The organism is Nonomuraea cavernae, assembly GCF_014646355.1.
Classification (GTDB): Bacteria; Actinomycetota; Actinomycetes; order Streptosporangiales; family Streptosporangiaceae; genus Nonomuraea; species Nonomuraea cavernae.
On record NZ_BMNH01000004.1, the window covers coordinates 255700 to 359067 of the forward strand.

Genomic DNA, 103368 nt, shown 5'->3' on the forward strand with positions numbered 1-103368 from the left:
AGAGCCGGAACTCTCGCATTCCCCGCATTGCCCCGCCGTTTGGCGGCCCACGGCCCGCTGTGGCCGTGCGTTCCCTTGTCAGACGATCCTTCACATAGGTCTGACATCAAGAGTACGCGGCCTTGCCCAGCAGCTCCAGGGCCGTGGGTCATTGTTCCACAGCCGTCGCGAACGATGGGCCGTGATCGCCGTCAAGCGCGCCGTAAACACGCGGCGGCGAAGGCGTAAAGCAATCCTCAGACCTCCCGGGAACGCCGGTGCCCGAGTCGGCGGCGCGGGCGCGCCTCCCGGCGTGGTGGGCGCACCGGAGCCGTCCGCACGGCTCCGGTGCGGACGGTTCGCGGACGCGAAGCCGACCGGCCGGCGGAGTGCCGGGGCCGGCGCGACTGGTCTGTCCGGTATTAGCCCGGTAAACATCGGATGAAGGAAGGATTGACATGCTGAGGTCCTGGAGAAGTGGGGGAGTTTGAAGGTCGGCGAACGAAGGGCAGGGAACGCGGCGGTCGGAGCGCGAGCGGTCGAGGCGTGATTGACAGAGTTTGGCGATATACATCAGACTTATCAGCGGCCAGGCGACGTCCGCGCGGGCCAGGTGATCGAGGGAGTCCGCCTGATGTTCGACGGCATCGACGTCGTGGTCCTGCCCGTGGCCGACACCGGCCCGCTACGGCGGCTGTACGTCGACGCGATGGGCTTCGAGGTCGTCGAGGCCGGGCCGGTGCGCGAGGCCGAGGCGTGGGCGCGGATCTGGGACCTGCCGTCGCCGCCCGCGACCTCGCTGCTGCTCGGCAAGCCCGGCAGCCACGGTGGCTGGATCAGGCTCGTCGCGGTGCCCGGCCTGCCCAAACCCGACGCGGCGGGGATCCCCGACCGCCCCGGCCCGTACGCGCTGGACTTCTACCTGCGCCACCCCGGCGAGACCGAGGCCGTGATCGAGGAGCGGGGCTGGCGGTTCGTCAGCGACCCGGTCGACTACCTGCTGCCCGGCACCGCCCACCCGGTGCGGGAGCGGATGCTCGACCAGACCTCCTCGGGGCTGCTGCACGCGTTCGTCGGCTACCGCGAGGGCCGTACCCGCTGTGTCCTCGGCGAGCGGCCGGAGGTTGACGTGAGCGAGGTCAACGCCGTGGTGTTCGCCACCGATGACCTGCCCGCCGCGCGTACGTTCGCCGAGGACGTCCTCGGCGGCCGGATCTACTTCTCGGGCCGGTTCGAGGGCGAGGCGCTGGAGCGGCTGCTCACCCTCGGCCCCGGCGAGGGCTTCGACGCCGTGCTGACGCGCGGCCCGAAGTCGCGCAACGCCCGGCTGGAGTTCATCCAGCGGCTGCCGGGTCACCCGCCGCGCCCGATGACCGGAGCGCCCAGAGTGGTCGCCGAATGCGCGATGGACGATCTCGCCGCGCTGGCCGAGCGGCTGGCCCACGGTTCCCACGGCGCGTCCACCGGAATCGTCGAGACCGCCGACGGTCCCCGCCTCGGCCTGCGCTCCCGCTACGGCGCGCACTTCTGCTTCCGACAGCGCTGACGGACGCGGCGCTGACAGGCGCACTGACGGGCGCGGCGCCGACGGGCGCACTGACGGGCGCGGCGCTGATTCGTCTGGCGGTGCCGACCCCGCCGCCCCCGGCCGCCCGGTCACATCAGCCGCGCGATCTCGTCGAGCATGACCTCCGTCGAGCCGCCGCCGATGGCGAGGAACCGGGCGTCACGCGCGATCCGCTCCACCTCCGAGCCGGTCACGAAGCCCGCGCCGCCGCTGAACTGCACGCACTTGTAGACCAGCTCGTTGACCAGCTCCGGGATCGACGCCTTCAGCATGGCCGCGTGCGTGCGCGGGTCCTCGCCGGCGTCCGCCCTGGCAGCCGCGTGGTACAGCATGGTCTTGGCGGCCGACAGCCGCGCGGTGAAACGCGCCAGCTCGTGCCGGAGCGCCTGCAGGTCCCACAGCGTCCTGCCGTACGCCGGACGCTCGCGCAGCCAGCCGACCGTCGCGGCCAGGGCCGCCTCGCCCAGGCCGACCGCCTGGGCCGACAGGCCGATCCGCTCGTGGTCGAGGCCGCGCATCATCCACCGGAACCCCGCGCCCTCCTCGCCGAGGCGGTTGCGCGCCGGGATCCGGCACCCGTCGAACACCAGCTCGCCGGTGTCGGCGCTGTGCCAGCCGCCCTTGGTGAACGTCCGCCCGTTGGACAGGCCGGGCGTGCCCCGCTCCACGACGAACAGCGACAGCCCGTGCCGTCCCGAGCCGGGCTCACCGGTGCGGGCGACGACGAAGAACAGGCCGGCGAGGTTGGCGTTGGAGATGAACGTCTTGCGGCCGTCCAGCACGTAGTGATCGCCGTCCCTGCGGGCGCGCGTCGCGAGGCGGGTGAGGTCGGAGCTCACGTCCGGCTCGGTCACCGCGAGCGCGCAGATCCGCCGCCCGGACAACACGTCCGGCAGGAACCTCCGGCGCTGCTCGTCGTCGCCGGCCCGCGCCAGGTGCAGCGCGGAGAAGTCGGTGTGCACCGTGATCGAGGTCGCCACGCCCCCGTACGTCGAGCGTCCGAGCTCCTCGTTGAACACGACCGCGCCGCGCGTGCCCGCGCCGCCCCCGCCGAGTTCCTCGGGGAACGACAGGCCGAGCAGGCCCAGCTCGCCGAGCTCCCGGAACACCTCGCCGGGCACCCGCCGCGCCGCCTCCCAGTCGGCGGCGCGGGGGACGATCCGCTCGTTCACGAATCTGCGCAGGACCTCGCGCAGGGCGCGGTGCTCCTCGTCGAGGAAGGTGTCGTCGAGCCGGAGCGAGTCGATGACCCGGTTGGCGTCAGCGGCCATGGCGGGCGAAGGAGGTCATGGAGGTGATCAGCCTCTCGTCGTCGCCCGGCGCGGCCACCCACTGCAGGCCGATCGGCAGCCCGGCGGAGTCCACGCCGACCGGCTGGGTCGCGCAGGGGAGCGCGGCCAGGTTGGCCAGCACGTTGTAACGCAGGTGGGCCTCGGCGAGGCTCACCCGCGTCCCGCCCACCGGCAGCATGCCCTCGTTCGCGTCCTCGGCCAGGGGAGCGACGCACGGCATGGTCGGCATGGCGAGCACGTCGACGCCGGACAGCGCGGCCAGCGCCTCCGCGCGCAGCACGTGCCGCAGCCGCTGCGCCCGCACGTACGCTCCGGCGGGGACCCGCTCGCCGAGGTCGAGCATGGCGCGCACGTCCGCGCCGAACAGCTCGTTCCCGTCGCGGCGCCGATCGCGGTGGTAGTCGAAGCACTCCGCCAGGATGATCGTCATCCCGGCGGCCATGGCCGCCCAGCCGTGCGGGATCTCCACCTCGACGATCTCGCCGCCCAGCGCGCGAACCGTGGCGAAGGCGCTCTCCACGGCCTCGGCCACGTCGGCGTCGATGGGCTCGTCCAGCGCGCCGACCGGCACACCGACCCGCACCCCCTCGAACGTGGCGGGTCCGCCGAGGTCGACCAGCGGGCTGATGCCGAGGGCGTACGCCGAGAGGGCGAGGTCCTCCACCGAGGCGGTGATCAGCCCCACCCGATCCAGCGACCAGGACAGCGGCAGGACGCCGTCGCCCGGCAGCCGGCCCGGTGACGGGACCAGGCCGACCGTCCCGCAGTAGGAGGACGGGATCCGCACCGAGCCGGCCGTGTCGCTGCCGAACGCCACCCGCACGTGCCCGGCCGCCACGGCCGCGGCCGAGCCGCCGGAGGAGCCGCCCGGGATGCGGGCCGGGTCGTGCGGGTTGCGGGTCGGCGGGGTGGTGCCGCCGAAGGCGTACTCGTGTGTGGTGGTCTTGCCGACGATCACCGCGCCGGCCGCCCGCAGTCGCGTGACGCAGCCCGCGTCGGCGGCGGGGAGCCGCTCGCGGCCGGGGCCCGTGAGGTGCCGGGAGCCGCCGCCCGTCGGGACGCCGGCCACGTCGATGAGGTCCTTCACGCCGACCGGAATGCCCTCCAGCGGCCGTCCGCCCCAGCCGTCCTCCGGCCAGGTGGCGGCAGCCGGCTCCGTCCGGCCACGCTCCGCAGCGGCGTGATCCGCCGTCGAGCGCTCATATGTCGAGTGCTCCGCCGTCGAGCGTTGCGCGGCGGCACGCGCGCCGACGGGGTCGACGCGTGCCCAGGCCCGGATCTCGCCGTCCGAGCGGGCGATCCGCTCCAGCGTCCGGTCGAGCAGGTCGAGGGGCGTGAGCCGCCCGTCGCGCAGGGCCGCGCCCATGCCCAGCACGGACGCGTCCTCACCGCCCGCTCGCTGATACGCGACCGTACGGCCGTGCGGCGGGTCCGCGGGAACCGGCGCGGTCCCGTACGGGGCCGTCCGGCCGCCCGGCCGGCCCGCCTCGCCCGAGGAGATCTCGTACGGCGGGTCGCCCTGGTGGAGGGCGCCCGGCAGGCTCCGCTCGCCCAGGTCCAGCCGGCAGAGCCGTTCGTCGAGGTCGCGCAGCAGATCGCCGGAGAGCGGCGCCCCCGTGCCGGAGCCCATCACGCCCCCAGGTAGGCCGAGCGGACGACGTCGTCGTGGGTCAGCTCGTCGATGCTGCCCTCGACCACGACCGCGCCCTGCCGCATGAGGTAGCCGCGGTCGGCCAGCTCGAACGCCAGGGGGGCGTTCTGCTCGATCAGCAGGATGGACAGGCCGCCCTCGCGCAGGGACGCCAGCGCGTCGAACACCTCGCCGGTGATCTTCGGCGCCAGTCCCATGGACGGCTCGTCCAGGATGAGGATCTGCGGCTCGGCCATCAGCGCCCGGCCGATCGCGACCATCTGCTGCTCGCCGCCGGACATGGTCGAGGTGCGCTGGTGCGCCCGCTCCCTGAGCACCGGGAAGAGCGTCATGATCTTCTCCAGCCGCTGCTCGACGGTCGCCTTGTCCAGGCCGCTGCGGTAGCAGCCCAGCTCCAGGTTGGTCGTGACCGTCTGCTCGACGAACAGGTGGCGGCCTTCCAGCACGCTGCCGATGCCCCGGACCACCACGTCGTGCGGGCTCCGGGGCAGCGGCTCGCCGCCGATCAGCACCTCGCCCTTGGCCGGGCGGTACAGGCCGCCCGCGACCCGGGCCAGCGTCGTCTTCCCGGCGCCGTTGGGACCGATGACGCAGACCGCCTCGCCCTTGCGCACGCTCAGGTCGACGTCGCGCAGCGCGCTGATCGCGCCGTACTTGTAGACGATGCCCCGCAGTTCGAGCAGGGCGTGGTCCTGTGCCGTGGCGGTCATGGCTTCGACGTTCCTTCCAGGTCCTCCGGGATGACGGCGTCGACCTCGCTGGCCCGGTGGTGCTTGCCCCCGAGGTAGGCCTCCAGGACGACCGGGTCGCGGGTGACCTCGTCGGGCGTGCCGCGGCTGATCACCTTGCCGAAGTCGAGCACCGTGCAGTGCTGGCAGACCGCGTGGACGAGGTCCATGTGGTGCTCGACCAGCACCACGGTGACCCCGGAGTCCCGCATCGCGTGGAGGGTGTCGGCGAGTTCGCGGCGCTCCTGCGGGTTCAGGCCGGCGGCCGGCTCGTCGAGCAGCACCACCGCCGGGTCGGCCACCATCACGCGGGCCAGCTCGACCCGCCGCTGCAGGCCGTAGGACAGGGCGGTGGCGGGCTCGGGGGCCAGCGCGGTCAGGTCCAGCCGGTCGAGGGCCTCGTCCACGCGGGTCCTGGCCTCGGCCGGCCCGGCGACGATGCGGGCGGCGATCATCAGGTTCTCGTGCACCGACATGCTGGAGAAGAGACGTACGGTCTGGAAGGTCCGGACGAGCCGCGCCTTGGCCACCAGCTTGTGGCTGGGCCAGCGGGTGACGTCGTCGCCGCCGATGACGACCGAGCCCTGGGTGGGGCGCTGCAGCCCGCTGAGGATGTTCAGCAGGGTCGTCTTGCCCGCGCCGTTGGGGCCGATGATGCCGTGGATCTCGCCGGCGCCGACGGAGAAGCTCACGTCGGAGACGGCGGTCAGCCCGCCGAAGCGCTGGGTGACGCCGCGCGCCTCGGCCGTGCCTGGTGTCCTCACTTCGAGCCTCCGGTGATCGAGCCCTCCGTAGTGCGCCCGCGCAGTCTGCCGAGCAGCGACCTGGCCAGCTTGGGCAGCCCGGACAGGCCGTCGGGCAGGAGCGCCATGAAGGCGATGACCACCATGCCGAGGATGGTCAGCGCCCAGGAGCCGTTGCCGGGGACGGCCGCGATCAGCCAGGTGACGAGCGCGGCGCCGAGCACGGCGCCGTAGATGTTGCCCAGTCCGCCGAGGATCACCATCACGAACATCTGGATGGACACGGCCGGCGAGTAGAGCGACGGGTCGATGGCCGTCTGGAGCGGGCCGTTGACGCCGCCGGCCAGGGCTCCGATGACCGCCGAGAGCGCGAAGATCTGCACCTTGCGGGCGGTGATGTTGACGCCGACGGCACGGGCGGCCACCTCGTCGTCGCGGATCGCGGCGAGCTCCTTGCCGCCGCGCGAGGCCAGCAGCCAGTTGGAGACGAGCAGCACGAGGATCAGCGTCACCGCGACGAGCAGGTACTGGTCGACGGGGTCGATGAACTTGTGCCCGAAGATCTCCGGGAACGGGATGGGCGCGTAGCCGTTGGCGCCGCCCAGCTCGCCGGGCAGCACCAGCAGCGCGTAGATGCCGCTGCTGACCGCGAGGGTGGCCATCGCGAGGTAGTTACCGTGCAGGCGCAGCGCGATGTAGCCCACCAGTGCGCCGACGACCAGCGCCAGCAGGACGGCCGCGAGCAGCGCCCAGAGGAACTGCACCTCGTGGGCGAGCATCAGGTAGGCCGTGCCGTACCCGCCGATCGCCATGAAGCCGGCCTGTCCCAGCGAGAACTGTCCCGCGCCGCCGATGGCGAGGGTCAGCCCGACCGAGGCGATCGCGGCGACCGTGATGTTCACGCCCAGGGCCAGCCCGCTGGGGCCGGGATCGGTGAACACGTACCCGATGAGGATCACCGCGGCGATCAGGGTCGGCGCGAGATGCCGCCCCGCCCTGACGGCGAGTGCTTTGTCAGGCAAGGCGCTGCCTCCTCAGGCCGAACAGGCCGTTCGGCATCAATAGCAGAATGATGACCAGGGCGACGAACACCACCGGGTCCACGTTGCCGTTGGGCAGCACGGCGGCGAGCTGGCTCTCGACCACGCCGAGCAGGAGCGCGCCGAGCACCACCCCCTTGGTGCTGTTGAGCCCGCCGAGCACGGCGCCGGTGAAGCCCTTGATCGTGAGGGCCGTGCCGATGGAGCCGCCCGCGAGGGTGATCGGCGCGACCAGCACGCCCGCCAGCGCCGCCAGCCCGAACGCGAGGGCGAACGACAGCGCGCGCATGCGGGAGACGTTGACGCCCACGGCCGTGGCCGCGAGCGGGTCGGTCGCGGCGGCGACCATGCCGCGGCCGGTGCGGGAGCGGCCCATCAGCAGGGCCAGCCCGACGCCGACGGCGACGACCACGGCCCAGATCACCATGCTCTGGAAGCTCACGCGCAGTGGGCCGAGCTCGATGCCACCCGCGAAGACCGGCGGGAACGGCTTCGGGTCCGGCCCCCAGACGAGGTGGTGGCCGTGGGCGAGCACGAGGGTCATGCCGACCGTGGCGGCCATGGCGGCCAGGGCGCCGTTGCGCTGGGTCGGCAGGATGACGATCGCGTCGTAGGCGATGCCGAGCAGGAGCCCGGCCACGACGACGAGCAGAAGCACCACCATCACGGTGGACAGCCCCTGCTGGACGAGGGTCAGGCCGAGCAGGCCGCCGATCACGACCTTGTCACCCTGGGCGAAGTCGATGATCCCCGTCATCTTGAAGACGAGGTGGAAGCCCAGGGCGACGAGCGCGTAGATCGAGCCCAGCGTCAGGCCGGACACGAGAAGGTCAAGGATGTGCACGGGCACCTTCCTGCGAAGCGGAGGGTGACCGGGCTACGTGCGGCCCGGTCACCGGCGTCTCTGCTGGACCGGATCATTCGGCAGGAGGCGCGAACTCCCCGTTCTTGAAACTGACGGGCTTGAACGCGTCAGCGTTGGGGCCGCCGCGGTAGGTGTCGGTGTACTCCATCTTGCCGACGACGCTCTCGAAGTTGAGCGACTGGATCGCCGCGGAGATCGCCGGGCCCTCGAACTTGCCCGCCTTCTCGATGCCGGCGGCTGCCAGCTTGACCGCGACGTACGCGTACACGCTCAGCACCGTGGGCGTCTCGTTGTTGTACCTGGCCTTGTAGGCGTCGATCAGCTTCTTCGTCTCGCCCTCGGGCGCACCGTAGTTCACCGCGGTCAGGGAGACGACGCTGTCGGCGGCCTCACCGGCGGCCTCCGGGATGGTGGAGGTGGAGTAGGTCAGGTCGCCGATGACCTTGCCCTTGTAGCCGGAGGCGCGCACGGCCTTGAGCACCAGGGCGTCGGCGGCGCCGCCGGCGCCCCACAGGAAGACGGCCTCGGGGTTGGCGCTCGCGACCTTGCCGGCCTGGGCGGTGAAGTCGAACTTGGCCGGGTCGAAGCCCTCGGAGTTGACGATCGAGATGCCGGCGCTCTTCGCGGCGGCGGTGATGTCGCTGTTGCCCGCCTGGCCGTAGGGGTTGTTGGCCCAGATGATGGAGGCGTTCTTGATGCCCTTGGACGAGGCGTACTTGACCACGGCCTCGGCGTTGGCCTTGCCGGGCAGGGGGACCTCGAAGACGTTCTTGGTGCCGTTGGCGACCTCGGGCTGCGCGACCAGCAGGATCTGCGTGACGTCGTACTGGTCGGCGAGGGGCGCCACCGCCTTGGCGGTGGCCGAGATGCCGGGACCGATCACGATGGGCACCTTGCTGGAGGTGGCGAGCTTCTTGAAGCCGGCCGTGGCCAGGTTGACCGAGCCCTGGTCGTCGACGGTTTCGAGCTTGAGCTGGTGACCGTTGACGCCGCCGGCCGCGTTGATCTCCTCCACGGCCAGGTCCATGCCCTTGGCCTCCTGCTGGCCGACCGCGCCGAGCTCACCGGTGGTCGAGTTGAGCACTCCGATGGTGTAGGTGCTGCCGGCACCATCGCTGGATGCGTCAGACTTATTCGAATCAGACGTGCCGCAAGCGGTGGCCGTCAGGGCTGCGGCGGCGAGTACCGCGAGGGCCGAGCGGCCACGCATAGGTGCTCTCATGCTGTCTCCTCCATGAACGCCGGGTCGTCGACTCGTCGACCTCGCGCCCCCGCGAAACCCGGATGTGAATACGTCAGATCTTGCAGCATAGGTTTCGCGGAAAACAAGGCCTTGAATGTGACGTTCTTCGGCCGGTCCTGCTCTGGAAGATCCCGTCCGGCCGGGTGCCCGCGAGCCGGGGGATCTCCGCTGGGCCTGTGGGGCAGGGCCTCCATGCTTTCGGCGGGGTAGAGAAATCCCTGTTTGGGATCGGTCCCGGCGATATGTGACGGTTGGTTAAATTTCTGTTGCGATGACGGTCGCGTCCCCCAGGACGAAGGGACTGGGGCGCGGAGGGGGGCTCTCGACCGGAGGCGGCGGGTCGAGTAGCATGCAATACGTCAGGCTTTTACGGGTGAGTCGCCGTGCGCGCGTACCCCGATCACAGGCCGTCGCTCGCGAGGAAGACGACTTCCCTCGCCGCAACCATCCACCAGGAGGGACCCAACGTGCTTCGCACCCCCGACGCCCACGGCGAGGTGCTCGCCGACCTGCGGGAGAGTGTCCTGCGGAGCTGCCGCGACTACGGCCACGACTACTACGTGCGCTCCAGCGACGCGGGAGACAACGCCCGGGAGCTCTGGCACGCCCTGGGCCGGATCGGCGCGCTCGGCGTGGGCATCCCCGAGGAGCACGGAGGAGGCGGAGCCGGCATCGAGGCGCTCGCCGTCGTGGCCGAGGCGGTGGCCGAGGCCGGCTCGCCCATCATGCTGCTCGCCCTCTCCCCGGCCGTGTGCGCGACCGTCATCGGCAGGTTCGGCTCCGACGAGCAGCGGGCCGAGTGGCTGCCGGGGCTGGCCGACGGCTCCAAGGTGCTCGGCTTCGCCATCACCGAGCCCGACGCCGGGTCCAACACCCACAACATCCGGACCCGGGCCCGCCGCGAGGGCGACGAGTGGGTGTTGTCCGGCCAGAAGTACTACGTGTCCCACGTCGACAACGCCGACGCCCTCCTCGTCGTCGCGCGCGCCGAGGACGACGCGCTGAGGGCCTTCCTGGTGCCCACGGACGCGCCGGGCATCGCGACCAGCCCCATCGAGGTCGAGATCGTCTCCCCGGAACGCCAGTACTCCGTCTTCTTCGACGACGTCCGGGTGGCCGCCGACGCGGTGGTCGGCCCCGACGCCGGCCTGGCCGTCCTGTACGCCGGGCTCAACCCCGAGCGGATCGTGAGCGCCGCCCTGCTGAACGGCATCGCCAGGTACGCGATCGACATCGCCGCCGACTACGCCCGCAAGCGCACGGTCTGGAACGTCCCGATCGGCGCCCACCAGGCCATCTCCCACCCGCTGGCCAAGGCCGAGACCGCGCTGGCCGGCGCCCGGCTGCTGACCGCGGCGGCCGCCCAGGCGTTCGACCGGGGCGAGCCCGGTGGCATCCAGGCCGCCATGGCCAAGCTGTCGGCGTCCGAGGCGGCCTCCATGGCGCTCGACAGCGCCATGCAGACCCTCGGCGGCAACGGCATGTCCCGCGAGTACGGCCTGGCCACCCTGTCCGGCCTGGTGCGGTTGTTCCGCATCGCGCCGGTGAGCACCGAGATGTTGCTCAACCACATCGCGCACAAGCGACTGGCCCTGCCCCGGTCCTACTGATGGGCGAGCCGTTGCGGGTCCGGCGCGAGGGCGCCCTGGTCAGGGCGACCCTCGACCGGCCGCCGGTCAACGCGCTCGACTCCGCGACCTACCGGCGGCTGGCCGAGGTCGCGGCCGAGACGCGGCCGGAGGAGTGCCTGCTGATCGACGCGGCCGGTCGCGCCTTCAGCGCCGGCCAGGACCTCCGCGAACACGAGCGGGCCACCGCCGCCGGCCGGCTCGGTGAGAGCCTCACCGAGGGGGCCGGAGCGCTGGCCGCCGTCCTGCGCTGCCCGGCCCCCGTCGTCGTGGCCGTCCAGGGGCCCGCGATCGGAGCCGGGGCGCTGCTCGCCGCCGCGGCCGACCTCGCGGTCTTCGCCGACGACGCCTGGCTGCGGGTGCCCGAGCTCGACGTCGGGGTCACGGTCGGCTACGCCGTGCTGAGCCGCCTGCTGCCGCCCCCGATGGCCAGGCGGGCGCTGCTCACCTCCGAGCGCGTCGAGGCCCCGGTGCTCGACCGGCTCGGCGCGGCGGTCGTCGTGCCGCCCGCCGACCTCGCCGAGGTCGCCGCCGGTCTGGCCGCCGGGCTGCTCGGCAAGCCGTCCGGGATGGTCGCGCTGGCCCGCCGGAGCTGGGGCGGCGGCGAGCGCGAACGCGCGGCTCGGGCGTACGAGGCGGAGGTCCGTGACTTCCTGGCCCGCTGAGCGCCCTTGGGAGGTCTCTCGGACGGGTCCTCGGGAGGGCTCTCAGAGAGTGAGCGCGAAGCAGCCGGAGGCGGGGCCGATCGTGATCGTGATGCGGATCCGCCCGTCGGCGGGGAGCAGGACCGAGCCCGGGTAGATCTTGTCCTCGGTGGGCCGGCCGTCGTCGCCGAGCGTGGTGGCGGTGGCCGCGGCGTCCCGGACGTAGTAGGCGACCGTGCCCGAGTCGACGTGATCGACCTTGATCAGCGCGTCCGCCGCCCCCCGGTGGCGGGCCTGGGCGACCCAGAACTTGGCGACCCCGCCGCGCTGCCGCCGCAGCGCCTCGCCGAAGGGGCCGGCGCGGACAGCGCCAGCCGAGGCGCCCCTCTCACCCGCCTGGCTCGCGTCGACGCACGGCACGCCGTCTGCCGGGGTGGCCGGTGGGGAGACGGGGCTCGTCCAGCCGATCACGCTCGGCGCCTGCTCGGCCGACGGCGGTCCGGCCGCCTGTTTCGCGGGCGGCGGGCTCGCCGAACAGGCTGATTGGCAGCATGTCAGGGTAATTGCCGCTAGTAGCGGAATAACCTTTGATCTAGGCATTGATCAAAGTATCTCGTCGAATTACGATCACGTCCATGAACCCCGCCGATTTAGTCGGTCTCGGCTGCGGACTTCTCGCGGCCTTGTTCATCGCCAGCGGCATTCCCAAGATCAGGCGCCCCTTCGATCTCGCTTTGGCGCTCGTCCGCTTCGGTGTCGCCGGTCGGGTGCGCCCCGGTCTGGGGCGGCTCCTCGGGGCCGTCGAAGTCGCGGTGGGCGTGGCCGTCGCAGTGAGTCCCATGCTGCTCCCGGCGGCGGTCGCGGCCCTTCTGCTGCTGGTCGCGTTCACGGCCGTGGTCCTGCGGTCGCTCGCCGCGGGGCGAAGCGTGGAGTGCGCCTGCTTCGGCATCGGTGAGCGGACCTCGCCGGCCACCGTGGTCAGAAACCTCGTCCTGATGGGTGTCGCGTCGTACGTCGCGTTCGCGCCCGGACTTCCTACGCTGGATCAGCGTATTTCCGGAATTCTCGCCGGAACGCTATTGACGTGCGGATATTTACTGATTTCCGCGATGGCTGTCGTCAAGCCGTTCAGCGCCCGCCTCGACGGACGGGGATGACGCCATGGGATACACCGGGGTGACGCTCGCGGGGCTCGTCTGGTTACTCCTCCTGTCCTTCGGACTTCTCGTCGTACGGCGTGAGCTGTCGATCCTCCAGGATCGCGTGGCCGTGAGCGGTGCCGCGCCCGCGGACGGCCTCGCCATCGGCGCGCTCGCTCCCCGGTTCCCCGGACTGCGCGCCGATGACGTTGTCCTGTTCTTCTTCGGTGACTGCGCGCCCTGCCACGAACTGGCGACCGAGGTGGCGCGCTCGGCGGACCCCGGCCGTTACGCGTGCGTGGTCAGCGACGGCGCCATGCCGGGCTCGGCGGCCGGCGTCAGGGCCCTGCTACCCGCCGACGCGCGGGCGCTGGTGGGGGAGGAGGCCGCCGCCGTCCGGCAGCGGTACAAGGTCCACTCTGGACCGTTCGGCGTCGCGGTGTCGGACGGCCTGGTGGTGAGCAAAGGGGTCCTGCGCTACGCGGAGGACCTGGAACAGCTGCGGCGGGCCGGTTACGGCGCGGCGGCTTCCACGACGACCCCCTGACACCCCCTGACACCCCCCGACACCCCCGTGACGACTCCCTGATGCCCCCTCATGACCCCTGACGACACCCTGATCACCTTTTGAGGAGACGCAGATGGGCGGCCTGGCCTCCAAACCGCTGTTCAGGATGGCGCTGGCGATGCCGCTGGCGGGACTCGGGGTGCTCGCCGGGCACCAGGCCGGAGTGCGGCCGTGGGCGCTGCTCGTCACGGCCGCGCTGATCGTGGGCCTCGCTCAGCAGACCCTCCCTTGAGGCCCGAACGTGATCATCATGATCACGCGCGCCCGCGTGTCCGGGTGCTTCGGTTCCCCGGTGGTGGCCGGCGCCGTGCTCGTGCTGTGCGCGATCGGCGCGGCGGCGCTCACCGGGGCCCTCCTCAGCCTCCTCGGCGCGGCCCTGGAGCCGGGCATGCGGGCGCTGCTTGCCCTGGTCGCCGCGTCGGCCGTCGCCGCGGGCGCCGTCACCCGCCCGGTGCCGTGGCAACTGGACCGCGAGACCGACACCGACTGGCTCTCGTACGAGGACTGGCGTACCGCGGCGTTCAACGGGTTCGCGCTCGGGCTCGGGTTCACCACCCGGATCGGGTTCTGGCTGTTCTACCTCGTCCCGCTGACCGCCTTCGCCGTGGCCGATCCAATTCTCGGGGCGGCCGGTTACGCCGCCTTCGCGGTGAGCCGGGTCGGCGGCTCGGCGTTGCTCGCCGCGGCCGACATCTGGATCGACGGCGGAATCGTCCGCGCCCGCGTGGTCGCCGACCTGATCGCCGGCCTGGCCCTGGGCGCGCTCCTCACCGCTCTCGTCCCGCTGCTCTGACCCACCGAATGTGACCTGCCGAATGTGACCCACCGAAGTCGTGCCGCCACCCCCAACCAACAGAGAGGAAGCAGTAATGGAGGAAGGAACGAGCAGACGCGCCCTGTTCAGCGGGATCTTCCGCGACAAGGCCGACGACTCGCCGCTGCCCCCGGCGGACGCCCCGCTCGGCGTCCTTGTCACCGGCTCCGGGCGGGACGTCACCGTCCGCGGCTACGGGAGGTCCGCGAGCCTCATGGCGGCGGAGCCCGTCGCCGCCCAGGCCGAGGAGCTTCCGTACGGCTGGACGCTCCGGCCCGGTGACCTCGTCGTGCTCGACGAGACCAGCCCCGGGACGAAGGTCGCGGTGGCCCTGCACCGCAACGTCACCGGCCGCGTCACCGCCGTCGCGGCCGACCGGATCACGGTCGAGGGGCAGGCGTGCCGGCTCGACCCGCGAACGGTGCACTACGAGGGGATGGCGGGCGAACCGTCCGCCAAGCCGCTGGCCGAGCCCCTCAAGGTCGGGGACGTGGTCACCCTGGAGTGCTTCGACAACCGGGTCGACGGCACCCTGACCGTCCACTTCATGCGGCGCACAGGGCGGGCTTGATGGATCGCGTCCTCGCCGTCGCCGTGGTGGTGGCGTGCGTCGTCCTCACGGTTGCCTTCCTGGCCTGCCTGCGGGGCATCGCGGAGCTCAGGCTGCGCCTCACCGGGCGGGGGGTCGATCCGTCCAGCCAGCTGATCATCGGCAGGAAACTGCCCGATCGGCTCGTCGGGCTGATCCCCGACCCGAGGCTGGACACCCTGCTCGTCTTCATGTCCAGCACCTGTGGAACCTGCCTTGGCCTGGCCGCCGAGCTCGGCAAGCTCTCGGACCGCGAGGTGGTGGCGTGCGTGGTCGGTGACTCCGGCGCGGAGCTCGTCGCCCTGCTTCCGCCGGACATCACGGTCATCAGCGGAGAAGAGGCCGCGGCCGTGGACCAGGAACTGCCCATGGCCATCTGGCCGAGCGCCATCCTGCAGCGCGACGGATTCATGGTGGCCGTGGCCCAGGGCAGCGACGCCAACAGCGCCGCCGCCCTCGAGGTGTTGTGGGAACAGAGACCGGTCGTAGCGAAGGAGACGTCAGCATGATCGTCGAGCACGTACGGAAGACCCGGCTGTCGAGGAGCAAGTTCCTCGCCGTCGCCGGGGCGACCCTGGTGGGTGTGGCCACCAAGGCGTGGTTCCCGGGCCGGGCGGAGGCGGCTCCGAACGGCTGCTCCGGCGCGCCGACCTGCGGCTGCTGCAGCTCCACGAAGTGCTGCAGCAGCGGCTGCAGCAATGCCACCACCTGCGGTGGCAAACAGTGCTGGACGAGCTGCGCCTACATCGGCAGCACGCTGTACCGCTTCGACTGCTGCGACTACTGGAACAGCGGATCGTTGTGCATCTGCCGCGTCAATCTGCGGCCCTGCACCTGACGGACCGGCAGGCGCGGCGGGAACGGCCGCCGCGCCTGGGAGATGGCGGATTCGCCGTGGTGGAGGCTTGATCGCTAGTCTGGGCGGCGGAGGCGTCCGGGTGCCTGGTGGCCCCCCCGGTCTTCAAAACCGGTGGCGCCGAGCAGCTCGGCGCGGCGGGTTCGATTCCCGTCCGCCTCCGCTTCGCAATCCACCAGAGAAATCCCGCACACGGTGTCGATCCGGCCGGCGGGTGTTCGACGCGTTGATGAAGGACGGGGCGCACGCCCCCTGTTTCACCAACACGGAGGATCGACATGCAGAAGATCACCACATACCTCTGGTTCGACGACCAGGCCGAGGAGGCCGCCGAGCTCTACACCTCGGTCTTCAAGAACTCACGGATCGTCCAGGTCCAGCGCTACGGCCAGGGCGGTCCCGGCCCCGAGGGCTCGGCCATGATCGTCACGTTCGAGCTGGAGGGGCAGCGGTTCATCGCGCTCAACGGCGGCCCGCAGTACACCTTCACCGAGGCCGTCTCGCTCCTCGTCGACTGCGCCTCGCAGGAGGAGGTCGACGAGCTGTGGGACAGGCTGACCGAGGGCGGCGGCGAGGAGGGGCAGTGCGGCTGGCTGAAGGACAAGTTCGGGCTGTCCTGGCAGATCATCCCGCGCCGGCTCCAGGAGGCGCTGAGCGACCCCGATCCGGCCAAGGCGCAGCGTGCCGTGCACGCCATGCTCGGCATGCGGAAGATCGACATCCAGGGTCTCGTCGACGCCGCCGGATAGCCGGGCCTGACCAGGGCCTGACCAGGGCCTGAGCACGGGTCATTCGCGGGTCACGAGGATGCCGTCGTCGTCGCTGTAGAGCTCGGCGCCGGGCGCGAAGGTGACGCCGCCGAAGGTCACCGGGACGTCGCGCTCCCCGGTGCCCTCCTTGCCGCCCTTGCGGGGGTTGGAGCCGAGGGCCTTGAGACCGAGGTCCAGCTCCCGCAGGGCGGCGACGTCGCGGACCGCGCCGTTGACGACCACCCCGGCCCAGCCGCCGGTCACGGCGAGGCCCGCGATGACGTCGCCGACCAGCGCGCGGCGCAGGGAGCCGCCGCCGTCCACGACCAGCACCCGGCCCCGGCCGGGCTCGGACAGCACGGCCTTGAGCAGGGCGTTGTCCTCGTGGCAGCGCACGGTCGTGATCGTGCCGTGGAAGGCGCGCCGCCCGCCGTACTGGCGTAGTTGCAGCTCGCAGGAGCCGAGCTCGTCGCCGCGCTCGTCGTACAGGTCGGCCGTGACGATGTGCATGGTGCGCCTTCCCTGGGCGGAGCGGGAGATCTCCACCTTAGGGGCCGGTGCAGGTGAGGGTGACCCGGGGCGACGACCACGTCAGGTCGCCTTCGGGTCAGGTCGCCTTCGGGTCAGGTCGCCATCGGGTCAGGTCGCCTTCGGGTCAGGTCGCCATCGCGAAGCTGCGGTTCAGGCCGGTGATGTGCAGCAGCCTGGACATGTACGGGCGGGGCTCGGTCAGGGCGAGGACGATGCCCATGGCTCTGGCGCGGTTCTGGATGCCGATCAGGATGGTCAGGCCGGAGGCGTCACAGAAGGACACCTGGGACAGGTCGATGATCAGCGTGTTCGTACAGGAGCGGAGCGCGTCCAGCAACTGGATGCGAAGCGCCTTGCTGGTGAGGATGTCGATCTCGCCGGACAGGTGGACGATGGTCGGGGCCGAGGGGCCGGCTCTGCCGGCGGGTACGGTTTCGAGCATGGCCATCGGTTTTCCTTTGCTGGAGACCTCCGGGCTTCAGCCCTGGAGAGGAAGGCGAATCCGCCGCCGAGCGGCGTGAGAGAAGAAGAGAGGTGGCCAGGTGCCCGGAGCCGGCCATGCGGCCCGGTCGCCGGGGGTCGGTGGCGGATGGGCCCCCTGCCGGGCGGCGGGTGGTCAGGTGGTCGGGGTCCGAAGAAGGGCCGTACGGCCCGCGAGGTGCCCGCCCTCGTTCTCCCAGCCGGACGGATCGTTCTCGTCCGGCGTGCCGGCGCCCGTCATCACCGGGCGGTGGGCGGTGTCGAGGATGTCGGCCGGATGGAGGCCGGGCGTGCCGCCGGCCGCGAGTTCGAGCGCGGCCGAACCGTTCGGCGCGTCCGGTGGGATGACCAGCAGCGTGATGTACTCGGTGCCCGCGAGGATCAGCGTGATCACGCGGGGGTCGCCGACGCGGAACCAGCCGACCCTTACCTGGCGGCCTCGTGCCGGGACGCGGCGAGGGATGTGGTCCCACGAGTCGAGGTGCAGGCCGACGCGCAGCGTGGTGCGGCCGAGTCGCTGGTCGACGGCGGAGATCAGGCCGGGAAGTTGGGCGGCGGCGTCACGAGAGTAGGGCCACCAGGCCCCGTCCACCATGGTCCTCCGTCCGAGGCCGGGATCGAGGCTGACGCGGACCAGGGAGTCGGTCGTGGGAATCGCGGTGGCGACGGCGCTCATCGGCTTGAGATGCGAAAGGATGGTTGGCGTCATGATCGCCTGGCCTGTCCAGACCCTCGAAAGGGTCCAAAGCGGTGTATCGCCGCGGGCGACGCCAACCTGAATGCCAACGTACGGAATGTCCTCGGTCCCTTGAGTATACCCCGCGGAGCGGCCGACCGCCGTTGGCTGGAGCGCCAGGCTGGACCGTCAGGGCTTTCGAAGGCGAGGTCATCCACCTTCACGGACGTTCCATCGCCTTGATGAGGGTGCCGAGTGCCACGCGGGCGAACCCGACGCGGGTGTCGCTCGCCCCGTACGGCAGCCACAGAGCGCCGGCGTGCGACAGGCCCCCGCAGGAGTAGACGACGTTGGGCACGTAACCTTCGCGTTCGGTGTCGTCGAAGGTGAGAAGCGGGCGGGGGAGTTCGGCGATGACGCGGTGCGGCTGGTGCAGGTCGAGAAGCAGCGCTCCGATGGCGTACGCGCGCATGGGACCCACCCCATGGGTCAGCACGAGCCAGCCGAACCGGGTCTCGATCGGGGACCCGCAGTTGCCGGTCTGCGTGAGTTCCCAGCTTCGGCGGGGGATGTGGAGAGGCGCGACCGGTTGCCACCTGCTGTGCCGGTCGAAGGCGGCCAGGCCGATGGTCTCGCCGTCGGAGCGGCACAACGCGAGGGTTCGCCCGCCCACAGGACGCGGGAACAGCGCCATGCCCTTGTTGGCGGCGGCGGGACCGTGCAGCGGTGTGATCTCGAACCGGCGGAGGTCGTCGCTGGCGAGCAGGTGTGAGCGGATGCGCCGCCCGTCGTAGGCGGTGTAGGTGGCGCGGTACGACGGCAGGCCGTCTTCGTTGTGCGCCCATACGAACCGGGCGTCCTCCATGCCGTTGCTCTCGGCCGCCGTGGCCGGCCAGAGCACCCGCCGGTGGAGGGGCACGTCGGCGGGGAAGGTGACGGCGTAGGCGGAGCGCGTCGCGCGGCGCAGCTCCTCCAGAGTCCGGTGCGTGGTGGTGCGGGTGAGCAGGTCGGTGGGAAGACCGGCGACCGCGTGTTCGAAGTCGTCGTCGTCGAAGTGCTCGGGCAGGGAGTCGAGCACGGTGGCGGAGACCTCGTTGTCGCAGCCCTCGTCGGTGAGCCCGGCGGCGAACAGGTCGCGCCGGTGGTGGGTGCCGAGCCGGCGTCCGACGGCCAACGGTCCCGAGCGGTCGACGACGGTGAGGTCGGAGCCGGGCCCGAGCAGTGCCGTGGCGAAGCCGATGGAGGACAGGTGGCCCTCGCCGATCTGCCGGAGGCTGACCACCACACGGAGCTGTCCGGTGTCCAGGCCGGACTGATCGGGGTGAGGCGCCATGGAGGGATTGCACAGCGCGGCGCCCTCCACGGCGTACTCGTGACTGAAGTAGGCGCCGACGAGCAGCCGAGCCGGGAGCGGGAGGTCGACGTGGCGCCGGACCCGGTGCCGGACCAGGTCATAGTGGTGGGCGAAGGTGGCTTCGAGATCGTGGTGCCGCCCGGCGAATCGCCGCAGCGTGTCCTGGAGCATGCCGGTGGTCTCGTCAGGGCCGAGGAGGCCGATGCGGTCGATCAGGGCGGCCGCCCGGGTACGGGTCAGGGCGGCGTCCTCGCCGGGCACGAACAGCTTGATGATCACTCTTCGCGCGTCGGGAGCGAGTGTCGGGCCGAGCCGTGTCGCCAGGTCCCGGCCGGTCACGACTGCCACGAGGCGTGCTGCATGGTGGAGATCAGCGCGATGGTCGACTCCGCCCCCTGGTTGAGGTTGGGACCGTGCGCGGTCAGCCCGTCGTACCCGCCTCCGGTCGCCGCATCCCACATCGGCGCGCCGGCGTCGTTCGCGCCCTGGAACCAGGCCACCGGCCGCCGCAGACGCTCCTGCCAGAGCGGGTCGCCGGTGACGGCCGCCGCGGTGGCGCAGGCGTCGGCGAGCGCGGCGACCTCGATCGGCTGCTGGTCGTAGCGTTCGCGCGGCGCGCCCCGCCGCCAGCCGGTGACGGGGACGACCGTCAGTCGGCCGTCCCTCGTCTGGACATCGCACAGCCAGTCGAGCATCCGCAGGCCGCCGGTGAGCGACTGCCGGTCGCCGCCCAGGTGCCCGGCGGCGATGAGCACCTCGGCCAGGGCGGCGTTGGCATAGGTCAGGTACGGCTGCGGCCACGGCCAGCCGGGGTCCTCCGCTGGAGTGCCGATCATCCGGGCGGCGTCCTTCAGCAGGGCGGCGGCCACGCTGTCGTCCGGATGGACACGTAGGACCTCGGCGGCGCCGAGCCCCGCGAACGCCATGGAACGCGGATGCGGTGACCGCTGCGCGGCGCCGAGGGCGAAGGCGAGCTGCGCCTCCGCCCGGATCCAGGGGGCGGAGCCGCGGGCCGCCGCGGTGCCCAGCCCCCACAGCGCTCGTCCCCACCAGTCGCCGACGCCGGGCCGGTCACTCCAGCGCCGATCGAAGCCGAGCCGGTTGCGGAACCCGCCGGAGGCGTCCTGGGCGTGGGTGAGGAATGCCAGATAGCACTCGGCCAGCCGTCGCACTCGGGGGGCCGGGGCCGGCTCCCGGCTGGTGATGACGAGCCCGCGCGCGACGTCGTCGGTGCAGTAACCGTGCTCACGGCGTACGACGGCGTGCCGGGCGTGTTCGTACAGGCCGGTGTCGTCGCTCAGCCGGATCAGGTGCCCGAAGCCGGGTAGAGCGCCGTTCATGGCAGCGCCGCCGCCACGGCGACGGGGCGTTCGGCGAGGAGGGACCGGGCCAGGACGTGATAACGGGCCGCGACCGCCGGCCACAACAGCGCCGGGACCAGCGCCTGGGTCCGGGCGGCGAGTTCCCCGGCCAGGCCGGGCTCGGTGATGACGCGGCGGATGGCGGCGGCCAGCGCGACGGGATCGCCATGCGGGACGAGCAGCCCCGGCCCGCCGGAGAGCAGCTCCACGGCGTGCGGGAAGGAGGTGGCGACGACCGGCACGCCGGCGGCCACGGCCTCGATCAGCACGCCGGAGGTGACCTGCTCAGGTGAGTCGTAGGGGAGTACGACGATGTCGGCCGAGCGGACCAGCCGCCGCAGTGAGGCCTCGTCCCGGTAGAGGGGGTCGAACCGTACGGCGCCGGAGATGCCGAGTCGTTCGCTGATCTCGAACAGGCTGTCGCGGTAGGCCTCCCCCTGGAATTCCAGCACCTTGGGGTGGGTCTTCCCGGCAACGGTGTAGGCAGGAGGCGGTGTCAGGTCCGTCAGAAGGGCGAGCGCCCGCAACGCCCACTCGATGCCCTTGCCGGGGCCGAGCAGTCCCCAGGTGAGCAGGTGCGGCCGGAGGCGCCGCCGCGCCCGGACTCGCGTGTGGTCGGGCGCGCCGTGCGGGATGACGGACACCTTGCCGGCGTCGACGCGATAGCCGGCCAGCAGCCGGTCGCGGGCGGTTCCGGTCATGGTCACGATCGCGTCGGCGGCCGCCACGATCTGTTCGAGCAGCGCTCTCTGCGCCACGGTGGGCCCGGTCAGGACGGTGTGCAGGACCACGATGACGGGCACGGTCAGGCTGCGGATCAGCGGCAGGACGTCACGGCCGTTCGCGCCGGGGTAGATGCCGTATTCGTGCTGGACGATGGCCACGTCGAAGTCGCAGAGGGCGGAGGCGGCGGCCTGCCAGCCGCCGGGCCCGCCGGGAGCCCACGTGTGCACGACCTCGGGAAGAAGTCGTATGTCATCGCCTTCCGCGGCGACACGGACGATGCCGCCGGACGTGCCTCCCCTGGTGAGATGGGCGGCCAGGGCGGAGTTGAAGGTCGCGAGTCCGCACTGTGTCGGCGGATGGGTGCTGAGAAAGCCGTATGTGCAGGCCAACAGTCATGCCTTCCGGTATTCGGCCGCCCCGAAATGCGGTGCGGCCTCACGCGATGAAGACGTCCATCAGGCAGCGTGTGCGCGGATGGACCTGAGCCTGGCACCGGGGCCGCCCTCGTGCGGGCCCGGCGTAGCGACCCGTTGCCGACGGCAGGGCCTATATCACCTGAACGGTATCAGGCTCCTGTCTCGCCACTATGGCGTGGTAGATCCGGACATAGTCGGTCACCATCGCCCGCCGTCGACGTGCGGCGCGACCTGCTCATCGAAGTAGCGCTCATCCTGGACGATCCCGCAGACCGGCCATGTTCGGACACCACACGGGCCGGGCGGCCACGGTTCCGGGGGCGCCTGCCGGGCAGAGTCCGGATGTGAACGACGTCTGGGACCTGGTGGTGGTGGGCGGCGGGCCGGCCGGGGCGGCGGCGGCCCTGCGGGCGGCGCAACTCCGGCCGGACGGGCGGATCCTGCTGCTCGACAAGGCCGACTTCCCCCGGGACAAGGCCTGCGGCGACGGCATCGCGGCCCACGGCCGTGACGAGCTGGCCCTGCTCGGCCTGCCCGGTCTGCTCGACGACTACCGGCCCACCTCCCGCCTCACGGTCGTCGCCCCCGGCGGCACGCGCGTGTCGGCCACGGCGGCGCGGCCCAACCACGTGGTCCCGAGGACGGTGTTCGACGCCCGCCTCGTCGAGGCCGCCCGGGCCCGGGGCGTCGAGGTGCGCCGTCACCGCGTCCGCGCGCTCGCGGCGACCGGCCCGCATGTCGTGATCGACGGCTGCCTGACGGCCCGCGCCGTGGTCGCCGCCGACGGGGCCAACTCGGCCGTGCGCCGCCTCATCGGGCTGCCGGCCTCTGCCGACCGGCACACCGCCATCGCGGTACGCGGCTACTCCGACGTGGCCGCCTCCGACGACGTACAGCTCATCGCCATGCAGAAGGAGGGCTGGCCGGCCTACGCCTGGTCGTTCCCCATCGGCGACGGCACCGCCAACGTCGGCTTCGGGATGCTCCTTCCCCGGCTGCGCGCCACGGGGCTGCCGGGCCGGGAGGTGCTGCACGGGCGGCTCGCCCGCCTGCTGCCCGACCAGCCGGCCCGCGACCTGCGCGCCCACCACCTGCCGCTGTCGTCCGGCCGGCCGAAGGCCGGGGCCGGGCGGGTGATGCTGGCCGGTGACGCCGCGAGCCTCATCAACCCGCTCACCGGCGAAGGCATCTACTACGCCCTGCTGTCGGGCCGGCTCGCAGGCGAGGCGGCCGTCCAGGCGGCCGACGACCCGTTGCCCGCCTACCTGCGCAAGCTGCGGGCGGCCCTCGGGAGCCATCTGCGCACCACCGACGTGCTCGCCCGGCTCGCCCAGTCGCCCGGTTTCATCGACGCCGCCATCGGCACGGCCGCGCGCCGCGAGGAGATGTTCGACGTGCTCGTCGACGTGGGCCTCGGCGCGGGCCTCGTGCCCCTTCCGATCGCCCTGGCCGTAGGCCGCCGCTGGCTCCGCGACGCGTTCACCTGACCGTCCGCCGGCGGGCGGTCCGGGTGTCCGTCAGGTGGGCGTCCGGTGTCCGTCCGGTGTCCGTCAGGTGGTGAGGGCGGCGCCGTTGCCCAGCAGGAGGGCGACGTCCACCGCGGCCACGGCGATGGCCGCGGCGAAGGGGGCTCGGGGGAAGCGCCCGTGCAGCAGCAGCCCGGCGCCGGACAGGGCCGCGGCGGCGGCCAGGGCGAGCCACCCCGCCGTGCCGGGACCACCGGGCGGGGCGAGGACGAGCAGGAACGACGCGGCCAGCAGCGGGAGCGGGGCCAGCAGCCGGGCCCGTACCGGGCCGAGCCGCTGCGGCCAGCCGCGCACCCCGGCGGCCAGGTCGGAGGGGATGTCCGGGAGCGTGTTGGCCAGGTGGGCGCCGCACCCGAGCAGGGCCGCGGCCAGGACCGACCACCACGCCGGCCACGGCCGCTCCGGCAGGCCGAGCGTCACGAAGGCCGGCAGCGACCCGAACCCCACCGCGTACGGGACCCACGACAGGACGGTGGCCTTGAGCCCGAGGTCGTAGGCCCAGGCGGCGCCCACACCGGCGAGGTGGACGAGCCCCGCGGCCGGCCCGGACGCCAGGGAGAGCGGCACGCAGGCGATCAGGGCGGCGACGGCGGCGATCCACACGGTCCGCGCGCTCACCGCGCCGGCCACGACCGGTTTGCCGGTCCGCGCGGCCGTCGTGTCGAGCCCGGCGTCGACCGCGTCGTTGCACCAGCCGACCGACAGCTGACCGGTGAGGACGGCCGCGGCGACCAGCGCGACCCCGCCCGCGTCACGCCCGACGGCCACCGCCAGCGCCGTGACCAGGGCGGTGACCGCGAAGGTGGGGCCGGGATGGCAGGCGCGCGCGAGCCCGCCGACCGTCTGAAGGAGGCTCCACGCCCTGTCCGCCACAGCGACGATCGTAGATCCCGGCGGCCATTCCCACCCGCAGGTGGCTTAGCCAGTGCTGGGGCGGGAAGCGTCCCGGAGGTCGGAACCGTTCGGCGCCACGTGCCGGGGAGAGGCTAGATGACACGTATTACAGCCGTTCGCACTACTTTTCCCCCGAACCGTTACCCTCAGGCCGAGCTCACCGACATGGCGGCGCGGCTGTGCCTGCCTGAGGGCGCCGACCGCCGCCTCCTCGACCGGCTGCATCGGAGCGCCCGGGTGGAGTTCCGCAACCTCGCGCTGCCGATCGAGCAGTACGACAAGCTCGACGGTTTCGGCGCGGCCAACGACGCCTTCATCTCGACCGCCGTCGACCTCGGCGCCGAGTGCGTGGCCGCCGCGGTGGAGGCCGCCGGGCTGACCCCGGCCGACGTGGACATGATCATGTTCACCTCGGTCACCGGCATCGCCGCCCCCTCGGTGGACGCCCGGCTGGTCGAGCGGCTGGGGCTGCGGCCCGACGTCAAACGGGTGCCCGTCTTCGGGCTGGGCTGCGTCGCGGGGGCCGCGGGCATCGCCCGGCTCTACGACTACCTGCGCGGCTGGCCCGACCACGTGGCCGTGCTGCTGTCGGTCGAGCTGTGCTCCCTCACCGTGCAGCGCGGCGACGTCTCACCGGCCAACCTGGTGGCGAGCGCGCTCTTCGGCGACGGAGCGGCCGCCGTGGTCGCCTGCGGCGAAGGCAGGCGGCCGGGGGCGGGGCCGGCGGCGGGGCCGGGCGGCACCGTGCTCGCCACCCGCAGCCACCTGTATCCCGGCTCCGGGCACGTCATGGGATGGCAGGTGCGCGACACCGGGTTCGGCGTGCTGCTCGACGCGAGCGTGCCCGACGTCGTCCGGCGCCACCTGGCCGACGACGTGCACGGCTTCCTCGCCGACCACGGCCTGACGGCCCGGGACATCACCGCCTGGGTGTGCCACCCGGGCGGACCGAAGGTCCTGGAGGCCGTGGCCGAGACGCTCGCGCTGCCGGCGGGGGCGCTCGACCTGACCTGGCGCTCGCTGGCCGCCAACGGCAACCTGTCGTCGGCCTCGGTGCTCCACGTGCTGGGCGACACGCTCGCGCTCCGGCCACCCGAGCCCGGGACGTACGGCCTGCTGGTCGCGATGGGCCCGGGCTTCTGCTCCGAACTCGTCCTGCTGCGCTGGTGACCGGTATGTCCTGGTATCTGGTCCTCATTCTGCTCATCGGGCTGGAACGCCTCGCCGAACTGGTCATCGCCCGGCGCAACGCCCGGTGGAGCCTGGAACGCGGCGGCGTCGTCAGCGGTCAGGGCCACTATCCGTGGATGGTGGTGTTGCACACCGGCCTGCTGGCCGGTGCACCGCTGGAGGTCGCGCTGGCCGACCGGCCCTTCCTGCCTGCGCTCGGCTGGCCGATGCTGGCCCTGGTCGTGGCGGCCCAGGCGCTGCGCTGGTGGTGCGTCGTCACGCTCGGCCGCCGCTGGAACACCCAGGTCATCGTGGTGCCGGGCCTGCCGCTGGTGATCGGGGGCCCCTACCGCCACGGCTGGCTGCGCCATCCCAACTACGTCGCGGTGGTCGTGGAGGGGTTCGCGCTGCCCCTGGTGCACACCGCGTGGGTCACCGCGGTCGTGTTCACCGTGCTCAACGCGGTGCTGCTGACCATCCGCGTCAGGTGCGAGAACACCGCCCTCGCCGCGGCGGGAGCCGGGTCGTGATCGACGTCCTCGTCGCCGGGGGCGGACCCGCCGGGCTGGCGACCGCGATCCACGCCGCGCTGGCCGGGATGCGGGCGGTGGTGGTCGAGCCCCGCCCCGCGCCGGTGGACAAGGCCTGTGGCGAGGGCCTGATGCCCGGTGGGGTGGCCGCCCTGGTGGCGATGGGCGTACAGGCGCCAGGGGTGCCCCTGCGCGGCATCCACTACCTCGACGGCCGGCACCAGGCGCGGGCCGCCTTCCGTCACGAGACGGGCATGGGCGTGCGGCGCACCGCGCTGCACGCGGCGCTGGCGCGGCGGGCGGCGGAGCTGGGCGTCGAGACCGTCACCGGCCGGATCGCCGCAGCCCACCAGGGCGGCGGCTGGGTGGAGGCCGCCGGGCTGCGGGCCCGCTGGCTCGTCGCGGCCGACGGCCTGCACTCGCCGCTGCGCCGTTCGCTGGGTCTCGGCCTGCCCGATCGCGGCCCCCGCAGGTACGGCCTGCGCAGGCACTACCGGCTGGCGCCGTGGACCGACTTCGTCGAGGTGCACTGGTCGGGCCGCGGTGAGGCGTACGTGACGCCGGTGGGCGACGAGCTCGTCGGCGTGGCGATCCTCAGCGCGCGGCGCTGCGACTACCAGGAGCACCTCGGCGGCTTCCCCAGCCTGCTCGCCCGCCTCGACGGCGCGCCCGCGACCGCCGTGCGCGGCGCCGGGCCGCTGCGCCAGCGCGTGCGGGCCCGGGTCGCCGGGCGCGTGCTGCTGGTCGGCGACGCCGCCGGCTACACCGACGCGCTCACCGGGGAGGGGATCTCACTGGCGGTGCAGTGCGCCCGCGCCCTGGTGGGCTGCCTCCAGCGGGACCGGCCACAGGACTACGAAGGGGCCTGGCGCCGGCTGTCGCTGGCGCACCGGGTGCTCACCGGCGCGCTGGTGCGGGCCGCCCACCGGCCGGCGACGGCCCGCCTCGTCGTGCCCGCAGCGCAACGCCTGCCGGGACTCTTCACGACCGTGGTGCGCGCTCTCGCCTGAGGGAGTTGTCGGGCGTGCGTGTCCGTCGACCGGGCACGCGGTGATGGCCGCCGGGCCGGGCACGGCCGCGGACGGCTGGGAGCGCCGTCGCTCAGTGGCCGCCGGCCACGGGGAACCCGAGGTCTCAGAGCCTGAACAGCTTGTTGTAGGGGGCGATGATGCGGTGTGTCTCGGCGCCGAAGTCGACGAGCACGGCGACATCCTCCTCGACCCCGATGACCAGGCCGAGACCGTACTTGTCGTGACTGACCCGGTCCTGCAGCACGAACTGCTCGACCGGTGGCGGAGGGACCACAGGGACGTTGAAGGGACTTCCGGGCAGAGGACGCCGGGCCGCGGCTTTTCTGGGCTTCACTGGTATCAGTATGCGCCCCTCGGACCCGTGAGTCGAACTCCGCCCCCCGGTCACCGGCACGGCGGCGATCCTCGCGGTGGTCACGTCCTGGTGAGGGTCCAGGTGCCGTCGGTTGTGATCGTTACCAGAGAGGTCCCGGCCGGCAGCGGCACTTCGCCGTGGTACGTCCCGATCTCGTGCACCAGGATGCCGGGTGAGCCGTCCCCGTAGGCGTGGACGGTGACGTTGCCGCTGCCGGCGTGTTCGATCCTGACCGTGGTGGGTCCGGGGCTCGCGGGCGACAGCGTCAGCACCTCGTCGCCCCGGCCGGACACCGGGCCGCCCGTCCACGCGCGGGCCAGCGTGACCGGCTTGAGGGCGAGCGTCCAGGCGCCGTCGGCCTTGATCGCGAAGCCGTGCAGCACCTTCCCGTCGTGCCCGTTCACGAGGACCGTGCCCTGGTAGCCGCCGACGGCGTGCACGATCGGCGGCTGCTCGGGGCCGTTCCGGACGAGGGGGCGCACGATGAAGGTGGACGTGCCCCGGTGGGTGAGCGAGGCGAGGAACATGACCTCGGTGGTCTGGAGCAGGACGAGGTCGTCGCCGGCGCCGCTGTAGGTGCGCATGTCCGCCTCCGGGGGCGGCGAGATCCGCTCCGCCGCCGGAGCGCGCGTGGGCGTCCTGGTGGCTGACTGGACCGGGCCGTGTCCCGGCTGCGAAACAAGTGGAAGCGTGTCGCGCGCGGCCGGGCCGCCGTCGCTCCCGCGGGTGATCGCGGCGACGACCGTCAGGAAGAGGAGCGCGCTCACGATGCCGATCGCGACCTTCACTCCGGTGCGCCGGCCTCCGGGCGGCTGTGGATGGCCGTGGCCGGGTGGGGGAGGGCCCAGGGGAGGATGCCCGCCGCCTGAGGGAGGACCGTGGCCGAGCGACATGGCGGCTCCTTGGAAAGGGTGACCACAGATGGACGCGCCGGGACACGCGTTGGTTGGCGTTACGCGAGCGGCCTGCGTTCCTGAAGCACGGCAAGGTACGTGGGAGGGTGATGAGATCAGTGGAGGGTGGAACATGCGGAAATATGTGATCATGGGCGTGCAGGGGAGCGGCAAGGGCACGCAGAGCACGCTGCTCGCCGGCGATCTCGACCTCGTGCACATCAGCGTCGGCGACATCTTCCGCTGGCACGTGAAGCACCACACCAAGCTCGGCGCGCAGGTCCGCCGCCTCGTGGCCGCCGGCGAGCTCGTGGGAGACGACCTGGTCGAGAAGGTCGTCCGGGACCGGCTGCAGCAGCACGACTGGAACTACGGGTTCGTCATCGACGGCTTCCCGCGCAGCCGGGGCCAGGCGGAGTTCTTCCTGGAGAGCTACGACATCGACGGCGTGATCTACCTCGAACTGCCCGACGAGGAGGTACGGCGCAGGGTCCTCGCCCGGCGGCTGTGCTCGCGCTGCGGCATGGACTACAACCTGATCGCGGACCGTCCCGAGACCGAGGGCGTCTGTGACGTCTGCGGCGGCGAGCTCGTCACCCGCGCCGACGACACTCCCGAGGCGCTGACCAGGCGGTTGCGCGAATACCACGACAAGATCGACCCGGTCGTGGAGCTGTTCCGCCGCAAGGAGTACGTCATGACGATCGACGCCCGCGCGGACAAGATCACCATCCAGCGGATGATCCGCGCCCGCTTCGGCCTCCCCCCGTACGACCCCGGCACACCGGACGAGGCGCGGACACCGCCGGACTCCGCGACACCATCGCGTGCCAAGGCGCCCGACGGCTCCGACACCCCGGCCGGCTCCGGGACGCGTGACGGCTCCGGGACGCCGGGTGGGGTCAGGGCGCCGGGAGACTGACGGGCTCGCTCCCCTGTGTGAGCGGCCACGGTGTCCGCTCGGCCAGGGCCTTGATCGTGGTGAGCTGCTTCCGGACGTTGAGGAAGTTGCCCGCGTGCGACAGCAGCAGATAGACCAGCCCGAGCACACCCGGCCGGCACAGCACCCGGTGCCGGAACAGCAGCCGGGTGCGTGAGCCCTCGCCCGCCAGGACGATCGCCCACGTCTCGGTGACGTGGAAGGCGTGGACGGCCAGCACGATCGCCCGGCCGGGCTCCACCTGCTCGACCAGGTAGCCGGTGCCGCTGCCGGTCGGCAGCAGGTCACCCACCTTGAGCCGCTGCAGCCCGGGGATGATCCGGTCGGCGCTCGGGCCGCCGTCGTCGGCGAGGTCGTAGCCGTACCAACCGGCCCGGGGAGAGTCGCCCATCTGCGCCAGCCACGGCCAGACGGCCTCGGGTGGCGCGTCGATCGTGATGGCGCGGGTCGCCCGGATGTGCGGCTGGGGCACGATGGCGTCTCCCGGGAACGGCCGGCGGACCTCGTCGCGGGTGGCTCCCCAGCGCAGCAACCTCGGGCGGACGAACAGCAGGTATGCGGCCAGCGACGCCGCTCCGGCGAGCGCCACTCGTGGCCATCCGCGTATGTCACGACTCTCCATGCCCCTATGTCATCACCCGCGGGCGGGCGGACGGCAGTGCCGAAGGTCCAGGTCGCGTCGGCCTTTGGTCCTATTCCGGTCCGCCCGCGCGGCGCCGGGACGAAAGTCCCTCCCGGTGAGGAGGGACGGCCCTGACCGCCGTCCTCGCGGCGCCTGATCGTAAGGGGCAGGGAGGCGATCGTCATGCGAGAAGAGCTGGGAGTCGTGATCGGGGTCGACCGCTCGCCGTCGAGCAGGCGGGCCCTGCGCTGGGCCGCCGCCGAAGCCGAGGCCAGGAAACTGCCCCTCACCGTGTGCCACGCCTGGGAGTGGCCCTACCACGAGTGGCCGGGCGAGGTCGTGCCGCTCGAACTGGCCCGCCGCCCCGCCGCGCGCCTGCTCGACCTGGCCGCCGCCTGGGCCCGGCGCCATCACCCCGGGGTGCCGGTCAACACCGTGCTCGAACGCGGTGCGGCGGCCGCCCTGCTGATCGACCTGTCCCGTACGGCCGACCTGGTCGTGGTCGGCAGCCGTGGCTACCGCGGCTTGGCCGGCCTGCTGGCGGGATCGGTCAGCACCCAGGTCGCCACCCGCGTGGCCTGCCCCGTGATCGTCGTGCGCGGCCAGGTGGATCCGGCCCTCGACGTGGTCGTGGGCTTCGACGGGTCACCGGCGGCGATGGGCGCCCTGCGGTTCGCCGCGCACCAGGCGCATCTGCGGGAGGTGGGGCTGCGGGTGGTCGTCGCCCGCCGTGACCGTGGCGAGGAGGCCGGCCAGGAGGATCAGCTAGCCCGTGCCGACGACCGGGCAAGGGACGAGCTGGTGCTGCTGAAGCGCGACCATCCCGGCCTGGAGGCCGAGGTCGAGCTGGTCAACGAGCCCGCCCGCGAGGCGCTGACGGCGGCGGCGGAGAAGGCGAGCCTGCTCGTGGTCGGGCCGCGTGGGCTCGCCGGGTCGCGCGGGGTAGGCGGGGTGCGCGGCCTGCTGCTCGGCTCGATCAGCCAGGCCATGATCCAGCACGCGCCGTGCCCGGTCGCCGTCGTCCACCGCACCTGACGGCCGAAGCGGCGGCCCGGCCGCGACCCGTGGACGGCCGATACCGGCGGGGATGGCGATCGTCCCTGGTCACGGGCATCAGAGACCTTGGGTGTCTTCCGGACTGAGGGGCAGGGGGAGAGAGTGAAGCACTTCTGGCTGACGGCCTTTCTCGGAGGGACCATCGCGGCTCTGGTGGCCGGAGCCGTGCTGCACCTGGCCGGCCACCCGGAGGCCGGGGACGCCTGCTGGATGGCGGGCACCGTCGTGGCGGTGCCGCCCGCCGCGTGGTGGGTGATCTCCGCGCTCCGCGCGAGACAGCTCGGCGTGGACGCGATCGCGGTGCTGGCACTGGTCGGGACGCTGGCCGTACAGCAGTACGCGGCCGGCGCGGTGATCGCGGTGATGCTGGCGACCGGCCGCGCGCTGGAGGACTACGCGATGCGGCGGGCCGGTCGCGACCTCACCGCGCTGTACGAGCGCGCGCCCCGCTCGGCGCACCGCTACGGGGACGGCGGCCCGCACGTGGTGCCCGTGGGAGAGGTACGCCGCGGCGACCTGCTGCTGGTGCCGCCGGGCGAGCTGGTGCCGGTGGACGGCGTGGTCGAACGGGCCACGGCGGTCCTGGACGAGTCGGCGCTGACAGGCGAGTCGCTCCCGGTGGAGTACGGCGAGGGGCAGAGCGTGCGCAGCGGCGTCGTCAACGCCGGCCACGCGTTCGACCTGCGGGCGACCGGCACGGTCGAGGAGAGCACCTACACGGGAGTGGTCAGGCTGGCTCGCGAGACCGAGGCCGGCACCGCGCCGGTGGTGCGGCTGGCCGACCGGTTCGCCGCCTGGTTCCTGCCGGCCACGCTGCTGATCGCCGGCCTGGCCTGGGCGCTGTCGGGTGAGCCGGTGCGGGCGGTGGCCGTGCTGGTGGTGGCCACGCCCTGCCCGCTGCTGCTGGCCGCGCCCGCCGCGATCGCCTCCGGAATGTCACGAACGGCCCGTCACGGCGTCGTGGTCAAGGGCGGAGCGGCGCTGGAGACCCTCGGCCGGGCCCGCACCCTCGTACTGGACAAGACGGGCACCCTGACCGAGGGACGGCCCGAGGTGGTCGACGCGGTGGCCGCCGGGGAGTACACGTCGGCGGACGTGCTGGGGCTGGCGGCGGCGGTCGACCAGATGTCGTCACACGTGCTGGCGGCGGCCATCGTGCGCGCGGCCCGCCGGCGCGGTGTCGAGCTGCCCGCGGCCAGGGAGGTGCGCGAGCGGGCCGGGGTCGGCACGACCGGGGTGGTCGACGGGCGCAAGGTGAGCGTCGGCAAGGCTCCGCCCGGCCTCTCCACGCCCTGGATGGCCGCCGCGCGGGCCAGGGCGGCCCTGGACAGCGCGATGACCGTCTGGGTGTGCGTCGACGACGACGTCGCCGGGGTGATCCTGCTGCGTGACGCGGTGCGCGCCGACGCGGCCCGGACGCTGCGCAGGCTGCGGACGGCCGGCATCGAGCGCGTGGTCATGCTCACGGGGGATCGCGCGGAGGTCGCCGAGAGCGTCGCGGGGATCCTCGGCATCGATCGCGTGCTGGCCGAGCGCAGCCCCGCCGAGAAGGTGGTGGGGGTACGCGAGGAGGCCGAGCGGGCGGTGACCGTGATGGTGGGCGACGGGATCAACGACGCCCCCGCGCTGGCCGCCGCCCAGGTCGGCGTGGCCATGGGAGCCCGAGGGTCGGCGGCGTCGGCGCAGGCGGCCGACGTGGTGCTGACCGCCGACCGGCTCGACCGGCTGGCCGACGCGATGGACGTGGCCCGCCGCACCCGCCGCATCGCCGTGCAGAGCGCGGGCGTGGGCATCGGCATGTCGCTCGTCGCCATGGTCGTGGCCGCCCTCGGCTGGCTGCCGCCGGTCGCGGGCGCCTTCCTGCAGGAGGGCATCGACGTCGCGGTCATCGTCAACGCGCTGCGCGCCCTGCGTCCCGTGCAGGGCACGCGGTTGCGGGTGGACGAGGCCACCGGCGAGCTGCTGCAGCGCTTCGACCAGGAACACGCCGGCCTGCGGCCCGTGCTCGACCTGCTGCGCGAGACCGCCGACGCGCTCGACCGGCCGGACCCGGACTCCCTGGCCCTGCTCCAGCGCGCCTACCGGCTGCTCACCGAGGAGGTCCTCCCGCACGAGCAGGAGGAGGACACCCGCCTGTATCCGGCGCTGAGCAGGCTGCTCGGAGACCCGGAGGCGACGGTCACCATGAGCAGGGCCCACGCGGAGATCATCCGGCTGACCAACCGGCTGGGCGCCCACCTGCGTCTCGCCCACGACCACGGGCCGATCCCGGAGCAGCTCGACGACCTGCGCGCCTGCCTGTACGGGCTGCACGCGGTGCTGACCCTGCACTTCGCGCAGGAGGAGGAGGCCTACTTCTCGCTCACCGGCGGCGAGCCGGCCTAGCGACGAGCGCCCACGGGATGCGCTCTCCGGCCGCGGCACCCTGTCGGGACGCAGACCTACGGCTGTGACGGGAGAGGCCGGGCGGCCTCCTGTTCCCCGAAGGTGATCACCATGTATCTGCCGTTGGTGTAGCTGACCACGGACCGTCCGAGCGCGTCACTCACCCTGCGGGCGACCCTCTGGAACAGCTCCACCAGCTCCGGCGTGTCGGCACTCACCCTGAAGCGTCCGTTGTCGAGGAGCTGTTGGGCGACCAGGGGGGCGAAGTTGGCCTCGCCCCGATTCTTCTCCTCCGCGCTGAGCGGGGTGCGCCGGAGCGCGGGCTGGGCGCCTGTGAAGTGGCTCATCCGGCTGATCCTGCCATTCCCACACCTGGAACGGGGGCGGTTGAGGACCAATGGCCCGCGAATCGGTGACTTCGTCCCCGCGTGCCGGGTCGTTCACCTGGCAAGGCTCAAGGTGAGGAGGTTGTCATGACTGGACGGATCGTGGTCGGCGTGGACGGGTCCGCGTCGGCGGCAGCGGCGGTGGAATGGGCGGCCGGCGACGCCCGGCGGCGTGGCAAGGCCCTGCGGCTCGTGCACGTCTGCGAGAAGTGGGCGCGCGGCCTGGGCGGCACCCAGTACTGCGCTGGGATGCTGGAGGGCGCCCAGGACCGGGCGCGCGAGGTGGCCCCGGACGTCGAGCTGAGCACCGAGATCCTGACCGGGAACCCGGTCGACGCGCTGATCGGCGAATCGGTGGCGGCCGATTCGGTGGTGCTCGGCAGCCGGGGCCTCGGCGGGTTCGCCGGGCTGGTGCTCGGGTCGGTCGGCATGGGCGTCGCCGCGCACGGCGAAGGGCCCGTCGTGGTGGTGCGTTCGGCCACGGGCGGCCGGCACGGCCGGATCGTCGTGGGCTACGACGGGTCGGAGCCCTCCCGCGCCGCCATGGCCTACGCCGTCGAGCAGGCTCGCGCCCGCCACGCCGAGCTCCTGGTCGTCTACGGCTGGCGGCTGCCGCTGTTCTCGCCGTACGCCGCCGCCTACGGCAGCCTCCTGGAGGAGGCGTACCAGGAGGAGGTACAAGCCGCCCGCGAGCGGGTGGTGCCCTGGCGGGAGCGGAACCCCGACGTCCGGATCCTCGACGAGGAGGTGGGCGAGCACCCGGTGGCCGCCCTGACGAAGGCCGCGGAGTCCGCCGACCTGGTGGTGGTCGGCACGCGCGGGCGGGGCGGCTTCGCCTCGGCGGTGCTCGGCTCGGTCAGCCACGGTGTCCTGCACCACGTGCACTGCCCGGTGGCCGTCGTACGGCCCCGCGTGCAGGCGCACGAGGGCCGGCTCCGCGAGGAATAGGCACAGGGAACGGACGAGGGGAGCAGGACATGCGGTGGAATGAGATGTCCAAGGAACGGCAGTTCGTCATGCTGACGCTGATCTCCACCGAGATCGCGCTCACCGCGACCGCCGTCGTCGATCTGTGGTTCCGTCCCCGGGACCAGGTCCGGGGGCGGAAGGAGCTGTGGTGGCCCGCCATCTTCGTTCAGCCTGTGGGTCCGGTCGCCTACCTGTTCTGGGGCAGGAGACGGCCCTCAGCCGAGTGACCTCCCGCGATCGCCGCGCGGCGACTGACGAAAGTCCCGGGCGCGGGGGAGCAACGGCCCTACCGGCCCCCTTCCGCCGCGCGCGACCATACGGGCATGAGGCTTCGTCGCATCGTCGTCGGCACCGACGGCACTCCGCAGTCCGAGACCGCGCTCGTGTGGGCGGCCGACGAGGCGGTCCGCCGCCAGGCCGAGCTGGTGATCGTCCACGCCTGGGGCGCGCCGGCCGAGCACCACGCGCCCTACGCGCGCTACACCTGGCATCGTGACCTGGCCTTCCAGCGGTCGCGCGCGTCCGCCGCTCTCGACCGCGCGGTCGCGGCGGTCCACGACGCCCGTCCCGGCCTGTCCGTACGCCCCGAGCTCGTCAGGGGACGGCCGGAGGTCGTGCTGGCGGGCGGCGCCGAGGGAGCCGAACTGCTCGTGCTCGGCTCGGCCGCGAACCAGGCCGGAGACGGGCACCTCGGCCCGGTGCTGCTGGCGTGCCTGCGCCGGCCGCCGTGCCCGGTGGTCGTGGTGCCTCCGGTGCCGGCCGTCGTCTCCCGGCTGCCGGAGGTGACGCTCGTCGGCTCGGCCTGACAGGCGATCGAGCGCCGCGGGGCAAGCCCGGGAGGGGTGGTCGAGCGCCGCGGGGCAAGCCCGGCAGGGGTGGTCGAGCGCCGCGGGGCAAGCCTGGGAGGGGTAGGCCGTCCGAGGCGCAGGGCTGGTCAGGCCCGGACGCTCGCCAGCGGGCCGGCCTGCGGCCCCTGCCCTGAGGTGAGCGCCTCGTCCAGCTCCTGCGCGATCTCCCGCTCCAGCGCGGCCAGGTCCGCGGGGGCCGGCGCGATCCGGGCGAGCGGATCGCCCCCGTCCGGGCCGGGGGCGAAGGCCGGGGAGGCGGGGGCGGTGCGAAGATCCAGGAAGCGAGGGCCGGAGCCGGCGCGCAGGGACGCGCACTCCTGCTCGGCCGCCGAGATGACCGCCCACACGTCCACCCCGTCGACCGTCCGGGCCGTCAGGCCGCCCGGCCAGGGCACGAGGCCGGGCCGCACGCCTCGCGCCGGGGAGGGGCGCCGCGGGTCGTCGCTCTCCCGTACGAAGAGCATGGGAAGCCTCCACTGCGCGGCCAGGGCGAGCCATTCGGCGTCGGCCGGGGCGCAGTCGCCGAAGAAGCAGGCCGTCACCCGGCGGCGGTCGAGGAGCTGGTCGGCGATCGCCAGGCCGACGGCCACGGGCAGGCCACCGCCGTGGAAGCGGCGACCGGCGTCGGAGACGTGGGGAAGGCCGTCGTGTCCGAGAGGGACCCGGGCGGCGTGGCGCAGCGTCGCTGCGATCTCCCGGACCGGTACGCCCCGGGCCAGGGCCGGGCCGTACTCGTGGTGGGTGCAGACGATCGCGTCGTCCGGGGTGAGCGCCTGGCAGACGCCGACGGCCACGGCTTCCCCGCCGGCGTACGGAGGCAGCAGATCCGCGCAACGCTCCGCGAAGCGCCGGATCCGGAGCATCCGGCGCAGTAAATCCCGCTCCAGCGACGCTGGAGCGGGTGAATCGAGTGGCATCCCCACACGGTCGGCCATGGCGGGGCTCCGGCGACAGGGACCAAAGTCCTTCACTTGAGGGAACATGGGACTTGTCCGGCCCCCTTGGTCCGTCGTTCTGGACATTGGACGTGTTCGGCCCCATAGGTCCGTCGTTCTAGGGTGGAGCGATGTATCCCCCGATTGAGCCCTACGACCACGGACACCTCGACACCGGCGACGGTCATCTCGTCTACTGGGAGGTCAGCGGCAACCCCGAGGGCAAGCCCGCGCTGGTCGTCCACGGCGGTCCCGGGTCGGGCTGCACGCCGGGCCAGCGGCGCGGCTTCGACCCCGAGCGCTACCGCATCATCCAGTTCGACCAGCGCAACTGCGGCCGGAGCCTGCCCCACGCCAGTGACCCGGCCGCCGATCTGACCACCAACACCACCCACCATTTGGTCGCCGACATGGAACGGCTGCGCGAGCACCTCGGCGTGGACCGGTGGTTGCTCTACGGCGGCTCATGGGGCTCGACGCTGATGCTGGCCTACGCCGAGGCCCATCCCGAACGGGTGTCGGAGATGGTCATCTGTGCCGTCACCATGACCCGCCGCTCCGAGATCGACTGGCTCTATCGCGGCGTGGGCCGGTTCTTCCCCGAGGAGTGGCGGCGCTTTCGCGACGGGGTCCCCGAGGCGGAGCGCGACGGCGACCTGCTCGCCGCCTACGCGCGGCTCATGTCCGACCCCGACCCCGACGTGCGGGCCAAGGCCGCCCACGACTGGATGGCGTGGGAGGACGCGGTGATCTCGTTGGAGGCCAACGGCAAGCCGGGCGCCTACAGCGACCGGCCGTCCGCCGCGCTCCTCGCCTTCGTCCGCATCTGCAGTCACTACTTCTCCAACGCCGCGTGGCTGGAGGAAGGCATCCTGCTGCGCGACGCGCACCGGCTGGCCGGCATCCCGGCGGTGCTCATCCATGGACGCTTCGACCTGGGCTGTCCACTGGAGAACGCCTGGGAGCTGGCCGAGGCCTGGCCAGACGCACGGCTCGTGGTGGTGGACGACTCCGGCCACACCGGCAGCGACACGATGCGCAAGGCGGTCCCCGCCGCCCTGGACGGCTTCGCCGGCCTGGGCAGGGCCGCCGGATGACCGGGTTCACGCCCATCCCTTGGGGCGAATCCGGACAGACCTGGATCATAGGAGTGAAAGTCCTAAATTGGACGAACGTTGACGGAATGAATTCTTTCCGTGCCGGGTAAAAGGGCGAAAGTCCCGGCGGCGCGGGGCCTACGGCACTGCACCGGAGCCGCCGGACACGATGTGATCGAGATGCGAACGACAACGATCCATATGGAAAGGGGGCCGTCATGGCCACCACCTCCGACCACGCCATGAATGTGGACGCAGGCTCAACGGCGCGCCGCCCCGCCGACTACGTCTGGGCGATCACCCGGATCTCGCTCGGCTGGATCTTCCTGTGGGCGTTCCTGGACAAGACCTTCGGCTGGGGCTTCGCCACTCCCGCCGAGCGGGCCTGGGTCGCGGGCGGCAGCCCGACGACCGGCTTCCTCAAGGGCACCGGCGAGAACGCCCTCGGCGGCTTCTTCAGCTCCCTCGCGGGACAGGCCTGGGTGGACTGGCTGTTCATGATCGGCCTGCTCGGCATCGGCACCGCGCTCATCCTCGGCGTCGGCCTGCGGATCGCCGCCGTCACCGGCTCCCTCCTGCTGCTCATGATGTGGGCGGCAGCGCTGCCCCTGACCACCAACCCGTTCATGGACGACCACATCATCTACGCGATCGTGCTGGTCGGCCTGGCTCTGTCCGACGCCGGCAGCACGCTCGGCCTGGGCAACCTACCGATCGTCCGCCGCACCCCGTGGCTGCGGTAGCAGGCACGCTCGAAACGCCCGCCCCAGGCGAGGGGGGTGGGCGTTTCGCCGTGTCAGGATCCGGCAGGCCAGGACCGCCAGGCCGCCGAGGGCCGCCGCGACGGTCAGGGCGGCGCCGAGTGGCGCGGGCGCCTGCTGGACGAGCATGAACACGCCCATGACCAGCACGAACCAGCCGAAGGCGCGGCGCAGCCGGTCGCCGTCGATCCGTCCGGCCAGCGCGCCGCCGAGCAGTCCTCCCGCCACGGCGGCGGCGGCCACCGGCAGCGCCAGCGTCCAGTCGATCGTGACGCTCTGCAGGTAGCCCGCCAGGCCGGCCAGCGACTTCATCGCGATGACCAGCAGCGAGGTGCCCACGGCGATGCCCATCGGCAGGCCGCCGAGCAGCACCAGCGCCGGGACCACCAGGAAACCGCCGCCGGCGCCGACCAGTCCGGTGACGACCCCGACCGCCACGCCCTCCAGCACCACGTGCGCGAGCGGCAGGTCGGAGCCGGTCGGGCGGGGCTCCCGGGGACGGCGGCCCCGGATCATGGCGATCGCGGTGGCCGACATCATGACGGCGAACCCGGCCAGGAGCAGTGGCTCGGGCAGGTGCGGCCCGAGCAGGCCGCCCCCGTAGGCGCCCGCCATGCCGGCCAGGCCGAAGATCAGCCCGGTCCGCCACCGGATCCGCCCGGCACGGGCATGACCGACGGCGGCGGCGAGGCTGGTGGCGGCCACCACGAACAGGGAGACCGCGATGGCCGTCCTGGCCGGCAGCCCGGCCAGGTAGATCAGCAGCGGCACGGTGAGGATCGAGCCGCCGCCGCCGAACAGGCCCAGGGTCACGCCGACCGCGACGGCGGCGGCGAGGGTGACGGCCATCATGGCCGACACCCCTGGGGGTATGTAGAGGTCATGATTCGACGGGGTTCCGGCGCAGCCGGGCGATGACGGCGTCGAGGTCCGTGCCGCCGCGCCGGTTGTAGGGGAGTCTGGCCAGCAGCATCCCCATGGCGCAGGTGTCGGTGAGGGCCGCGACGGTCAGCCCGGCCCCGACCAGGCCGGCCACCACCGTCGCCGCGGGCACCCAGGCGCCTGCCACGACCGAGGCGAGCACGATGCCTCCCGCCGTGAGGCGGACCTGACGTTCCAGGCTCCACCGCTGCTTCCCGCGGGTGACCGGGGCGCCGGCCGCCATCCAGGCGTTCATGCCGCCGTCGAGCACGGCGACGTCGGTCAGGCCCGCGCCTTCCAGCGCCTCCCGCGCCCGCGCGGCGCGCCCCCCGGACTGGCAGATCAGCACCATGCTGCCGCCGGCGTCGGCGACGATCCGGCGTAGGTGGGCGTCGACCTGCTCCAGCGGCAGGTTGAGCGCGCCGGGGATGTGCGCGGTGCCGAACTCCGCCGGGGTGCGGACGTCGACCACGAGCACGTCGGGGTTGGCGGCGACGAGCGAGCGCATGGCCTCGACGCCGATGTGGGTTGTGCCGTTCACAGTGAGATCTCCTGTATCGCGTAGAGCAGGGGAAGGATGTCCCCAGGGGTTGGTAATCAGGGGGTGTCGTGTGTGTGGAGGGCGTCGGCTACCTCGGCGATGCCCGCGCCGTTCAGCGCGACCGGCTGGTAGCCCTCGCGGGCCAGCACGGTGGCCGCCACGGTCGCCCGCCGGCCCGTCGCACAGGCCACGAGCACCGGCCGGTCCTTGTCGAGCCCGTCCGGCAGGCCCTCGGTGACCAGATCGGGAAGGAACCGCTCGATCGCGCCGTCCACCCGGACCTCCTCCCGCTCCGACGGCATGCGCACGTCGAGCAGCCGGCTCGCCGGCTGAGCGAGCCGGGTCAGGAAGCCGGGCAGGTCCACCAGGTCGAAGCGCTGGGTGGCGGAGTCGCCCAGGTCGTGGATGATCCCCCGGACGGAGTCGAAGCCGATCCGGGCCAGCTGGGTGATCGCCTCGGCGGTGTCCTGGCCGGGCTCGGCCACCAGCGCGATCGGCGACCCGTACGGCACCAGCCAGCCGGCCCAGCTGCCGAAGTCGGTGTCGAGCTCGATGCCGAGCGAGCCCGGCAGCATGCCCGCCGCCTGGGCCGCGCGCGGGCGGATGTCGACCACCTGGACGTCCGGCGGCAGGTCGTCGGGTGCCAGCTCGGGGGCCGTGACGGGGGGCATGGGCGGCACGCCCAGCGTGTTGGCCGGGCCCATGTGACGGTAGAAGGCGGGGATGGGCAGCGGGGCGGCGAGCAGCCGGTCGGCGAACTCGTCGGCCTCGCCGATGCCGATCATCGGGTTGCCGTCCAGCTCGTCCCCGATGGTCGAGGTGTGCCGGCCGGCGCCGGTCGTGGTGCAGAACGAGCCCTCGCCGTGGGTGGGGAACAAACCCACCTCGCGGGGGAGCGCCGCCAGCCGGCGCAGCGAGCCGTGCTGCAGCCTGGCCAGCGAGCGCGCCCGCTCGGGCCCCAGCAGGTCGGGGCGTCCGACGGACGTCACGAGCAGGCTGCCGCCGGAGAAGACGGCGACCGGCGCCCCGTCCACCAGCACCAGGTAGCTGGTGTGCTCGGGGGTGTGGCCGGGCGTGTGGATGGGCCGGATGGTCAGCCCGTCGCCGGCCTCGATGTCCTCCAGGTGGTAGGCGGGCGTGTGCCGGTAGGCCGCCGCGGACGCCGCCGGCAGCACCAGCTCCGCGCCGGTGCGGAGCGCGGCCTGCTCGGCGCCGGAGAGGTAGTCGTTGTGCAGGTGGGTCTCCAGGACGAAGCGGAGCTCCAGGTCACGCTCCTCGGCCGCGCTCAGGAACCGGTCGATGTCGCGTTGCGGGTCGACGAGGATCGCCCTGCCCTCGTGGACGAGCAGGTGGCTCTGGTCGCCCAGCCCGTCGGTGCGGAAAGAGATGACATCCATGGAACGCCCCCTTCCCAGGGAATACCCCCGGGGGTATAGAATCGGTAAAAAAGTGGGCGGGCTCTCGCCCGCCCGTGCCCGCCTACGCGAGCGCCAGGAACAGTTTCTCCAGCTCGGTCACGCTCATCGGCGGCTGCTCGCCGCGATCCTGGGCGCTCTGGCAGTGGCGCAGACCGGTCGCGACGATCTTGAAGCCGGCCCGGTCGAGCGCCTTGGAGACGGCGGCCAGCTGGGTGAGCACCTTCGTGCAGTCCTCGCCCGCCTCGATCATCGAGATGACCCCGGCGAGCTGTCCCTGTGCGCGGCGGAGCCGCGTCACGGCGTCGCCGAGCATGGCCTCGTTCAGTTCCATGGCTTCACCATACCCAGGGGGGTATGTCGAGGCAAATCCGGGACCAACGCCGCGACGGAGATGACGTTCGCCCCCGGCTCCCGTGCCCGCGGACAGAGACAGTGAGAGAGGCGAACTCCCTCCAGGAGCTCCCTCAGCGGAGGGAAGTCCTTCCGCACAGAGCGACGAAGCAGAGGTGAAGTGATGTCCGCAGTCATCGTCGAAGACTTAAGCAAGCACTACGGCCCGGTGCGGGCGGTCGACGGCGTCAGCTTCACCGTCGAGCCCGGCGAGGTGTTCGCCCTGCTCGGGCCGAACGGCGCCGGCAAGACCACGGTGGTGGAGATCCTGGAGGGGCACCGGGGACGCGACGGCGGGACGGTGTCGGTGCTCGGGTTCGACCCGGCGACCGGCGGCCGTGAGTATCGCGAGCGGATCGGCGTCGTGCTCCAGGAGGCCGGCTTCGAGGACGAGTTCAGCGTCGCCGAATTGGTACGCCTGTTCTCCGGGTTCTACCCCCACGGCCGCGACCCCGACGAGGTGATCGAGCAGGTCGGGCTGAAGGACAAGCGGAACGCGCGGGTGCGCACCCTCTCGGGCGGCCAGCGCCGCCGGCTCGACCTGGCGCTGGGGCTCGTGGGCCGGCCGGACCTGCTGTTCCTGGACGAGCCCACGACCGGGTTCGACCCGTCGGCCCGGCACCGGGCGTGGGAGCTGGTCGACGGGCTGCGCTCGTCGGGCACCACGATCCTGCTCACCACGCACTACATGGACGAGGCCCAGCACCTGGCCGACCGGGTGGCGGTGCTCAAGGAGGGCAGGCTCGTCGCCGTCGGCACGCCCGAGACGCTCGGCGTCTCCGGCGGCCACGCCAGCGTGCTCGCCTTCCGGCTGCCGCCGGGCACCGTGGTCGCCGACCTGCCGGGCCTGGCCGGGGAGGTCGAGGCGCACGGCGCGGCCATCGCCGTACGGACCTCCAGGCCCGCCCACGACATGCACACCCTCACCGGCTGGGCCCTCGAACGCGGCGTGGAACTCGACTCCCTGACGGTGACGCGCCCCAGCTTGGAGGACGTCTACCTGGAGCTGACCGGCGAGAGCCGCGCCGATGAGGTGCGGTCATGAACGCGCGGCTGGTGCTCGGCCTCGTCCGGCACGAGACCGTGTCGTTCTTCCGGGCTCCGATCGCCGCCGTCTTCACCCTCGCGCTGCCGCTGATGATGATGGTCATCCTGGGCGCGAGTGTGGGCAACGCGGTGATCGAGGACCGGTCGGGGGTCCGGGTGATGCAGTTCGTCATCCCGGTGCTGGCGGTGTTCGGCATCGCCCAGGCGTGCTTCGGCACGCTCGCGATCCACCTGGCCGACCTGCGCGACCGGGGCTACCTGAAGCGGCTGCGCGGCACTCCCGTGCCGGCCTGGGCGGTGATCTCCGGCCTGGCCGGGGCGACGCTCGTGGTGTCGATGGTGACCGTCGTGCTGCTGCTCGGCACCGGAATGATCTTTTACGACCTGCGCCTGGTGGGACGGACCCTGCCCGCCCTCGTGCTGAGCCTGCTGGTCGGAGCCGGGTGCTTCGCCGCGCTCGGCTTCGCGCTGGCCGCGGTGGTGCGCGGGGCGGCGGTGCAGATGGTCGGCACCGGGCTGCTGCTGGCGCTGGCCTTCATCTCCGACATCTTCCTGCCGAACGCCCCGCTGCCGCGCTGGCTGGACGTCATCGGCTGGATCTTCCCGTTGCGGCACTTCGCCAACGCCGTGGGCGACGGTCTCAACCCGTTCCTGCCCGGGACGGGGTTCTACGGCGATCACCTGGCCGTGCTCGCCGTCTGGGGGATCGCGGGCGTCGCTGTGGCGCTCTGGCGCTTCCAGTGGGAACGGCCGCCGGAGCGCGTCGCCACGGCCAGTCCGGCGGCCCGTCCTGTCCGTCCGGCCGGCCCGGACCGCCCGGGGCGGGTGGCCCGCCCGGAGCCGCCGACCGGCCGGCCGACGCCTGGACGGCTGGTGCGGGGTCAGGTGGCGCACGCGCTCTCACGGCTGCGCCGCGACCCGGCCACCGCGTTCTTCACCGCGATCCTGCCGGTGTTGATCCTCGTGCTGATCTCGCTGGTCTTCGGCGACGTGCGGACGCAAGGGGTGAGGCTCGCGCAGTTCATGATCGCATCCATGATCACCTACGTGATCGGCATCGCCGGCTACGTCAACCTGGCCGAGACGATCAGCACCGACAAGGACCGGGGAATCGTCAAGAGACTGGCCGGCACGCCGCTGCCCCGCTGGGCCTACTACACGGGCGCGGCGACCACCGGGCTCTGCGTGACCCTGGCCGCCGCCGTCGCCCTGGTCGCGGTGGCGGTGCTCGGTTTCGGCGCGGAGGTGCGCCCCGGCATGCTCCCCGGAGCGCTGGTGGCGATCCTGCTCGGGTTCGCCTGCTTCTCGGTGCTGGGCGCGCTGGTCTCCACGCTGGTCTCCAAGGGCGCCACGGCCAACGCGGTCACGTTGAGCTCGTTCCTCCTGCTCGCGTTCGTCTCGGAGGTGTTCGTGGTCGGCGGGACCCTGCCCGCCGGACTGCGCGCGGTCGGCGACCTCTTCCCGGTCAAGCACACCGCCCTCGCCCTCCTCGCCGCGCTGGACCCGGCTGGCCGGCCGTGGCCGTGGACCGACCTCGCCGTGCTCGCGGGCTGGACGGTCGCGGGCGTCCTGGCGATCGCCGCCGTCACCCGGTGGCGGAGCGCCACCCGCTGACGACCGGGCCCGAAAGTCCCGGGCGGCGGGGACCTTGGCCCGTACCGGACCCGCGTCCCCGCTGCGATGCTGGCAGCGAACGAGGTCAGCCCGACCCGACGACCCACGAAGGGGGCGCGTGACCGTGAACGGCACCGTGACCGACGGCCTGCACCGCTACTCGCGCTGGCTCTACCGGGGCGGCCACCCCAACGGGCTGGCCCGCGCGCTGAACAGGATCTCGGCCGTCCTCCACTCGACCGGGGTGGTGCTGCCGGACCGGCTGGCCACCCTGGAGGTGCCCGGCCGGCGCACCGGCAGGCTCATCTCCTTCCCGGTGGTCGTCGCCGACCACGAGGGCGAGCGCTACCTCGTCGCCATGCTCGGTGCGGACACGAACTGGGTACGGAACGTACAGGCCGCCGAGGGGCGGGTGGTGCTGCGGCACGGCCGCCGTGAGCGGGTACGTCTCGAAGAGGTCGAACCCGGTCTCCGCGCGCCCGTCCTGCGGCGTTACCTGGCCGTCGCACCCGGGGCGCGCCCGCACATCCCGGTGGACCGGCACGCCCCGCTGGAGGACTTCGAGCGGGTCGCGGCGCGGATCCCGGTGTTCCGCGTCGTGAACGTCCGCCAGGCAGCGGGGTGAGCACCCCGTCGCAACCGGATTCGAGGTGTTGACCATGACCGATCCACGCGGAGTCGTCCTCGGTTACGACGGCTCGGACTTCTCCATGCAGGCCCTGGACTGGGCGATCGACGAGTGCGAGCTGCGCGGGCTGCCGCTGACGCTCAGCCACGCGTGGCGCTGGCCGTACGGAGAGGCGCCCGAGGAGGCCAAACTGCATCTGCGCAAGGCCGCCGAGCACGTCCTCGGCCACGGCGCCGAGTGCGCGCGCTCGTCCAGCACGGTCACCCGCGTCACCACCGACCTGTACGAGGGCTCGCCCGGTGAGCGCCTCGTCGAGCTGTCCGCCGGCGCCGACCTGGTGGTGATCGGCTGCCGGGGCCTCGGCGCGCTGGCCCGGTCGGTGGTCGGCTCCGTCACCGCCTACGTCGCGGCGCACGCGACCGCCCCGGTGATCGTGGTGCGCGGCCCCGGCCCGCTCCCTCAGCCGGTGAACCCCGGCCCCGTGGTGCTGGGCCTGGGCCCGGCCACGCCCGACGAGGCGCTGGAGTTCGCCTTCGGCGAGGCCGCCGTGCGGCAGTTGCGCCTGGTGGCCGTGTACGCCGTGCGCCTGCCCACCATGTCGTGGGGCATGCCGATACCGCCGCTGCCCGACACCGACGCGTTCGTCCAGGCCGGGCGGGAACAGGTGGAGGAGCGCCTGGCGCCGTGGCGTGGCAGACATCCGGAGGTCCTGACCGAGGCGCGCGCCGTCATCGGCGCGGCCGGGGAGGTCCTGGGCGAGGCGTCGGCCGGGGCGACTCTCGTGGTCGTCGGAGCGGACCGCACCCGGCACCGCCACGGCCGCCTGGGCACGGTCGTCCGCGCGATGGCCGAGCACGCCTCGTGCCCGGTCGCGGTCGTGCCCGCCTGACGCGCCCTCAGGCTTCCTGGTCCAGCCGCTCCGTCAGCTCCTGGGCGCGCCGCGCCCCCCGGTGGTAGCCGATCTCCAGGCTCATCTGCTCGGCCCGGGTCGTCGAGTCCCAGGCCGCCTCGATGTCGCCCAGCCGGTGGTGCGTCTCGGCCACCAGCAGGCGCACGTCGATCTCCGCGATGCGGTAGCCGCCGGCCATGGCCATGGTGAGCGCCTGTCTGAGCTCGCCGAGGACGGCGGTGTCGGGCCTGCCGAAGCGGAGGTCCCAGCGGGAGCGGCCCATCATGGCGCCGATGAGGACGTCGCGCCTGGTGATGCCGCGGGCGATGCGGAAGGCCTGGTCGTACCACTGGCGGGCGCCGTCGGCGTCGCCGGCCTGGAGGGCGAGGTCGCCGAGCCCCACGAGGCAGCCGGTCTCATCGCCCCGCCAGCCCGCCGCCCGGCACACGTCGAGGTTGACCTCGTGCACCCGCCGGGCCTCGTCGGCCCGGCCGAGGTGACGGAGATAGTCGGCGTAGCGGATGCCGCTCGAACTGTAGAGGGCGGGGATCGGGGTGTGCTCGCGCGCGATGCGAAGGGCCTCGGCGAAGGCCGCGCCCGCGATCTCCGTGCGCCCTTGGAGGTGGCCCAGCGCGCCGCGCAGGGTCTCGGCGACCAGCACGTCCTCCTCGTCACCGGCGCGGCGGGCGAGCTCGAACGTCTCGTCCACGATCGGCTCGCAGGACGGCAGCGCGCCCAGGCTGAGATGCAGCTCGGCCATGTTCTGGCAGCTCACCGCGGCGTCGTGCCAGGCTCCGACCGCCCGGAACGCCTGCGTGGCGCGCCGCGTCGCGACGGCCGCCTCGCGGAGCCGGCCCAGCATCTGCAGGCAGGTGGCGACCTCGTGCTGGATCCACCCCCGGGAGACCCCGTCCCGCACCAGGGGCCGGCGCATGAGCTCGCCCCGAGGGTAGAAGTCGGCGAAGACGGTCAGCGCCGACTCGTAGGCGCCCAGCTCGCGGGTGATGAGGCCGCGTTCGCCCTCGTACAGCCGCTCGTGGACCAGGTCGCAGGCGTCGTCGTGGACGCCCGCCCGGCAGGCGTGGTGGACGGCCTCCACGGTGGCGGCGAGGTCTTCGAGGGTTCGCGCCGCCGCGACGGCGGCCGTCGCGGACAGGTAGTAGTCCATGGCCCTGCGGTGCAGCGCGCGGCGGGCGTCGTCGTCGGCCGCCTGTCCGCCGAAGAAGTCGCGCACCAGCGGGTGCATGCTCGTCCGCCCCGAGGCGTCGCGGCGGACGATCCTGGCGGCGATGAGATGGCGGAACACGGCCGAGCGAGCCTGCCGCCACTCGTGGCCGCCCTCCTCCCACGGAATGTCCGGAAGGACCCGGCGCAGCGCGTCGTCCGGGACCGGCGTGCGGAAGACGCTGTAGCGCACGAGGAACGTCCGCTCCTCCTCGGACAGGCACGCGTCGTACTCCCGCAGCACCCGGCGGACCAGCACGTCGCGGGGCAGGCTCGGATCGGGGGCGGGCAGCGACGACACCCTCCGCACGTCGCCGTCGTGGCGCGTCATCAGGTAGGCCGCCACCAGGCTGAGCGTGAGCGCGTGCCCGCCCCAGTCGCGCACCACCTGCTCGATGGAGGCGTCGGGGCCGTAGATGCCGAGCTTGCGCAGCAGCTCCTTGCCCGGCTCGATCTCCAGCGGCTCCACGTCCACCTGGTGGTGGGTCACGTACGGGATGAGGTCGAAGACCGGCGCGCGGGTGGTGATCAGGCACAGCGACGCGTGGTCCGGTGTCGCGAAGAAGGTCAGGAAGTCGCGGAGGTCGGCGCTGGTCACGGAGCCGTAGTGGTCACCCTCCTGATGCTGCATCACCTCGAAGCCGTCCAGGACGAACAGGAACCGGTGCAGCCCGAGGAGCCCGGCCACGCACTCGGCCCTGGCCCGTCCGTCCGGCAGTTCGTCGGGGGAGATGCTGCCGCCGCTGACGAAGTCGAGCGCCGCCTCGAGGAAGTCGTCGGCGCTGGCGCGCTCGGTGAAGCTCCACCAGAAGACACTCAGCTGGTCGTCCTCGGGCGCCGACGCGCTCAGCTGGTCGATCCAGCGGCGGGCGATGCTGGTCTTGCCCTCACCGCCGAAGCCGACGAGGCTGATCACCAGCACCTCGTCGTCGCGGGCGCGCTCGTCCAGCTCGCGCAGATGGCTGTCGCGCCCGACCCACTCGGGCAGGGGCAACGGCGCGAAGTCCATGTGGCGCGCCGCCCGCCGTGGCCGCGCCCGGCCGATCAGCGCCGGCTGCACGTGCGCGGGCTCGGCCCTGACCAGCGGCAGCGGATCGCTCCGCAGGTCGACCCGTAGCGGTGAGAGCTCCAGCAGGCCGGCGTTGACGGCCCAGGCGGTGTCGCGGTCCTTACCGGCGAGCTCGGCGAGCCACGTCTCCGCCACGACTCCGACCACCAGATTTCGCTCGACGTCCAGGACGGCGGCGCCGCTCATGCCGGCGTCGATGTGCTTGGACTCCAGCTGCACGGGATCGAGCAGCAGCCGCCGGTCAGCGGGGGCCTCCACCTCGCCGAGGATGATGCCGCGCGCCCAGGCGCCGAAATAGCCGCCCAGCTGGCGATACCCGTAACTGCGGAAGGCATGCCAGTGGGAGTCTCCCGCGGCTCCCAGCACGGCCACCCGCTCGACGGGCAACGGCAGCGGGCCGTCCACCTGCAGGCACACCAGGTCGTCGTCGCTGTCGGAGAAGCACGCGATGACCCACGCGGCGCGCAACTCGGCCGGCTCGGTCCTGCGGCCCGACGACGGGAAGTAGACGCGGACCCGCGCCTCGCGGCTCGCCCGCGGCTCCACCCCGCCCGCCCGCACCACGTGGGCGCAGGTGGCGATCAGGCCGGTGCGGGAGATCACCACTCCGGTGCCGAGGACGTTCTGCCCCTCGGGGTCCCTGATCTGCACGGTGAACTCCCTGACGTCCTGCAGGATCACCCGGGGCGCGTCGCCCCCTTCCGGCCCGCTCATGGCGTGCCGCTCGGGCCCCAGGTCAGTGTCACGGTGACCGCCGCCTCGACGCCGGCCTTGGCGATCACGGCACCGGCCTCGGCATCGAACTTGATCCCGAACTCCACCTGAACCCCGTCGGGGCGCACCGCGAGCTTCTCGACGGTGTCACGCACGCGCTCGGCCATGCCGTGGATGGTGTCCATCGCCTGGTCCACCGCCTCGGCCGAACGGGCCATCGCCTCCGGAGCGCTCAGCGACACCTGCCGTAACCCACCGCGCTGACCGAACTCGACGAGGATCCGCTCACCGGAATCGCCCACTGGCGTTCGCGTCATATCGTCTCCACCCGCTCGAAGATCAGCCGATCATTCGGGCTGTGACCCGGCCTGCTCATCCACGTCCGTGCGCTTCTCCGGATCGAGATCGTCCCGGGCGGCGAGCAGCGCCAGCACGTCCGGCGGCAGGCGACCGTCGATGGCGGAGGCCTCGCGCCTGCGCGGAGGGGGCGCCGCCTCGTCGCCGGGGCGCGCCGGGAGGTCGGGATCTTCCATGGGTCACCGCCTTCGTATGGCTCCCAGTGTCGTGCGCCGAAGGACGGAACGCCAGCGAGCGATGCTGACGGGAAAGATGGAACCACGTCTCATCGAGGCGATCGAGCACGAGAAGACGCGCGCCACGGCGCGCGGCCCGGCTCGGCGTCACGGTCGTGGTCGCCGCCGGCAACGAGGGCACTCTGGCCCCGCCCGGCCTGTCGAACATCCGGCACCCCGGCGCGGCCAGGCGGGTCATCCCGGCCCGGGTCACGGTGCTGATCGAGCACGTCATCCCCGCGACGGCGATCCCTGACGCGGGCGACCTGCCCAGGGCGACGGGTGACGTGCTGTCCGGCATCGTGGCCGACCTGGAACGGCTCGGCGCGGCCGACGTCGAGCCGCGCGTGCTGGCGACGGTCGTCTCCGCGCGGCTCACGCGGTCGCGGATCGACCGGATCGCGGGCCGCGCGGACGTCCGCCGCGTCCAGCTCTCGCGGCCACACCGAGTGGTCACCTGACGACGGGTCAGCTCACGCCCCGTGCCCGGTCGAGGATCGCGCCCGCGTCGGGGGCGGGGGCGTCGCCGCGCCAGGCGATGTGCTGGTCGGGGCGGACGAGCAGGTAGTGGGCGCCGTACAGGCCGGTCAGGTCGGGACGGTGCAGGTGATGCCGGGCGAACGGCACGCCGCGCTCGCGGGCCGCGCTCTCCCAGCGCGCGTCGGCCGGCTCTGCCGCGACCTCGACCAGCGTGAACCCCGGCCCCAGCTCGTCGTAGAGCGAGCGGTCGCGCCCCAGCCACACGTGCGGCAGCCGCCCGCCCGGCGCGCCCGACGGGCGGTAGACCGAGGTACGCGACTCCGGGGCGGGACCGTCGTCGGCCATGACCAGCGGCGACCCCGCGTAGGTGGCGCCGAGCACGAACCCCAGCGTGTACGTCTCGCTGGACTTGGTCCGCCTGACCAGCTCGGCCGCCTTGAGCCGGGCCTGCCCGCCCTCCTCGGTGTCCTCGTCGAGCGCGGGCCGGGCCAGCTCGCCGGTGAGGACGCGCATGTTGTTGGCCGCCTCGGCGATGGCCCGGACCGCCATCGGCCGCCGCTCGGTCTCGTAGCTGTCCAGCAGCCCGGCGCCGCCCCAGCCGCGCAGGTCGGCGGCGAGCTTCCAGCCGAGGTCGACCGCGTCGCCGATGCCGGTGTTGGCGCCGAACCCGCCCCACGGCGGGTTGAGGTGCGCGGCGTCGCCGGCCAGGAAGCAGCGGCCCTGCCGGTAGCCGTCGGCCACCAGCATGCGGGACGTCCAGGGGTCCAGCAGCCGCACCTCCAGCGGATGGGCGGCGCCGATCATCGTGTGCAGCGCCCGCTCCACCCACTCGGCGGTCGGGTCCTCGGGCGCGCCGATGATGATCGCCCACCAGGTGCCCTCGGTGTCGAGCGGCCCCATCAGGCCGTTGACCTCGGGATTGACCACCCAGTACTGCACGGCCGGGCCGTGCGGGTGCGCCTGTGACAGGCCCGGCGCGCTGAACACGGCCTGCACGTTGCGGACCTCGTGGGTCTGGCCGGACAGCCGGATGCCCAGCTCGCGGCGGACGACGCTGCGCCCGCCGTCGGCGCCGACGAGGTAGCGGCCGCTGATCCGCCGGCGTGCCCCGCCGGCGTCGGCCGCCTCGGCGGTGACGCCGTCCGCGTCCTGCCGGAGGCCGTCCACCATCCAGCCCCAGCGGGCCGAGACCGTCGGACGCCGGTCCAGGCAGCCGCGCAGCGCCTCCTCCACCCGGTTCTGGCCGCACCACTGGGCCGGCTCGGCGAGCTCGTCACGCTGGATGTCGGACAGCCCGAAGATCCCGTCGAAGCGCTCGATGCGGTGCCCGGTCAGGCTCGCGCAGAACACCGCCGTGTCGGACCAGCCGAACGGCAGCCGCGCGTTGTCGCGGATCGCCCCGGCCACGCCGAGCCGACGGAAGATCTCCATCGACCTCGGGTTGATCTGCTTGCACCGAGGCGAGCCCTGGCCCGCCTCCGGCCGCGGCTCGACGAGCTCGCACGCGACGCCGCGTGAGCCGAGTTCGTGGGCGAGCGTCAGGCCGACCGGGCCGCCACCGACGATCACGACCTCGGTCTCGATGAGTTCAGTCACAGTTGGAGGGCTCTTTCCTGAGGGGCTGAGGAGCTCGAAGGGCCGGAGGGCGGGCCGCTACGAGCCGGAGGGGCCGGTGATGGGAGTGCGCAGGACACCGAGGCGGTCGACGTCGACCTCGACGACGTCGCCGGGGCCCAGCAGCCAGGGCGGGGTGCGGACGTACCCGACGCCCTCGGGGGTGCCGGTCGCGACGACGTCACCGGGGTTGACCGTGAGGGTGCGGCTGATCAGCGACAGCACCTCGCCGACCTCGAAGATCATGTCCCTGGTGTCGCCGTCCTGCACGAGCGCGCCGTTGACGCGGGTGCGCACCCGTAGCCCGTCGCGCAGGTCGCCGACCTCGTCGGCGGTCACGATCGGTCCCATGGGGCCGGTGCGGTCGCCGTTCTTGCCGAGCGTCCACTGCGTGGTCAGCTTCTGGGCGCGGCGCGCGGTGAGGTCGTTGAACGTGGAGTAGCCCAGCACGGCGGCCCGCGCGGTGTCGGCGTCCACCTCGCGCAGCGGCGCGCCGACGTACGCGGCGACCTCGCCCTCCCAGTCGAGACCGGCCTCGTCCACGGGGACCGGCGCGGGCACACCGCCGACGCTCAGCGACGCGGTCCACCGCCCGAACAGCGTCGGATGATCCGGTACGGCGAACGAGCCCTCGGCGGCGTGGGCCCGGTAGTTGAGGCCCACGCAGATCACCCGGGCCGTCGGCGGCACCGGCGGCACGAACCGCACGGACCCGGCCGGTACGGCGTCACCGGGGGAGGCGGCGGCCAGCGCGGTCCAGCGCGCGGCGTCCGACCAGAACGCGCTCACCTCCGCGACCGGGCGGACCCCGTCGTCGTCGAGCCGGGCGACCTGGACCTGGCCGGCGCCGGGCAGGATCGCCCCGACGAGCCTCACGGCCGCTCCTCCGCCCAGCCGAGCGGCACCATCCGCAGGTCGAACTCGATCTCCTCGAACGGCCCGTCCATCTCCCAGCGGCGCAGGTCGTCGGGGGACTCCCGGCGCACGGGCCGGCGGATCAGCTCGGGCTTGACCGCGAAGGCCGCGTCGGAGTCCAGGTAGGGGTCGCCGGCCAGGAACACGTGGGTGGTCAGCGGCCGGTAGCCGGGGGCGGTGACCTGGACGTGCACGTGGGCGGGCCGCATCGGGTGCCGGCCGATCGCCTTCAGCAGCCGGCCGGCGGTGCCGTCCGTGGGCACCGGATAGCTGGCGGGCCGGACGGTGCGGAACCAGTAGCCGCCGTCGGGGCCGGCGGTCAGCAGGGCGCGCAGGTTGCCCGGTTCCTGGGTGTCGTCCTGGCTGTCGTACAGGCCGGTGTCGTTGGCCTGCCACACGTCGACGACGGCTCCGGGCACCGGGGCGCCGTCACAGTCGAGGACCCGGCCGTGCACCACGGCGGGGGTCGCGCGCTCGCGCTCGGGGCCGTGGGCGATCCAGTCGCCGAGCTCGCGGGGCGGCGCGGGGGAGTGGAACGGGCCCTGCACCGACGAGGGCGTCATCGTCTCGGGGCCGGAGTGGTTCACGTCGTCGACCGCCGTGGTCAGGCCGAGCATGTCCGACAGCAGGATGAACTCGTCGCGGTGCGGGCCGCACCACCGCTGCCCGGTCTCGGCCAGGAAGGCCAGGCCGGCCAGCCACTCGTGCTCCGTCGGGCGCACGTCGGCCACGAAGGCGTGCAGGTGGGTGATCAGCGAGGAGACGACCTCGTTCAGCCGCTCGTCGGATCCGTTGACCCCGCGTAACACCTGCCGCAGCAGCGGGTCGCCATCAGGCGCGTGCATAAACACCCGTACCTTTCGCTGGTTTATTAAACCCTGGAGCGTAGCGTCAGACCAGGGCGAGAGCCAGTGATCTGGTAGATTCGCGCAGGTGGTCATCGGTGCACCCCAGACGCGAGCCGAAGTCCTCGCCGCCGACATCGAGCGGATGATCGCCGAAAAGGGGCTCGGGCCCGGCGACCCGATCGGCACGATGGACGAGTTCCGCGACCGTTCCGGGTTCGGCCGCGCCACCATCAGCGAGGCCGCGCGGCTGCTCAGCGACCGGGGCACCGTGCGGATCCGCCCCGGCCGGGGCGGCGGGCTGTTCGTGGCCGATCCCGATCCGGTGGTCCGGCTCCGGCACACCCTGCTCACCGTCCGGCGCCAGCCCGCCACGGTCGCCGACGCCATCGCCGTACGCGAGGCGCTGGAGGCCCTGATCGTCACCGACGCCGCCCGTCACCGCACCGCCCAGGACATCGCGGCCCTGCGCAAGCTGCTGACCAGGCTCCGGCGGGCCGCGGCCGGTGGCGCCGACCGCTTCATGCGGGCCAACTGGGAGCTGCACGAGCGGATCGCCGAGATCTCGCCCAACCCGCTCTCCCGCGCCGTCTACCTCAGCATGTCCCGCTGCATCGCCGACCTGGCCACCCGCGCCGACCGTGACCCCGACGGGCCGGACGACGGCTACCTCGGCCTGCGGGTCGAGATCCACGCCGAGCTGGTCGAGGCCATCGCGGCCGGAGACGTCCAACGCGCCACCGCGGCCGTCGAGCGCCACCGCGGATCAGGCACCATGGGGTTGTGACCGACATGCGGGGATCCGTCGAGTCGCTGGCCTGGCTGCTGGCGCAGGGCGGCGTGCTGGTGCTCAGCGGGGCGGGCCTGTCGACCGAGTCGGGCATCCCCGACTACCGGGGGCCCACCGGCCGTGCCCGCCGGGCCGAGCCCATGACCTACCAGCGGTTCGTCGGCAGCGCCGAGGCGCGGCGGCGCTACTGGGCACGCAGCCACGTCGGCTGGCGGCAGATCGGCCGGGCCGCGCCCAACGCCGGGCACCGGGCCGTGGCCGAGCTGGAACGGTGCGGGCTGCTCGGCGGCATCGTCACCCAGAACGTGGACGGGCTGCACCAGGCGGCCGGGGCCCGCGGGGTGATCGAGCTGCACGGCGCGCTCGACCGGGTCGTCTGCCTGTCGTGCCGGGAGCGGACCTCTCGCCACGAGCTGGAGCACCGGCTGCGGTCGGCCAATCCCGGCTGGGAGGCGACCGGCCACCTCAACCCCGACGGCGACGCGGTGCTCACCGATGACCAGGTCGCGGGGTTCCGGGTGGTCGACTGCACGGGGTGCGGGGGCCTGCTCAAGCCCGACGTGGTCTTCTTCGGCGAGAACGTGCCCCGCCCCCGGGTGGAGGAGTGCTTCGCGCTGGTGGCCGCGGCGCGGGCGGTGCTCGTGCTCGGCTCGTCGCTGGCGATCAGGTCCGGCCTGCGGTTCGTCACCAGGGCCGCCGCGCTCGGCATCCCGATCGCCATCGTCAACCAGGGGCCGACCGGCGGCGACGCCGACGCCACGCTGACCCTGGACGCGCCGCTCGGCGAGACGCTGAGCGCTCTCGCGGGCCGCCTCACGGCGGTTCCCACGGCAGAATGAGGGCCATGTCCCGTCCCGCCACCGCCTCCTGTCCCTGCGGCCTGCCGGCCCCCTACTCCGGGTGCTGTGGCCGCCTGCACCGGGGCGAGGGCGCGGCCACCACCGCGGAGCAGCTGATGAGGTCGCGGTTCAGCGCGTTCGGCGTGGGCGACGAGGCCTACCTGCTGCGCACCTGGCATCCGGACGTCCGCCCGCCGCGGGTCGGCTTCGACAAGGGGCTGCGCTGGGTGAGCCTGGAGATCCTGGAGACCACCGGCGGCACCGTCTTCCACGGCGAGGGCACCGTGCGCTTCCGGGCCCACTTCGTCGAACGAGGGCGCCCGGGGCAGCTCGAGGAGCACAGCCGGTTCGTCCGGCTCGACGGCCGCTGGGTCTACGCGGGCGTCGTCTGACCGGGTCTGACCGGGGCTCGTTATGAAAGTTTCATGGCTTGTTGACACTGGGAAAGCGCTTACCTATCTTGTGCGTGTTCGCTACTACGCATGGCGTTCACGTACATGAACGAGATCTCGCTGGGGGGACACCGAGGAGCAGGCCACCAGGGTCTGCCGGGCCAGCAAGGAGCTCAATCGTGCGACAGAGAATCAGCGGCGGAACGGCCGCGGTCATCGCCGGTGTCATCGCCTTAGCGGGAGCGGGGGCGGCAGGCGTCGCCACCGCCTCGCCCGCCTCGGCCGCCCCCGCGCCCGGGGCGTACACCGTGGTGAACGGCGGCAGCGGGCTGTGCCTCACCGTGCCGGGCGGCAGCGCGTCCGACGGCGTGCAGCTCACCCAGAGCGGCTGCGGCGGCGCGGCCCAGACCTGGAACCTGGTCGCCGCCGGCGGCTCCTTCCAGCTCAGGGCGGCCCACACCGGCAAGTGCGCGGGCGTCAAGGACGCCAGCACCTCCGCGGGCAAGGCCGTGCAGCAGGAGAGCTGCTCGGGCGCGGCGTCCCAGAGCTGGAACCTGACCGAGTCGGGCTCCGCCTACCGGGTGGTCAACGCGGGCGGCGGCAAGTGCCTCAACACCAAGGACAACTCCACGTCCTCCGGCGCGCTGGTCCAGACCAACTCCTGCGACTCGGTGGCGACCAAGCAGTGGCGGCTCGTCCCCGCCGGGTCGCAGCCGAGCCCGACGCCCACCCCGACCACGACCCCGACCACGCCCCCGGGCAACCCGACCGGCCTGGTCGGCTGGGCCACCCAGGGCGGCGGCACCACCGGCGGCGGCAACGCCTCGCCGGTGACCGTCTCCACCGCGTCCGCGCTGACCAGTGCGCTGTCGGCGAGCGGCACGTCGGTGATCCGGGTGTCCGGCACGATCTCCTGCTCCGGGATGCTCAGGGTCGCCTCCGACAAGAGCGTGCTGGGCAACTCCGGCGCGGCCATCGTGGGCTGCGGGTTCAACATCGCCGAGGCGTCCAACGTGATCGTCCGCAACCTCACCTTCCGCGGCTGGAACGACGACGCGATCAACGTGCAGTACTCGACCCGCGTGTGGATCGACCACAACACCTTCAGCGACGGCTACGACGGCGCCGTGGACATCAAGCGCGCCAGCGACTACGTCACCGTCTCCTGGAACAAGGTCACCGACCACGACAAGAGCATGCTGCTCGGGCACGACGACGGCAACGGCGGCGAGGACCGGGGGCGCCTGCGGGTGACCTACCACCACAACTGGTTCGACGGCACCAACCAGCGCCACCCCCGGGTCCGCTTCGGCAACCCCGTGCACGTCTACAACAACTACTACGGCAGCATCGGCTCCTACGGCGTGGCCTCCACCGAAGGCGCCGGCGTGCTCGTCGAGGGCAACTACTTCGAGAACACCGAGGACCCCTTCCACCTCGGCGAGGGCGACTCGGGCCCCGGCACGCTGGTCGCCCGCTCCAACCACTTCGTCAACTCCGGCACCGGCCAGTCGGGCGGCGGCGTGGCGTCCATCCCCTACTCCTACTCGCTCGACGGCGCCTCCGGCGTCAAGTCGATCGTGACCGCGGGCGCCGGCGCGGGCCGGATCTCCGTCTGACCACCCTCGACCGGGCCCCCGGCCGGGGGCCCGGTCACCCTCGCTGGACGCGGTCATCCCCGGTGGGCGCGGTCACCCCGGGAGCCGGGCCCCCAGGACGCTCGCCACGACGTCGGCCGCCGAGTGGTCCTCCGGGAGCGTGGCGAGAAAGCCGACATCCTGCCCGAGCGTGAGCAGCGGCGGCTCCTCGTAGCCGTCCGGCCGTCGCTGGCCGAGCCCGATGGCGGCGAGCAGCCCGTTGCACAGGCAGCGCCGCCCGGCCGCCTCCTCGGCCGGGCGGCCCTTGCGCACGTAGACCTCGACCGGCTCGGCGGGGCAGCGGTAGCCGAGCCCGCCGTCCGGCTTCGTGTACGGCGTGCGCAGGTAGCCCAGGTCGCACAGCCGGGGCCGCTCCTCGTAGACGTCCGGATCCGACAGGGTGCCGGGCACCTGGGCGACCTTGAACGGGAAGCCCGCCGGGGAAGCGGACGGGTCGTTGCGCACCTCCAGGACACCCTGCGCCGCCCTCCGCAACATCCGCCGCCTGAGGTCCTCGTCGAGTCCCGACTCCCGGCACAGCGCGAACGCCGACCCCACCTGGATCCCGGTGGCCCCCGCCTCCAGCGCCCGCGTCAACCCGTCGGGCGTGCCGTACCCGCCGGCCAGCCAGAACGGCAGGCCGATCGCCGCCACCTTGCCGGTGTCGGCCTCGTCGCGGGGGCCGTAGACAGGCTCGCCGTCCGCGTCCAGTCGCATCCGCCCCCGGGGCGGCGCGCTGTGCCCGCCCGCCACGGGCGACTCCAGCACGAACCCGTCCGGCCGGGTCCGCGGCGACCTGGCCAGGTAGGCGGCGAGCACGTGGGAGGAGACGATCGCCAGCAGCCGGGGCCGGGGCAGCGGCGGCAGGGCGCGGCCGAGCAGCGCCCGCGGATCGACGCCCACCGTGTGCCGCGCCTCGCCGTCGCCCGCCACGGTGACCGTGATCTCCGCCGGCCGGTGCGCGGCCAGCTCGTCGAGCAGCCCGGGGATCTCGGCCGGGATCCCGGCCCCCATCAGCACGTAGTCGACCCCGGCGAGCATCGCCCCGTAGACCGCCGCCGGCGTGGCCAGCTGGATCTTCTCCAGGTAGTTGACGCCGATGAGGCCGTCGTGCCCCTCCTTGGCGAGGAAGACCTCGGCGAAGTTGGCGACCACGGCCAGCTCGTCCCGGGCCCGGCCGGGCCGTACGCCGAGCCGGGGGACGGGCCGGTAGGGGACGTCCGGCCCGGTGCCGCCCGCCACGAAGTAACGCTCCAGCACCCTCCCGGCGATCTCGGGCACCGGGAAGGCGGCCAGCGCCCGGCGCAGGTGCCCGCCCGGGTCTCCCTGCTGCAGCCGCCGGGCCAGCGTCGCGTCCAGCGCCGTCCCCGACACCACGCCCAGTTGCCCCGTGGCCGCGACGGCGCGGGCCAGCCGCCACCCGGACACCCCCACGCCCATGCCGCCCTGGATCAGGACGGGCCACATCGCCTCAGCCACGGTCAGCCCAGCTCAGCACGTTCTCCTACCTCCACACTCCGCCCGGAGGCCGGTTACGCGCCCCTCCGGGTCCTCCCGATCGGCCCCACTCTCGGCGCCGACAAGGAGTCCATCAGCACGGGGGAGCCGAGATGTAGTGCCGAAGGTCCCGAAGCGTGTGGACCCCGGTCCCTTTCTCACCACGGCGACCGGCCAGGTTGCTCGAGCAGCGCGGCCACCCGATAGGGCCGGAAGTCCCTCCGCCGCGGGACCTGCGCCCGTGGCGGCGGCACCGGCCCGTCCCTAGCGTTCGAGGCATGATCAGCTCCTCCCCGCGCCGGCTCCCGCCCCCTTACGGCGGGATGCTGTCCGCGTACGCCGCCGCCCTGGCCGGCTCGCCGCTGAAGCCCTCCAGCAAGGCGAAATACCTCTCCCACGTCAGCGGCTTCCTGGCCTGGACGGCCGAGGCCGAGACCGGCGGCACGCACGACCACGGCCCGCTGGCCGACATGTCCGCGGCCGTCGTGACGGCCCACGACTACGACCGCCACCTGAGGGACCGCGGGTACGCCCCGGCGACGATCGCCAACGTCCTCGCCGCCGTGGACGACTTCTACGCCCGGCGCGGCCTCGGCGCCACCGGCATCTGCCGCGAAAGCGCCCGGAACACCGCCGCCGGCGGTCGTTCCCGTGTCCCGCGACGCCTGTGACCGGGATCGCGAGGCCCCGCGGCCGCTCATGACTCACGGGGTGGCGTACGCGCCCCGCTTGCAGTGGCTGTCGCCGCCCACCCGGTAGGTCCAGTTGGGCGCCCGGAAGGCGTGCCGGTCGCCGGTGAGGCAGCGCCGCGCGTACTTCTCACCGCGCGAGTCCGTGCCCGCGCCGGCGCGGGCACGTCCGCCCCATCAAGGCGCGGTCAAGGGCTGTCGGAGTGAACGGTCAGGAGACGGTGACGGCCCGAAGGGTGACCGGGCCGAGGAGGGGGTTCAGCAGGTCGGCCTGGGACTGTCCGGGCGGGATGATGACGTCGAGCGCCTTGGGCACGGCGCCCGGATCGTACGAGCACAGCGGCGCGGTGCCGCCGGGCGCGCAGACGCCGAACCGGTACGGCTCGGGCGTGGCGCCGAAGCCCCTGGCCTGGTCGGCGCTGAACCCGTCCTGGCCGGTGAGCACCACCGCGAACCGCCAGCCCGGCCCGGGCGTGCCGAACGTGGCCCTGGGCAGCGCGACGGTGATCGTGCGGGCGGTCCCGGAGGAGCGTACGGCGGCGCCGGCCTGGGCGGCCCCGGCGGCGGTCACCCAGACCGGGGCGGCGAAGCCCTGCGCCTCGACCCGCTGGGTCCAGGCGTCCTGCTCGGCGATGCGGTGGTTGCGCTGCGGGAACGCCGGATCCGTGGACCGGGCGGCCACGGCCGGATCCTGGGCGTACACGTCGAGCAACTGGGCGCCCATCTGGTTGCCGAACGTGGGAGTGAGGTCGCGGACCTCGGCCCGCAGGTAGACGGTGGACGCGTCGGTGATGACCTGGAACCGGCGCAGGTCGAAGGCGCCCGGGCGGAAGTCGGCGGCCGTCGGATAGGCGTAGGTGCCGGGGCCGTCGTCGTCGCCGTCGGGGTCGGCGACGTCCAGCACGGTCGTGGCGCCGACGATGTCGCCGACGACCGTCCGCTGGTCATAGGCGGTGCGCCCGCCGGCGCTCGCCGTCACGGTGAGCACGACCTCGCCGAACGAGACCGGCGCCTCGGCGGTGAAGCCTCCGCCGGAGCCGGCCCGCACCGAGACGACCTGGGCGGGCGCGCCGGTGTCGACGGGGGCCGCCGCGATGTCGACCCGCGCGCCGGGCGTGGTGGTGCCCTGGACCGTGACCGACGCGCCGGTGATCGCGGCGCCGTCGGCCGGGGCGGTGACGGCGAGCGCGGCGGCGGGCGGCAGGCCGTGGTCGGCGTAGCGGCGGCGGACGACCTCGGGCTGTTCGACCGGGCGGCCGGCGCCGAGTGACAGGATCAGCCGCAGCTCCTGCGCCTGCGCCCAGGTGAGAGGCGACGCCGAGCCGGCCGGCTCACCGGCGCGCAGCCCGATCGAGGCGGTGGCAGGGTCGCTGCCGTAGGGGGAGGCGGGCAGGCCGGGGTTCTCCCACGCCTGCTCCGGGATCAGGCCGGTGCCCGACGACATCGCGTGCATCGCCGTCAGCAGCGACGTGGCCGTGCCGGTGTCGCCGGTCTGCAGGGCGTGCTCGGCCCGCTCGCCGGACAGGACGGGCCACAGGTGCCCGGAGCCGGTGTTGGTGGTGGGCCAGGGAGCGCCCGACGGCGCGCAGGAGGTGGGGTCGGGCTCGTGACAGTCGCCGTAGCCGTCCTCGGTGCCTGCGGTGTCGGAGCCGTACCGGTACCAGCCGGGCCCGTTCGGCGTCGTGCGCCGGATCACGCGGTCCACGACCGCCAGACTGGCGAGCACGTCCGGGTCGGTGGGCGGCAGCACGCCGAGCCGGGTCAGCTCCAGGAAGCCCGCGTCGACCACCCGCCGCTGGTCCTCGGCCGGGGCTCCGTTGCCCAGGTTGTACGACACGGCCGCGTCGGGGTCGCCCGCGCGTGACAGGCGCAGGAAGTAGCGGGGGCCGTACGGGCCGGTGGTGGTGACCGTCCATGTCTTGACCGAGCGGGCGAAGTGGTCGGCGGTGGCCCGGTAGAGCCTGGCCCGGCCCTGGTCGCCCTGCCGGTCCGCGATCTCCCCGGCCGCGACGAGCCCGGCGATCTCGGCGGCGATCGTGGAGGGCGAGTGGCCCGACTGCTCCTCCCAGCGTTCGACGCCGAACTCGGGGCCGTGCGCCACCAGGAAGTCGGCGGCGGCGCGCACGCTCTCCCAGAGCCCGGCGTCGCCGGCCAGTCCGGCCTGGTAGGCCATCAGAAGCGGATAGGCGGTCTCGTCGAGCTGGTCGCCGCCCGAGTCGGGCGCGAGCCGGCCGTTGAGCAGCGAGTTGCGGGGCAGCCGGCCGTCGGGCAGCTGCTGGCGCTCCAGCAGGAACCGGACCGTGGCCCGGGCGGTCTCCAGGTCCCCGGCGGCCAGGAAACCGGTGAAGGCCGCGTACAGGTCGCGGGCGAAGATCTCGCGGTAGGAGCCGAAGTAGACGGCCTTGCCGCCGACCTCGGTGCCCGCGCCGACCGCCTGGCCCCACGGGCTGGCCAGGGAGGCGACGACGGCTCCGGGGAACGTCTTGTCCTCGCTGGCCTTCAGCACGTTGGCCGAGAGCCGGTAGCGGCCGGCGAGCGCGGCGGGCGGCCTGCGCAGCCCGGCGTCGTACGCGGCCCAGCCCGCCTCGTACCGGCCCCGGGTGGCCTCGAACGGGCGGGCGGCGGCGTCGCCGGCGGTCCGCAGCGCGCCGGCGGCGGTGCGGCCGAAGCCGAGCGCGAACGTCACCTCGCCCCGGGCGTCGATCGGCAGCCGGGCGGTGGCCACCACGTTGCCGCCGGGCGCCGAGGTGTAGGGAGCGAGCGCGCGGTCGGCGTCCAGCCGCACGGCGCCGTCGCTCGGCGTGCTCGCGTAGCCGACGCTCGCCTCCGGCAGCCGCCGCTCCGCGCGCAGCGCCAGGTGGGTCGGCACCGCGTAGTCGCGGGCGGGTGCCGAGGTCTCGGTGTTCGTGTCGGAGATCACCGGGGCGCCGGTGTGCCCGTCGACCACGCCGCTGTCGGCGCCGCCGTTGGCCGGGCCGCCGCCTCCGTTGCCGTTCACGCTCGCGTCCAGCCGCACGTACAGCCGCAGTCCGGCCGGCTGGAGCCGGGTGCGGACCACCACCGCGTCGCCGGCCGGGTCGGTGACGTAGGTGGTGGTCAGCCGATAGCGGCCGTTCCTGCTGGAGGAGGTGACCGTGCAGGTCATGCCGGAGCTGTCGGTGGCCACCTGGTAGGTGGTGTCGCGGGCCTGCAGCTCGGTGAACGTGCGGCCGTCGGTGACGACGAACTGCATGGTCTCGACGTTGGTGTTGTCGATCGTGGGTTCGTACACGTCGGACAGGACGCCGCCGGCCACGGTGTACCAGACCTTGGACGCCCTGCCGGTCGCCGTGCCCACGCAGTCCTTGCGCGCCAGGCCGAAGTGCGAGGCCGCTCCGGGGCCCCCGGGAGCCGGGCCACCGGCCGCCGCCGGAACGGCGGGGACCGTGACCAGCGACGCCACGACGGCCAGGGCGAGGGCGGACCGCCTGATCGATCGGACCGTGCGGACAGTGCGGGCTGTGGGCATGCCATGCTCCCTCTCGGCACCGGCACGCGCCCCCACGTCGTGCGTCTCGTTGCAGAGAAGACCAGCCCGGCACGCCTGTCAACCCGGCACGTCAGGTCGCCGTCACCGGGAGGTTCGCCTGGGTGATCCGGTTGTCAGGCCCGCGGCGGTGGCTCACCTGCTCGTGACCCTGCCCGGCCTGACTCCGCGAGATCGGCGCGCGGGAACCGGCTGCTTCGTGGTGTCCCCTGGCGGAGTTCGGGCGCAGCGGCCAGAGTGGAGCCTGAGAGATCAGAGCGGAGAAGGCCCCGCCCCGGTTCCGGGGCCGGGACGACGAGCCGATCCTGGGGGGCTACATGAGCGAGTCCGAGACGTTGCCGCTCTACATGCGGCGTAGTGAGTTCGACCCGGCTCCGGAGCTGGGGGCGTTGCGCGACAAGGAGGGCGTGGCCCGCGTCCGCACGCCGTTCGGCATCGAGGCCTGGCTGGTGACCCGCCACGCCGATGTGCGCGAGGTGCTGGGCGACGCGGAGCGGTTCAGGCTGGCCCAGAGGGGCATCCCGGAGCTGCCCGGAGCGCCGAAGCTGAGCGAGGAGGATCTCGCCGTGCTGCGGGCGGGCAATCTGCTGGGCGTCGACCCTCCCGAGCACACCCGGTTGCGCCGGATGCTGACACCGGAGTTCACGATCCGCCGGATGCGCCGGCTGGAGCCGCGCATCACCAGCATCGTCGAGCAGCACCTGGACGCGATGGAGAGCGCCGGCCCGCCCGCCGACCTGGTCTCGTCGTTCGCGCTGCCGATCCCGTCGCTGGTCATCTGCGAGCTGCTGGGCGTGCCGTACGAGGACCGCGACGGATTCCAGCACCGTACGACCCGGATGCTCGACATGTCGGTGCCGATCCAGGAGCGGATGGCGCTGCAGATGGAGTCACGCGCCTACATGGCCGGGCTCGTCGCCCGCAACCGGGCCGAGCCCGGCGAGGAACTCCTGGGCATGCTGGTGCGCGAGCACGGCGACGAGCTGACGTCGAACGAGCTGATCGGCATCGGCGCCCTGCTGCTGCTGGCGGGGCACGAGACCACGTCCAACATGCTCTCGCTCGGCACGCTGGCCCTGCTGCGCCACCCTGACCAGCTGGAGCTGCTGCGCAAGGAGCCCGAACGGATCGACGCCGCGGTGGAGGAGCTGCTGCGCTGGCTCAGCATCGTCCACTCCGGCACCTTCAAGGTGACCACCACGGAGGTCGAGCTGTCCGGCCAGACCATCGGGCCGGGGGAGCTGGTGGCGTGCGCGCTGCCCGCCGCCAACCGCGACCCGGCGCTGCTGCCCGACGCCGACCGGCTGGACATCACCCGGGGCGAGCCGGGCCACGTGGCCTTCGGTCACGGCGTGCACCACTGCCTGGGGGCGCCGCTGGCGCGGATGGAGATGCGGATCGCCTTCCCGGCGCTGCTGCGGCGTTTCCCCGGGCTCCGCCTGGCCGGTCCCGAGGCGCGGTTCCGCTCGTTCAACATCGTGTACGGCCTGGCCTCGCTGGAGGTCGCCTGGTAGCGGACAATTTCGATAAAGGCTTAATTTCGGCTGAAGTCGCGAAATTTCATCAATAAAGACGTTCCTTTATCAGGCATGATCGCCAGCGGCTACGCTTCGCCGCTGTGATCGCCTTACGTGGGGAGCCAGTTTGATGACACGCGTGACTCGTGGCCGAGGAATTGTCGCCGCCCTCGTCCTGTCCGTGATGACGGTCGCCTGTAGCAGCCCGGCGGAGCCGCCGCCGAAGAAGGTTCCGCTCGAGAAGAACGTCATCACGGTGGGCGTCGTGCCGAGCGCCGACTCGGCGCCTCTCTACCTGGCCATGGCCAAGGGCTACTTCGAGCGGGAGGGACTGACGGTCAAGGCGACCATGATCACGGGCGGCGCCGCGGCGATACCTCAACTCAAGAGCGCCGCGCTGGACCTCACTCAGGCCGACTACGTCACGGCCCTCCTGGTCCAGCAGCACGACGAGGACGTCAAGGTGATCGCGGACCTGTACCAGGCGGCGCCCGGCGCCTTCGGCCTGATGGTCGAGGCCGATTCGCGGATCGGGACCGTGGCCGGGCTCAAGGGCAAGTCGATCGCGGTCAACAACCTGTTCGGCATCGGCATGCTCGCCAGTGAGGCCACACTCAAGGGCGCGGGTCTGACGAAGAAAGACGTCAAATTCATCGAGGTTCCCTTCCCGGAGATGGAGCGCCGGCTCGCCGCGGGCGTGGTCGACGCCGCCTGGCTGCCCGAGCCCTGGGGCACCTCCGGGCTGCGGAGCGGCTCGCTGCGCCGGCTCGCCGACCCCATGACCGGGAACCTGGCCGACCTGCCGGTCGGCGGCTGGGTGGCCGCCGGCGAATGGAGGGCCGCCAACCCCGCCACGCTGGCGGCCTTCCAACGCGGGATCGCGGCGGGGCAGCGCGCCGCCGGCGACCGCGCCGAGGTCGAGGCGGTGCTGCCGACCTACCTCAAGATCGACGCCGACAGCGCCGCGCAGACCAGGCTCGGCGTCTACCCTCCCGTGATGGCCACCGGAAAAGTGATGGACGCGAGAAGGCTGCAGCGGGTGGCCGACCTCATGCGCGACTACGGCTACCTCAAGGACCCGCTGGACGTGAAGAACGTGGTCGCGGGCTGATCCCGGAGCCGGCCCGGGGCGGGTACGGCCGGCCGGGCGCTCGGGCGGCGGGCGCTCGCGCGCCGTTGCTCAGTCGACGACTTCGTCGCGCGCCTTCTCCAGGTGGCCCTTGAGCTCCTCCATGACCTTGGCGTAGCCGAGGTGGCTGTACCTCTCGGCCGCGTGCCACGGATACACCTGGCCGGCCTTGACCGCGGGGAGCTTGGCCCAGGTCGGCTTCGCGGCCATCTCCGCGGGTTTCATCGACTGGGCGCGCGCGTCGACCAGGATCACGTCGGCCGCGTACTTGTCGGCGTTCTCCCAGCTGAGCACCTCCCAGAAGCCGCCCTCGCTCTCGGTGGGCTTGGCCGGTGAGACCATGTTCAGCCCCAGCTCGCCGAAGTAGGAGAGGTCGGGGTGGTCGGGCAGGTAGGCGACGTAGAGGGACTCGGGGGTGCCGGTGACGACCATGACCTTGAGGTCGGGCTTGGCCGCGGCGAGTGTCCTGAGCGCGGCGCCGGCCGCCTCGAACCTGGCCTTCGCCTCGGTCACGGGCGCGGCCTGGGGGTCGGCGCCCAGGGCCGCGGCCAGCTCGCCGTAACGCTCGATGATCTGCACGAGCGGCTTGCCGCTGAGCTGCACGCCCACCGACGGAGCGATCTGGTCGATCGTCGTGGCCGACTCCTCGGGCACGTACCACAGGGTGTTGGGCTGGTACATGCCCGCGACCAGCAGGTCCGGCTGGAGCGAGGCGTACTTCTCGACGTTGAACTCGCCCCAGACGTTGCCGATCGACTCGACCGTGGCGATGTCGACCTCGCCCACCTCCGGATCGCGGCCGCCGTCCTTGAGCTTGTGCGGGCCGAACACCGCGACGGGCCGCACGCCGAAGTCCCAGAGCGCGGCCGCCGCTCCCGACTGCGCCACCACGCGTTGCGGTCGCCGCGGCGTGGAGACGTTCTTGCCGCGGTCGTCGGTCCAGGTCCAGGCGGTCTGCTGGGCCGTCGTGGACGGAGCGGCAGCGGGCGGCGCGGACGTGCCGCCACAGGCGGCGACGCCGATGAGGGCGGCGACGCCCATGGCCATGAGGCGGCGTCGTGGGGGGTGGGCCATGTTCTCTCCTCGACCACAGGGCTCTCGCCCGATGAAACGGTTTCGTCTTCCCGACTCGGAGCGCCCGGCCACGGCGGGAGGCCGGCGGCCGGTCAGAGCTCGGCACGGCCGAGGCGCCAGTACCCCATGAAGGCCACCGAGCGGCGGTCCATGCCCCGCTCGGCGACCAGGTGCCGCCGCAGCGCCCTGATGATCGACGCCTCGCCGGCCAGCCAGGCGTAGAGCGGGCCGGGTGGCCGCTCCTCCTGCGGCACCTCCCAGAGCTCCTCCACGTCCACGTCCACGTCCCGGAACCCGTTCCGCGCGGGGTCCGGGGCGGCCGGCGCGGGGAGCAGCCGGTCGGCGGCGGCGGCCACGGCGGGCCGGAGCAGGCTCCCGCGTTCGGCGCCGTCCCTGGGCAGCCAGGTGACCTTGACCTGGCTGGAGGTCAGGACGTCGAGCGAGTCGGCCGCGTAGGGCACCTCCATCAGCGCCTCGCCCGTGCAGCCGGCGGGCAGCCGTTCGAGCACGGAGGCGATGGCGGGCACGGCCGTCTCGTCTCCGGCCAGCAGGACGGGTCCCGTCTCCGCGAGCGGCCGGAACTCCAGGCCACCATGCTCACCCGGGTGGTCGGCGTTCGGTCCGCACAGGACCGCGAGGTCGCCCTGCCGGGCGTTCGCCGCCCAGCGCGCCACGGGGCCGCTGTGGCCGTCGTCCTCGTGCAGCACGACGTCGACGTCCACCTCGCACGCCTGCGGGCGGGCCACCCGGACGGTGTACGTGCGAAACGGGTTGCGCAGCTCCTCGGGCAGCTCCCGCCAGCGCTGGAACCAGTCCGCGCCCATGGGCAGGTGGGCCAGGCCGTGCTCGGCGAGCGGCAGGACGAGCTTGATCCGCTGGTCGTAACCGTTGTCGGCGAACCGGGCCAGATCCGGCCCGGCGAACGTCACCCGCAGGAACGACGGGCTCAGCCGGTCCAGCCTGCTCACCCGTACGTTGAACATGCGAAAAGGCGTGGTCAATTCTTTGCCTCCTTTTAGGGGAGGCTAACCTAACTTGACCATTTTCGCACCCACTGATCATCCTTCTGGAACGTTGCGTAGGTCACTGTCCGGTGGCGTCGAGTTCGGCGAACATCCCCGCGCCGTAGTGGCTGGGGAAGTTGCAGACGACCTCGTAACGGCCCGGACGGAGCGTCATCGTGGTCCAGCTCATGGAGCCCGGAGCGATGCCCTCGCCCTCGCCGGCGCCGCAGTTGCGCGCCGCCTCACCGAGGGCTCCCGTCTCGTCCACGCGCCCCTGGGAGTCGACCGCCCGCTTCCCGGCGGCCTGCCCGGACGGCAGCGGCAGCACGACGGCCTCGTGCGCCAGGTCGGGCCCCTTGTTGTAGACCCGCAGCGACACGGTCCCCGCGGGGACCTGGTCGGGCTTGACCGACAGGGTCATCCGCCTGCCGCCCGACGGCTGGTCGCTCACGGTCACGTCCACCACCTTGCCGGGCAGAGGCGGCGGAGTGCATTCCTGCTGGGAAGTACCGTGCTCCTCCGGATCCGGAGCGCGGGCCATCGCCGCCGGCGACCCTGCGAGGGCCGCGGCGAGCATGACCGCGCTCATCGCCCCGGTGAGCCGTGCATCGTGAAGCCGCATCGGCCCCACCTCCCGCACGAGTGCGAGCCGTGCCCGCCGTCCCCCGGGGGCAGCGCCCGGGATCGACCGGCGAGCGTCCTGACCTTCAGGGTACAGGGACGGCTCTGACCTGCGATTCCGGCGATCCGCAGGGCGGATGCCACGCCTCGCGGCATGGGCCGTCCTTGGCCCGGAACGGGGGTGTTCGCGGGCGGGGGATGGACCGGCACGGGTAAAAGTGCCACGGGGGTGAGGGGAAATCGTGTGGGAGACCGGGTGGCCGAGCGGGCGGCGCCCCCTCATGACGCCGGCCAGGTTCGCGGTCCTGCTCGTCGTCGTCACCGGGGCCGTCGTCGGGCTCGACTTCGTCATCGGCTCGGCGGCGTGGCTGGTGCCGCTGCTGGTGTTCCTGCCGGCGATCGTGTCCGGCCTCGGCACCGTGCGGCAGACGGCCATCGCCTCCGTGTGGGTGACCCTGGTGATGACGGCGTCCGTCACCTACCTCGGCGGCGACCTGACGGGCAACCTGCTCGCGACCGGGTTCGCCGCCCTGTTCGGCCTGGTGAGCGTGCTCGGTTGCCGCTACCGCCTCCAGCGCGACGAGGAGATCCGCCGGCTGCGTTCGGCGGCGTCGGCCCTGCAGCGGCAGATCCTGCGCCCGCTGCCGCTGCGCACCGCGGACGTCGTCGTGGACGGCGTCTACCGGCCGGTCGAGGAGGACACCATGATCGGAGGCGACATGTACGAGGTCGCCGCCTCCGAGTACGGAAGCCGGGTGCTGATCGCCGACGTGCAGGGCAAGGGGCTGACCGCGATCGGGACCGCGTTCGTCGTCCTCGGCGCGTTCCGGGAGGCGGCCCACCGCGAGCCCACGCTCCTCGGCGTCGTCGACGCGCTGGAGAGCGCCGTGGCGAGGCAGAACACGTCCGTCGCGCGCACCGGCGAGCTCGAGCGCTTCGTCACCGCCCTCGTGCTCGGCGTCGGGCCGGGCCGGCGGGCCGAGGTCGTCGACTGCGGGCACATGGCGCCCTATCTGATCCACGAAGGCCAGGCGTGGCAGGCGAGCATCGGAGAGCCGGGCCTGCCTCTCGGCCTGGCCGCACTGTCGCGCGAGCCGCGCCGGGTCGCGCGGTTCGCCTTCCCGGCACGGGCCACCATCCTGCTGTGCACCGACGGCGTCACCGAGGCCCGCGACCACGCCGGCGCGTTCTATCCGCTGGCACAGCGGCTGCGGTCCTGGGCCCGCGACCCGCCCGCGCGGCTCGCCCAGACCCTGAGCGCCGACCTGTCCGACTTCACCGAGTCGTCGGCGCGCGACGACCTCGCCATCCTCACCATCCGCAGAAGGGGAGCGGCCCGCCGGGCCGTTCAGTGAGTCCGAGGCCCGCCGGACGGCCGCCGGTCGAGGCGGATGTGGAAGGCTGCCGTTATGGCTCCCAGGATCGCCACCGCGCGCCGCGTCGACCTGCCCGACCTCCTCGAGTTCCTGCGCCCCAGGCACCGGGGCCTGCTGGCCACCGCCCGCCAGGACGGGCGGCCCCAGCTCTCACCCGTCTCGTGCGGCGTCGACGACCACGGCCGGATCGTGGTGTCCACCTATCCCGCGCGGGCCAAGACGCGCAACGCCCGGCGTGACGAACGGGCCTCGATCTGCGTGCTGTCCGACGACTGGGACGGCCCCTACGTCCAGGTCGACGGGCGCGCCGAGGTGCTGGACATGCCCGCCGCCCTCGACGCGCTGGTCGACTACTACCGGTCCATCGCCGGGGAGCATCCCGACTGGGACGAGTACCGTGCCGCCATGCGGCGCCAGGACAAGTCGCTGATCCGCATCCACATCGACCGCTGGGGCCCCATCGCGACCGGCGGCTTCCCGCCCGGCCTCGCCCCGCCCGCCTGACCCGCGCCGGTCAGGGCCCGGTTCGCCCGGCGTGCCCGGCGTGTCCGGTGTGCGCGGTGTGCGCGGTGTGCGCGTGCCGGGTCCCCGGCCGGTTTCGTCGCCCCCGGTCCCGCCGGCCGCGCCGGTCAGCGCCGGTCGGCCAGCTCCGCCAGCAGATCCTGCGAGTACGCGATCCGGCCGGTGAGCTCGGCGGCGGGCCGGTGGCAGAGCGCGAGGGCGGCGTCCGCCATGACCGAGGGCGGCTCGTTGTCCGGGGCGTCCACCGACGTCAGATGGTGGAAGAGGGTGCCCGGCGTCGGGACGATCCCGTTGGGTGACAGGGCGTTGACCGCGACGCCGTCGGCGTAGAGCTCGGCGGCGAGACCCGTGGTGAACCTCTCCAGCGCCGCCTTGCACATGCCGTACACCGTCCCGCCGAGCGCCGCGTACGGGCCCGGCGGGAAGTCGGGGTGCCGCGCGGCGATCGAGGAGATGTTCAGGATCCACCCCCGGCCGCGTTCGCGCATGCCCGGCGCGACCAGCCGCGACAGCTGGAACGGCGCCTTCACCTGCACCTCGAACATCAGCTCGTAGCGCCGGTCGGTGAAGTCCGTCACCGGGGTGAAGTAGGTGACGGCCGCGTTGTTGACCAGCACGTCCACCGGACCGTAGCGGCTCTCGGCGGCCTCGACCAGCGCCTGGCGGTCCTCCGGCCGCGACAGGTCGGCCGGCTGGGCGAAGGCGGTGCCGCCGTCGGCCTCGATCTTCGCGACGGTGTCGGCCAGCGTCCCCTCCAGGCGGCTCTGTCCCTGTTCGAAGGTCCGGGCGGCGGCCACCACCCGCGCTCCCTCGGCGGCGAACAGGGTCGCGATGGCGGCTCCGATCCCCCTGCTCGCCCCGGTCACGACGGCCACCTTGCCCGCGAGTACGCCCACGTCCACCCCTCCTGATATGGGAACTTCACCTTAGAATCGGTTTCGGTCGGGGTAAAGGCTCCTGGGGTTTGTGGGCCAGGAGAAAGGCCTGCCGGCCCGAGCGGGGCTTCTCGCTCTCGTCAGGCTCGCGGATCAGCTGAGCGTCCAGCACCAGTCCGGCCCCGCGCAGGAGCCCGGCGATGTGCTCAGGAGGCATCCAGTAGACATCGAGTGAGATCTTGTGGCCATAGCCTTGATCGAGGTGGCGACGCTCATCACCGACCTTGAACGCGATCAGGAAGTGGCCGCCCGGAGCCAGCACCCGATGAATCTCGGCGAACACCGTCGGCAACAGCTCCGGCGGGGTGTGGACGGTCGAATACCAGGCGACGGCACCGCCGACAGCCGCGTCCGCCAGGTCCAGAGCGGTCATGGAGCCCTCTTCGAACCGCAGATCCGGATGGCTTCGGCGCGCGACGGCGACCATCTCCGGCGAAAGGTCGATGCCGAAAGCGTTCACCCCGAGAGACTGTAAACGCGCGGTGACGCGGCCTGGGCCGCAGCCGAGGACGATAGTCCCGCCGGCGGTGGCCGGTCAGCCGGACCGTCAGGCGACCGCGAGGCGTTGCAGGCGGGGGAGGACGTACTCGCCGACCCGGTACGCCTCCTCCAGGTGCGGCCACCCCGACAGGATGAACTCCTCCACGCCCAGCGCCGCGTACTCCCGCAGCAGCGCCGCGACCTCGTCGTACGAGCCGACCAGGGCGGTGCCGGCGCCCTCGCGGACCAGGCCGACCCCCGCCCACAGGCCGGGGTGGATCTCCAGGTCGCGGGTGCCTCCCGCGTGCAGGTCGACCATGCGGCGCTGCCCGACCGAGTCGAAGCGGGCGAAGCGGCGCTGCGCCTCGGCGATGCGGGCCGGATCCATGTCGGCGAGCAGGCGGTCGGCCTCGGCCCAGGCCTCGGCGGTGGTGTCACGGGCGATGACGTGCACGCGCAGCCCGAAGCGCGGCGCGCGGCCCAGGGAGGCGGCCAGGTCGCGCAGGCGGGCGATGCGCGTGGCCACGGCCTGGGGTGGCTCGCCCCACATGAGGGCCACGTCCGCGCGGCGGGCGGCGACCCGCTCGGCGGCAGGGGAGGCGCCGCCGAAGTAGACGTCGGGCGCCGGGTCGAGCGGCTCGGCCAGCCCGCCCGCCTCGACGTGGTAGTGCTCGCCCCGGTGGTCGAACGGCTCGCCGGCCCAGGTGCGTCGCAGCACGTCGAGGAACTCGTCGGTTCGGCCGTAGCGGGCGTCGTGGTCCAGGAAGTCGCCGTAGGAGCGCTGCTCGACCGGGTCGCCGCCGGTGACGACGTTCAGCAGCAACCGCCCGCCGGAGACCTGCTGGAACGCCTGCGCCTGCTGGGCGAGCAGAGTCGGCAGGGTGTAGCCGGTGCGGAAGGCGACCAGCATCCTCAGCCGTTCGGTGTGCTGGCTGAGCGCCGCGCAGACGATCCACGGGTCGGGGCAGCCGGCCCCGACCGGCGTGAGAGCCGCCTCGAAGCCCGCCTCCTCGGCGGCCCTGGCCACCTGGGTCAGGTACGTCACGGTGGCTGCCCGCGCGGCCGGGCGGAAGCTGTCGGTGGTCGTGATGGCGGATCGGACGTCGTGGCCGTCGCCGGTCGTCGGCAGGAACCAGTGGTAGCGCATCAGGTCACCTCTTCGTCGGACGCGGATCGCCGTACGGCTGCCGCTATGGTCTCCCGCACGCTCGTGAACGCGGGATGGGTGTGCGGGTCAGAGGCCAGTGGCAGGTCGGAGGCCTGGTCGAGGACGAGCCGGCCGGGCCGCCTGCTGAGGACGAGGATCCGGGTGCCGAGGTAGACGGCCTCGTCGACGCTGTGCGTGACGAACAGCACGGTCTTGCCGGTGGTCTGCCAGATCCCGCGGATCTCCTCCTGGAGGCGCTCGCGGGTGAGCGCGTCAAGGGCCGCGAACGGCTCGTCCATCAGCAGGATCGCCGGGTCGGGGGCGAGCGCGCGGGCGATGGCCGCCCGCTGCTGCATGCCGCCCGACAGCTCGTACGGCCGCCGTCCGGCGGAGTCGGAGAGCCCGACCAGCTCCAGCAGCTCGGCGGCGCGCTCGCGGCGCCGGACGGCGGGCATCCCGGCCATGCGCGGCCCGAACTCGACGTTGCGCCGGACGCTGAGCCACGGGAACAGCCTCGGCTGCTGGAACACCACGCCCCGGTCCGGCCCCGGCCCCGTCACCGGGACCCCCGACACGGCGACCTGCCCGCCGGTCGGGAAGGCGAAGCCCGCCACCAGCCGCAGCAGGGTGCTCTTGCCGCAGCCGGACGGTCCCACGATCGTCACGAACTCGCCGATGCCGACCGTGGCGTCGATGTCGCGCAGCGCCTCGACGGGGTTGCCGCCGCGTCGTGGGAACCGGCCGCGTGAGCCGTACACGAGGGAGACGCCGCTGAGCCGCACGGCGAGTGGCTCATCCGGCGAACGCATCACGCAGTTCCTCGGTGGCCAGGCCTTGCTGGAACACCGTGAGCTCGGGGACCGACGGGAGCTTGTTCTGCGACCTGAGGAACTCGGCCGTGCTGCGCAGGTTCTGGGCCAGGGCGCCCGGCTGCTCCGGCGTGCCCAGGTAGTCGGGGCCGGCCTGCTCCTTGCCGTCGAGCAGGACGAGCTCGTCGATCTGCTCGGCGGCCTCGGCGGGATCGAGGTTGAGCTGGCGTCCCACCGCCGCGGCGGCGGCCTGCTTGTCGGAGCGCACCAGCTTGACCGCGCGGTCCTGCTGCGCCAGCCAGGTGCGCAGGGCCTCGGGGTAGGTCGTGGCGAACTGGTCGCGGACCACCGCGAGGTCGGCGGTCAGCTTGCCCTTGGCGGCCAGGTCCTTGCTGGTGACCAGCACCTTGCCGGTCTTGCGCAGCTCGCCGAGCACCGGCGTCCAGGTGTAGGCGGCGTCGATGTCGCCGCGCGCCCAGGCGGCCTGGATGTCCGGCGGCTCCAGGTCGATGACGGTCACGTCGGCCTCGGCCAGCCCGGCGTCCTGCAGCGCCGCGAGCAGGCTGTAGTGCGCCGTCGAGGAGAACGGGGCCGCCACCTTCTTGCCCTTCAGCTCCTGGACGGAACCGGCCTGCCGGGCCACCAGCGCCTCGTTCTCGCCGATCACGTCGAAGATCCACGGCACCTTGTACGGGATGTCGAGCGGCGCGGACAGCCCCCGGGTGACGGGGGCGCTGCCGGCCAGCCCGATGTCGATGCTGCCGGCCACCATCGCGGTGTTCACGTCGCCGCCCGAGTCGAACTTGGTCCAGGTGATCGTGGTGTCCGGCAGGGCCTCCTCCAGCCACCGCTGGTCCTTGACGATCAGGTCGCCGTTGGGGATCAGCTGGTAGCCGATCCGGATCTCCTTGGGCGCGCCGCCGGGGCCGGAGGCGGAGACGCCCGCCTGTGTCGCGCCGGTGCCCGAGGAGCACGCGGCCAGGCCCAGGACCAGGGCGAGTGCTGGGATGAGGCGGTGTTTCATGTGCGTTGCCTTCCTTCAGGCCTTGCCGCGCCACGGCACGAGCAGGCGCGCGGTGAGTTGCAGAAGAGCGTCGATGAGCAGGCCCGAGGCGCCGATGACGAGCAGCCCGAGGATCACCACGTCGGTCTGGTTGTAGCGCTGGGCGTCCCGGATCATGCCGCCGATGCCGGGCACTCCGTTGACCGTCTCGGCGGCCACCACGGTGGTGTACGCGACCCCGACGGCGACCCGGATGCCGGTGATCACCTCCGGCAGGGCGGAGGGCAGCACGATCTGGAAGGGCAACTGCCATCTCCTGGCCCCCAGCGAGCGGGCCGCGTGCAGGTAGTCCTCGTGCACCCCGCGCACCGCCTCGGCGGTCGCCACCGCCACGGGCGGCAGCGCGGCGACGAACAGCAGCGTGACCTTCGGGGTCTCGTCGATGCCGAACCAGATGATCAGGAGGCTGAAGTACGCCAGCGGGGGGAGCGTGCGCACGAAGGTGACCAGCGGCCCGAGCAGCGCCCGCACCGTCGGCACCAGGCCGATGACGAGGCCCAGGGCGATGCCGCCTGCCACGCCGTACAGGCTGCCGAGGCCGATGCGCCGCAGGCTGGCCAGCAGGTGCTCGTGGAGCAGGTGGCCGCTGTAGCCGCGCTGGCCGTCTCGGACCGAGGAGGTGAGGAACAGCTGGTCCCAGACCGATCCGGGGGAGGGCACGAACACCTCGGGCCACACGTGGGCCGCCGCGACCGCCCACCAGATCCCGGCCAGCAGGAGCACGGCTCCCACGCGAAGCCCGACGCCGCGGATCACCGCCCCGCACACCCCCACAAAAACCGATTAAAGAGACTTGTTTAGTAGGGAATACAGTAGAGCCCACTTCGTGCTTGTGCAAGTTTCATGTATAGCGAGTAGGAAATGTTGCCTTTGTCCGGATCGGCTGGTAGCTTCGGTCGTATGAGCCAGGGCCTCTACCTGATCCGCCGCCAGCACGTGGACTTCGGTCACGTCGCCAGCGCGCAGTGTCGCTGATCACTCACCGCTCGCGGGCGCGCTCGCGCCGCCCCCGTCCCCTCCGTCCTGGCGTGGCCGGCCGGCCACGCCCCGACCCGAGCTCCTTCCATTGCGCGCCGGGTGCCGGCGCGTCTTCCCTGGAGGAATCTTCCGTGATCAAGATCAGACCTGCCGCCGCCCGAGTCGCCCGCCCCGTCGCCCGCCCCGTCTACGTCGACCGGTTCTCCACGACCTGGCCCTGGCTGCGCTCGGCCGACCACTTCGCCGTCAACATCCTGGCCAGCGACCAGGCCGAACTGGCGGCCAGGTTCGCGCGCAAGGACATCGACCGGTTCGCCGAGCCCACCCGGTGGCGGCCCGGCCCCCTGGGCGCGCCCCTGCTGCAGGACGTGTCCGCCCACCTCGTCTGCCTTCCCGACCAGACCGTCGACGTGGGCGACCACATCCTCGTGGTGGGCCTGGTCGCCGAGGCGACGGTGTACACCCCCGGCCGTCCGCTGCTCTACCACCAGGGCGGCTTCGGCCGCTTCGTGGCCCACCCGCGGCCGCCCTCGCTCGCGCGGCCTCGTGACGGGTCGGCAACGGTGGGCGGGCGTGGCGGATCGCCCCACTGACCATGCGGCGGATCGACCGGATCTACTCGCCTGGGCGCGCGGTCAGCCGGTCTCGCCCAGCTGTTCGGCCACCCGCTTCAGGCCGTCCTTGATGAGCTGTCCATAGTCGTCGTCGGCAAGCGCGCCGATCCCGTCCCGCGCCTGCTGGAGGTGCTCACGGGCGCGGCCGAGATCGCCCAGCTTGCGATAGCACTCACTCAGGTTCAGGTGCAACGACGGATACAGGCCGGCCACCGAAAGCGGCACCCCGGCCTGGGCCACCCGCTCATCGGTGATCAGGCCGACGGCGGCGAGCGCTCGCAGATCCCACATCAGCTCCTGGTGCGCGTCGTCCTGCACGTCGGCCATCGAGTGGGCAAGGACGCACACATGCAGTGGGTCGCCCTGCTCGCCGCCGATGTCGTCCCAGATCTGCGCGAACAGCTCGCGAGCCGCCTCACGCCGGCCCTGGTGGTGATGTAACTCCACGCCCTGGCCGATCCGGGTCATCGTGGGGTCGGCGGTCATCAGCGGCTCCTCCACCGTCGCAGGCAGGCGATCATGATCAGCATAAGGGCCCCTGTGGCTCAACGACCTTCAACCGCCGGGCCGCCTTCGAGAAGGCGGTCGGTCACAGTCGCGGCGTTCCGCACGACCTACCGAGGGGACGTGAGCGAATGAGGGGGCGGCATGGCGGCAGGGGGCGGATCGCGCTGGCGGGTGGTCGTGGTGGGCATGGGCGGCCTGGCGCTCATACTTCCTGGACGACGCCCACCGGGTCGGCCTGCTCCGGGAGGTGGGCGCGGTGTACCAGTTTCGCCACGCCAAGCTTCAGGACCGCCTCGCCCGGGCTCACGAGGCGGACCCCGGCGAGCCCCGTCAGTCGGCCAGGTAGTCGATCGAGCGGACCTCGTAACCGCGCACGGCCGAGCCCTTGAGCCGCATGAACATGGCCCCGCCCTCGTAGGAGTAGGCGCAGCCGTAGCCCGTCTTCTCCTTGGTGCAGCCCTGGAAGAAGTAGGGCACGCCCCTGGGGTCGAACCGCACGCGGAAGAGGGTGGTGACCGCGGGCTTGGCCGCCACTTCGAGGCCAAGGTTCCGGTCGCCCTTCTGCCACGCCCTGAACAGGTGCCCGGCGGCGGTGGACGGCCTGGTCACGTGCCGCGACTGGTAGACCCTGGTCACCTTCGAGCCGGAGACGACCAGGAGCAGGCCGTTGTGCCCGCCCGGCACGCGCACGCTGGTGTGCGTGAACCTGCAGGCGTTGCCGGCGCAGCCCGCGAACACGTCGGGGGTCCGGTAGACGTAGGCGAAGATCGACCTGACCGCCGAGGGGGTGGCGACCCGGGCCGCCGCCGCGCGGTCGCGCGCGTTCCAGGCGCGGAACAAGGCATTGGACACCTTCGCCGGTGAAGCTGTCTTCGCGGGCGACACCGTCGTCGCCGGAGTGGACGTCCCCGCCCGGGCAGCCGCGTTCGCGGCCGCCGGGAAGGACGTGATCAGAAGCGCGGCGACCGCGGTCGTCGCGGTCGCACCGGGCACCCATCGTCGTGACATGCCCGGAACGATAGTGACATCGGCTTGCACCCGGATTGCCGCCCGCTTGTGCGGCCGGGCCCCCGCACCGGACCACGCCCGCACCGGACCACGCCCGCACCGGATCGCGCCCGCACCGGATCGCGCCCGCACCGGGCCCGTGACGTTCCCGTGACGGCAAGGCTGGAGAAAGCGTCCTTTATGGAGATCCAGAACGTCCATTCCGGGCCACATGTCGACCATGGGTCGGGCAAAACGTTGATCATCTTCAACGGCTCAAGTACGTTCAGGGGGTAGCCGGCCCCGGCCGCTCCTGGGCGGCCCGTTCTCGCGAAACGCCTCCTTTGACGTCACCGCCACGGATGCCCGTGGCCGGTTCGGCGTGCCGTGGCCGGAGGATGACGAAGATCCTTGGAGGTCACCACGTGAGCACCGACCTGGACACCGTGATCGCCGACGCGATCGCCCCGTCCGCGGCCGAGACCGACCGCACCGGCGCCTTCCCGCGCGCCGGACTCGAAGCCCTGGGCAAGGCGGGGCTGCTCGGCCTGACCAGCGCCGTCGAGGTGGGCGGCGGCGGGCAGGGCCTGCGGGCGGCCGCCGAGGTCGTCACCGCGCTGGCGGCGGTCTGCGGATCCACGGCGATGATCACGCTCATGCACTACTCGGCCACCGCCGCGCTCGAGGCGCACGGCCCGGAGGAGGTGCGCCGGGCCATCGCGGAGGGTCGTTACCTGGCGATGCTGGCGTTCTCCGAGGCCGGCTCGCGCAGTCACTTCTGGGCCCCGGTGAGCACCGCGACCGACGACGGGGGCGAGGTGCGGCTCGACGCGAGCAAGAGCTTCGTCACCGCCGCCGGCGAGGCCGACGGCTACGTCTGGTCGAGCCGGCCCCTGTCCCGGCCCGGCCCCATGACGCTGTGGCTGGTGCCACGCGACGCGGCGGGGCTGCGGGTCACCGGCTCCTTCGACGGGCTCGGGCTGCGCGCCAACGCCTCCAGCCCGATGGCGGCCGACGGCGTGCGGGTGCCCGCCGACGCCATGCTGGGGACCGACGGCGACGGGCTGGACATCGCGCTGGCCACGGTCCTGCCGACCTTCCTGGTCCTCAACGCGGCCTGCTCCGTGGGCGTCATCGAGGCGCTGACGGCCAAGGCGGGGGAGCACCTGTCCAGGACGCACCTGGCCCACCTGGGCCGGCGGCTGGCCGACCAGCCCCAGGCCAGGTCCGCCTTCGCCCGCGTCCGCACCCGCGCCGACCAGACGAGGGCGTTCCTGGACGACACCCTGACCGCCCTGGAGACGGGCCGCGAGGACGCGACGCTGCGCGTGCTCCAGGTGAAGGCGGTGGCGGCGGAGGCGGCGGCCGCGATCGGCGACGACGTCATGCGCCTGTGCGGCGGGTCGGCGCTGCGGCGCGACCTCGGCATCGAACGCCACTTCCGCGACGCGCTCGCCGCCCGGGTCATGGCGCCCACCACCGAGGCGCTGGAGGACTTCGTGGGCCGGGTCTCCCTCGGCCTGCCGCTGTTCGACGGGCCGGCGTCATGACGCTGCTGATGGGGGCGGTCGCCTACGACGCCAAGGTGGTGCCGATCTGGTCGGGGTTCCGCTCCTGGTTCCTGCGCCACGGGCTGCCGTTCGACTTCGTGCTCTACTCGACCTACGAGCGGCAGGTCGAGGACCTGATCGCGGGCCGCATCCACGCCGCGTGGAACTCACCGCTGGCCTGGATCCGCGCCCAGCGGCTGGCCGCCGCCCAGGGCCGCTCGGTCCGCCCGCTGGTGATGCGCGACACCGACCGCGACCTGCGCTCGGTCGTCGTCGTACGGTCCGACTCCGGCATCCTCTCGGTGGACGACCTCAAGGGGCGGACGGTGGGCACGGGCGCCGTCGACTCGCCGCAGGCCACGCTCCTGCCGCTGCACCACCTGCGGAGCCTGGGCGGAGAGTTCGACGTGCGGCGCTTCGAGGTGGGGGTGGGCCTGCACGGCGACCACATCGGCGGCGAGCGTGAGGCCGCCCGGGCACTGCTGTCCGGCGACGTGGCCGCGGCCTGCCTGCTCGACGCCGACCACCTGCTCTTCAGCCGCGAGGGCACTCTGCCCGCCGGGTCCACCCGGATCCTCACGACCACCGAGCCGTACGACCACTGCAACATGACGGTCGTCGACACGGCGCCGGAGGAGCCGGTGCGCCGGTTCGGCGCGCTGCTGGGCGGCATGTCCTACGCCGATCCCGAGGTGCGGCCCCTGCTCGACCTGGAGGGGCTCACCGCCTGGGTGGCGGGCCGCACGACCGGCTACGGCGAGCTGGAGGCGGCCGTCGACGGGTGCGGCTTCTACGACCGGGCCGGCCGGATCACCGCGGACGGCTATCGGCCGTGACGGACCCGGTCGCCGACCTGCGGGAGCTCGGGTTCGATCAGGGCGCGCACCTCATCGTGCGGCGGGAGCTGGCCCGACTGCCGGTGGGCGGCCGGCTGCGTGTCGCGGGCACGCACGAGGCTCTCTTCGTGCATCTGGCCGCCTGGTGCCGGAACGAGGGCCACGCGTGCGGGCCGGTCACCGGAGGCGGTGACGAGGACGGGGCGCGGGCGTGGGTGGTGCGCGGCCGGGCCGGTCACGACCGGTGGGCCGGCGCCGAACGGGCCGGCGGGTCGTCGCCCGCCCGCGTGGTGTCCCGGCCACCGTCCCACTGGGGCCTGGCGGCCCGCGGCGCCCTGGTCGAGTCGGGCGGCCCCGAGACGCCGTTCGACTTCGACCGCAAGGAGACCGTCTGGGCCGAGCTGGCGCCCCGGCTGTACGCGCAGGCGGCGGCGCGGCAGTGGGACCCGGAGGCGGCGGTGGCCTGGGACACCCCGTTCGAGCTGCCCGCCGAGATCGAGGCGGCGGTCGTCCAGGTGATGACCTACCTGGTGGAGAACGAGCAGGCGGCCCTGGTCGTGCCGGCCCGGCTGCTGGCCCGGGTGCATCCGCATTTCCGCGAGGTGACCCAATTGCTGGCCGTGCAGGCGGCGGACGAGGCGCGGCACGTCGAGGTGTTCACCCGCCGGGCGACGCTGAAGGGCGACGACCTGGGCACCTCCTCGGCCGGCGGTCGCGCCTCCCTGATGTCGCTGCTGGCCGAGCCCGACTTCTCCCTCGCCTCGTTCCTGCTGTCGGTGCTGGGCGAGGGCAGCTTCCTCAACCTGCTGTCCTTCCTGGACCGGCACGCCCCCGACCCGGTGACCCGGCGGGTCGTCGCGCTGGCGCACCAGGACGAGGCCCGGCACGTGGCGTTCGGCATGGCCCACCTGGAGGAGCAGGCCCGGGCGCGACCCGCTGTTCCGGGGCCGGCTCAGGACCGCGATCGAACGCCGGCACGACGCGCTGGCCGACACGGCGGGCATCAACGAGGACGTGCTCGACGCCCTGACCGTGCTGGCCGCGGGGGAGTGGAGCCCGGCCGCGATCGCCCGGGGGCACGCGGCGGTGCTGCGGCTGCAGGAGGAGATGTTCGAGGGGCGCCGGAACCGGCTGGTCCGCCTCGGGTTCCCCGCTGACGAGGCGGTCGAGCTGTCCCGCTTGCACACCCGTAATTTCATGTGAGTGCTTCACCGGATATCACCCCATACGCCGATATGTCGCCCTTTACAAGATCTTGTCAAGTAATAAAAGCAGTGTTACCTCTTGCGGGGACGCGTGTAATTTCGCGCGTCCTCCGCGTGCATGGAGGGGAACATTGTCCACCAGACCCTGGTTACGCAGCACCGTCGTCATCGCCGTCACCGCCCTGGTCCTCCCCGTCGCCGGGGCCGCCCGGGGCGAACCCGGCGGGACGGCGTCCGTGGTCCACGACTTCCAGGCCGAGGAGCACGGCAAGCCCGATCTCGACAACCGGCGCGGCAGCGTCCCGCCGCCCGTCGGAGCCAACGCGCGGACCGCCGGACCGGCGGCCGAGATCCGCTGGAACACGCTCGGCACGCCGGCCGTCGTCACCGGCGCCGAACCTCTCGCCGAGGGCCTGGCCGCCGACCCCGAGCAGGCCGCCCGGGCGTACCTCAAGGACAACGAGCGGCTCTTCGGCCTGTCCGCCGCCTCGGTCGACGCCCTGGAGAAGGTCGCGGTCAACCCCATCGGCGCGGGTCACGCCGTACTGCTGCGCCAGCGCTTCGGCGACCTGCCGGCCGGTGTGGACGGGCTCGTCTCGGTCGGCGTGGCCGAGGGGAAGGTCAGGCACGTCACCTCCTCGCTCTCGCGCGACACGGCCGCGCCTCCGGCCGCCACGATCACCGGGCAGCGGGCACTGGAGATCGCCGCCCGTGACGGCGGGATCGACCTGGCCACCGCGCTCACCAAGCAGGCCACCGCGGTGGCGGTGCCCGCGCCGGACGGCGTGCACAGCGCGTACCAGGTCGTCCTGATCGGCGGCGACCAGGGCGAGCCCGCCGCCTACACCACCCACGTCGACGCGGTCAGCGGCGAGATCCTGGTGCGCGAGAACCTGGTCGACCACCTCGACCCCGACCACCCGCAGTGGGCGGCCTTCCCGGCGAACCCGCCGGCCGACTACTCCTCCACCGACACCCGTCAGACCTGGTGCTTCGTCGCCGGCCCGGGCTGCGACCTCGTGGTCGGCGGCGACCCGGCGACCGGCCGGGCGTGGGACGTCGACCACGCCACGCAGACGCCGAGCAACACCAGCCTCGGCAACGCGGCACGCACCTTCGAGAACCGGGCGAGCGGCGACCCGTTCACGGTCGGCACCCGCGGCAACGTGGCGACGCCGAGCCGCGAGTACGTCTACCCGTGGCAGAACACCTGGCACCAGGCGAAGTGCAACCCCGCGGTGTTCGACCAGCCGGGCGAGAACGACCTCGAGGCCTCGATCTCCAACCTGCACTCCATGCACAACCGGATGCACGACTGGTCCTATCGGCTCGGCTTCACCGAGACCGCGTGGAACATGCAGGCCGACAACGGCGACCGCGGCGGGCTCGGCAACGATCCCGAGCAGGGCAACGCCCAGGCGGGCGCCCGCGTCCTGTCCGTCCGTGACAACGCCAACCAGATCACCGGCCCCGACGGCGTCGCGCCGATCACCAACATGTACCTGTGGCAGCCGATCGCCGGCTCGTTCTACTCGCCGTGCACGGACGGCGACTACGACATGTCGGTCATCGGCCACGAGTACACGCACGCGATCTCCGGGCGCATGATCGGCGGCCCGAACGCCGGATGGAGCGGCGCGCAGGCCGGCGCGATGAACGAGAGCAACTCCGACCTGGTCGCCATGGAGTACCTGTTCGAGTACGGCTTCCGTCCCGCCGGTCTCACCCCGTACGTCACCGGCGGATACGTCACCGGCGACCCCGGCCGGGGGATCCGCAACTACGACATGTCCAAGTCGCCGCTCAACTACAGCGACATCGCCTACGACCTCGTCGGCCAGCAGGTCCACGCCGACGGCGAGATCTGGTCGGCCACCCAGTTCGACGTGCGGGCGGGCTTTGTCAAGAGGTACGGCACCGGCACCGCCAAGCAGCAGCGCGCCTGCGCGGACGGCCAGAAGCCGGTCGCCGAGTGCCCGGGCAACCGGCGCTGGGCACAGCTCTCCTTCGACGCCCTGCTGCTGATGGCCTCGGGCGCGGTCAGCTACGTCGACCACCGCGACGCGCTGCTCGCGGCCGACACGATCCGGTTCGGCGGCAAGAACCACGACATCATGTGGCGCGCGTTCGCCGAGCACGGCCTCGGCCGGGACGCGGCCAGCAACGGCCCGAACGACCCCGACCCGACGCCGAGCTTCGTCAACCCGGCCGGCAAGAACGGCTCCCTGCAGCTCAAGCCGCTGGGCGAGGCCAAGGGCGCCGCGCTGCGCCTCTACGTGGGCGACTACGAGGGACGCGTGGTCCCGGTCGCCGACACCGATCCCGCCACCGAGCTCGGCGACACCGTGGAGATGACGCCCGGCGTCTACGACTTCGTGGTCACCGGCGACGGGTTCGGGCACACGCGGCTGAAGTTCGTCGTGGTGGGCGGGGTCAAGCTGCCCCTTCCGCTGCCGCTGTCCCGCAACCACGCCTCGGCCACGGCCGGCGCCACGGCGGCGGGCGACGGCGTCAACCACGCCAAGCTGATCGACGAGACCGAGGCCACCAACTGGGCCTCGCTCACCGGCGCCCCCGCCGGCAAGGCGGTCACCGTGGACCTGGCCGGCGACGGCCCCGTCACCGTCCGCCGCGTCCAGGTGAGCGCCATGCTCAGACCCAACGTCGGCGACCCGGCCGACCCCGGCGGGCAGAACCGCTTCAGCGCGCTGCGCTCCTTCGAGGTGCTCGCCTGCAAGCAGGACTGCGCCACCCCGGCCAGCTTCACGAAGATCTACACCAGTCCGGCGGACGCGTTCGACGCCACGCTGCCCCGGCCCAGGGGAGCGGACCTGCTGATCAAGTCGTTCCGCGTCCCCCCGACCACCGCCACCCACCTGATGCTCCGCACGGTCACCAGCCAGTGCACCGGCAATCCGCGCTACGCCGGTGAACAGGACGAGGACCCCAACTCGGCGACCGACTGCGCCACCGCCAGCCCGCTCCGCGACCAGATCCGGGCGGCGGAGTTCCAGGCGTTCTCGCACTGAGACTCGGTTCCGGCACGGCTCGCGTCCCCTCCGGGCGCGAGCCGTGGCGAGGCGGGCGCGCGGCCCGGCCGGCGGGTCAACTCTGACGGCGCTGCATGACCGTCTGGATCACCAGGAGCACCCCGGGCACGAGCAGTCCGAGTGCCAGGTCCTTCGCGTCGATGAGTTCGAGCAGGAGCCCGGTGCCGCCCGCCAGCCCGGAGGCGACGAGCACGACCCAGGCCCAGTGCCTGCGCGCCCAGCGAATCGGATGGAGCCGGGGCCGTCGTGCCAGCAGCGGCCGGGCGATCTTCTCGAACGACGCCTCCCGCCAGGCCGCCTGACGGACGACGACGGCGCCTTCCAGCCAGACGACCTGATCTCCGGGACGCGCGAGCCGGATCTCGCGGGTCGCCGCCAGCAGCTCCACGCAGGGCCAGACGCCCCACAGGGTGAGATTCATGTCGTGGCTGTTGGGCCAGGAGCCGTCGTCGCACTGCTTGGCGACGATGGTGTTGACCGCTTCGGCCAGGCGGTCGGCCACGGCCGGTTCCTGAGCGCGAGGGTGCCGCAGGAGGGCGGTGGCGGCGACGGGTAAGGCGTAGTGCATGAGGGGAGGAGGCCGCCAGATCTCGCTCCCATCGGAGGTCTTCAGGAAGACCTTGGTCGTCTCCACCCTGTTGCGCACCTCGTCCAGGGAGGTGGTGTCGATGTGCTCGGCCAGCCAGTCGAACCTTCGCGCCAGATGTTCGTCACGGGGGTCGAATCCGGCTTTCAGCAGCGTGGTCAGCGCCATCGCGGTGTGCGCGACCCGCGGAGCGGCATTCCCCGGTTCGGCGCCCCAGGCGGTGGGGAACAGACGCTGGTCGAGGAGCCACTCGACGCCGGCCTCGATCGCCGGATCGTGGGGAGCCGCCTCCACCAGGGCTCTGATGGCCAGGCAGGTGAGCCAGGTCCGGGGCGGGCAGCCGAGGAAGGATCCCCATCCGCCTGACGTGTCGTGGTTCTGGCGTAGCCACTCCACGGCGCGTGCCAGATCGGGGGAACCCGGGTGGAGGGAGCACCGGAGGGTCGCCAGGCAGCGGACCACCCAGGCCGTCGCCTCGACCACCGGCTTCTCGCCGCTGGTGTTGGTCCACCAGCCGCCGTCGATGCGGAGGTCGTCGCTCTTGAGCTGTCTCGCCTTGAGGAAGGTGAGCGCGTCGGCCAGGCGGTGGGGGCGTTCGCCCGCCGCGTGAAAGGCCAGCAGGGCCACCGCTGTGGCGGTCGCGCCGGGTGGCGGTCTTTCCAGCATGTGGTACCACCCGCCGCCTCCGGTTGGATTGTCACTGTAAGTCCGGCGCAGCAGGGTGATCGATCGGTGCAGCGCACCATCCACTTGATTTAGATCGATCTCGGACATCTAGCCCTTTCGGTGCGGGGCTCCAGCGGATCTCGCGTATATCGTACCTATTAGTGTTCGCGATGGCTTTGTGTTTGGATTGCCTCCTGAGTAATACGCCGATTATCGCCGGGACCCGGTGCGGTTATCCCGGTGCGCAATGCGGTGTTCCGGTGTCCTCTTATGAACTGGTGAAGCTCATGAGCGAGGGTGACGTGCTCGTCATCGGGGGCGCGCCGCGATGGGCGGACTCCCTGCGGGGAGAGGCGGGTCTGGCCCATCTCGCCACCTCCGCCGAGGGTTTCGTGGTCGAGGGGACGACGGTCAGGCGTCCAGCCGGGCGGGTCGCGCCTTACCCGTCGGCGTTTTTCCGTCGAATTCACTGCGACCTCGACACGGCCCCGCATCTGGTCGCCCAGGCCATTTCTCTCCTGGCCCCCGGAGGGCGGGTGATCTTATGCGGGGAGAAGCCGATGTCGCCGTTCGAGCGCACCGGATGGGCTGGTTATCTTAGCGCCGCCGGCCTCATTCTGGAAGGCGAGAGCGCGGGACGGGAGTTGACCGCGCGAAAAGACGGGGACGATGTGACGGGGGATACGGAATGTGTGTTCTGCGCGCGTTACCGATTCCGCCTGAACGAGGACGCCGGCCTGCCGGGAGCGGCGGGCGTGCTCTGGGGCGACGACGACGTCTGGTGCGCTCCCGATCTCGCTCCGCTGCGGCCGGGCCACCTGCTGCTGGTCTCCACGGCGCACTACCCGTGCTACGGCGCCTGCCCCACCGGGGTGCTCGGCAGGCTCGCGAAACACAAGGAGCTGGTGACGCGGTTGCTGACGCGTGTCTACGGCCTGCCGGTCACGTTCTTCGAGCACGGACCGGCCACCTCTCAGGGCGCCGGTGCCTGCATCGACCATGCCCATCTGCACTGCGTGCCGGGGGTCGCGACGGTGCGCGCCAGGGTCGAGGCCGAAGGGCTTTCCGGTCACGCGCTCGGCCGGGCCGGGCCGGCCGACTTCTATCGCCGAGGGACCTCCTATCTGTACGTCGAGGACGCCGAGGGGCCGTCGGCCTATCCGTGTACGACGCCGCTGCCGACCCAGTTCCTGCGGAAGGCCGCCGCCGAGCTCGGCCCGTGGCGGTGGCAGGAGAGCTACGGCACGTTGGCGACCCGCGAGCGCTTCCTGCTGACCTTGCGCGGGCTGCTGCCCTGGGCCGACCGGCCGGCCAGAGGCAGGCAGGACAGCAACCAGTGCAACTCGCGCGCGGTGAGCCGGTCGCCGAACCCCATGGGATCGGAGGCCGCCTGGTAGCCCGTCGCGTAGTCGTGATGGATCAGCCCGTGCCGGTAGATCGTGGATCGGCTCACGTTGCCGGAGCCCGATCGGATCAGCCACACGGGGTGATCGTCCAGGGCGCGGTCGAGATGCGGGAGCAGGTGGGCGGGCGACGCGCAGGTCTCGCCGACCAGGCTCGCCAGGGTCCCGGCCTCGCCGACGACGATGTCGGCCAGCCGGAGCGTCGACAGCAGCAGCCGTGAGTCCAGCCGCAGGTGGATGTCGTGGGGCACCATGTCGAGACAGACCAGGGTGCCATGTGATCTGGCGATGGCGGCCGCCTCGTGCACGGCCTCGGCGGACCGCGGATAGAGGAGCTCGTAGCCGGTCAGGAAGAGGACGTCGGCCGACGCGACCGCCCGGCTCGCCGTGCGGACATCCGCCGGGCTCAGCACCTGCGCGTCGGACAGCGGCTCGGAGACCATGAGGCGCACGCCGTCGCGCGGCGCCGAATCCCGCACCACCAGGACCCGGCCCGTCGACGCGCCCTCGACGAAGGTCAGCCGGCACTCGATCCCCAGCTCGGCGAGCTCGGCCAGGATTGTCTCGGTGAACTCGTCACGGCCGATCCTGGCGATCAACTCGACGCGGTCGAAATAGCGCACCGCCTGCCGGGCGAGGCCGAGTGCGACGCCCGCGGGCGTGATCTGCACCGGCGAATAACGCAACTGGTCCGTGTCGATCTCGCCGAACCGCAGCGAATCCAGCCGCACGCGGATGTCCACGCGGATCTCACCGACCACCGTCAGGCTGAATCGGGGGGCGCGGCTCGCTGAATGAGGCGGGTCGGCGGTCAAGGGTAGAGCGGCCAATCAGCGCGGCGCCCTTTGTACAGGAGCAGGAACTGCTCCACCGCCAGGTCCATTCCGGGGATGAGAGGGTGGTCGGCGATCTCGTCGTGGGGGACCCAGCGCACCGCGCTGATGTGGTCGCCGGGCACCTGACGCGCGGTCGACAGGCGTCGGGAAAGCGGCCTGCAGATGCGGCCCACCGCGATCGCCCGGACGCGGGAATGGTCGTCGCCCCGCATTTCCCAGTCCCAGATGTGGAAGGGCGGGCCTGGCTCTATGTCGATCCCGGACTCTTCGCGCACTTCTCGTACGATGTGCTCGTCCAGCCCCTCGGCGGGCTGCATGCGCCCTCCCGGCACCTCCCACAGCCCCGGATGGTAGGGATCGGCCGCCGATTTGCGCACCAGCAGGAGCCGGCCTTCGGCGACCATGAAGGCCTTCTGCACGAAGGTGACGCGGAGCTGGCCGCAGGTCGGTGGATCGGCCTCAGCGAGGCCGTTAGAGCGCCGGTCTGCCATGGCCCCACCCTCTGCCGAATAACGAACACCAAAAGCGCGCCAGTGCGCCAACCTTAGCGGCCATTCTTTTCTTGGGGGACCCGAACGCGCTGGTTCGCCCGCCCTTTGTGCTATTGACGCGGCCGGTAGTGGATCGTTGGATCCAGTATCACGGCAAATGCGCCCGCGGGCTAGTCCCGTAAATAATGATGGCCAGAATATGTTTTATGTTCATTTCTCCTGTGAGGCCGAACTCATCGGTGCGGCCGGTGGTCCGCCGGGGTGGAACCGGAGGCCACGCGGCTGATCGCGGGATGCCGAGGCCGGGACCCGGCGGCGTCCCCTGCCGGCGCCGGCGGTGACACGCGGACGCCGATGCGGCGGCGTTCTGTGACGGATTGGCATGGATTGTGCGTCGCTCTGATCACGGCATCTTGTGCCGGATCCGTCCAGATCGTTGCGTACGAGACGCACTTCTCCCGTGGAGGTCCTCTTGCGTTTACCCATCGCCCTCCTGAGCGTCGCCGTCTCGGCCGTTCTCCTTCTCCCTCCCGGGGCGGCGGCCGCCGATCCGGTCGCGCCACCCACCCCCGCCGTCCGGGACTTCGGCAACGGTCCCGAGCGGAGCGAGGAGGCGGCCGGCGTCTCCGAGCGGGCCGAGGCGCTCCGCGCCCCCGCCGAGGAGCCGTTCCGGCACGCTCCCGACCGCGACCGCGGGTATCCCCGGCAGACCCTGCTTCCGGTGCCCGCGGAGAACCCCGCCGACGCCTCCATCAAGCTCGGCCTGGTGCCGTACCACGGCATCGCGCCCAGGCTGAACGACCTGCAGAAGCGGAGCAGGCGGGTGAGCGTGGAGGTCATCGGCCGCACGCACCAGGGCCGCGACCTCTACCTGGTGACCGTCACCGCGCCGGAGAGCCGCGCCGAGGCCCGCGAGCAGGACCGGATCCGCGAGCGCATCGAGAACGACCCGGCCGCCGCCGCCCGCGACCGCGGACTGGCGAAGAAGTACAAGGCGCCGATCTTCGTCAACGGCAACATCCACGGCAACGAGTGGGAGGGCACCGACGCCTCCCTGCGGGTGATCGAGGAGCTGGCCACCAGCACCGACCCCAAGGTCGCCGACCTACTGGGTCGCACCCGGCTGTACCTCAACGTCACCGCCAACCCCGACGGCCGGTTCAACGGCGTGCGCGCCAACGGCGCCGGCTTCGACCTGAACCGCGACTTCGTCACCGCCTCGCAGCCCGAGGTCAGGGCGATGCGCCAGGTGATGATCGACACCCAGCCCGTCGCCATGGTCGACCTGCACGGCTACGTCAACGGCACGCTCATCGAGCCCACCACGCCGCCGCACGGCGCCAACTACGAGTACGACCTGTTCATCAGGAACACCTACGCCAACGGGCTCGGCATGGAGGCCGCGGTCAAGGCGCTGGGGCACACGCCCGAGGCCGACGGGGTGTTCCCGCCGCAGATCCCGTTCCGCGACTCCCCGGAGGGCTGGGACGACTGGCCGCCGATCTTCACCCCGCAGTACGCGCCGTTCCAGGGCGCGGTCGCCTCGCACACCGTCGAGATCCCGCTGCGGGTCAACGGCTCCGACTACACCAATCTGCCCGCCGAGGAGCTGCGCCGCCGCTCGGCGATCAACACCGAGATCGCCGCCGCCGCCATCCGGGCGACGCACGGCTTCGTACGGGACCGGCGCGACCAGCTGATCGCGGACCAGATCGAGGTCTTCCGGCGCGGCGCGGCGGGCGAGCCGGCCAGGACCGTGCCGCTCGGCATCGTGCCCGGCTTCGGCCCCGAGGACGTCTACACCACCACCTACCCCCGGGCGTACGTGATCCCGGCGGGCGCCGGGCAGCGCTCGGCCACGGCCGCCGCGCGCCTGGTGGACCATCTGGTCGCCAACGACGTCAGGGTGGAGCGGGCGAGGCGGTCGTTCGCGCTGAACGGGAAGACCTACCCGGCCGGCTCGTACGTCGTGGACATGCACCAGCCCAAGCGCGGGCTGGCCAACGTGATGCTGGAGCCCGGCGCCGACATCTCGCCCAGGGTCGACGCGATGTACGACATCTCCGGCTGGAGCCATGCCCTGATCTGGGGAGCCACCGTGGACACCGTCACCACGGGCTCCCTCCGCGTGTCCGGCGAGCCGGTCGGGGCGGCCGCCCCGACCGGCTCGGTCCCGAAGGCTCCCGGGCCGCTGGCGCTCAAGGTGACCGACGCCAAGGAGGTGCTGGCGTTGAACGAGCTGCTGGCCCAGGGCGTCGCCGTGACCTGGGCGAGTGACGGTACGGCGATCGTGCCGGCCGCCGCGCGGGCCGCCGCCAGGGCGGTGTCCGGCACGTACGGCGTGGCGTTCACGCCGGCCGGCCCGGCGACGGGCACCCCGCTCTCCCCGGTGCGGATCGCCGCGGCCGTCTCGGCCGACGAGCTGTTCACGCTGCGTGAGCTGGGCTTCGCCGTCACCCCGGTCTCCACCGCGGTCCTGAACGCCGGCTTCGACTGGAGCGACATCGACGTGCTCTTCGTCTCCAGCGGGCTGAGTCACGCGGCGCTCAACCCGGCGGCCCGGGCGGCGCTCGACGGGTTCCTCGCCACCGGTGGCGTGGTCACCCGCGGCGGCACCGGCGCGACCTTCAACGCCGCCGCCGGGCTGCTCACCGCGACGGCGGTCGCCGGGCGCGGTGACGCCAACGGGGTCGTGCGGGTCACCTCGTCGGCCGGTCCCGTCGGCAACGGCTCGCCGGAGCACTCGTTCGTCTACTCGCCGCGCTGGTTCACCGGCCTCGGCCCCGAGGTCACGGTCGAGCAGTCGTACGCGGCCGACGGGCCGCTGGTCTCCGGCCACTGGCGGCCCAACGCCAACGGGACCGGCGGCCAGGACGCGGCCAGGAACCAGGCGGCCGTGGTCAGCGGGCGCGACGAGCGGGGCGCGGCCGTGGTGCTGTTCGGCACCGAGCCGATGTTCCGTAACCACCCCAAGGGGTTGTTCCCGCAGGTGGCGAGGGCGTTGTACTGGTCGGCCTCGGTGACCGCCCCGGCCGTCACCACGCCCTGACCGCCGGCGCCGCGGGCCGGTGACCAGGTCGCCGGCCCGCGGGCGTCAGCCCTTGCCCAGGCCGAGCATCTCGGCGGCGAGCGCCAGCGCGGTCAGGTGGCCGTCGACCGAGCCGAGGCCGGCGCCCATGGTGTTGACGGCGAGGTGGGTGGCGCCGGCCTCCCGCCACCGGCCGGTCAGGTCGGCCAGCGCCTCCGGGCTGCCCGTCCAGCTGACCCGGCCCTCCATGCCGAGCGTGGCGGGGTCGCGGCCGGCCTCGGCGGCGGCCCCGTCCACGATCGCCTTGGCCTCGTCCAGTTCGGGACCCGGGGACATCTGCGGGAACCAGCCGTCGGCCAGCCGCCCGGCACGGCGGTACGCCGGAGGCGAGAAGGCGCCGAACCAGACGGGGATGGGCCGCTGCACCGGCAGGGGAGCCAGCCCCGCTCCGGTCACCTTCTCGTAGGCGCCGTCGAACGTGATCGACGGCTCGGTCCACAGCCGGCGCAGCAACGCGACCTGCTCCTCGATCCGCCTGCCCCGGGTGGTGAAGTCCTGGCCGAGCGCCTCGTACTCGACCCTGTTCCAGCCGAGCCCCACGCCCAGCCGCAGCCGCCCGCCGCTGAGCAGGTCGACCTCGGCCGCCTGCTTGGCCACCAGGGCCGTCTGGCGCTGGGGCAGGATGATGATGGAGGTGACCAGGTCCAGCGAGGTCAGCGCGGCGAGGTAGCCGAAGAGCACCATCGGCTCGTGGAAGGTGCTCCGCACGTCGTAGGGCCCCTGCCAGCCCTGGTGCACCTCCGGGTCGGCCCCGACGACGTGGTCGAAGGCCATGACGTGCTGGAAACCGAGCTCCTCGACCGCTTGGCCGTAGGCGCGCACCGCGCCCGCGTCCGCCCCGATCTCGGTCTGGGGAAAGACGACACCGATCCGCATGCATGGCTCCCGTCACGTGCTGGCGAACTCGCCGACCATCATGGCCCGGGTGGTCCCGCCCGTCCGCGAGCGACCGCCCTGGGCCGGGCCCGTGTTTCGTGAAATGTGGGTCATTCGCCCTCCGCCTCAGGCCCCGCCTTCACCGGCAGAACGGGATACTCGACTACAATGGGGGCTTGACTCTAGTAAATGCTGATATGTCGTCAAGGGAGGCAGAGCCCCGCGCGGGCTCGCTGTTGTGGCTGGGCTGACGAGCGGGCTGGGCCGCGAGGCGACCGATGCGATGTGGCGGGCCGCGCCGCATCCGGTGCTGGTGGCCGACGCCGACGGCGTCATCGAGCAGCTCAACGAGCCGGCCCGGCTGATCCTCCCCCAAGCCGCCCCCGGAGTGGCGCTGGCCGCCGTCGCACCGGCCTGGCTCGTCGAGGAAGCCGGTTGCGTCCCGGTGCGCGGACCGATCGGGGATCGCGTGTTCGAGGCGCGGCCCGTCCGCGACGACGACCACGACGGCGTGGTGTGGTGGCTGACCGAGCGCACCGACGACGAACGGGTCGCCGAGGCGCTACGGGTGGAGAGAGAACGCACCGCGTTCCTCGTCGACGCGTCCAACGAACTGCTGGCGTCCCTCAACCTCGACCGCTGCACGGAGGTGGTCGCGCGCCTGGCCACGCGGTACCTGGCCGACGCCGCGCTGGTGATCCTTCCCCTGGCCGGACGCCGGTATCCCGTCGCCTACTGCGGCCCCGACGGCCGCGTGGTCCGTGAGCAACTGGCCGTGGACCCCCACGAGGTGCCCGGCCTCGCCGAGGCGCTGCAGGGGTTCCCGCCGATGCCCTCACGCTGGATCGACCCCGCCGCCGCCCCCGGCTGGCTGGCCCGCGAGGGGCTCGGCGAGCTGGGCTCCATGGTGGTGACCGCGCTCCCGGGCCACGGCGTGTCGGCGGGCGCGCTGGTGCTGCTGCGGCGCTCAGGACATGCAGGCTTCTCCGAGGGCGAGGAGGTGGCCGCCCGGCTGTTCTCCGCCCGGGCCGGCGCGGCGATGTCGGCGGCACGCCTGTACGCCGAGCAGGCGTCCATCACCGAGACCCTGATGCGGGAGCTGCTGCCGCCCCGGACGCGGCACCTGGACGGCGTGGAGCTGGCCGCCCGCTACCGGCCCTCCGGGCTCAGCGAGCGCGTCGGCGGCGACTTCTACGACCTGCACCCCGCCCCGGAGGAGGGTGGCGAGTCGCTGATCGTGCTCGGCGACGTGTGCGGCAAGGGCCTGGAGGCCGCCGTGCTCACCGGCAAGATCCGCAACACGCTGCAGGCGCTGCTGCCGATGGCCGACGACCACCACCGGGTGCTCGAACTGCTGAACGGCGCGCTGCTGAGCGGCGACCGGTCGCTGTTCGTCACGCTCGTGCTGGCCTCGGCGCGACGCGTGGGCACGCGGGTGTCGCTCCGGCTGACCAGCGCCGGACACCCGCCGCCGCTGATCGTACGGGCCGACGGCCGGGTCGAGGCGGCCCGCACCGGCGGCACCCTGATCGGGATGCTGGAGACCATCACCAGCACGACCGACACCGTGCTGCTCGACCCCGGAGAGACCTGCGTCCTCTACACCGACGGGATCACCGAGGCGAGGGGCGGCCCGCTGGGCGACGAGATGTTCGGCGAGCGGCGGCTGCGCGAGGAGCTCGCGCAGTGCGCCGGCATGCCGCCCGAGGCGCTCGCCGAACGCGTGCAGATGCTGGCGTCCCAGTGGGCGGGCGACGGCGACCACGACGACATGGCCGTCATCGCCATCACCGCGGCCCGCCCGGCCCGGACGACCGGCCAGGAGAGGCAGATCCCTTGACCGACGTCGCGCAGCGCAACGACGACCTCACGACCTGGACGGACGACCTCTGGCAGGCGGCCGTGGCCGGTGACGAGTACGCGGCCACCGACGCCGCTTTGGCCGCCCTCGACCACGGCGTCGACATGGAGACGCTGCTGATCGAGGTCGTCGCCCGGGTCCAGGCGCGCGTCGGCCAGGAGTGGGCCGCCAACCGGATCACGGTCGCTCAGGAGCACTCCGCGACCGCCGTGAACGAACGCGTGATCGCCGCGCTGGCCCTCCACCCCGCCACGCGCGACGCGGCGCGCGCCGAACCGGGCCGGGGCAGGATCACCGTGGCGTGCGTCGACGGCGAGTGGCACGGGCTCCCCGCCCGGCTGCTGGCCGAGGTGCTGCGGCTGCGCGGCTGGCGGGTCGACCACCTCGGCGCCCAGGTGCCCACCCCGCACCTGATCGCGCACCTGCACCGCACCGGCCCCGACGCGGTGGCGCTGTCGAGCTCGATCGCCACCCGGCTGCCCGCCGCGCACGCCGCAATCACGGCCTGCCAGGCGACGGGCACGCCGGTGCTGGTCGGCGGGGCCGCCTTCGGACTGGACGGCCGCTACGCCCGCCTGCTGGGAGCCGACGCCTGGGCCCCCGACGCGCGCGCCGCCGCCGACCGCCTGGACGGTGACCTGCCCGCCGTCGCACCCGCGAGCCGCCACTCCACCGACGATCTGCCGCACCTGGACGACCAGGAGTACACCCTGGTCACCCGGTCGGCCTCGCGGCTGGTCAGGCACGTCATGAGCGAGCTGGAACAGCGCGTCCCGGAGATGGCGCGCTACACCGCCCAGCAGCGCCGCCACACCGCCGAGGACATCGCCCACCTCGTCGACTTCCTCGCGACCGCGCTCTACCTGAACGACCCCGAGCTGTTCGGCGGCTTCCTCACCTGGATGGCCGGCATCCTCACGGCCCGCGGCGTCCCCGCGAGCGTCCTCCATCCCGCGCTGGACCTGATCGCGAGCCGGCTCACCGAGTTCCCCCGCGCCACCGCCACGCTGGCGCACGCGCGAGCCGCGCTGCGCGCCGCGGAGAGCCGGGCGGCCGGCCCGGCGTGAGCCTGCCCGGCGACCTCGCCGGCGAACCGGTTGTTTGTTTTCTCTGGTGAGGGGGCCTGCCGAACAATTCTCCGGCCGTTAGACCTGATCTCGGATCCCGCGACCGGCGGGACGAACCGGGAAGGAAACGGCACCATGATGCGCAAGCACATGATCACCGCAGGCACCGCGGCACTGGTCGCGCTGGGCGGCCTGACGGTCGCGGGCGGCACGGCCACCGCGAGCACGGCCAGCGCGAGCACGGCCACCGCGAGCAGAGCCAGCGCGAGCACGGCCACCGCGAGCACGGCCTCGCACACCGGTACGACCGCCGTGAGCGCGGCGATGGGGAACCTCAGCGGCACCTGCCGCGCCGACCGCGGCAACTACGGCAACCTCAAGGCCTACTACTACACCAAGGGCCGCAACGACATCTTCAACCGGATGAACTGGTACCTGGCCGGCCCCGGCCTCAGGAACCGGAACAACATCACCCTGCGCATCCGCGAACACCTCAACGGCCGGGCTGACCGGACGCTCTGGCGCTGGGTCTCGGGAGACAACATCAAGAAGGGCACCGGCGGGATCTCGTTGAAGGAGGCGGCGCCGCGCAGGGCCAAGGTGCACGCCGACTTCTCGTTCGTCTTCGACCGCCGCGGCAAGGACCCCAGGTGCTCCGGCCGTACCAACAGCGTCTGATCCGGAAGTGACGAGACGGATGCCGGGCCGGGGGGCCCGGCATCCGCTCGCCATCCCGTCGAGAAGCCGGAGGCGAACATGATGTGCAGAACCACGGCCGCGCTGCTGGCTGTAGGGCTGGCGGCCGGGCTGACGGTCGCCGGCTGCGCGACCGGCCCGCCGGAGCGGCCGGCCGCCGTGAACGGTCCGGTGAACGGTCCGGTGAACGGTCCGGTGAACACCGCGATGAACGCGCCGGTGCTGGTGGACGCGTCCCCCGGAGGGGTCGTCGTCCTGGACCCGGTGGCGGAGTCGTTCTTCGGCCTCGACCGGACGGGGCGGCAGGTCTGGCGGGACCGTACGGCGTTCCACAGCGGCGCGGAGCCCGTCTGCCTGGCGCGCTGCCCGGACGTCGTCTTCTCGGGGACCTGGTCGCCCGCCGGGCCCGACCCGGAACCCTGGCGACCCACCCCGGCGGGCCCGCGCGCCTTCGCGGAGTCCGCCTCCTCCGTCCGGCGGGTCCTGACGGCCCGCGCCCCCTCCGACGCCGTGCTCGCCGAGGGGCCCGCCGGCGGCGCGGGCCGGCTGCGCCTGACGCGCCCGGCCGGCCCGCCCGAGCTGGTGCCCGTCCGCGACGCGACCGGAGTGGCGTGGAGCGAGGATCCGGACGGCACGACCGCGCTGGCGGTGACCTCGGACGAGGTCCTGTGGTTCGGGCACGACCGGCGCGGCTGGCGACGCCTGGCGGGCACGCGTCCCGCCGGGGGCGCGTGGGGGGCCTGCGTCGCGAACGGAGGCGAGCTGGCCGTGCTCGTGGGGGACGCGCCCCGGCTGGTGCTGCGGCGCCATCGCACCGTACCGATCACCACGGACCTGGACCTGGCCGGCGAGTGCGCGGCCGGCAGGGAGAGCGCCGCGCTCATCGCCCGCTGGAAGGACGAGCACGGCAGGGCGTTCACCGCCGTCCGCGGGGTCGACGCCACCGGCGCGCGGACGTGGGCCCGCGACGTGCGGGACGAGGCGCAGGTCCGCGCCGACCCGTCCGGCGCCCGGTTCGTCGTCGTCCACGGGGGCGGCGCCGAAGTGCTCGACCGGGCCGGGCGGACGCTGGCCAGGTACGCGGGCGTCTCGTCCGCGGCCTACACGGCCGACGGCCGCCTCGTCCTGCTCCGTCCCGACCGCACCCTCCAATGGCCCTGAGCCCGGCCGAGCCGCGCCCCGAGCCTGACGCGGAGCCGAGCCCGGTTCCGGGTCGTCACCGGCAGATGTCCTGGTACGGCTCGCCGCGCAGGTACAGCGCCCATTCGGCCCGGGTGAGGGGGCGCCCGGCGATCGCGCAGACCGACCGCTCCGGCTCCGCGGGCATGGCCACGTTCCACAGCCGGGCCGTGCCGTCGCTGCCGCCGGTGGCCAGGGTCGTGCCGTCCGGGCCGAAGGCCACCGCCGTGACGGAGGGGGAGTGACCGGCCAGCGGGAGGCCGAGGGGGCGGCCGGTGGCCACGTCCCACAGCCGCAGGTGGCCGTCGCCGCCGCCACTGGCCAGGGTCGCGCCGTCGGGGCTGAAGGTGAGATCCCACACGGTGCCGGTGTGCCCGGTCAGGGGCGCGCCGGACGCGCGGCGGGTGGCGACGTCCCACAGCTGTATGTCGCCGTCCACGATCCCGCCGGCCAGGGTCCCGCCGTCGGGGCTGAAGGCGATCGCGGTGACCGCGTCGACCGGCCCGGCCAGCGGGGGGCCGAGCGGGCGGCCGGTGGCGACGTCCCACAGGCACACGACGCCGTTGTCGTACGCTCCGGCCAGGGTCGTGCCGTCGGGGCTGAAGGCGAGGTCCCACAGGGTCCCGGTGGCGCCGGTCAGGGGCGCGCCGCGCGGGCGGCCGGTGGCCACGTCCCACAGCCGCACGCTCTTGTCCCGGCCGCCGCCGGCCAGGGTCCTGCCGTCGGGGCTGAACGCGACCGCTTCCACCGAGCCGGTGTGTCCGGTGAGCGAGACCGCGGCCGGGCGGCCGGTGGCGACGTCCCACAGCCGCGGACCCCGATCCCCCTCGGCGCCGGCCAGGATCCTGCCGTCCGGGCTGAAGGCGACGTTCCACGTGGTGCCGGTGCGGCCCGGCACCGGGGCGCCGGCCTGCCCGTGGGTGGCGGTGTGCCAGAACCGCACGCTCCCGTCCTGCCCGGCGGTGGCCAGCCGCGCGCCGTCCGGGCCGAAGCTCAGCGCCTTCACCGGCCCGGCGTGACCGGTGAGCGGGGCGCCGCCCGGCCGCAGCGCGGTCGCGTCCCACAGCCGCAGCCCGCCGTCACGGTCGCCACCGGCCAGCGTCCTGCCGTCGGGACTGAACGCCAGGCCCCAGACCGTGCCGCGGACGGCCAGCGGGGCGCCCAGCGGGCGGCGGGTGGCGACGTCCCAGAAACCGATGCCGTGGACGCCGCCCACGGCCAGCTGGTGCCCGTCCGGCGTGAACGCGACCGCCGAGGCGAGGGCGTGCTTCACCGGCTCGCCGGCCGCCCGGCCGGTGCCGGTGTCCCACAGCGACGCGTGGTCGCCGTTGGCGGTGGCCAGCAGCCTGCCGTCGGGGGAGAAGGCCATCGGCCCGCTGAAGAAGGTGCGGCTGTGGACGAGGTCGCCGATCTGCCGGCCGGTGGCCGTGTGCCACAGACCGGCCGTGCTGTTCTCGCCGCTGGTCGCCAGGGTGGTGCCGTCCGGGCTGAACGTCACGGCCAGCACCTGGCGCTCGCCCGGATGCTCGACGGGCCTGCCGATCCGGCGGCCGGTGGCGACGTCCCACAGCCGGACGTCGTGTCCGACCACGGCCAGGCGTTCGCCGTCCGGGCTGAACACCAGCGCCTTGACGTAGGCGCCGTCCGGCAAGGCCAGAGCCGCGCCGATCGGGCGGCCGGAGGCGGTGTCCCACACCTGGACGTGATCGCTCCCGGCGACGGCCGCGATCGCCCGCTCCGGGCTGAACGCCACCGCCGGCACCGGGCCGGACTCTCCCGGACGCGTCAGCGGCGGCCCCGTGGGGCGGCCCGTCGCGGTGTCCCACAGCACGGCCCCCTTCGGGCCCGGCGTGAGCAGGACCCGGCCGTCCGGACTGAACGCCATCGCGGCGGCGGCCCGGATGTGACCGGTCTGGAAAGCGCCGACGAGGCGTCCGGAGGCGGTCTCCCACAGCCGGACGGTGGTGTCGTCGGCGGTGGCCAGCAGCCTGCCGTCCGGGCTGAACAGCGTCGCCCCGTCGCCGGTGTGCCCGGCCAGCACGTGCCGCAGGGAGGTGGCGATCGTGTCGAGCATCCGGTGGCGGGCCTCGCCGGTGGGCGTGATCCGCCACGCGGCGGCGGCCAGCAGCCCGGCGAGAACGGGATCCGTGGCGGAGTGCCGCTCGCTCTCGTTCGTCACGTACCTGGACAGAATCTCCTGACGCCGCGTCTCCGCGTTGCGCCGCTCGCGCTCGGCCGTACCGGCCACGTTGACCGCGATCACGGCCGCCGCCGACGCCACGACGCTCAGCACGACCAGCACGGTGACGGCGGCCCGCGCCAGCCTGCCGCGGCGGGCCGCCGTCCCGGCGGAGGCGGTGAGGAAGTCGCGCTCCAACGGGGTCAGCTCCGCCTGCCGTGAGCGCAGCCGGTCGGCGGCCGCGAGGCGCGCGCCCCGGAACAGCGCGCCGGGATCGCGTCCCAGCTCGTCCCACGTGGCCGCCGCCTCGGTGAGCGCTCGCTGGGCGCGCAGCAGGTCGCGTTCCTCCTCGATCCAGCCGCGCAGCCGGGGCCAGGAGGCGATCAGCGCCTCGTGCGCGATCTCGGCCGAGTCCTCGTGCAACGTCAGCAGCCGGGCGTCGGCCAGCCGGCGGATCACCCGGGCCGCCTCGGGTGACCCGTCAGGGTCGAGCTCGGCCGGCGCGGCGGGCCGCCGGGTGTCCCGTTCGCCGGGATCGACCAGCCGCAGCAGGATGCGCCGCGCGTGCGCGGCCTGGACGGGAGACAGCCCGCTGTAGACCTCCTCGGCGGTGGCCGTGACGGCGCCGCGCACGCCGCCGGCCCGCCGGTAACCCTCCAGCGTCAGCATCTTGCCCTGCCGGCGCCGCCACGTCTCCAGCAGCGCGTGCGACATCAGCGGCAGGCCGCCGGGTTCGCCGAGCACGTCCTCGATGACCTCGGCGGTCAGCGCCCGCTCCACGATCAGCCCCCGCGCCATGGCCGGCTTGACGATCGCCTCCCGCAGGTCGTCGCGGTCCATCGGCCCCACCAGCAGGTTCGCGTCACGCAGCGCCTCGGTCAGCGGGCGGTGCCCGGCGCAGTGCCCGTAGAAGTCGGCCCGGACGGCGATGACGGCCCGCACCCGGCTGTCCGGGTCGCGGGCCGTCAGCAACAGGTCGATGAACTCGGCCCGCTCGGCCGGGTCCCGGCAGAGCGTGAACAGCTCCTCGAACTGGTCGACCACCCACAGCGCGTCCTGCCTGGCGGACAGCCGGGCGGCGTGGGCCGCCATCGGCCGCCTGCCCGGCGTGAGCACCTGGACCGAACGCACGGGCTCGTCGAGCCGCCCCTGCCGTACGGCGGCCACCAGCCCGGCCCGCAACAGCGAGGACTTGCCGCTGCCCGACGGGCCGAACAGCGCCGCGAAGCGCCGCCGCCGCACCAGCGCCAGCAGCTCCTCGACGAGCCGGTCCCGCCCGAAGAACCGCTCGCTGTCGCCCGTCTCGTAGCGGGCCAGTCCCGGGTAGGGAGAGCCGGCGTCGTCCTCGTCGCTCGCTTCGGGCAGGATCTCCTCGGCGACCTGCCGCCAGCGCAGCTCCCACTCGGCGACGTCGCCGCCACACGCCTTCACGTACGCGGCCACGACCGGAAGCGACGCCAGCCGGTCGCCGGCGGCGGCCTGGGAGAGCGTGGTGACCGCGTAGCCGGCCCGCCTGGCCATCTCCCGATAGGTGATGCCGCCGGCCTCCCGGCGCAGCTTCCGCAGTTCGTACGCGAAACGCTGGACCGGGCCCGCTCCGGGATCGACGGGTGACTCACGGCGCCCCATCCGGGCCCTCCCTTGCTCGGCTGCGGAAGAGCCGGAGGACGTTCAACGTATCCAGGGTGAGAAATACCCGCAAGGTGATCGAATCGCCATGCAGTTATCGGGTAGGGCGATTCTCAAGAAAGGAGAACAATTTGCTCGATTGTCCGCCCCTATGCGCCGGAGACTCGATCAAACTGCACAACATGACCATGTCAATGAAGCGAGTGCGGAGAAGGGTCGCCATCGGGCTGATGCGCGCGGCGAGGGCGGCGAACAGGAGCCGACCGGCCCGCGTCCTGCTGCGCGGTCGCAGCGTCCGGCGTTTCCCCCTGGTCAACCGGATCTACCACGCCGTCTTCCGCCTCGGCGTCGCCACCGGCGATCGGGACATGGAGGCGCGTTACCGGGGGGTGGTGCTGACCGGCCCGGTGTGGGACGCCACGATCATGCCGTCGGTCTCGGGGGGCTACTACGAGGAGTTCGAGGTCGGCGTCTTCGAGCGGCTGGCCTCGGTCAGTCATTCCATCTTCGACGTCGGGGCGAACATCGGCGTCTACGCCTGCACCGGTGCCGCGCGGGTCGCGGCGGGTGGCCGGCTGGTCGCCTTTGAGCCGGTCCCGGAGAACCTCGCCTACCTGCGACGCAACGTGGAGCGCAACGAGCTGACCGGCCGCGTGAGCGTGGAACCGATGGCCGTCGGGGACTCACCCGGCGAGCTGACCGTGCACCTGTCGGGCGAGCAGTCCGGCAAACACTCGGCCGCCGCGGCGAACGTCGGGACGCCCGTGGAGACGATCACCGTGCCCATGACGTCGATCGACGCCTACCTCGCCGACCGCGGCCTCACCCCGCCCGACCTCGTCAAGATCGACGTCGAGGGTTACGAGGGCTTCGTGCTGCGCGGCGCGACCCAGGCCCTGGCCGCCTCGCCGACGCTGCTGTTCGAGCTGCACCCCGAGCTCCAGGCGAACTGCGGCTGCGACGCGAGCGAACTGCTCGACCTCGTCTTCGCCCACTATCGGTGGGTCTTCCTGGTGGACGAGCTGGACGGCGTCCTGCGGCCGTGCGGGCGAGCCGAGCTCGACAGCCCCGGCGCGATCGGCCTCTACCGCTCCAACCTCGTGGCGATCGGCCGGCCCGACCACCTCGAGGCCGTCCGGCAGTGGCACGACCTCGACCTCGGCTGAACGCCCGGCCCCGTCAGAGGTCGAGGTCGACGACGATCGGCGCGTGGTCGGACGGCGCCTTGCCCTTGCGGGCCTCGCGATCCACGTACGCCGAACGCACCCGGTCGGCGACCCCGGCGGCGGCGTACACGAGGTCGATGCGCATGCCCTTGTTCTGGTGGAACATGCCCGCCCGGTAGTCCCAGTAGGTGAACGGGTGCGGGCCCTTCATGGCCGTCGGCACCACGTCGCGCAGCCCCAGCTCCCTGAGCCCGGCCAGCGCCTGCCGCTCGGCCGGGGTGACGTGGGTCGAGCCGGCGAACTGCGCGGGATCCCAGACGTCCGCGTCGGTCGGCGCCACGTTGTAGTCGCCGCAGGCCACCAGCGGGCTCCCCGTCGCCAGCTCGCTCTCCAGCGCCTCCCGGAACGCCGCGAACCAGGCCAGCTTGTACCGGTAGTGCGGCGAATCGACCGTGCGCCCGTTCGGCGCGTACAACGACCACACCCGCAGCCCGCCGCAGGTGGCGCCGATCGCCCGCGCCTCGGGCGGCGCCGCGCCCGTGCCGCCCGCCCGCGCCTCGGGCGGTGTCGAGCCCGCGCCGGTCTCCGGCGACTCCGGCGACTCCGGCGGCACCCCGTCGGCGAGCGCGTCGAAGCCCGGCTCGCCGGGAAAGCCGCGCGACACCTCGTCCAGGCCCACTCTGGACAGCAGCGCGACGCCGTTCCACCGGCCGTCACCGTGGGCCGCGACGGCGTATCCGAGCTCACCCACCTGCTCGACGGGGAAGCCGCCGGCGGCGCACTTCGTCTCCTGCAGGCAGACCACGTCGGGCCGGACCCCGGCCAGCCAGTCGACCAGCCGGGGCAGCCGTGCCTTGACCGAGTTGACGTTCCACGTCGCCAGGCGCATCTCTCCAGCCTGCCACCACTTCCCGTGCGGGACGCGGTGCGGAGAGGGTTACGGGACGTCGAAGGTCTCGCGGGTGGCCGCGCCGATGACCTCGATCCCCTTGGTGCCGAGGACGCTGTCGAGCGGCAGCGACTCCGTGTACGGCGCCAGCGCGGGTAGGCCGATGCCGGGAAGCATCCCGATGACCTCGATGCCCCAGTATTCCGGCCGCTGGACGTACACCAGCGGCGAGAGCCGGACCTTCATCGAATCTCCTCAAGGCTGGAGACCCCGTCCTTCAGGGCGGGGAGGAAAGCCGGGATAATGCCATCAAATCGAACATGTGTACGAGATTTGGCGGATCTTGAGGTACGGTGTGCGGCGTGGCGCAGATCGTGAAGCGGGCCTACAAGTACCGCTTCTACCCGACTCCCGGGCACAGGCAGTGGAGCTTGCCCGGACGTTCGGCTGCGTCCGCTTGGTCTACAACAAGGCCTTGGAGGAGCGCACTCGCGCCTACCGGCTGGAGGGCCGCGGCGTCTCCTATGCGGAGTCGTCGGCGGCGCTGACGGCCTGGAAGCGCGCCGAGGAGTTGAGCTTTCTGGGCGCGGTGTCCTGCGTCCCGTTGCAGCAGGCGTTGCGTCATCTTCAGGCGGCGTTCGCCGGTTTCTTCGCCAAACGGGCCGGATACCCGGTGTTCAAGTCCCGTAAGAAGTCGCGGCTGAGCGCCGAATACACCCGTTCGGGCTTTCGCTGGCGCGACGGTTCGCTGACGTTGGCGAAGATGGACGAGCCGCTGGACATCGTGTGGTCGCGGCCCCTGCCTGAGAGGGCTGAGCCGTCCACGGTGACCGTGTCGAAGGACGCGGCCGGACGCTGGTTCGTGTCCATCCTGGTCAAGGAGATGATCTCCCCGCTGCCCCCGGTCGCACAGGTGGTGGGAGTGGATGCGGGGATCACCGCTCTGGTCACGTTGTCGACCGGGGAGAAGATCGTCAACCCCCGCCATGAACGGGCCGACCGTCGCAAGCTGGCCCGCGCTCAGCGGGCGCTGGCCCGAAAGGAGAAGGGTTCGAACAATCGGG

General features: G+C 72.9%; 98 protein-coding genes, 1 tRNA gene and 2 pseudogenes. 51 read left to right on the plus strand and 50 right to left on the minus strand.

Going from position 1 to position 103368, the window contains the following annotated elements; translation table 11 throughout:
* Positions 1-613: 613 nt before the first annotated feature.
* Positions 614-1525 carry a VOC family protein gene (locus tag IEY82_RS10460; RefSeq protein WP_189123830.1) on the plus strand — a complete coding sequence of 304 codons (912 nt, stop codon included), beginning with the start codon at positions 614-616 and terminating at the stop codon, positions 1523-1525.
* 110 nt (positions 1526-1635) lie between these two features.
* Here the strand turns inward: IEY82_RS10460 and IEY82_RS10465 are convergent, their stop codons facing one another.
* From IEY82_RS10465 to IEY82_RS10495, 7 genes are all read right to left on the minus strand, one after another.
* A complete protein-coding gene (locus IEY82_RS10465) occupies positions 1636-2817 on the minus strand; it encodes an acyl-CoA dehydrogenase family protein (protein WP_189123831.1) in 1182 nt (393 codons plus the stop codon).
* On the minus strand, positions 2807-4468 hold the full coding sequence (locus tag IEY82_RS10470; protein ID WP_189123832.1) for an amidase: 1662 nt from the start codon (positions 4466-4468) through the stop codon (positions 2807-2809). Before IEY82_RS10470 ends, IEY82_RS10465 begins: the two co-directional genes overlap by 11 nt.
* Positions 4468-5199, minus strand: a complete 732-nt coding sequence (locus IEY82_RS10475) for an ABC transporter ATP-binding protein (protein WP_189123833.1) — start codon at positions 5197-5199, stop codon at positions 4468-4470. The genes IEY82_RS10470 and IEY82_RS10475 overlap by 1 nt, the downstream gene beginning before the upstream one ends.
* The gene (locus tag IEY82_RS10480) at positions 5196-5981 is read right to left on the minus strand and encodes an ABC transporter ATP-binding protein (RefSeq protein ID WP_189123834.1); all 786 of its coding nucleotides are present in this window, start codon (positions 5979-5981) and stop codon (positions 5196-5198) included. The genes IEY82_RS10475 and IEY82_RS10480 overlap by 4 nt, the downstream gene beginning before the upstream one ends.
* Positions 5978-6982, minus strand: coding sequence for a branched-chain amino acid ABC transporter permease (locus tag IEY82_RS10485; protein WP_189123835.1), 1005 nt, complete (start codon positions 6980-6982; stop codon positions 5978-5980). The genes IEY82_RS10480 and IEY82_RS10485 overlap by 4 nt, the downstream gene beginning before the upstream one ends.
* Complete coding sequence (locus tag IEY82_RS10490; protein WP_189123836.1) at positions 6975-7844, minus strand: branched-chain amino acid ABC transporter permease; 870 nt, start codon at positions 7842-7844, stop codon at positions 6975-6977. The genes IEY82_RS10485 and IEY82_RS10490 overlap by 8 nt, the downstream gene beginning before the upstream one ends.
* Positions 7845-7917: 73 nt before the next feature.
* A complete protein-coding gene (locus IEY82_RS10495; RefSeq protein WP_308015953.1) occupies positions 7918-9087 on the minus strand; it encodes an ABC transporter substrate-binding protein in 1170 nt (389 codons plus the stop codon).
* Between the two features lie 488 nt (positions 9088-9575).
* Between IEY82_RS10495 and IEY82_RS10500 the strand changes: the two genes are divergently transcribed.
* Together IEY82_RS10500 and IEY82_RS10505 are read left to right on the plus strand one after the other, a co-directional pair.
* The gene (locus tag IEY82_RS10500; protein WP_225262582.1) at positions 9576-10718 is read left to right on the plus strand and encodes an acyl-CoA dehydrogenase family protein; all 1143 of its coding nucleotides are present in this window, start codon (positions 9576-9578) and stop codon (positions 10716-10718) included.
* A complete protein-coding gene (locus IEY82_RS10505) occupies positions 10718-11401 on the plus strand; it encodes an enoyl-CoA hydratase-related protein (RefSeq protein WP_189123838.1) in 684 nt (227 codons plus the stop codon). Before IEY82_RS10500 ends, IEY82_RS10505 begins: the two co-directional genes overlap by 1 nt.
* 42 nt (positions 11402-11443) lie before the next feature.
* Here the strand turns inward: IEY82_RS10505 and IEY82_RS10510 are convergent, their stop codons facing one another.
* The gene (locus IEY82_RS10510; RefSeq protein WP_189123839.1) at positions 11444-11851 is read right to left on the minus strand and encodes a hypothetical protein; all 408 of its coding nucleotides are present in this window, start codon (positions 11849-11851) and stop codon (positions 11444-11446) included.
* 164 nt (positions 11852-12015) lie between these two features.
* Between IEY82_RS10510 and IEY82_RS10515 the strand changes: the two genes are divergently transcribed.
* The 9 genes from IEY82_RS10515 (at position 12016) to IEY82_RS10555 (ending at position 16095) form a co-directional block, all read left to right on the plus strand.
* The gene (locus IEY82_RS10515; protein ID WP_189123840.1) at positions 12016-12537 is read left to right on the plus strand and encodes a MauE/DoxX family redox-associated membrane protein; all 522 of its coding nucleotides are present in this window, start codon (positions 12016-12018) and stop codon (positions 12535-12537) included.
* A 4-nt stretch (positions 12538-12541) separates the two neighbouring features.
* The gene (locus tag IEY82_RS10520; RefSeq protein WP_189123841.1) at positions 12542-13066 is read left to right on the plus strand and encodes a hypothetical protein; all 525 of its coding nucleotides are present in this window, start codon (positions 12542-12544) and stop codon (positions 13064-13066) included.
* Positions 13067-13160: 94 nt separating this feature from the next.
* Complete coding sequence (locus IEY82_RS10525; RefSeq protein ID WP_189123842.1) at positions 13161-13319, plus strand: hypothetical protein; 159 nt, start codon at positions 13161-13163, stop codon at positions 13317-13319.
* 18 nt (positions 13320-13337) lie between these two features.
* Complete coding sequence (locus IEY82_RS10530; protein WP_189123843.1) at positions 13338-13880, plus strand: hypothetical protein; 543 nt, start codon at positions 13338-13340, stop codon at positions 13878-13880.
* 76 nt (positions 13881-13956) lie between these two features.
* Positions 13957-14472, plus strand: a complete 516-nt coding sequence (locus tag IEY82_RS10535; RefSeq protein WP_189123844.1) for a DUF5666 domain-containing protein — start codon at positions 13957-13959, stop codon at positions 14470-14472.
* Positions 14472-14999, plus strand: a complete 528-nt coding sequence (locus tag IEY82_RS10540) for a hypothetical protein (RefSeq protein WP_189123845.1) — start codon at positions 14472-14474, stop codon at positions 14997-14999. Before IEY82_RS10535 ends, IEY82_RS10540 begins: the two co-directional genes overlap by 1 nt.
* The gene (locus tag IEY82_RS10545) at positions 14996-15328 is read left to right on the plus strand and encodes a hypothetical protein (protein WP_189123846.1); all 333 of its coding nucleotides are present in this window, start codon (positions 14996-14998) and stop codon (positions 15326-15328) included. Before IEY82_RS10540 ends, IEY82_RS10545 begins: the two co-directional genes overlap by 4 nt.
* Positions 15329-15416: 88 nt before the next feature.
* A tRNA-Sec gene (locus IEY82_RS10550) sits at positions 15417-15510 on the plus strand.
* A gap of 114 nt (positions 15511-15624) precedes the next feature.
* Entirely contained in the window at positions 15625-16095 is a 471-nt protein-coding gene (locus IEY82_RS10555) for a VOC family protein (RefSeq protein WP_189123847.1), read from the plus strand.
* Between the two features lie 39 nt (positions 16096-16134).
* Here IEY82_RS10555 and rraA read toward each other — a convergent pair whose 3' ends face one another.
* The 6 genes from rraA to IEY82_RS10585 form a co-directional block, all read right to left on the minus strand.
* Positions 16135-16605 (minus strand): ribonuclease E activity regulator RraA, encoded by a 471-nt coding sequence (gene rraA / locus IEY82_RS10560; RefSeq protein ID WP_189123848.1) that lies wholly within the window; start codon positions 16603-16605, stop codon positions 16135-16137.
* Positions 16606-16750: 145 nt separating this feature from the next.
* A complete protein-coding gene (locus tag IEY82_RS10565) occupies positions 16751-17074 on the minus strand; it encodes an STAS domain-containing protein (RefSeq protein ID WP_189123849.1) in 324 nt (107 codons plus the stop codon).
* 168 nt (positions 17075-17242) lie between these two features.
* Positions 17243-17782 (minus strand): DUF5994 family protein, encoded by a 540-nt coding sequence (locus tag IEY82_RS10570; RefSeq protein ID WP_189123850.1) that lies wholly within the window; start codon positions 17780-17782, stop codon positions 17243-17245.
* Between the two features lie 220 nt (positions 17783-18002).
* Complete coding sequence (locus IEY82_RS10575; RefSeq protein ID WP_225262587.1) at positions 18003-19484, minus strand: glycoside hydrolase family 130 protein; 1482 nt, start codon at positions 19482-19484, stop codon at positions 18003-18005.
* Positions 19472-20476 (minus strand): glycosyltransferase, encoded by a 1005-nt coding sequence (locus tag IEY82_RS10580; protein WP_189123851.1) that lies wholly within the window; start codon positions 20474-20476, stop codon positions 19472-19474. The genes IEY82_RS10575 and IEY82_RS10580 overlap by 13 nt, the downstream gene beginning before the upstream one ends.
* Complete coding sequence (locus IEY82_RS10585) at positions 20473-21612, minus strand: glycosyltransferase (protein ID WP_189123852.1); 1140 nt, start codon at positions 21610-21612, stop codon at positions 20473-20475. The genes IEY82_RS10580 and IEY82_RS10585 overlap by 4 nt, the downstream gene beginning before the upstream one ends.
* A 371-nt stretch (positions 21613-21983) precedes the next feature.
* Between IEY82_RS10585 and IEY82_RS10590 the strand changes: the two genes are divergently transcribed.
* On the plus strand, positions 21984-23126 hold the full coding sequence (locus IEY82_RS10590; RefSeq protein ID WP_225262590.1) for an NAD(P)/FAD-dependent oxidoreductase: 1143 nt from the start codon (positions 21984-21986) through the stop codon (positions 23124-23126).
* 63 nt (positions 23127-23189) lie between these two features.
* Here the strand turns inward: IEY82_RS10590 and IEY82_RS10595 are convergent, their stop codons facing one another.
* Positions 23190-24038, minus strand: a complete 849-nt coding sequence (locus IEY82_RS10595; protein WP_225262592.1) for a UbiA family prenyltransferase — start codon at positions 24036-24038, stop codon at positions 23190-23192.
* Between the two features lie 117 nt (positions 24039-24155).
* Here IEY82_RS10595 and IEY82_RS10600 point away from each other — a divergent pair, with 117 nt between their 5' ends.
* The 3 genes from IEY82_RS10600 to IEY82_RS10610 are packed head-to-tail and all read left to right on the plus strand — an operon-like array spanning position 24156 to position 26769.
* Positions 24156-25229: a type III polyketide synthase gene (locus IEY82_RS10600; protein WP_189123854.1), complete on the plus strand. Its 1074-nt coding sequence runs from the start codon at positions 24156-24158 to the stop codon at positions 25227-25229.
* A 5-nt stretch (positions 25230-25234) separates the two neighbouring features.
* Positions 25235-25759, plus strand: coding sequence for an isoprenylcysteine carboxyl methyltransferase family protein (locus tag IEY82_RS10605; protein WP_189123855.1), 525 nt, complete (start codon positions 25235-25237; stop codon positions 25757-25759).
* Positions 25756-26769 carry an NAD(P)/FAD-dependent oxidoreductase gene (locus IEY82_RS10610; protein ID WP_189123856.1) on the plus strand — a complete coding sequence of 338 codons (1014 nt, stop codon included), beginning with the start codon at positions 25756-25758 and terminating at the stop codon, positions 26767-26769. Before IEY82_RS10605 ends, IEY82_RS10610 begins: the two co-directional genes overlap by 4 nt.
* Before the next feature lie 124 nt (positions 26770-26893).
* Here IEY82_RS10610 and IEY82_RS10615 read toward each other — a convergent pair whose 3' ends face one another.
* The gene (locus IEY82_RS10615; RefSeq protein WP_225262594.1) at positions 26894-27064 is read right to left on the minus strand and encodes a hypothetical protein; all 171 of its coding nucleotides are present in this window, start codon (positions 27062-27064) and stop codon (positions 26894-26896) included.
* Positions 27065-27204: 140 nt separating this feature from the next.
* Positions 27205-27912 (minus strand): hypothetical protein, encoded by a 708-nt coding sequence (locus IEY82_RS10620; RefSeq protein WP_189123857.1) that lies wholly within the window; start codon positions 27910-27912, stop codon positions 27205-27207.
* A 259-nt stretch (positions 27913-28171) separates the two neighbouring features.
* Between IEY82_RS10620 and IEY82_RS10625 the strand changes: the two genes are divergently transcribed.
* A complete protein-coding gene (locus IEY82_RS10625) occupies positions 28172-28960 on the plus strand; it encodes an adenylate kinase family protein (RefSeq protein ID WP_189123858.1) in 789 nt (262 codons plus the stop codon).
* Here the strand turns inward: IEY82_RS10625 and IEY82_RS10630 are convergent.
* Positions 28941-29600: an SRPBCC family protein gene (locus tag IEY82_RS10630; protein WP_189123859.1), complete on the minus strand. Its 660-nt coding sequence runs from the start codon at positions 29598-29600 to the stop codon at positions 28941-28943. The two genes, IEY82_RS10625 and IEY82_RS10630, sit on opposite strands and share 20 nt — an antisense overlap.
* 183 nt (positions 29601-29783) lie before the next feature.
* Between IEY82_RS10630 and IEY82_RS10635 the strand changes: the two genes are divergently transcribed.
* Both IEY82_RS10635 and IEY82_RS10640 read left to right on the plus strand, forming a co-directional pair.
* Positions 29784-30635 (plus strand): universal stress protein, encoded by an 852-nt coding sequence (locus IEY82_RS10635; protein ID WP_189123860.1) that lies wholly within the window; start codon positions 29784-29786, stop codon positions 30633-30635.
* A 123-nt stretch (positions 30636-30758) separates the two neighbouring features.
* Positions 30759-33041 carry a heavy metal translocating P-type ATPase gene (locus IEY82_RS10640; RefSeq protein ID WP_225262596.1) on the plus strand — a complete coding sequence of 761 codons (2283 nt, stop codon included), beginning with the start codon at positions 30759-30761 and terminating at the stop codon, positions 33039-33041.
* Positions 33042-33097: 56 nt separating this feature from the next.
* On the opposite strand, the gene IEY82_RS10645 is transcribed toward IEY82_RS10640, so the two are convergent.
* The gene (locus IEY82_RS10645; RefSeq protein ID WP_189123861.1) at positions 33098-33388 is read right to left on the minus strand and encodes a hypothetical protein; all 291 of its coding nucleotides are present in this window, start codon (positions 33386-33388) and stop codon (positions 33098-33100) included.
* A gap of 126 nt (positions 33389-33514) precedes the next feature.
* Between IEY82_RS10645 and IEY82_RS10650 the strand changes: the two genes are divergently transcribed.
* The 3 genes from IEY82_RS10650 to IEY82_RS10660 all read left to right on the plus strand — a co-directional run bounded on the left by IEY82_RS10650 (position 33515) and on the right by IEY82_RS10660 (position 35202).
* Positions 33515-34375, plus strand: a complete 861-nt coding sequence (locus tag IEY82_RS10650; RefSeq protein ID WP_189123862.1) for a universal stress protein — start codon at positions 33515-33517, stop codon at positions 34373-34375.
* 29 nt (positions 34376-34404) lie between these two features.
* Entirely contained in the window at positions 34405-34623 is a 219-nt protein-coding gene (locus IEY82_RS10655; RefSeq protein WP_189123863.1) for a PLD nuclease N-terminal domain-containing protein, read from the plus strand.
* 96 nt (positions 34624-34719) lie between these two features.
* The gene (locus tag IEY82_RS10660; RefSeq protein WP_189123864.1) at positions 34720-35202 is read left to right on the plus strand and encodes a universal stress protein; all 483 of its coding nucleotides are present in this window, start codon (positions 34720-34722) and stop codon (positions 35200-35202) included.
* 128 nt (positions 35203-35330) lie between these two features.
* Here IEY82_RS10660 and IEY82_RS10665 read toward each other — a convergent pair whose 3' ends face one another.
* The gene (locus IEY82_RS10665) at positions 35331-36161 is read right to left on the minus strand and encodes a thiamine pyrophosphate-dependent enzyme (RefSeq protein ID WP_194518788.1); all 831 of its coding nucleotides are present in this window, start codon (positions 36159-36161) and stop codon (positions 35331-35333) included.
* 149 nt (positions 36162-36310) lie between these two features.
* On the opposite strand from IEY82_RS10665, the gene pip reads away from it, so the two are divergent.
* Both pip and IEY82_RS10675 read left to right on the plus strand, forming a co-directional pair.
* Positions 36311-37276, plus strand: coding sequence for a prolyl aminopeptidase (gene pip, locus IEY82_RS10670; RefSeq protein WP_189123866.1), 966 nt, complete (start codon positions 36311-36313; stop codon positions 37274-37276).
* A gap of 218 nt (positions 37277-37494) precedes the next feature.
* Positions 37495-38019, plus strand: a complete 525-nt coding sequence (locus tag IEY82_RS10675) for a hypothetical protein (protein ID WP_189123867.1) — start codon at positions 37495-37497, stop codon at positions 38017-38019.
* On the opposite strand, the gene IEY82_RS10680 is transcribed toward IEY82_RS10675, so the two are convergent.
* The 4 genes from IEY82_RS10680 to IEY82_RS10695 form a co-directional block, all read right to left on the minus strand.
* Positions 37984-38889 (minus strand): sulfite exporter TauE/SafE family protein, encoded by a 906-nt coding sequence (locus tag IEY82_RS10680; RefSeq protein WP_225262598.1) that lies wholly within the window; start codon positions 38887-38889, stop codon positions 37984-37986. The genes IEY82_RS10675 and IEY82_RS10680 overlap by 36 nt on opposite strands.
* Before the next feature lie 28 nt (positions 38890-38917).
* Entirely contained in the window at positions 38918-39466 is a 549-nt protein-coding gene (locus tag IEY82_RS10685) for a rhodanese-like domain-containing protein (RefSeq protein ID WP_189123981.1), read from the minus strand.
* 89 nt (positions 39467-39555) lie between these two features.
* Entirely contained in the window at positions 39556-40896 is a 1341-nt protein-coding gene (locus tag IEY82_RS10690) for a rhodanese-like domain-containing protein (RefSeq protein WP_189123869.1), read from the minus strand.
* 82 nt (positions 40897-40978) lie between these two features.
* Positions 40979-41248 (minus strand): metal-sensitive transcriptional regulator, encoded by a 270-nt coding sequence (locus IEY82_RS10695; protein WP_189123870.1) that lies wholly within the window; start codon positions 41246-41248, stop codon positions 40979-40981.
* A 183-nt stretch (positions 41249-41431) separates the two neighbouring features.
* On the opposite strand from IEY82_RS10695, the gene IEY82_RS10700 reads away from it, so the two are divergent.
* The 4 genes from IEY82_RS10700 (at position 41432) to IEY82_RS10715 (ending at position 45485) form a co-directional block, all read left to right on the plus strand.
* Positions 41432-42352, plus strand: coding sequence for an ABC transporter ATP-binding protein (locus IEY82_RS10700; RefSeq protein ID WP_189123871.1), 921 nt, complete (start codon positions 41432-41434; stop codon positions 42350-42352).
* Positions 42349-43968: an ABC transporter permease gene (locus IEY82_RS10705; RefSeq protein WP_189123872.1), complete on the plus strand. Its 1620-nt coding sequence runs from the start codon at positions 42349-42351 to the stop codon at positions 43966-43968. Before IEY82_RS10700 ends, IEY82_RS10705 begins: the two co-directional genes overlap by 4 nt.
* 118 nt (positions 43969-44086) lie before the next feature.
* Positions 44087-44593 (plus strand): nitroreductase/quinone reductase family protein, encoded by a 507-nt coding sequence (locus tag IEY82_RS10710; protein WP_225262600.1) that lies wholly within the window; start codon positions 44087-44089, stop codon positions 44591-44593.
* 34 nt (positions 44594-44627) lie between these two features.
* Positions 44628-45485 (plus strand): universal stress protein, encoded by an 858-nt coding sequence (locus IEY82_RS10715; protein WP_189123873.1) that lies wholly within the window; start codon positions 44628-44630, stop codon positions 45483-45485.
* A gap of 7 nt (positions 45486-45492) precedes the next feature.
* Here the strand turns inward: IEY82_RS10715 and IEY82_RS10720 are convergent, their stop codons facing one another.
* Genes IEY82_RS10720 through IEY82_RS10730 form a run of 3 tightly spaced genes read right to left on the minus strand, consistent with a single transcriptional unit; the run spans position 45493 to position 49025 of the window.
* A complete protein-coding gene (locus tag IEY82_RS10720; RefSeq protein WP_189123874.1) occupies positions 45493-48492 on the minus strand; it encodes a trypsin-like peptidase domain-containing protein in 3000 nt (999 codons plus the stop codon).
* Positions 48489-48809: a CU044_2847 family protein gene (locus tag IEY82_RS10725; protein WP_189123875.1), complete on the minus strand. Its 321-nt coding sequence runs from the start codon at positions 48807-48809 to the stop codon at positions 48489-48491. Before IEY82_RS10725 ends, IEY82_RS10720 begins: the two co-directional genes overlap by 4 nt.
* A 30-nt stretch (positions 48810-48839) precedes the next feature.
* Positions 48840-49025 (minus strand): hypothetical protein, encoded by a 186-nt coding sequence (locus IEY82_RS10730; RefSeq protein ID WP_189123876.1) that lies wholly within the window; start codon positions 49023-49025, stop codon positions 48840-48842.
* Positions 49026-49180: 155 nt separating this feature from the next.
* On the opposite strand from IEY82_RS10730, the gene IEY82_RS10735 reads away from it, so the two are divergent.
* The gene (locus IEY82_RS10735; protein WP_189123877.1) at positions 49181-49525 is read left to right on the plus strand and encodes a hypothetical protein; all 345 of its coding nucleotides are present in this window, start codon (positions 49181-49183) and stop codon (positions 49523-49525) included.
* A 7-nt stretch (positions 49526-49532) separates the two neighbouring features.
* Here the strand turns inward: IEY82_RS10735 and IEY82_RS10740 are convergent, their stop codons facing one another.
* Genes IEY82_RS10740 through IEY82_RS10750 form a run of 3 tightly spaced genes read right to left on the minus strand, consistent with a single transcriptional unit; the run spans position 49533 to position 52918 of the window.
* Positions 49533-51140 (minus strand): FAD-dependent monooxygenase, encoded by a 1608-nt coding sequence (locus tag IEY82_RS10740; protein ID WP_225262602.1) that lies wholly within the window; start codon positions 51138-51140, stop codon positions 49533-49535.
* A 57-nt stretch (positions 51141-51197) separates the two neighbouring features.
* Positions 51198-52034 (minus strand): fumarylacetoacetate hydrolase family protein, encoded by an 837-nt coding sequence (locus tag IEY82_RS10745; RefSeq protein WP_189123878.1) that lies wholly within the window; start codon positions 52032-52034, stop codon positions 51198-51200.
* On the minus strand, positions 52031-52918 hold the full coding sequence (locus IEY82_RS10750) for a dioxygenase family protein (protein ID WP_189123879.1): 888 nt from the start codon (positions 52916-52918) through the stop codon (positions 52031-52033). Before IEY82_RS10750 ends, IEY82_RS10745 begins: the two co-directional genes overlap by 4 nt.
* An 88-nt stretch (positions 52919-53006) precedes the next feature.
* Here IEY82_RS10750 and IEY82_RS10755 point away from each other — a divergent pair, with 88 nt between their 5' ends.
* The 4 genes from IEY82_RS10755 (at position 53007) to IEY82_RS10770 (ending at position 56558) form a co-directional block, all read left to right on the plus strand.
* The gene (locus IEY82_RS10755; protein WP_225262604.1) at positions 53007-53705 is read left to right on the plus strand and encodes a FadR/GntR family transcriptional regulator; all 699 of its coding nucleotides are present in this window, start codon (positions 53007-53009) and stop codon (positions 53703-53705) included.
* Positions 53706-53710: 5 nt separating this feature from the next.
* Positions 53711-54547, plus strand: coding sequence for an NAD-dependent protein deacetylase (locus IEY82_RS10760; protein WP_189123985.1), 837 nt, complete (start codon positions 53711-53713; stop codon positions 54545-54547).
* A 5-nt stretch (positions 54548-54552) separates the two neighbouring features.
* Positions 54553-54939, plus strand: coding sequence for a YchJ family protein (locus IEY82_RS10765; protein WP_225262606.1), 387 nt, complete (start codon positions 54553-54555; stop codon positions 54937-54939).
* Between the two features lie 179 nt (positions 54940-55118).
* A complete protein-coding gene (locus IEY82_RS10770; RefSeq protein ID WP_189123881.1) occupies positions 55119-56558 on the plus strand; it encodes a pectate lyase family protein in 1440 nt (479 codons plus the stop codon).
* 72 nt (positions 56559-56630) lie between these two features.
* Here the strand turns inward: IEY82_RS10770 and IEY82_RS10775 are convergent, their stop codons facing one another.
* Positions 56631-58055, minus strand: coding sequence for a nitronate monooxygenase (locus IEY82_RS10775; protein ID WP_225262608.1), 1425 nt, complete (start codon positions 58053-58055; stop codon positions 56631-56633).
* A gap of 296 nt (positions 58056-58351) precedes the next feature.
* Here IEY82_RS10775 and IEY82_RS10780 point away from each other — a divergent pair, with 296 nt between their 5' ends.
* Positions 58352-58744 carry a site-specific integrase gene (locus tag IEY82_RS10780; RefSeq protein ID WP_189123882.1) on the plus strand — a complete coding sequence of 131 codons (393 nt, stop codon included), beginning with the start codon at positions 58352-58354 and terminating at the stop codon, positions 58742-58744.
* A gap of 229 nt (positions 58745-58973) precedes the next feature.
* Here the strand turns inward: IEY82_RS10780 and IEY82_RS10785 are convergent, their stop codons facing one another.
* Positions 58974-62270 (minus strand): glucodextranase DOMON-like domain-containing protein, encoded by a 3297-nt coding sequence (locus tag IEY82_RS10785; protein ID WP_189123883.1) that lies wholly within the window; start codon positions 62268-62270, stop codon positions 58974-58976.
* A 335-nt stretch (positions 62271-62605) separates the two neighbouring features.
* Here IEY82_RS10785 and IEY82_RS10790 point away from each other — a divergent pair, with 335 nt between their 5' ends.
* Together IEY82_RS10790 and IEY82_RS10795 are read left to right on the plus strand one after the other, a co-directional pair.
* Complete coding sequence (locus IEY82_RS10790; RefSeq protein ID WP_189123884.1) at positions 62606-63802, plus strand: cytochrome P450; 1197 nt, start codon at positions 62606-62608, stop codon at positions 63800-63802.
* 133 nt (positions 63803-63935) lie between these two features.
* Positions 63936-64916 carry an ABC transporter substrate-binding protein gene (locus tag IEY82_RS10795; protein ID WP_225262610.1) on the plus strand — a complete coding sequence of 327 codons (981 nt, stop codon included), beginning with the start codon at positions 63936-63938 and terminating at the stop codon, positions 64914-64916.
* 69 nt (positions 64917-64985) lie between these two features.
* On the opposite strand, the gene IEY82_RS10800 is transcribed toward IEY82_RS10795, so the two are convergent.
* From IEY82_RS10800 to IEY82_RS10810, 3 genes are all read right to left on the minus strand, one after another.
* A complete protein-coding gene (locus IEY82_RS10800; protein ID WP_189123885.1) occupies positions 64986-66008 on the minus strand; it encodes an ABC transporter substrate-binding protein in 1023 nt (340 codons plus the stop codon).
* Between the two features lie 92 nt (positions 66009-66100).
* The gene (locus tag IEY82_RS10805; RefSeq protein ID WP_225262612.1) at positions 66101-67009 is read right to left on the minus strand and encodes a siderophore-interacting protein; all 909 of its coding nucleotides are present in this window, start codon (positions 67007-67009) and stop codon (positions 66101-66103) included.
* 82 nt (positions 67010-67091) lie between these two features.
* The gene (locus tag IEY82_RS10810; protein WP_189123886.1) at positions 67092-67634 is read right to left on the minus strand and encodes a hypothetical protein; all 543 of its coding nucleotides are present in this window, start codon (positions 67632-67634) and stop codon (positions 67092-67094) included.
* Positions 67635-67875: 241 nt separating this feature from the next.
* On the opposite strand from IEY82_RS10810, the gene IEY82_RS10815 reads away from it, so the two are divergent.
* Both IEY82_RS10815 and IEY82_RS10820 read left to right on the plus strand, forming a co-directional pair.
* Positions 67876-68988, plus strand: a complete 1113-nt coding sequence (locus tag IEY82_RS10815) for a PP2C family protein-serine/threonine phosphatase (RefSeq protein WP_225262614.1) — start codon at positions 67876-67878, stop codon at positions 68986-68988.
* Positions 68989-69042: 54 nt separating this feature from the next.
* Complete coding sequence (locus tag IEY82_RS10820; protein ID WP_189123887.1) at positions 69043-69513, plus strand: PPOX class F420-dependent oxidoreductase; 471 nt, start codon at positions 69043-69045, stop codon at positions 69511-69513.
* A gap of 125 nt (positions 69514-69638) precedes the next feature.
* On the opposite strand, the gene IEY82_RS10825 is transcribed toward IEY82_RS10820, so the two are convergent.
* The 6 genes from IEY82_RS10825 to IEY82_RS10850 all read right to left on the minus strand — a co-directional run bounded on the left by IEY82_RS10825 (position 69639) and on the right by IEY82_RS10850 (position 74721).
* Positions 69639-70427 carry an SDR family NAD(P)-dependent oxidoreductase gene (locus IEY82_RS10825; protein WP_189123888.1) on the minus strand — a complete coding sequence of 263 codons (789 nt, stop codon included), beginning with the start codon at positions 70425-70427 and terminating at the stop codon, positions 69639-69641.
* A 25-nt stretch (positions 70428-70452) separates the two neighbouring features.
* Positions 70453-70926: a class I SAM-dependent methyltransferase gene (locus IEY82_RS10830; RefSeq protein WP_229697570.1), complete on the minus strand. Its 474-nt coding sequence runs from the start codon at positions 70924-70926 to the stop codon at positions 70453-70455.
* Positions 70927-71013: 87 nt separating this feature from the next.
* Complete coding sequence (locus tag IEY82_RS10835; RefSeq protein WP_189123889.1) at positions 71014-72093, minus strand: LLM class flavin-dependent oxidoreductase; 1080 nt, start codon at positions 72091-72093, stop codon at positions 71014-71016.
* Positions 72093-72902, minus strand: coding sequence for an ABC transporter ATP-binding protein (locus IEY82_RS10840; RefSeq protein ID WP_189123890.1), 810 nt, complete (start codon positions 72900-72902; stop codon positions 72093-72095). The genes IEY82_RS10835 and IEY82_RS10840 overlap by 1 nt, the downstream gene beginning before the upstream one ends.
* Positions 72886-73926: a taurine ABC transporter substrate-binding protein gene (locus IEY82_RS10845; protein WP_189123891.1), complete on the minus strand. Its 1041-nt coding sequence runs from the start codon at positions 73924-73926 to the stop codon at positions 72886-72888. The genes IEY82_RS10840 and IEY82_RS10845 overlap by 17 nt, the downstream gene beginning before the upstream one ends.
* Before the next feature lie 15 nt (positions 73927-73941).
* Positions 73942-74721, minus strand: a complete 780-nt coding sequence (locus IEY82_RS10850; RefSeq protein WP_225262616.1) for an ABC transporter permease — start codon at positions 74719-74721, stop codon at positions 73942-73944.
* Between the two features lie 353 nt (positions 74722-75074).
* On the opposite strand from IEY82_RS10850, the gene IEY82_RS10855 reads away from it, so the two are divergent.
* Positions 75075-75536 (plus strand): flavin reductase family protein, encoded by a 462-nt coding sequence (locus IEY82_RS10855; RefSeq protein WP_225262618.1) that lies wholly within the window; start codon positions 75075-75077, stop codon positions 75534-75536.
* A gap of 42 nt (positions 75537-75578) precedes the next feature.
* Here IEY82_RS10855 and IEY82_RS10860 read toward each other — a convergent pair whose 3' ends face one another.
* On the minus strand, positions 75579-76043 hold the full coding sequence (locus IEY82_RS10860; protein ID WP_189123894.1) for a hypothetical protein: 465 nt from the start codon (positions 76041-76043) through the stop codon (positions 75579-75581).
* A 351-nt stretch (positions 76044-76394) separates the two neighbouring features.
* A complete protein-coding gene (locus tag IEY82_RS10865) occupies positions 76395-77072 on the minus strand; it encodes a hypothetical protein (RefSeq protein ID WP_189123895.1) in 678 nt (225 codons plus the stop codon).
* 404 nt (positions 77073-77476) lie between these two features.
* Here IEY82_RS10865 and IEY82_RS10870 point away from each other — a divergent pair, with 404 nt between their 5' ends.
* From IEY82_RS10870 to IEY82_RS10885, 4 genes are all read left to right on the plus strand, one after another.
* A complete protein-coding gene (locus IEY82_RS10870; protein ID WP_225262620.1) occupies positions 77477-78601 on the plus strand; it encodes an acyl-CoA dehydrogenase family protein in 1125 nt (374 codons plus the stop codon).
* A complete protein-coding gene (locus IEY82_RS10875; RefSeq protein WP_189123897.1) occupies positions 78598-79437 on the plus strand; it encodes a phosphate/phosphite/phosphonate ABC transporter substrate-binding protein in 840 nt (279 codons plus the stop codon). The genes IEY82_RS10870 and IEY82_RS10875 overlap by 4 nt, the downstream gene beginning before the upstream one ends.
* A complete protein-coding gene (locus IEY82_RS10880) occupies positions 79434-80594 on the plus strand; it encodes a ferritin-like domain-containing protein (protein WP_225262622.1) in 1161 nt (386 codons plus the stop codon). Before IEY82_RS10875 ends, IEY82_RS10880 begins: the two co-directional genes overlap by 4 nt.
* 179 nt (positions 80595-80773) lie before the next feature.
* Positions 80774-83671, plus strand: coding sequence for a M36 family metallopeptidase (locus IEY82_RS10885; RefSeq protein ID WP_225262623.1), 2898 nt, complete (start codon positions 80774-80776; stop codon positions 83669-83671).
* Positions 83672-83747: 76 nt separating this feature from the next.
* Here the strand turns inward: IEY82_RS10885 and IEY82_RS10890 are convergent, their stop codons facing one another.
* Complete coding sequence (locus tag IEY82_RS10890) at positions 83748-84944, minus strand: prenyltransferase/squalene oxidase repeat-containing protein (RefSeq protein WP_189123898.1); 1197 nt, start codon at positions 84942-84944, stop codon at positions 83748-83750.
* 287 nt (positions 84945-85231) lie between these two features.
* Between IEY82_RS10890 and IEY82_RS39845 the strand changes: the two genes are divergently transcribed.
* The gene (locus IEY82_RS39845; protein ID WP_225262624.1) at positions 85232-86341 is read left to right on the plus strand and encodes an HIT family protein; all 1110 of its coding nucleotides are present in this window, start codon (positions 85232-85234) and stop codon (positions 86339-86341) included.
* 107 nt (positions 86342-86448) lie between these two features.
* Here IEY82_RS39845 and IEY82_RS10895 read toward each other — a convergent pair.
* Positions 86449-87108, minus strand: a pseudogene (locus IEY82_RS10895) (carbohydrate kinase family protein); the annotation flags it as partial.
* A 50-nt stretch (positions 87109-87158) separates the two neighbouring features.
* Positions 87159-87674, minus strand: a complete 516-nt coding sequence (locus IEY82_RS10900) for an NUDIX domain-containing protein (RefSeq protein ID WP_189123900.1) — start codon at positions 87672-87674, stop codon at positions 87159-87161.
* Positions 87675-88146: 472 nt separating this feature from the next.
* On the opposite strand from IEY82_RS10900, the gene IEY82_RS10905 reads away from it, so the two are divergent.
* On the plus strand, positions 88147-90723 hold the full coding sequence (locus tag IEY82_RS10905; RefSeq protein ID WP_225262626.1) for a M14 family zinc carboxypeptidase: 2577 nt from the start codon (positions 88147-88149) through the stop codon (positions 90721-90723).
* 45 nt (positions 90724-90768) lie between these two features.
* Here IEY82_RS10905 and IEY82_RS10910 read toward each other — a convergent pair whose 3' ends face one another.
* Positions 90769-91638, minus strand: coding sequence for an LLM class F420-dependent oxidoreductase (locus IEY82_RS10910; RefSeq protein WP_189123902.1), 870 nt, complete (start codon positions 91636-91638; stop codon positions 90769-90771).
* Between the two features lie 238 nt (positions 91639-91876).
* Between IEY82_RS10910 and IEY82_RS10915 the strand changes: the two genes are divergently transcribed.
* The 4 genes from IEY82_RS10915 to IEY82_RS10930 all read left to right on the plus strand — a co-directional run bounded on the left by IEY82_RS10915 (position 91877) and on the right by IEY82_RS10930 (position 96423).
* Complete coding sequence (locus tag IEY82_RS10915; protein ID WP_225262628.1) at positions 91877-93478, plus strand: PP2C family protein-serine/threonine phosphatase; 1602 nt, start codon at positions 91877-91879, stop codon at positions 93476-93478.
* On the plus strand, positions 93475-94566 hold the full coding sequence (locus tag IEY82_RS10920) for a cobalamin B12-binding domain-containing protein (protein WP_189123903.1): 1092 nt from the start codon (positions 93475-93477) through the stop codon (positions 94564-94566). The genes IEY82_RS10915 and IEY82_RS10920 overlap by 4 nt, the downstream gene beginning before the upstream one ends.
* Positions 94567-94701: 135 nt before the next feature.
* On the plus strand, positions 94702-95244 hold the full coding sequence (locus tag IEY82_RS10925; protein WP_189123904.1) for a hypothetical protein: 543 nt from the start codon (positions 94702-94704) through the stop codon (positions 95242-95244).
* Positions 95245-95322: 78 nt separating this feature from the next.
* Positions 95323-96423 carry a hypothetical protein gene (locus IEY82_RS10930; RefSeq protein WP_189123905.1) on the plus strand — a complete coding sequence of 367 codons (1101 nt, stop codon included), beginning with the start codon at positions 95323-95325 and terminating at the stop codon, positions 96421-96423.
* Between the two features lie 55 nt (positions 96424-96478).
* Here IEY82_RS10930 and IEY82_RS10935 read toward each other — a convergent pair whose 3' ends face one another.
* The gene (locus tag IEY82_RS10935) at positions 96479-100249 is read right to left on the minus strand and encodes an nSTAND1 domain-containing NTPase (RefSeq protein ID WP_189123906.1); all 3771 of its coding nucleotides are present in this window, start codon (positions 100247-100249) and stop codon (positions 96479-96481) included.
* A 194-nt stretch (positions 100250-100443) separates the two neighbouring features.
* Between IEY82_RS10935 and IEY82_RS10940 the strand changes: the two genes are divergently transcribed.
* A complete protein-coding gene (locus tag IEY82_RS10940; RefSeq protein WP_189123907.1) occupies positions 100444-101415 on the plus strand; it encodes an FkbM family methyltransferase in 972 nt (323 codons plus the stop codon).
* 13 nt (positions 101416-101428) lie between these two features.
* Here the strand turns inward: IEY82_RS10940 and IEY82_RS10945 are convergent, their stop codons facing one another.
* Both IEY82_RS10945 and IEY82_RS10950 read right to left on the minus strand, forming a co-directional pair.
* The gene (locus IEY82_RS10945) at positions 101429-102304 is read right to left on the minus strand and encodes an exodeoxyribonuclease III (protein WP_189123908.1); all 876 of its coding nucleotides are present in this window, start codon (positions 102302-102304) and stop codon (positions 101429-101431) included.
* A gap of 48 nt (positions 102305-102352) precedes the next feature.
* Positions 102353-102550, minus strand: a complete 198-nt coding sequence (locus IEY82_RS10950) for a hypothetical protein (protein WP_189123909.1) — start codon at positions 102548-102550, stop codon at positions 102353-102355.
* Positions 102551-102666: 116 nt separating this feature from the next.
* On the opposite strand from IEY82_RS10950, the pseudogene IEY82_RS10955 reads away from it, so the two are divergent.
* Positions 102667-103368, plus strand: a pseudogene (locus IEY82_RS10955) (RNA-guided endonuclease InsQ/TnpB family protein); the annotation flags it as partial.

Coding starts and splice junctions, on each gene's coding strand:
- IEY82_RS10460 (WP_189123830.1), top strand. CDS start 614: ATGTTCGACGGCATCGACGTCGTGGTCCTGCCCGTGGCCGACACCGGC.
- IEY82_RS10465 (WP_189123831.1), bottom strand. CDS start 2,817: ATGGCCGCTGACGCCAACCGGGTCATCGACTCGCTCCGGCTCGACGAC.
- IEY82_RS10470 (WP_189123832.1), bottom strand. CDS start 4,468: ATGGGCTCCGGCACGGGGGCGCCGCTCTCCGGCGATCTGCTGCGCGAC.
- IEY82_RS10475 (WP_189123833.1), bottom strand. CDS start 5,199: ATGACCGCCACGGCACAGGACCACGCCCTGCTCGAACTGCGGGGCATC.
- IEY82_RS10495 (WP_308015953.1), bottom strand. CDS start 9,087: ATGAGAGCACCTATGCGTGGCCGCTCGGCCCTCGCGGTACTCGCCGCC.
- IEY82_RS10505 (WP_189123838.1), top strand. CDS start 10,718: ATGGGCGAGCCGTTGCGGGTCCGGCGCGAGGGCGCCCTGGTCAGGGCG.
- IEY82_RS10515 (WP_189123840.1), top strand. CDS start 12,016: ATGAACCCCGCCGATTTAGTCGGTCTCGGCTGCGGACTTCTCGCGGCC.
- IEY82_RS10520 (WP_189123841.1), top strand. CDS start 12,542: ATGGGATACACCGGGGTGACGCTCGCGGGGCTCGTCTGGTTACTCCTC.
- IEY82_RS10525 (WP_189123842.1), top strand. CDS start 13,161: ATGGGCGGCCTGGCCTCCAAACCGCTGTTCAGGATGGCGCTGGCGATG.
- IEY82_RS10530 (WP_189123843.1), top strand. CDS start 13,338: ATGATCACGCGCGCCCGCGTGTCCGGGTGCTTCGGTTCCCCGGTGGTG.
- IEY82_RS10535 (WP_189123844.1), top strand. CDS start 13,957: ATGGAGGAAGGAACGAGCAGACGCGCCCTGTTCAGCGGGATCTTCCGC.
- IEY82_RS10540 (WP_189123845.1), top strand. CDS start 14,472: ATGGATCGCGTCCTCGCCGTCGCCGTGGTGGTGGCGTGCGTCGTCCTC.
- IEY82_RS10545 (WP_189123846.1), top strand. CDS start 14,996: ATGATCGTCGAGCACGTACGGAAGACCCGGCTGTCGAGGAGCAAGTTC.
- IEY82_RS10555 (WP_189123847.1), top strand. CDS start 15,625: ATGCAGAAGATCACCACATACCTCTGGTTCGACGACCAGGCCGAGGAG.
- rraA (WP_189123848.1), bottom strand. CDS start 16,605: ATGCACATCGTCACGGCCGACCTGTACGACGAGCGCGGCGACGAGCTC.
- IEY82_RS10565 (WP_189123849.1), bottom strand. CDS start 17,074: ATGGCCATGCTCGAAACCGTACCCGCCGGCAGAGCCGGCCCCTCGGCC.
- IEY82_RS10570 (WP_189123850.1), bottom strand. CDS start 17,782: ATGAGCGCCGTCGCCACCGCGATTCCCACGACCGACTCCCTGGTCCGC.
- IEY82_RS10580 (WP_189123851.1), bottom strand. CDS start 20,476: ATGAACGGCGCTCTACCCGGCTTCGGGCACCTGATCCGGCTGAGCGAC.
- IEY82_RS10600 (WP_189123854.1), top strand. CDS start 24,156: ATGACACGTATTACAGCCGTTCGCACTACTTTTCCCCCGAACCGTTAC.
- IEY82_RS10605 (WP_189123855.1), top strand. CDS start 25,235: ATGTCCTGGTATCTGGTCCTCATTCTGCTCATCGGGCTGGAACGCCTC.
- IEY82_RS10625 (WP_189123858.1), top strand. CDS start 28,172: ATGCGGAAATATGTGATCATGGGCGTGCAGGGGAGCGGCAAGGGCACG.
- IEY82_RS10630 (WP_189123859.1), bottom strand. CDS start 29,600: ATGGAGAGTCGTGACATACGCGGATGGCCACGAGTGGCGCTCGCCGGA.
- IEY82_RS10635 (WP_189123860.1), top strand. CDS start 29,784: ATGCGAGAAGAGCTGGGAGTCGTGATCGGGGTCGACCGCTCGCCGTCG.
- IEY82_RS10645 (WP_189123861.1), bottom strand. CDS start 33,388: ATGAGCCACTTCACAGGCGCCCAGCCCGCGCTCCGGCGCACCCCGCTC.
- IEY82_RS10650 (WP_189123862.1), top strand. CDS start 33,515: ATGACTGGACGGATCGTGGTCGGCGTGGACGGGTCCGCGTCGGCGGCA.
- IEY82_RS10655 (WP_189123863.1), top strand. CDS start 34,405: ATGCGGTGGAATGAGATGTCCAAGGAACGGCAGTTCGTCATGCTGACG.
- IEY82_RS10660 (WP_189123864.1), top strand. CDS start 34,720: ATGAGGCTTCGTCGCATCGTCGTCGGCACCGACGGCACTCCGCAGTCC.
- IEY82_RS10665 (WP_194518788.1), bottom strand. CDS start 36,161: ATGCCACTCGATTCACCCGCTCCAGCGTCGCTGGAGCGGGATTTACTG.
- pip (WP_189123866.1), top strand. CDS start 36,311: ATGTATCCCCCGATTGAGCCCTACGACCACGGACACCTCGACACCGGC.
- IEY82_RS10675 (WP_189123867.1), top strand. CDS start 37,495: ATGGCCACCACCTCCGACCACGCCATGAATGTGGACGCAGGCTCAACG.
- IEY82_RS10680 (WP_225262598.1), bottom strand. CDS start 38,889: ATGATGGCCGTCACCCTCGCCGCCGCCGTCGCGGTCGGCGTGACCCTG.
- IEY82_RS10685 (WP_189123981.1), bottom strand. CDS start 39,466: ATGCGCTCGCTCGTCGCCGCCAACCCCGACGTGCTCGTGGTCGACGTC.
- IEY82_RS10690 (WP_189123869.1), bottom strand. CDS start 40,896: ATGGATGTCATCTCTTTCCGCACCGACGGGCTGGGCGACCAGAGCCAC.
- IEY82_RS10695 (WP_189123870.1), bottom strand. CDS start 41,248: ATGGAACTGAACGAGGCCATGCTCGGCGACGCCGTGACGCGGCTCCGC.
- IEY82_RS10700 (WP_189123871.1), top strand. CDS start 41,432: ATGTCCGCAGTCATCGTCGAAGACTTAAGCAAGCACTACGGCCCGGTG.
- IEY82_RS10705 (WP_189123872.1), top strand. CDS start 42,349: ATGAACGCGCGGCTGGTGCTCGGCCTCGTCCGGCACGAGACCGTGTCG.
- IEY82_RS10715 (WP_189123873.1), top strand. CDS start 44,628: ATGACCGATCCACGCGGAGTCGTCCTCGGTTACGACGGCTCGGACTTC.
- IEY82_RS10720 (WP_189123874.1), bottom strand. CDS start 48,492: ATGAGCGGGCCGGAAGGGGGCGACGCGCCCCGGGTGATCCTGCAGGAC.
- IEY82_RS10725 (WP_189123875.1), bottom strand. CDS start 48,809: ATGACGCGAACGCCAGTGGGCGATTCCGGTGAGCGGATCCTCGTCGAG.
- IEY82_RS10730 (WP_189123876.1), bottom strand. CDS start 49,025: ATGGAAGATCCCGACCTCCCGGCGCGCCCCGGCGACGAGGCGGCGCCC.
- IEY82_RS10750 (WP_189123879.1), bottom strand. CDS start 52,918: ATGCACGCGCCTGATGGCGACCCGCTGCTGCGGCAGGTGTTACGCGGG.
- IEY82_RS10760 (WP_189123985.1), top strand. CDS start 53,711: ATGCGGGGATCCGTCGAGTCGCTGGCCTGGCTGCTGGCGCAGGGCGGC.
- IEY82_RS10765 (WP_225262606.1), top strand. CDS start 54,553: ATGTCCCGTCCCGCCACCGCCTCCTGTCCCTGCGGCCTGCCGGCCCCC.
- IEY82_RS10780 (WP_189123882.1), top strand. CDS start 58,352: ATGATCAGCTCCTCCCCGCGCCGGCTCCCGCCCCCTTACGGCGGGATG.
- IEY82_RS10785 (WP_189123883.1), bottom strand. CDS start 62,270: ATGCCCACAGCCCGCACTGTCCGCACGGTCCGATCGATCAGGCGGTCC.
- IEY82_RS10790 (WP_189123884.1), top strand. CDS start 62,606: ATGAGCGAGTCCGAGACGTTGCCGCTCTACATGCGGCGTAGTGAGTTC.
- IEY82_RS10795 (WP_225262610.1), top strand. CDS start 63,936: ATGACACGCGTGACTCGTGGCCGAGGAATTGTCGCCGCCCTCGTCCTG.
- IEY82_RS10800 (WP_189123885.1), bottom strand. CDS start 66,008: ATGGCCCACCCCCCACGACGCCGCCTCATGGCCATGGGCGTCGCCGCC.
- IEY82_RS10810 (WP_189123886.1), bottom strand. CDS start 67,634: ATGCGGCTTCACGATGCACGGCTCACCGGGGCGATGAGCGCGGTCATG.
- IEY82_RS10820 (WP_189123887.1), top strand. CDS start 69,043: ATGGCTCCCAGGATCGCCACCGCGCGCCGCGTCGACCTGCCCGACCTC.
- IEY82_RS10835 (WP_189123889.1), bottom strand. CDS start 72,093: ATGCGCTACCACTGGTTCCTGCCGACGACCGGCGACGGCCACGACGTC.
- IEY82_RS10840 (WP_189123890.1), bottom strand. CDS start 72,902: ATGCGTTCGCCGGATGAGCCACTCGCCGTGCGGCTCAGCGGCGTCTCC.
- IEY82_RS10845 (WP_189123891.1), bottom strand. CDS start 73,926: ATGAAACACCGCCTCATCCCAGCACTCGCCCTGGTCCTGGGCCTGGCC.
- IEY82_RS10860 (WP_189123894.1), bottom strand. CDS start 76,043: ATGACCGCCGACCCCACGATGACCCGGATCGGCCAGGGCGTGGAGTTA.
- IEY82_RS10865 (WP_189123895.1), bottom strand. CDS start 77,072: ATGTCACGACGATGGGTGCCCGGTGCGACCGCGACGACCGCGGTCGCC.
- IEY82_RS10875 (WP_189123897.1), top strand. CDS start 78,598: ATGACGCTGCTGATGGGGGCGGTCGCCTACGACGCCAAGGTGGTGCCG.
- IEY82_RS10890 (WP_189123898.1), bottom strand. CDS start 84,944: ATGCTGGAAAGACCGCCACCCGGCGCGACCGCCACAGCGGTGGCCCTG.
- IEY82_RS39845 (WP_225262624.1), top strand. CDS start 85,232: ATGAGCGAGGGTGACGTGCTCGTCATCGGGGGCGCGCCGCGATGGGCG.
- IEY82_RS10900 (WP_189123900.1), bottom strand. CDS start 87,674: ATGGCAGACCGGCGCTCTAACGGCCTCGCTGAGGCCGATCCACCGACC.
- IEY82_RS10910 (WP_189123902.1), bottom strand. CDS start 91,638: ATGCGGATCGGTGTCGTCTTTCCCCAGACCGAGATCGGGGCGGACGCG.
- IEY82_RS10925 (WP_189123904.1), top strand. CDS start 94,702: ATGATGCGCAAGCACATGATCACCGCAGGCACCGCGGCACTGGTCGCG.
- IEY82_RS10930 (WP_189123905.1), top strand. CDS start 95,323: ATGATGTGCAGAACCACGGCCGCGCTGCTGGCTGTAGGGCTGGCGGCC.
- IEY82_RS10935 (WP_189123906.1), bottom strand. CDS start 100,249: ATGGGGCGCCGTGAGTCACCCGTCGATCCCGGAGCGGGCCCGGTCCAG.
- IEY82_RS10940 (WP_189123907.1), top strand. CDS start 100,444: ATGAAGCGAGTGCGGAGAAGGGTCGCCATCGGGCTGATGCGCGCGGCG.
- IEY82_RS10945 (WP_189123908.1), bottom strand. CDS start 102,304: ATGCGCCTGGCGACGTGGAACGTCAACTCGGTCAAGGCACGGCTGCCC.
- IEY82_RS10950 (WP_189123909.1), bottom strand. CDS start 102,550: ATGAAGGTCCGGCTCTCGCCGCTGGTGTACGTCCAGCGGCCGGAATAC.